We start from the raw sequence: 112,557 nt of genomic DNA, 5'->3' as shown, positions 1-112,557 counted from the left end.
GCCGCCCTGCGCGTCCAGATGCGTATTGAAATCTCCCGTCTGCACAAGCGTCTTGGCCGCACGATGATTTACGTCACCCACGATCAGGTGGAGGCGATGACCCTCGCCGACAAAATCGTGGTGCTGGATGCCGGCCGCGTGGCGCAGGTGGGTAAACCGCTGGAGCTGTATCACTATCCGGCAGACCGCTTTGTTGCGGGCTTTATTGGCTCGCCAAAGATGAACTTCCTGCCCGTCAAAGTGACCGCGACAGCCATTGAACAGGTACAGGTGGAGCTACCAAACCGCCAGCAGGTCTGGCTGCCGGTCGACAGCGCCAACGTACAGGTCGGGGCAAACATGTCCCTCGGTATTCGTCCTGAGCACCTGCTGCCGAGCCACATCGCTGATGTGACCCTGGAAGGTGACGTTCAGGTCGTCGAACAGCTTGGTCACGAAACACAGATTCATATCCAGATCCCCGCCATCCGTCAGAACCTGGTCTACCGCCAGAACGACGTGGTGTTGGTAGAAGAGGGTGCCACATTCGCTATCGGCTTGCCGCCAGAGCGTTGCCATCTGTTCCGTGAGGATGGCACTGCATGTCGTCGGTTGCACAAAGAGCCAGGCGTTTAAGCAATCCCAAAAGAAGACACGAAACCGACAGGTGAAGTGTTCAAAGAAAAGCAATGATCTCAGGAGATAGAATGATGATTACTCTGCGCAAACAAGTCCCTCTGGCAATCGCCGTTGCGGCAGGCATCCTGTCTGCCCAGGCAGGCGCCGTGGACTTTAAAGGTTATGCTCGTTCCGGCATTGGCTGGACCGGGAGTGGCGGTGAACAACAATGTTTCCAGACCACCGGTGCGGATTCTAAATATCGTCTTGGTAACGAATGTGAAACCTATGCGGAAGTTAAATTAGGCCAGGAAGTGTGGAAAGAAGCGGACAAGAGCTTCTATTTCGACTCCAACATCGCCTATAAAACTGCTCAGCTTAACGACTGGGAAGACAGTAACACGCCAGCAGTGCGTGAGTTTAACGTCGTAGGTAAAAACCTGATTGATTCTTTGCCAGGGGCAAATATTTGGGCAGGTAAGCGTTTCTATCAACGTCACGACGTTCACATGATCGACTTCTACTACTGGGATATTTCTGGTCCTGGTGCTGGTCTGGAAAACGTTGACGTCGGTATCGGTAAACTCTCTCTCGCAGCAACTCGTTCTTCTGAATCCGGTGGCTCCTCAGCTTTCGGCGATCGCGATCCGAATACCGGTCTGCGTACCTATAACAACAAAGTGCCAAACGACGTGTTTGATGCGCGTTTAGCCGGTATGGAAATTAACCCGGGCGGTACGCTGGAACTGGGTGTTGACTACGGTCATACCAACATTCCTGACGATTACTACCTGCAGCCTGGTGCATCGAAAGATGGCTGGATGTTCACTGCAGAACACACCCAGAGCATGATGAAAGGCTTCAACAAGTTTGTGGTGCAATACGCCACTGACTCCATGATTTCTCAGGGCAAAGGTCAGGCGCGTGGGGGTTCTGTTGATAATGACGGCAGCCTGATCCGTATCCTCGACCACGGTGCGATCACGCTGGCGGATAAATGGGACCTGATGTACGTCGGTATGTATCAGGATATCGATCGTGACAACAATCAAGGTACCACCTGGTACACCGTGGGCGTGCGTCCAATGTACAAATGGACGCCAATCATGAGCACCTTGCTGGAAGTGGGCTACGACAACGTCAAATCTCAGCAAACCGGCGATCGTAACGACCAGTATAAAATCACTCTGGCACAACAGTGGCAGGCGGGTGACAGCATCTGGTCCCGTCCGGCGATTCGCGTGTTCGCAACCTACGCCAAGTGGGATGAGAAATGGGGCTACGTGAAGACCGACTCTGAGGGTAACTTCTCTTCCACTGCTGCAAGCAACAGCACTGTAACCCCGTTCGGTACGACCAGCCGTGGTGACAGCGACGAGTGGACCTTCGGTGCTCAGATGGAAATCTGGTGGTAATTTTAGACGTTAATGTATTTAAAAGAGGGGCTTAGGCCCCTCTAACTCATAACGCATTTCTCGGAAAGTATGCGCTATTGCCTGGCTACCATGCTTTCGAATAATGAGGTCATAACGATGAAAAAAAGTCTCTTAGCACTCTGTCTGACGGCGGGCATGTTTGCTGCATTACCAGCAGTGAGCTTGGCTGATGTCAATATCGTTCCGCAGAACACGACTGCTGCGCCTGCGATTCCCTCGACCACACTGCAAAGTCTGAACTGGATCCCCGTGAATGTTGCACAAACCCAGACCATCGAGCTGGGGAATACAGGCCAGAGCCTGAATGTACCAGGAATTTCAGGACCGGTTGCTGCATGGAGTGTCCCTGCAAATGTGGGTGAATTAACGTTAACGCTGGTCAGTGAAGCCGACAAAACACCATCTGTATTTGCACCAAACGTGTTAGTACTTGATCAAAACATGTCGCCTTCAGCTTTTTTCCCAAGCAGTTATTTTACCTATCAGAAACCTGGCGTCATGTCGGCTGACCGCCTTGAGGGCGTCATGAAACTGACACCCGCTTTAGGCCAGCAAAAGATTTATATCCTCGCGTTTACTACACCCGAAGATCTGCAGCGCACCACCAAAATGATTGATCCGGCTAAATCCTATGCTCAGGGGGCGGGTAACGCTATTCCTGATATTCCTGATCCGGTCGCACGCCACGTGACGAACGGTACGCTGAAACTCAAAGTTCAAACAAACACCAGCTCAAGTATTCTGGTCGGTCCGTTATTCGGATCCTCTGGCCCTGCTGCTGTCACCGTTGGCAACACTGCGGCACCTGTACCTGCTAATGTGGCCCCGACAACGGCCGCTGCGGCTGTTGCAACTCCTGCCCCGGCGAAGAAAGCCGAGCCGGTACTGAACGACACCGAAGAGTACTTCAACAACGCCATTAAGCAGGCGGTGAAGCGCGGCGATGTCGATAAGGCGCTGAAACTGCTTGATGAAGCCGAACGTTTAGGTTCAACCACTGCCCGTTCCACCTTTATCAGCAGTGTAAAAGGCAAGGGGTAACCGTTTCCCCACAGTGCTGATTTGTTAGTAGTTTGGTGCGCCTGAGTGGGCGCACTTTTTTTCGTATCCGCCAGTCTGTTGCGCCCATGTTGCGATCGTGATCGTTAAATAACGTTTGGCCCCCCTCAATCCGTGTTTCTGCGATACAATGCCATTACGTTATGTATCGGAGAGTCTGGCATGTCACACCCTGCGCTAACGCAACTGCGTGCGCTGCGCTATTTCGACCAAATACCTGCGCTTGATCCACAGCAACTGGACTGGCTGTTGCTGGAAGATTCCATGACGAAACGTTTTGAGCAACAGGGTAAAACGGTCACGGTGACCCTGATTCAGGAAGGGTTTGTCTCTGGCGATGAGATCGCCAGCGAGCTGCCGCTGCTGCCGCAAGAGCCACGTTACTGGCTGCGCGAAATTTTACTCTGCGCTGATGGTGAGCCGTGGCTTGCCGGGCGGACGGTGGTGCCCGAGTCCACCCTTTCCGGGCCAGAGCTCGCGCTGCAACGTCTGGGGAAAACGCCTCTGGGGCGTTACCTTTTCACCTCGTCTGAGCTTACCCGGGATTTTATTGAGATTGGTCGTGATGCCGAACTCTGGGGGCGTCGTTCCCGCCTTCGCCTGAGCGGTAAACCGTTAATTCTGACGGAGCTTTTTTTACCGGCATCACCGTTGTACTAAGAGGAAGAAAAAATGGAGTGGAGCCTGACGCAGAATAAGCTGTTGGCGTATCACCGCTTAATGCGTACCGATAAACCCATTGGCGCGTTACTGCTGCTGTGGCCGACCCTGTGGGCGCTGTGGCTCGCCACGCCGGGCGTGCCGCCGCTGTGGATCCTGGCCGTGTTCGTTGCCGGCGTCTGGCTGATGCGCGCGGCGGGCTGCGTGGTGAATGACTATGCCGATCGTAAATTCGACGGTCATGTTAAGCGTACTGCCGGTCGTCCGTTACCCAGCGGGCAGGTCACCGGGAAAGAAGCCCGCGTGCTGTTCATTGTTCTGGTGCTGCTCTCTTTCATGCTGGTGTTAACCCTCAACACCATGACCATTCTGCTTTCCGTTGCGGCGCTGGCGTTGGCCTGGGTGTATCCGTTTATGAAGCGCTATACCCACCTGCCTCAGGTGGTGCTGGGCGCGGCGTTTGGCTGGTCGATTCCGATGGCGTTTGCGGCGGTTAGTGAGTCCTTACCGCTTAGCTGCTGGCTGATGTTCCTGGCGAACATTCTCTGGGCCGTGGCGTATGACACGCAATACGCGATGGTAGACCGCGACGATGACCTGAAGATTGGCATCAAATCCACCGCCATCCTCTTTGGTCGTCAGGACAAGCTGATTATCGGTATCCTGCAGGTTGCGGTACTGGCGCTGATGGTCGCGATCGGTCGCCTGAACGGGCTGAACTGGGAGTTTTACTGGTCCGTACTGGTGGCGGGACTGCTGTTTGCGTATCAGCAAAAGCTGATTGCGAAGCGTGAGCGTGACGCCTGTTTTAAAGCGTTTATGAACAACAACTACGTCGGTCTGGTGCTGTTTTTAGGCCTGGCGATGAGCTATTTCTTATAAAAAAGTCGGGTGGCGGCTTCGCCTTACCCGACCTACGAGTTAGCAGGACATGTAGGCCCGGTAAGCGTTAGCGCCGCCGGGCTTTTTTTACCGGCGACGCAGCAGCCGGAGCGCGTTCGCCGTCACCAGCACCGTTGCCCCGGTATCAGCCAGCACCGCCAGCCACAGTCCGGTCATGCCGAGCAGGGTCGTCACCAGGAAAATCCCCTTCAGACCGAGCGCAATGCCGATGTTCTGACGGATGTTGGCCCGCGTCGCGCGCGCCAGGGCGATCGTCTGCGCCAGCCCGGTCAGGCGGTTGTGCGTCAATGCCGCGTCGGCCGTTTCCAGCGCCACGTCGGTACCGCTGCCCATCGCTATACCGATGGTGGACGCTTTCATCGCCGGGGCATCGTTAATCCCGTCACCGACCATCGCCAGCGGCGCGCGAGCGTTCAGCTCCGTCACGGCGCTGACCTTATCCGCTGGCAACAGTCCGGCTTTAAACTCCAGACCCAGCTCACCGGCAATCGCTGCCGCCGCGCGAGGGTTATCACCGGTGAGAATAACGCCCTGCACGCCCAGCTTGTGCAGCGCCGCCACGGCTTCTTTTGCGTCATCGCGCAGGGTATCGCGCAGCGCCAGCATCCCTTTCGCGACGCCGTCCTGCAGGACGGTCACGACGGTTTGTCCGGTCTGCTCTAACGCCTCAACCTCTGGATTGGAAGAGTTGCCCGCCGCGACAATCAGCACCTTTTTACCGTCAACGGTGGCCTCAATCCCTGACCCGACCAGCGCCCGCTGGGCGGTTGCCGGAGGGATATTCAGCCCGCGCGACTGCGCTTCTCGCACAATCGCCTGCGCCAGCGGGTGAGTGGACCCCTGCTCAACGGCGGCGGCCAGCGTAAGCAGCTCATCTTCACTGGTTTCCTGCGGATATACGCCGGTCACCTGCGGCTTGCCGACGGTTAACGTACCGGTTTTATCGAAGGCGATATGCTGAACCTGGCTCAGCTGTTCCAGCGCCGCGCCGCCCTTAATCAGCGCGCCGCGACGTGCCGCTGCCGCCAGCCCGGAGGTAATCGCCGCCGGGGTGGAAATCACCAGCGCGCACGGGCAGCCAATCAGCAGCAGCGTCAGCCCTTTATAAATCCAGCCCTCCCACGGCGCGCCAAAGAACAGCGGCGGGACGACGGTGACCAGCAGGGCAACCAGCATGATGGCAGGGGTATAAATCCGGCTGAAGCGATCGATAAAGCGTTCGACCGGCGCGCGGCGCTCCTCTGCCTCTTCAATCAGCTTCAGGATACGGTCGATGGCGCTGTCGCCCGGCTCGGAAAGCACGGTGAGCTGCACCAGACGGTCGACGCTGGTGGCGCCAGCAGGCACTTTTTCACCCGCGGCGCGCTCTACCGGAATGGATTCCCCGGTCAGGGCGCTTTCATCAAAGCTCGCGGTGGCGGTAAGCAGCGCGCCGTCGGCGGGCAGACGCCCCCCTGCGGCCACCTCAATCACGTCGCCCGGGCGCAGCGTATTGATGGCGATCGTTTCACGCGTGCCGTTTATCACGCGAGTGGCGGTTTCCGGCTTCAGCGCCATCAGCGCGCTGACCCCTTTACGCGCGCGGCTCGCCGCCCAGCCCTCAAGGCGTTCGCCGATTAAGAACAGCAGCAGCACCATCGCCGCTTCTGCCGTCGCGCCAATGAACAGCGCGCCGATCGCCGCCACGCTCATCAGCGTTTCGATAGCAAACCAGCTGCCGCTTTTCATCAGGCGCAGCGCCTGACGGGCAATCGGGAACAGCCCGACCAGCGTGGTGGCGATAAACGCCAGATTGCCGAACGGATGGTTAATCTGCTCCAGACCCCAGCTCAGGGCCATCATGATGATGAGGGTAATGAGCGGCAGGTTTTCTTTCAGGGAGGAGGCTTTTTCAACGGGCGCCGTTTCGCTACGAAGGGTATAGCCCGCCTGGCTGACGGCGGCTTCGACCTGCTTGCTGACATCGCTATCGGCGCTAACCAGCAGCTTTTCGGTGGCGAACAGCACCTGAACGTGAATTACGCCCGGCACCTGCTTGACGGCGTTTTCCACCTTGCGGGCGCAGGCCGCGCAGTCCATGCCGTTGACGACCCAGCTGTAGCGGTTGCCGCTTTCAGGAAGGGGTTGAGTTGGCGTTTCGCACGCGCCTTCGCAGCAGCAGTCGTCTTTCGACGGAGCCGGGCTGAGCTTAAGTGCCGAGAATTGAGGAACTTTTTTAGGTATTTCTGGAGTCGACATGGCAGTCTCCGGCAATGATAATTTTCTCATTAACCGCAGCATACACTCTGGAGTCGACTCCAGAGTCAAGCGCTATTTAGATATACAGCGAACGCACAATCAGGAAATGCCCGGCAAAGTAACACGCGGCGGCAATCGCGTTATCCGCCCGGAAGCGGCGGCGATAGTGGCTGCCCAGCCACACGATATTCCCGATCAGCAGCAGCGCGGCGCCGAAGAACGCTGACATCGCCGGAGCGGTCGGACGGAAGAACCACAGCTCGCCCGCCAGCCACACCATCACCAGCGTCATTGCGATAAAGGTACAGACCGGCAAACGCATCTCTTCCAGACGTGACCAGATCACCGCAATCAGCAGCGCGCCAATCACCAGCAGCACCAGCGGCAGCGGCCAGAAGAAGGAGAGCGTCATCTGGCTGGCAAAGTAGATGGTATAGAGCAGATGAGACAGGAAGAACGCCCCAACGGCGTACAGCAGGCGCTGGCGCGGCAGCAGGGTTAAGGCATCGCCAATCAGGGATGCACACAGCCCGGCAAGCACCAGATAGCTGACGGCGTTAAACATCGGCGCTTGCCAGGCCAGCAGCAGCAGGAGCAACAGCGTGACCGGTTTAAATAACCAGCGCTGCCAGGTGGGACCGCGGTACGACGCATCGACATAAAGCCATGCGGAAAAACAGACAGCGATAAATGACCAAAGCATATTAACTCCCTGTATCTGTTAAGTCTGAATAATCAGTTTCTGATCCAGTGTAGTGACGCGGGCGGGCGTTTGGCAATGGCGGGGGAGGCAAGGTATCCTGAATTCCGCAAAATCTGATGGGATTGTCGAATGAGCAAGATGCCGCTTTTTTTCATTATCGTGGTGGCGATTATCGTCATTGCCGCCTCGTTCCGTTTCGTGCAGCAGCGCCGCGAGAAGGCGGATAACGATGCCGCGCCGCTGATGCAAAAGCGCGTGGAGGTGACCAACAAACGCGAGAAACCGCTCAACGACCGCCGCTCCCGCCAGCAGCAGGTGACGCCTGCGGGCACAGCAATGCGCTATGAAGCGAGCTTTAGGCCGGAAACGGGCGGCCTGGAGATAACCTTCCGCCTGGAGGCGCAGCAGTACCATCAGCTGACGGTGGGGGAGAAAGGGACGCTGAGCTACAAAGGGTCGCGGTTTGAAGGGTTTGAACCGGAGCGGTAATTTTCCCCTCACCCCGGCCCTCTCCCACAGGGATAGGGTGTAATCGTTCCCCTCTCCCTGTGGGAGAGGGTTAGGGCATCAGGCCGCGCCTTACTTCTTCACCTGCGCCTTAAACTTCTTCATCCACACCAGCAGTTCAAACACGCCGAAAATAAACACGCGCAGCTGCTGCCAGCCCGTCATCTGCGGGCCGTCTTTCGGCAGACCGTTTTTCAGCATCACCATCTGCAGGGCGTGCATGAAAGACGTGAAAATCAGCGCGACGTTAACGAAAATATTCATCGGGCGCGGGAACGGGTGCACCAGATTTAAAATCAAAAATGCCCAGACGCCCAGCATCAGCAAACGTCCAAGGTTAATCAGTACCGGCATCGGAGCCTCCTTGTGCCTGACGGTGATAAAGACGATAAGCGACCTGGCCGGCGACCTTTTCGCGGTGCAGATCCCAGTACGCGGGAACCGGCGGTAAACCGTTTTCCACTTCGCTTTCAACGTAAATTAGCGCGTCATCCGCCAGCCAGCCGTTTTGCTCAAGCAGGGATAACGTCTCTTCCAGCAGCCCCTTGCGGAACGGCGGATCGACAAACACCACGTTATGCGGCGTGCCTTTCTGCGCAAGAAAACTCAGCGTGTTGGTGTTCACGACTTTGGCGTTGCTCGCCTTCAGCGTCGCCAGATTTTGCTGCAGCGTCTGCGCCACGCCGCGCTCCATCTCCAGCAGCGTGGCGCTGGCGGCATAGCGCGACAGCGCTTCCAGGCCGAGCGCGCCGCTTCCGGCGAAGCAGTCCAGGCAGTGGGCGTCTACCATTGACGGGGCCAGCCAGTTAAACAGCGTCTCGCGCACGCGGTCGGTAGTAGGACGTAAACCGGGGCTGTCCGGCACCGGTAATTTCCGGCCTCGCCACTGACCGCCGATAATACGAATTTGACCGGCCGGGGCGCGGTTGGGTTTCTTCATCTCAGGAAAGCTCTGTTAACAATTGGCCTGCGATTGCGGGCGGTGATGTCAATTAAGTAAAGTGTTAGACTATTTCATCATTTTTTTAGCTTCCATGTATATAGCGCCGCGAGGAGTGTAGTCGCAGATGGCAAAACAAAAAAAAACGTGGCTTCTTTTCCTGGCTGGGCTTCGGTGAAAAAGAGCAAGAAACAGAACAGAAAACCGAAGAGCAACAAGCCGTTGAAGAGCAGTCGCAGCCTGAAACGCCTGTAGAAACCGCCGCGGTTGTCGAAGCGGAAGAAACGGCGCACAGCAAAGAAGAGATTGAATCCTTTGCTGAAGAAGTGGTTGAGGTTACGGAACAGGTTCAGGAGAGCGAGAAGCCAGAGCCGGTTGTCATTGAGGCCCTTGCCGAAGCGCCGCAGGCCGTTATCGAACACGAAGAGCTGCCGCTGCCGGAAGAGGTGAAAGCCGAAGAGGTGTCTGCCGAGGAGTGGCAGGCCGAAGCGGAAACCGTTGAAATCGTTGAGGCGGTGGAAGAAGAAGCGGCACTCGAGCCAGAGCTGACCGATGAAGAGCTGGAAGCCCAGGCGCTGGCGGCAGAAGCCGCGGAAGAAGCGGTCATCGTCGTGCCGGTAGAAGAGCAGGCCGAAGAAGAGAGCGTCCAGGAGCAGGAAAAACCGACCAAAGAAGGTTTCTTCGCGCGCCTGAAGCGCAGCCTGCTCAAAACCAAAGAAAACTTAGGTTCCGGATTTATCAGTCTGTTCCGCGGCAAGAAGATCGACGACGATCTCTTCGAAGAGCTGGAAGAACAGCTGCTGATTGCGGACGTCGGCGTGGAAACCACCCGTAAGATCATCGCCAATCTGACCGAAGGGGCGAGCCGCAAACAGCTGCGCGACGCCGAAGCGCTGTACGGCCTGCTGAAAGACGAGATGGGTGAAATTCTCGCAAAAGTTGACGAACCGCTTAATATTGAAGGCAAAACGCCATTTGTTATTCTGATGGTTGGCGTGAACGGCGTGGGTAAAACCACCACCATCGGCAAGCTGGCGCGTCAGTTCGAGCAGCAGGGCAAATCGGTGATGCTGGCGGCGGGCGATACCTTCCGCGCGGCTGCGGTTGAGCAGCTGCAGGTTTGGGGCCAGCGCAACAACATTCCGGTGATTGCCCAGCATACCGGCGCGGATTCTGCGTCCGTGATCTTCGATGCCATCCAGGCGGCGAAGGCGCGCAACGTGGACGTGCTGATTGCCGATACCGCAGGGCGTTTGCAGAACAAATCGCACCTGATGGAAGAGTTGAAGAAAATCGTTCGCGTCATGAAGAAGCTGGACGAAGACGCGCCGCATGAAATTATGCTGACCATTGATGCCAGCACCGGACAGAACGCCATCAGCCAGGCGAAGCTGTTCAATGAAGCGGTAGGACTGACGGGGATCGCGCTGACCAAGCTGGACGGCACCGCGAAAGGCGGGGTGATCTTCTCCGTGGCCGATCAGTTCGGCATCCCTATCCGCTACATCGGTGTGGGCGAGCGTATTGAGGATTTGCGTCCGTTTAAAGCGGACGACTTTATTGAGGCATTATTTGCCCGAGAGGACTAACAATGATTCGCTTTGAACACGTCAGCAAGGCCTATCTCGGTGGGAGACAAGCGCTGCAGGGGGTAACATTCCACCTGCAGCCGGGCGAGATGGCATTCCTGACCGGCCATTCCGGCGCGGGGAAAAGTACCCTGCTCAAGCTTATCTGTGGGATCGAGCGGCCAAGCGCCGGGAAAATCTTTTTCGGCGGCCATGAGATCAGCCGCCTGAAAAACCGCGAAGTGCCGTTCCTGCGTCGGCAGATCGGCATGATTTTCCAGGATCACCACCTGCTGATGGATCGCACCGTTTTCGATAACGTGGCCATTCCGCTGATTATTGCCGGCGCCAGCTATGACGATATCCGCCGCCGCGTTTCTGCGGCGCTGGATAAGGTCGGGCTGCTGGACAAAGCGAAGAACTTCCCGATCCAGCTCTCCGGCGGTGAGCAGCAGCGCGTGGGCATCGCCCGCGCGGTGGTGAACAAGCCTGCCGTACTGCTGGCGGATGAACCAACCGGTAACCTGGACGATGCCCTGTCAGAAGGGATTTTGCGTCTGTTTGAGGAATTCAACCGCGTAGGAGTCACCGTATTGATGGCCACGCACGACATCGGGCTCATTTCCCGTCGTTCGTACCGCATGCTGACCCTGAGCGACGGGCATTTGCACGGAGGCCACGGTGAATAAGCGTGATGCAATAAACCAGATTCGGCAGTTCGGAAACCGGTTTGACCGTTTCCGTAAGCCGCAGGGCGGTGGTGACGGCAATCGTAATGCGCCGAAGCGCCAGAAGGCCGCGCCAAAACCGGCCTCCCGTAAAACCAACGTGTTTAACGAGCAGGTGCGCTACGCCTTCCACGGCGCGCTGCAGGACCTGAAAAGCAAACCGCTGGCGACGTTCCTGACGGTGATGGTGATCGCCATCTCCCTGACGCTGCCAAGCGTCTGCTATATGGTCTATAAAAACGTCAACCAGGCGGCCTCACAGTATTATCCGTCTCCGCAGATCACGGTCTATATGGATAAAGCGCTCGACGATAACGCCGCGGCACAGGTGGTCGGGCAAATCCAGGCCGAGCAGGGCGTGGAGAAGGTCAACTATCTCTCCCGTGAAGACGCGCTGGGCGAGTTCCGTAACTGGTCTGGTTTTGGCGGCGCGCTGGATATGCTCGAAGAGAACCCGCTGCCCGCCGTGGCGGTGGTGATCCCGAAGCTGGATTTCCAGGGGACCGATTCGCTTAACACCCTGCGCGATCGCATCACGCGCATTAAGGGCATTGATGAAGTGCGCATGGACGACAGCTGGTTTGCGCGCCTTGCTGCCCTGACCGGGCTGGTAGGACGCGTCGCGGCGATGATTGGCGTGCTGATGGTGGCGGCGGTCTTCCTCGTCATCGGTAACAGCGTGCGCCTGAGCATCTTTGCCCGTCGCGATACCATTAACGTGCAGAAACTGATTGGTGCGACGGATGGGTTCATCCTCCGACCGTTCCTTTACGGTGGCGCATTGCTCGGTTTTTCCGGTGCATTTCTTTCACTGATATTGTCAGAAATTTTGGTGATGCGGCTCTCTTCTGCCGTGACTGAAGTGGCGCAGGTTTTCGGAACGAAGTTTGATATCAGTGGCTTAGGCTTCGATGAGTGCCTGTTGCTGCTGCTGGTTTGTTCGATGATTGGGTGGGTGGCAGCCTGGCTGGCAACCGTTCAACATTTACGTCACTTTACTCCCGACTAATAAAAGCGTGATATAATCTTTCCCTGCACCGAGATGCTCGCTCTGCAGGGAAAGCGTCCCTGTTGTCGCTTCCCCTGTTATCATCTTCATGTCACAATTTGTGCGTAATTTATTCACCGTTGCACCTGGAACTTGTGGATAAAATCACTGTCTGATAAAAGAGTGAATGCTAATCTCGTTGCTCAAACGCTTTGGCATGGTTGTTGCCTGACGGGGACGACCAGGACCAGAAGAAACATTGAGAGGAATGAATGACCAAAGAAATGCAAACTTTAGCTTTAGCCCCTGTTGGTAACCTGGAATCTTATATCCGGGCTGCGAACACCTGGCCGATGTTAACGGCCGAGGAAGAAAAGGAGCTTGCTGAAAAGCTGCATTACCAGGGCGATCTGGAAGCAGCGAAAAAGCTGATCCTGTCTCACCTGCGCTTTGTTGTTCACATTGCTCGTAACTATGCGGGCTATGGCCTGCCGCAGGCGGACTTGATTCAGGAAGGTAACATCGGCCTGATGAAGGCTGTGCGTCGCTTTAACCCGGAAGTGGGTGTGCGACTCGTCTCCTTCGCTGTACACTGGATCAAAGCAGAAATTCATGAATACGTGCTGCGCAACTGGCGTATCGTGAAAGTCGCCACGACAAAAGCGCAGCGCAAACTGTTCTTTAACCTGCGTAAAACCAAGCAGCGTCTGGGCTGGTTCAACCAGGATGAAGTGGAAATGGTGGCGCGCGAGCTGGGCGTAACCAGCAAAGACGTGCGTGAGATGGAATCCCGTATGGCCGCGCAGGACATGACTTTTGATATGTCCTCCGACGACGACGCATCTGACAGCCAGCCGATGGCACCGGTTCTGTATCTGCAGGATAAAACCTCTAACTTTGCTGACGGCATCGAAGAGGATAACTGGGAAGATCAGGCCGCGAACAAGCTGACCCATGCGATGGAAGGCCTCGACGAACGTAGCCAGGATATTATTCGCGCCCGCTGGCTGGACGAAGACAACAAGTCCACGCTGCAGGAGCTGGCCGACCGCTACGGCGTTTCTGCGGAACGTGTCCGCCAGCTTGAAAAGAACGCCATGAAAAAACTTCGCGCCGCTATCGAAGCGTAATTTCCGCGAAGTACACCGAGAACCCTCGAATGCAAATTCGGGGGTTTTGTTTTTTTAGCGCCCGCTCTGGCGAATTCCCTCCCCCTGGCAAACACTTACTGATGCGCTAAGCAGGCGACTTTCTCAGGGGGACAGGGTGAAAAATAACGAACTGAACGACCGGCGTTTACAGGCCACGCCGCGCGGCATCGGCGTGATGTGTAACTTCTATGCCGAAAAAGCTGAAAACGCCACGGTGTGGGACGTGGAAGGCAACGAGTACATCGACTTCGCCGCCGGGATCGCGGTGCTGAATACCGGCCATCGCCATCCAAAAGTCATTTCCGCTATTGAAAAACAGCTCCACGCGTTTACCCATACGGCGTACCAGATTGTGCCGTACGAAGGCTATGTGGCGCTTGCCGAGCGCATCAACCAGCGCGTGCCCGTTGACGGTCCGGCCAAAACCGCGTTCTTCTCCACGGGGGCAGAGGCGGTCGAAAACGCGGTCAAAATTGCCCGGGCGTACACTAAACGTCCCGGCCTAATCACCTTCGGCGGCGCGTTCCACGGCCGCACCTTTATGACCATGGCGCTGACCGGCAAAGTTGCGCCGTACAAGCTCGGCTTTGGCCCGTTCCCCGGTTCGGTGTATCACGCGCAGTATCCGAATGAACTGCACGGCGTCAGCACGGCGGAAGCGTTGAAAAGCCTGGAACGCATCTTTAAAGCGGATATCGCACCCGACCAGGTCGCGGCCATTATTCTCGAACCGGTTCAGGGAGAGGGCGGTTTCAACATTGCGCCAGCTGATTTTATGCAGGCGCTGCGCGCCCTGTGCGACACCCACGGTATTTTGCTGATTGCCGACGAGGTGCAAAGCGGCTTCGCCCGTACCGGCAAGCTGTTCTCGATGGAACACCACTGCGTGAAGCCCGATCTGATCACCATGGCGAAAAGCCTGGCGGGCGGGATGCCGCTTTCGGCGGTTTCTGGCCGTGCGGAGGTGATGGACGCCCCTGCACCGGGCGGGCTGGGCGGTACCTACGCCGGAAACCCGCTGGCGATTGCGGCGGCCCATGCCGTGCTCGACGTGATTGATGAAGAGGATCTCTGCACGCGCTCGGCGCATCTTGGCCATCACCTGGTGGAAGTGCTGAACAAGGCGAAAGAACACTGCCCGTATATCGCTGACATTCGCGCGCAGGGATCGATGGTGGCGGTGGAGTTTAACGACCCGCAAACGGGTCAGCCTTCGCCGGAATTTACCCGCCAGGTGCAGGATCGCGCGTTGCAGGAAGGGCTGCTGCTGCTGAGCTGCGGCGTCTACGGCAACGTCATTCGTTTCCTGTATCCGCTGACTATTCCTGAAGCGCAATTCCGTAAAGCGCTGGACATTATCTCCGCGTCGCTGACACGTTAAAGCCATATGCCCGGCGAAAATCCCTGCCGGGCTTATCATATATTCATTTCAAATTAGCTATTCCAAAATCATAAAAATCGGGTATGTTTTAGCAGAGTATGCTGAAAAAGCGCGGACAGCACACCTATAACTGACATAAAGCGCTGCACAACAACATCACAACAATCGTAATAACCATAATAATGGGGAATCTCAGGATGAACATGAAGGGTAAAGCGTTACTGGCAGGATGTATCGCGTTGGCATTCAGCACCATGGCACAGGCAGACATCAAGGTGGCTGTGGTTGGCGCAATGTCCGGTCCGGTAGCACAGTACGGCGACCAGGAATTTACCGGCGCTGAGCAGGCGGTTGCAGACATTAATGCTAAGGGCGGTATCAAAGGCGAAAAACTGCAGATCGTAAAATATGATGATGCCTGTGACCCGAAACAAGCGGTCGCGGTCGCGAACAAAGTGGTGAACGACGGGATCAAATACGTTATCGGTCACCTGTGCTCTTCCTCTACTCAGCCAGCGTCTGACATCTACGAAGACGAAGGTATTCTGATGATCACCCCGGCAGCGACCGCACCGGAGCTCACCGCGCGCGGCTACAAGCTGACCCTGCGCACTACCGGCCTGGACTCTGACCAGGGCCCAACCGCGGCGAAATACATCGTTGAAAAAGTGAAGCCGAAGCGCATTGCCATCGTTCATGACAAGCAGCAGTACGGTGAAGGTCTGGCACGTTCAGTGCAGGATAACCTCAAGAAAGCGAATGCCGACGTGGTGTTCTTCGACGGGATCACCGCCGGTGAGAAAGACTTCTCCACCCTGGTGGCGCGTCTGAAGAAAGAGAATATTGATTTCGTTTACTACGGTGGCTACCACCCGGAAATGGGCCAGATCCTGCGCCAGGCGCGCGCTGCGGGCCTGAAAACCCAGTTTATGGGGCCGGAAGGCGTAGCGAACGTGTCCCTGTCTAACATTGCGGGTGAATCAGCCGAAGGCCTGCTGGTAACTAAACCGAAGAACTACGACCAGGTCCCTGCGAACAAACCTATCGTAGATGCCATCAAGGCGAAGAAACAGGATCCAAGCGGCGCGTTCGTCTGGACCACCTATGCGGCGCTGCAGTCCCTGCAGGCGGGCCTGAACCAGTCAGCCGATCCGGCTGAGATTGCCACCTGGCTGAAAGCGAACACGGTCCAGACCGTCATGGGGCCACTCTCCTGGGACGCGAAGGGCGACCTGAAGGGCTTTGAGTTCGGCGTGTTTGACTGGCATGCTAACGGCACGGCGACAGACGCCAAATAAGACTGGTGCGGGTTGATGCCCTCACCCTAACCCTCTCCCACAGGGAGAGGGGACCGCTCGGTGTTCTCCCTCTCCCCGTGGGAGAGGGCCGGGGTGAGGGCATCAGGCCGCACAGATCAGGCCGCACAAATCAACTCTGGCGCTTCTCCCACCCGCTCTCCTGCGCCGTAAACCCTAACGCCTGCATAAACGCCGCCATCACGCCGCGGTCTTCCACGCCCACGTCAGCCATCCACCATGAGGTCACGCTCGGGTTTTCGCGGATCACTTCTTCAATTAAATACTGTCCCACACCGCGACGACGGGTGACGTCACGCACGCGCAGCGAGTCCAGCGCCCCTTCCGTACCGCTCAGGGTTACGCGAACCGCAGCCAGCAGACGTTCGTTAAAACGCGCGGCATAAATGCGGTGGGTCTCATCAACGCGCAGCGACGAAGGGGAATATTCCGGCCAGATCTTGCCCAGGTCGATATGATCCTGGTCGCTAAAGGTCACCAGACGCACGATAGTCAGTTTCATTAGCCACTTGTCCAAATCAGATTGAGTAGGGGCAGTGTACTCAATTTATTCACTCAGCGGCTTCCTCTTTTTATTCTCATTAACCAGGTGATTAGTTTTTTGGCAACGCGTTGGGCAGTTTGAAAACACATGGATCGAAAAATAAGCAGAATTTTAACCTGAACGGTAGTGATTTATTCGGCGCTTTGTACCGTTATTTTATGCTGCAAACTGCACTTTTATTTGTTTATCTCTGCCTGATTTCAGAATATTATCTTTGCTTAATAGCCTGAAAAATAGAGATTTTAGTCTGGTTTTTGACAAAAAACTGCGCTAAACCATTAAAGGCACTGGTAAAAATAGCGTTGTTCATTAAAAGTACAGAATGCTTTTTAACCATAATAAAACAAAATATAAACACGACATCACGAATGGGGATTCAGAGATGAAAAGGAACGCGAAGACGTTAATCGCGGGGATGGTCGCACTGTCGATCTCGCATACCGCTATGGCGGACGACATTAAGGTTGCGGTCGTGGGCGCGATGTCCGGCCCTGTTGCCCAGTGGGGTGACATGGAGTTCAACGGCGCGCGCCAGGCCATTAAAGACATCAACGCCAAGGGCGGCATCAAGGGCGATAAGCTGGTGGGCGTGGAATATGACGATGCCTGCGATCCGAAACAGGCCGTCGCGGTCGCCAACAAAATCGTCAACGACGGTATCCAGTATGTGATCGGCCACCTGTGTTCATCCTCCACCCAGCCTGCGTCTGATATCTACGAAGACGAAGGCATTCTGATGATCACCCCAGGCGCAACGAATCCGGAACTGACCCAGCGCGGCTATCAGCACATCATGCGTACCGCCGGTCTGGACTCCTCGCAGGGCCCCACCGCCGCCAAATACATCCTCGAGACCGTTAAGCCACAGCGCATTGCCATTATTCATGACAAACAGCAGTACGGCGAAGGCCTGGCGCGCTCCGTGCAGGACGGCCTGAAAAAAGGCGGCGCGAGCATCGTCTTCTTCGACGGCATTACCGCAGGCGAGAAAGATTTCTCCGCGCTGATCGCCCGTCTGCAAAAAGAGAACATCGACTTCGTTTACTACGGCGGCTACTACCCGGAGATGGGCCAGATGCTGCGTCAGGCGCGCGCCACCGGTCTGAAAACCCAGTTTATGGGGCCAGAGGGCGTGGGCAACGCCTCCCTGTCGAACATCGCGGGGGATTCTGCTGAAGGCATGCTGGTCACGATGCCAAAACGCTATGACCAGGATCCGGCCAACAAGGCTATCGTGGATGCGCTCAAGGCGCAGAAGAAAGATCCGAGTGGTCCGTACGTCTGGATCACCTATGCAGCCGTACAGTCTCTGGCCACCGCGCTGGATCGCTCCGGCAGCAAAGAGCCGCTGGATCTGGTGAAAGATTTAAAAGCACACGGGGCGAACACCGTGATTGGGCCGCTGAACTGGGATGAGAAAGGCGATCTGAAGGGATTTGAGTTTGGTGTCTTTAAGTGGCACGCCGACGGTTCGTCCTCGGCCGCCAAATAATTATCCCACCGCCCGGCATGACGGGCGGGTATAAAAAGGTTTGCATATGTCCGAGCAGTTTCTCTATTTCCTGCAGCAGATGTTTAACGGCGTTACGCTGGGAAGCACCTACGCGCTGATCGCCATCGGCTATACGATGGTTTACGGCATTATCGGCATGATCAACTTCGCCCACGGCGAGGTGTACATGATCGGTAGCTACGTCTCCTTTATGATCATTGCCGCCCTGATGATGATGGGCATAGACAGCAGCTGGCTGCTGGTCGCCGCCGGGTTTGTCGGCGCGATTGTGATAGCCAGCGCCTACGGCTGGAGCATTGAGCGCGTGGCCTACCGGCCGGTGCGCAGCTCCAAGCGCCTGATTGCGCTGATCTCCGCGATCGGTATGTCCATCTTCCTGCAAAACTACGTCAGCCTGACCGAAGGCTCGCGCGACGTGGCGCTGCCAAGCCTGTTTAACGGCCAGTGGATTGTGGGGGCCAGCGAAAACTTCGCGGCCTCTATCACCACCATGCAGCTGGTTATCTGGGTCGTGACCTTTATTGCGATGCTCGCCCTGACGCTGTTCATCCGCTACTCGCGTATGGGACGCGCCTGCCGCGCCTGCGCGGAAGACCTGAAGATGGCGAGCCTGCTCGGCATCAACACCGACCGCGTGATTGCCCTGACCTTCGTGATTGGCGCCGCGATGGCGGCGGTGGCGGGTGTCCTGCTCGGCCAGTTCTACGGCGTGATCAACCCGTACATCGGCTTCATGGCCGGGATGAAAGCCTTCACCGCGGCGGTTCTGGGCGGTATCGGCAGTATTCCGGGCGCGATGATCGGTGGCCTGATCCTGGGCGTGGCGGAAGCGCTCTCCTCGGCGTACCTGAGCACGGAGTATAAAGACGTGGTGTCGTTTGCCCTGCTGATTCTGGTTCTGCTGGTGATGCCTACCGGTATTCTGGGCCGTCCGGAGGTAGAGAAAGTATGAAACCGATGCATTTTGCAATGGCGCTGCTCTCTGCCGCCATGTTCTTCGTGCTGGCGGGCGTCTTTATGGGCGTCCAGTTAGGTCTTGACGGCACGAAGCTGGTGGTGGATACCGCCCCCGACATCCGCTGGCAGTGGGTGTTTATCGGCACCGCCGTGGTGTTCCTGTTCCAGCTGCTGCGTCCGCTGTTCCAGAAGACGCTGAAAAACGTCTCCGGGCCGAAATTCGTCCTGCCGGCAATCGACGGTTCTACCGTTAAGCAGAAGCTGTTCCTCGTGGCGCTGCTGGTGGCCGCCGTGGCGTGGCCGTTTGTGGTGTCTCGCGGCACCGTGGATATCGCCACCCTGACTATGATCTACGTGATTCTCGGCCTCGGTCTGAACGTGGTTGTGGGGCTCTCGGGCCTGCTGGTGCTGGGTTACGGCGGCTTCTACGCCATCGGCGCCTATACCTTCGCGCTGCTGAACCACTATTACGGTCTCGGCTTCTGGACCTGCCTGCCGCTGGCGGGGCTGGTCTCTGCCGCGGCGGGCTTCCTGCTTGGCTTCCCGGTGCTGCGCCTGCGCGGTGACTACCTGGCGATTGTGACCTTAGGCTTCGGCGAAATCGTCCGTATCCTGCTGCTTAACAACACCGAAGTGACCGGCGGCCCGAACGGCATCAGCCAGATCCCGAAACCGACCTTCTTCGGCCTGGAGTTCAGCCGTACCGCCCGCGAAGGCGGCTGGGATACCTTCAGTAACTTCTTTGGCATCAAGTACGACCCATCCGACCGCGTGATCTGGCTCTATCTGGTGGCCCTGCTGCTGGTGGTGATTACCCTGTTCGTGATCAACCGTCTGCTGCGCATGCCGTTGGGCCGCGCGTGGGAAGCGCTGCGTGAAGATGAGATCGCCTGCCGCTCCCTGGGCCTGAACCCGACCCGCATCAAGCTGACCGCGTTCACCATCAGCGCCGCGTTTGCCGGTTTCGCCGGAACGCTGTTTGCCGCGCGTCAGGGCTTCGTCAGCCCGGAATCGTTCACCTTTGCCGAATCCGCCTTTGTGCTGGCAATTGTGGTGCTCGGCGGGATGGGCTCGCAGTTTGCCGTTATCCTCGCGGCCATCCTGCTGGTGGTCTCGCGCGAGCTGATGCGCGACTTTAACGAATACAGCATGCTGATGCTGGGTGGTTTGATGGTGCTGATGATGATCTGGCGTCCGCAGGGTCTGCTGCCGATGACCCGTCCACAGCTGAAGCTGAAGAACGGGCAAGCGAAAGGAGAGCAGGCATGAGTCAGCCATTATTATCCGTTAACGGCCTGATGATGCGTTTTGGCGGCCTGCTGGCGGTCAACAACGTGAATCTGGATCTGCACAAGAAAGAGATTGTCTCGCTGATTGGTCCGAACGGCGCGGGGAAAACCACGGTCTTTAACTGCCTGACCGGCTTCTACAAGCCAACGGGCGGCACCATCATGCTGCGCGATCAGCACCTGGAAGGGCTACCGGGCCAGCAGATTGCCCGCATGGGCGTGGTGCGTACCTTCCAGCACGTGCGTCTGTTCCGCGAGATGACGGTGATTGAGAACCTGCTGGTGGCACAGCATCAGCAGCTAAAAACCGGGCTGTTCTCCGGCCTGCTGAAAACCCCGGCCTTCCGCCGCGCGCAGGATGAAGCGCTTGATCGCGCCGCCACCTGGCTCGACCGAATTGGCCTGCTGCAGCACGCCAACCGTCAGGCGAGCAACCTGGCCTACGGTGACCAGCGTCGCCTGGAAATCGTGCGCTGCATGGTGACGCAGCCGGAAATCCTGATGCTCGACGAACCGGCGGCAGGGCTCAACCCGAAAGAGACCAAAGAGCTGGACGAGCTGATTGCCGAGCTGCGCGACAGTCACGACACCACCATCCTGCTGATTGAGCACGACATGAAGCTGGTGATGGGCATTTCGGACCGTATCTACGTGGTAAACCAGGGCACGCCGCTGGCAAACGGCACGCCGGAAGAGATCCGCAACAACCCGGATGTGATCCGCGCATACCTTGGTGAGGCATAAGATGGAAAAAGCGATGTTAACGTTCGACAAGGTCAACGCGCACTACGGCAAGATCCAGGCGCTGCACGACGTCAGCCTGCATATCAATCAGGGGGAAATCGTGACCCTGATTGGCGCCAACGGCGCGGGCAAAACCACGCTGCTCGGCACCCTGTGCGGCGACCCGCGCGCCACCAGCGGGCGGATTGTGTTCGATGGTAAAGACATTACCGACTGGCAGACCGCCAGAATCATGCGCGAGGCGGTGGCGATTGTTCCGGAAGGGCGCCGCGTCTTCTCCCGCATGACGGTGGAAGAGAACCTGGCGATGGGCGGGTTCTTCGCTCACCGCGATGAATACCAGACCCGCATCAAGTGGGTGTACGAACTCTTCCCGCGCCTGTGGGAGCGCCGCATCCAGCGTGCGGGCACCATGTCCGGCGGTGAGCAGCAGATGCTGGCGATTGGCCGCGCGCTGATGAGCCAGCCGCGCCTGCTGCTGCTGGACGAACCGTCGCTCGGCCTTGCGCCGATCATCATTCAGCAGATTTTCGACACCATTGAGCAGCTGCGTAAAGAGGGGATGACCATCTTCCTCGTCGAGCAGAACGCCAACCAGGCGCTGAAGCTGGCCGACCGTGGCTACGTGCTGGAGAACGGCCGCGTGGTGCTGGAGGATACCGGCGACGCGCTGCTGGCGAACGAGGCGGTGCGGAGCGCTTACCTGGGCGGATAGGTAAAAGCAAAAAGGCAACGCAAGTTGCCTTTTTTAATGTTTTCTTCCTGTCCCCGTGGGAGAGGGCACCAGACCGCACCCAAACCACACCCCCAACCCCTTTCACACAACCATCATCCCCCTGACGCCTGGCTGTCACTTATCTGTAAACAAACAGTTATTTTTCTGTAATTCGAGCATGTCATGTTACCTCGCGAGCATAAAACGCGTGATATCGCGCATCCGGCACAATAAGAGAGATGACAATGACATCGTTACGACACACAGCTTTGGGTCTGGCACTGGGTCTGGCTTTTGCGACGAACGCAATGGCTGTCACCACCATTCCGTTCTGGCATTCCATGGAAGGGGAGTTGGGTAAAGAAGTTGACTCCCTGGCGCAGCGTTTCAACGACACCCACCCGGATTACAAAATTGTGCCGGTGTACAAAGGTAACTACGAGCAGAGCCTGAGCGCGGGCATCGCCGCCTTCCGTACCGGTAACGCACCTGCGCTGTTGCAGGTTTATGAAGTGGGTACCGCCACCATGATGGCCTCCAAAGCCATCAAACCGGTGTATGAAGTGTTCAAAGAAGCTGGCATCAACTTCGATGAGTCGCAGTTCGTGCCGACCGTAGCGGGTTACTACACCGATTCCAAAACCGGCCACCTGCTGTCTCAGCCGTTTAACAGCTCCACGCCGGTGCTGTACTACAACAAAGACGCTTTCAAAAAAGCCGGTTTAGACCCGGAGCAGCCGCCAAAAACCTGGCAGGACCTGGCGGAGTACACCGCGAAGCTAAAAGCTGCGGGGATGAAGTGCGGCTACGCCAGCGGCTGGCAGGGCTGGATCCAGATTGAAAACTTCAGCGCCTGGCACGGCCTGCCGGTGGCGACCAAAAACAACGGCTTCGACGGCACCGACGCGGTACTGGAGTTCAACAAGCCGGAGCAGGTGAAGCATATCGCGCTGCTTGCCGATCTGAACAAGAAGGGCGACTTCAGCTACTTCGGACGTAAAGACGAATCCACCGAGAAGTTCTACAACGGCGACTGCGCCATTACCACCGCCTCTTCCGGCTCGCTGGCGGATATCCGTCACTACGCCAAATTCAACTACGGCGTGGGCATGATGCCGTACGACGCTGACGTGAAGGGCGCGCCGCAGAACGCCATCATCGGCGGGGCGAGCCTGTGGGTGATGCAGGGTAAAGACAAGGGCACCTACAAAGGCGTAGCCGAATTCCTCGACTTCCTGGCGAAGCCTGAAAACGCCGCCGAATGGCATCAGAAGACCGGCTACCTGCCGATCACCAAAGCCGCGTACGACCTGACCCGCGAGCAGGGCTTCTACAGCAAGAACCCGGGCGCGGACATTGCGACGCGTCAGATGCTGAACAAGCCGCCGTTGCCGTTCACCAAAGGCCTGCGTCTGGGCAACATGCCGCAGATCCGCACCATCGTGGATGAAGAGCTGGAAAGCGTGTGGACCGGGAAGAAAACGCCACAGCAGGCGCTGGACTCTGCGGTAGAGCGCGGGAATCAGCTGCTGCGCCGCTTTGAGCAGTCGACCAAATCGTAAAAAAATGCCCGGTGACGCGCAGCGTTCCGGGCTTACGGATTAATGCGGCCTGATGCCCTCACCCCAACCCTCTCCCACAGGGAGAGGGAGAAAACCGAAATCGCCAGGAACCAAATCTCAATGTCATCATCCCGTCCGGTGTTCCGTTCCCGCTGGCTGCCTTATCTTCTGGTCGCGCCGCAGCTGGTCATCACCGTTATCTTCTTTATCTGGCCTGCGGGCGAAGCGCTGTGGTACTCGGTACAAAGCGTCGATCCGTTCGGGCTTTCCAGCCAGTTTGTTGGCCTGGACAACTTCACCGCGCTGTTCCATGACGGCTACTATCTGGACTCCTTCTGGACGACGATCAAGTTCAGCGCGCTGGTCACCGTGAGCGGCCTTATTGCCTCGCTGTTCTTCGCCGCGCTGGTGGATTACGTGGTACGCGGCAGCCGCCTGTATCAAACGCTGATGCTGCTGCCTTACGCCGTGGCTCCCGCCGTCGCCGCCGTACTGTGGATCTTCCTGTTTAACCCGGGGCGCGGGTTGATTACCCATTTCCTGGCCGAACTGGGCTACGACTGGAACCATGCCCAGAACAGCGGTCAGGCGATGTTCCTGGTGGTGTTCGCCTCGGTGTGGAAGCAGATCAGCTACAACTTCCTGTTCTTCTTTGCCGCGCTGCAGTCCATTCCGCGCTCGCTGGTGGAAGCCGCGGCAATTGACGGCGCAGGGCCCATTCGTCGCTTCTTCAGGCTGTCGCTGCCGCTGATCGCCCCGGTGAGTTTCTTCCTGCTGGTGGTTAACCTCGTGTACGCCTTCTTCGACACCTTCCCGGTGATCGACGCGGCGACCGCAGGCGGCCCGGTGCAGGCGACCACGACGCTTATCTATAAGATCTATCGCGAAGGTTTCGCCGGTCTGGATCTCTCCGCCTCCGCCGCGCAGTCGGTCGTACTGATGTTCCTCGTCATCATCCTCACGGTGGTGCAGTTCCGCTATGTCGAAAGTAAGGTGCGCTACCAATGATTGAGAACCGTCGCGGGCTGACGATTTTCAGCCATACCATGCTGATTTTAGGGATTATCGTCATCCTCTTCCCGCTGTACGTGGCGTTTGTCGCCGCCACGCTGGACACCAAAGCGGTGTTCGACACGCCGATGACGCTGATCCCCGGCGGGCATCTGTTCGAGAACATGAAGACCATCTGGACCCAGGGCGTGGGCGCCAACAGCGCGCCGTTCTGGCTGATGATGCTCAACAGCTTCATCATGGCGTTTGGCATTACGGTCGGCAAAATTACGGTGTCGATGCTTTCGGCCTTCGCCATCGTCTGGTTCCGCTTTCCGCTGCGTAACCTCTTCTTCTGGATGATTTTTATCACCCTGATGCTGCCGGTGGAGGTGCGTATCTTCCCGACGGTAGAAGTGATCGCCAACCTGAAGATGCTCGACAGCTACGCGGGCTTAACCCTGCCGCTGATGGCCTCGGCGACCGCCACCTTCCTGTTCCGCCAGTTCTTTATGACCCTGCCGGACGAGCTGATTGAAGCGGCGCGCATCGACGGCGCGTCGCCGATGCGCTTCTTCCGCGACATCGTGCTGCCGCTGTCGAAAACCAACCTTGCGGCGCTGTTTGTGATCACTTTTATCTACGGCTGGAACCAGTACCTGTGGCCGCTGCTGATTATTCAGGACGTCAACCTCGGCACCGCCGTGGCGGGCATCAAAGGCATGATCGCCACTGGCGAAGGCACCACCCTCTGGAACCAGGTGATGGCGGCGATGCTGCTCACCCTTATCCCACCCGTAGTCATTGTTTTAGCCATGCAGCGCGCGTTTGTCCGCGGCCTGGTCGATAGCGAGAAATAAGATGGCAGGTTTAAAACTTCAGGCAGTAACCAAAAGCTGGGATGGCAAAACCCAGGTGATTCAGCCGCTGACGCTCGACGTGGCGGACGGAGAATTCATCGTGATGGTCGGCCCGTCCGGCTGCGGCAAATCCACCCTGCTGCGCATGGTGGCGGGGCTGGAGCGCGTGACTTCCGGGGATATCTGGATTGACCGCCAGCGCGTCACCGAGATGGAGCCTAAAGACAGAGGCATTGCGATGGTGTTCCAGAACTACGCACTCTATCCGCACATGAGCGTGGAAGAGAACATGGCCTGGGGGCTGAAAATCCGCGGCATGGGCAAAGGCCATATCGACGAGCGGGTGAAAGAGGCGGCGCGAATTCTCGAGCTGGACGGCCTGCTGAAGCGCCGCCCGCGCGAGCTCTCCGGCGGCCAGCGCCAGCGCGTGGCGATGGGGCGCGCCATCGTACGCGATCCGGCGGTATTCCTGTTCGACGAGCCGCTCTCTAACCTCGACGCCAAGCTGCGCGTGCAGATGCGTCTTGAGCTGCAGCAGCTGCACCGTCGGCTGAAAACCACCTCCCTGTACGTGACCCACGATCAGGTCGAAGCCATGACCCTCGCCCAGCGCGTGATGGTGATGAACAAAGGCATCGCCGAGCAGATTGGCACTCCGGTGGAAGTGTACGAGAAACCGGCCACCCGCTTTGTGGCGAGCTTTATCGGCAGCCCGGCAATGAACCTGCTGGAAGGGCGTATCAGCAGCGCGGGCACGCATTTTGAGCTGGAAAGCGGGATGGCGTTGCCGATCAACTGGTACTATCGTGGCTACGCCGGGCGTAAGATGACGCTCGGTATCCGCCCCGAGCATATCGGTTTAACCTCTCAGGCGGACGGCGGCGTGCCGCTGGTGATGGACACGCTGGAGATGTTGGGTGCAGATAACCTGGCGCACGGGCGCTGGGGCGAACAAAAAATGGTGGTGCGCCTGGCACATCAGGAGCGCCCGAAAGCAGGCAGCACGCTGTGGCTGCACCTGCCGGAAAACCATCTGCACCTGTTTGACGGTGAAACAGGACAACGAGTATGAGCAACTGGCCTTATCCCCACGTCGTCGCCCACCGGGGCGGCGGTAAGCTGGCGCCGGAGAACACCCTGGCGGCGATTGACGTTGGCGCGCGCTACGGTCACACGATGATCGAGTTCGACGCCAAGCTGTCGAAAGACGGCGAAATTTTCCTGCTGCATGACGATAACCTCGAACGCACCAGCAATGGCTGGGGCGTGGCGGGCGAGCTGCCGTGGCGCGATCTGCTGAAGGTGGACGCCGGAAGCTGGTACAGCGGCGAATTCAAAGGCGAACCGCTGCCGCTGCTGGCGGAAGTGGCCGATCGCTGTCGCCAGCACGGCATGATGGCCAATATCGAAATCAAACCGACCACCGGCACCGGGCCGCTGACGGGCAAAGTCATTGCCCTTGCCGCGCGCGAACTGTGGGAAGGGATGACCGCGCCGCTGCTGTCATCATTTGAAATCGATGCGCTGGAGGCCGCACAGGCGGCCGTACCGGAGCTGCCGCGCGGGCTGCTGCTTGACGAGTGGCGCGAGGACTGGCGCGAGCTGACGGCACGCTTAGCGTGCGTTTCTATCCATCTCAACCACAGGCTGCTGGATGAGGCGCGGGTGAAGATGCTGAAGGACGCAGGCCTGCATATTCTGGTCTACACGGTTAACAAACCCCAGCGCGCAGCCGAACTGCTGCGCTGGGGCGTGGACAGCATCTGTACCGATGCAATCGACCTGATCGGCCCGGACTTTAGTTCTGCGGATTAAGCATACTGCCATTCGACTGCGGCGGCAGCATGTGCTGCTGTCCGCTGCCTGACGACGTCATTCCCCCTAACATCCCGCCGTTTTTATTCGGCAGCGGCTGCTCGCGCATCTGCCCCTGCTGCACGCGCTGGGTGTTGGCGTTCATCTGATTTTGCAGGCTTTGCTGCTGCATCTGGGTCTGCGTTTTAAGCTGCTGATTAAGCATCCCTTTCTGCTGCTGTTGCTGGCTCATCATCTCCGTCTGCATACGCTGCTGGCTCGGGATAACGTAACCCTGCTGGTTCGGGTTGTTCAGGGTGTTGAGTGGCTGTGCGAGCGCGGCAAACGGGATCAGCGCCGTAAGAATCAATAAGCGTTTCATTGTCATTTCCTCCTTTTGAGGTCTCTCTTAAGTTTACCCCGATTTCACCATGACGATGATTTTTTAGGAGTTGTGAACCAGGCTTAAGCGGGGAATATGGATCCCTTCACCTGGAGAACAATAATGATGAAACCAACGTTTTTGCGCTGGGTCGCCATCGCCGCGCTGATGGCAGGCGGTACATTTAGCGTGGCGGCCAACCCGCCAGCGGCGCCTCCGGTCTCTTACGGCGTGGAGGAAGATGTTTTTCATCCCGTGCGGGCAACCCATGGCATGGTGGCGTCAGTGGATGCGCTGGCAACAAAAGTGGGCGTCGATATTCTCAGGCAGGGCGGTAACGCGGTGGATGCAGCGGTCGCCGTCGGCTATGCGCTGGCGGTGACGCATCCGCAGGCGGGAAACCTGGGCGGCGGCGGCTTTATGATGCTGCGCACCAAAGACGGCAAAACCACCGCCATCGATTTTCGCGAAATGGCGCCTTCTCAGGCGTCACGCGATATGTTCCTCGACGATCAGGGTAACCCTGACAGCAAAAAATCCCTGACCTCGCATCTCGCCACCGGCACGCCGGGCACCGTTGCGGGCTTCTCGCTGGCGCTGGAAAAATACGGCACGATGCCGCTGAACAAGGTGGTGCAGCCTGCCATCAAGCTGGCGCGCGACGGCTTTGTGGTAAACGATGCGCTGGCGGACGACCTCAAGACCTACGGCAGCGAAGTGATTCCGAATCACGAAAACAGCAAGGCCATCTTCTGGAAAGGCGGCGAGCCGCTGAAGAAGGGCGACAGGCTGGTGCAGAAGAACCTCGCCAAAAGCCTGGAGCTGATTGCGGAGCACGGTCCGGACGCCTTCTACAAAGGGGCGATTGCCGACCAGATTGCCGAAGAGATGCAGAAGAACGGCGGGCTCATCACCAAAGCGGATCTGGCGGAATACAAGGCGGTGGAGCGCGAGCCAATTAGCGGCACCTATCGCGGCTACGAGGTCTTCTCCATGCCGCCGCCGTCCTCCGGCGGGATCCACATCGTGCAGATCCTCAATATTCTCGAAAACTTCGATATGCACAAGTTCGGCTTCGGCAGCGCGGACGCCATGCAGGTGATGGCGGAAGCGGAAAAACGCGCCTACGCCGACCGGTCTGAATATCTCGGCGATCCGGACTTCGTGAAGGTGCCGTGGCAGGCGCTGACCAACAAGGCGTATGCCAAATCCATTGCCGATCAGATTGACATCAACAAGGCCAAACCGTCGAGCGAGATCCGCCCCGGCAAGCTGGCGCCGTATGAAAGCAACCAGACCACCCACTTCTCGGTGGTGGATAAAGACGGTAACGCGGTGGCGGTGACGTACACGCTCAACACCACCTTCGGCACCGGGATTGTGGCGGGCAACAGCGGCATTCTGCTGAACAACGAGATGGATGACTTCTCTGCCAAACCGGGCGTGCCGAACGTCTACGGGCTGGTGGGCGGCGATGCGAATGCGGTAGGGCCGAAGAAGCGTCCGCTGTCGTCCATGTCGCCCACCATTGTCGTGAAAGACGGGAAAACCTGGCTGGTAACCGGCAGCCCTGGCGGGAGCCGTATTATCACCACCGTGCTGCAGATGGTGGTGAACAGCATCGACTTTGGGATGAACGTCGCCGAAGCGACCAATGCCCCGCGTTTCCACCACCAGTGGCTGCCGGACGAGCTGCGCGTCGAGAAGGGCTTTAGCCCGGACACCATCAAGCTGCTGGAGCAGCGCGGACAGAAGGTGGCGGTGAAAGAGGCGATGGGCAGCACCCAGAGTATTATGGTCGGGCCGGATGGGGCGCTGTTTGGCGCGTCGGATCCGCGTTCGGTAGATGATTTGTCGGCGGGGTATTGATGGTTTGCCGGGTGGCGGATTCGCCTTACCCGGCCTACGTTTTTCATGCCCTCTCCCTGTGGGAGAGGGTTAGGGTGAGGGCAACAAACTACTTCATTCGCGCCATATAATACGCGTCCACATACTCGCCGTTGCGCAGGGCATAGCGTTTGCCGGTGCCTTCAATTTCGAACCCGTGTTTTTTGTACACCGCAATCGCCGGTTCGTTATCGACAAATACCGTCAGCTCAATGCGGTCAACGCGCAGCCAGTTATCGCACATATCAATCATGGTGCGCATCAGAGCGCTGGCAACGCCCCGGTTTTGCCATTGCGCGCCGACACAAATCCCAAAATCAGCCACATGGCTGCGGCGCGGGCGTTGCGCGACGACGATGCACAGATGGCCAGCTACATGACCGTCTATGCAGGCGACGAGCTGCTTGATTCCGGGCTGGTCGGATAGCCGTTCTTGCCACATTTGCTCAGAGGGATGAGGAACCTGTAGCGTGTTGTGGTACACCTCCGGCTGGGCGTGGATCTGACGAATGGCGTCATAATCTTTCGGTTCCGCATGGCGTATCACTATCTCACTCATTCCTTATTCCTCAGTCAGTTAAACGTCCCTTCCAACATCAATGACTTTAAAATTTGAGTCAACCGCTATTTTTTGCAAAAAGTATTGGACAAGTGCGAATGAGAATGATTATTATTGCCCTGCATTCAGGAAGACCGCTACGGGAACCTGAAAGCACGACATTGCTCACATTGCTTCCAGTATTACTTTAGCCAGCTTTTAGCTGGCTTTTTTTTTGTTATGGTTAGACTCAGTAACCTTCCAAAAGGACTGAGCCATGACACTACATTGCGCATTTATTGGATTTGGTAAAAGTACGACCCGCTACCACCTGCCGTATGTTCTCAACCGTAAAGACAGCTGGCACGTCGCGCACGTCTTCCGCCGCCGCGCGAAGCCGGAAGAGCAATCCCCGCAGTATTCTCATATCCATTTCACCAGCGATCTTGATGAAGTTCTTAACGACCCGCAGGTCAAACTGGTTGTCGTCTGCACGCACGCCGACAGCCACTTCGACTATGCGAAACGCGCGCTGGAAGCGGGCAAAAACGTGCTGGTGGAAAAACCGTTCACTCCGACCATCGCCGAAGCAAAAGAGCTGTTCGCGCTGGCGAAAAGTAAAGGCCTGACCGTTACGCCGTATCAGAACCGTCGCTTTGACAGCTGCTTCCTGACGGCGAAAAAGGCGATTGAAAGCGGCAAGCTGGGCGACATTGTGGAAATCGAAAGCCACTTCGATTACTACCGTCCGGTAGCGGAAACCCAACCCGGCCTGCCGCAGGACGGCTCGTTCTATGGTCTGGGCGTGCATACCATGGACCAGATCATCTCCCTGTTTGGCCGACCGGATCATGTCGCATACGACATCCGCAGCCTCCGTAATAAAGCCAACCCGGACGACACCTTTGAAGCACAGCTGTTTTACGGCGACCTGAAGGCCATCGTCAAAACCAGCCATCTGGTGAAAATCGACTATCCGAAATTTATCGTTCACGGAACCCGAGGCTCGTTCATCAAGTACGGCATCGACCAGCAGGAGACCAGCCTGAAGGCCAACATCATGCCGGGTGAGCCGGGCTTTGCGGCGGATGATTCCGTGGGCATTCTGGAGTACGTGAACGATGAGGGCGTGACGGTCAGGGAAGAGATGAAACCGGAAATTGGCGACTATGGCCGCGTCTACGATGCGCTGTATGAAACTCTCACAACCGGCGCGCCGAATTACGTCAAGGAATCTGACGTTCTGACCAACCTGGAAATCCTCGAGCGGGCCTTCGAGCAGGCTTCTCCTGCCACGGTAACCCTCGCGAAATAAGCAAAAACGGCTCCTCTGCGCTTGTTCATAATTTTTGAACAGAGGAGTCAATTTTCACCCTCTATGATCCCAGGCGGTTTGCGTCCACACTTACTCCATCGAAACGAACTGAGGGTGAAAACAATGATCTACTTACGCAAAGCAAACGAACGTGGTCACGCGAATCATGGCTGGCTGGACTCATGGCATTCATTCTCGTTTGCCGACTACTACGACCCGAACTTCATGGGCTTCTCCGCACTGCGCGTGATTAACGACGACGTGATTGATGCAGGCCAGGGCTTCGGTACCCACCCGCACAAAGACATGGAAATCCTGACCTATGTGCTGGAAGGGGCGGTTGAGCACCAGGACAGCATGGGTAACAAAGAGCAGGTTCCGGCGGGCGAGTTCCAGATTATGAGCGCGGGTACCGGGGTGCGTCACTCCGAGTACAACCCGAGCAAAACGGAAAAACTGCACCTGTATCAAATCTGGATCATTCCAGAAGAGACCGGCATCACGCCGCGCTACGAGCAGCGCCGCTTCGACGCGAAACAGGGCAAACAGCTGGTGCTGTCCCCGGATGCGCGTGAAGGTTCTCTGAAGGTTCATCAGGATATGGAGCTGTACCGCTGGGCGCTGGCGAAAGACGAACAGTCTGTGCACCAGATTGCCGCCAACCGCCGCGTCTGGATCCAGGTGGTGAAAGGTGAAGTGTCCATCAACGGCACCAAAGCGACAACCGCCGATGGCCTGGCCGTCTGGGATGAGCAGGCGCTCTCCGTGCATGCCGACAGCGAAAGTGAAATTCTGCTGTTTGACCTGCCGCCGGTGTAATAAATCATAAATAAATGCCCATCCTTCCCTTTGACAGGGGAAGGATGGGCTTTGTCCGTGATAAACTGAGCAAATCTCTCACTTCAAGATTTCTCAGGACGATGAAAAAGAAACGCCCCGTACTTCAGGATGTCGCCGATCGCGTCGGTGTGACCAAAATGACGGTCAGCCGTTTTTTACGTAACCCGGAACAGGTTTCCGTGGCGTTACGTGGCAAGATTGCCGCTGCCCTTGATGAACTGGGTTATATCCCCAACCGCGCGCCCGATATTCTTTCCAATGCGACAAGCCGTGCGGTGGGCGTCCTGCTTCCTTCCCTGACCAACCAGGTTTTCGCCGAAGTTTTGCGCGGTATTGAAAGCGTCACCGATGCTTTTGGCTATCAGACCATGCTCGCCCACTACGGGTACAAGCCGGAGCTGGAAGAGGAACGTCTTGAATCGATGCTTTCCTGGAACATCGACGGCCTGATTTTAACGGAACGTACCCACACTGCCCGCACGCTTAAAATGATCGAAGTGGCCGGTATCCCGGTGGTGGAGCTGATGGACAGCCAGTCGCCGTGCCTCGACATCGCCGTGGGGTTCGATAACTTCGAAGCGGCGCGCCAGATGACGGCGGCCATCATCGCCCGTGGGCATCGTCATATCGCCTATCTGGGTGCGCGTCTTGATGAACGTACTATCATCAAACAGAAGGGATACGAGCAGGCGATGCTCGACGCGAACTTAATCCCCTACAGCGTGATGGTGGAGCAGTCCTCTTCCTATACGTCGGGTATTGAGCTGATGCGTCAGGCACGACGCGAGTATCCGCAACTGGACGGTATTTTCTGCACCAACGATGACCTTGCGGTCGGCGCGGCGTTTGAGTGTCAGCGTCTGGGGCTCAAGATCCCTGATGATATGGCAATTGCCGGTTTCCATGGCCACGACATTGGCCAGGTGATGGAGCCGCGGCTGGCGAGCGTCCTGACCCCGCGTGAACGTATGGGCCGCATTGGCGCAGAACGCCTGCTGGCGCGCATTCGTGGCGAGACGGTTACCCCAAAAATGTTAGATTTAGGTTTCACCTTGTCACCGGGTGGATCTATTTGAACTGACAAATTTGAAGTAGCTCACACTTATTCACTTCGCGCACGTTTGGATATTGCTTCTCTTTTGCCCCGGCAGGACAATGTTACCGATAACTGTTACCCGTAACAATTGACTGAGGGACACCCTTTGAGCACGACTAATCACGATCACCACGTCTACGTCCTGATGGGCGTTTCCGGTAGCGGGAAATCAGCCGTAGCCAGCGAAGTGGCGCATCAACTCCAGGCTGCGTTCCTTGATGGCGACTTCCTCCATCCGCGCAGCAACATCATGAAAATGGCCTCAGGCGAGCCGCTGAACGACGACGACCGCAAACCGTGGTTGCAGGCGCTGAATGACGCCGCGTTCGCCATGCAGCGCACCAACAAAGTCTCCCTGATCGTCTGCTCTGCACTGAAAAAAACTTACCGCGACCTGCTACGCGACGGCAACCCGAACCTCTCTTTCATCTACCTGAAAGGGGATTTCGAGGTGATTGAAAGCCGCCTGAAGGCGCGTAAAGGTCACTTCTTCAAAACCCAGATGCTGGTGACGCAGTTCGAAGCGCTGCAGGAGCCGGGCGAAGATGAGAAAGACGTCTTAGTGGTTGATATCGATCAGTCACTGGAAGGTGTTGTTGCCAGCACCATCGAGGTCATTAATAAAAGGCAGTAAGTTTTGAGTACATTAACGCTAGTTTTGACAGCAGTGGGTTCCGTGTTGCTGCTGCTGTTTTTAGTGATGAAGGCGCGTATGCACGCTTTTGTCGCTTTGATGGTGGTTTCTATAGGTGCAGGTCTCTTTTCCGGTATGCCGCTCGACAAGATCGCCGCGACGATGGAAAAAGGGATGGGAGGCACGCTGGGCTTCCTGGCGATTGTGGTCGCCCTTGGCGCGATGTTTGGCAAGATTTTGCACGAGACGGGCGCGGTCGACCAGATTGCCGTCAAAATGCTGAAATCCTTCGGCCACAGCCGCGCGCACTACGCGATTGGTCTGGCTGGCCTGATTTGCGCGCTGCCGCTGTTCTTCGAAGTGGCCGTAGTGCTGCTGATAAGCGTCGCGTTCTCCATGGCGCGCCATACCGGCACTAACCTCGTGAAGCTAGTTATTCCGCTGTTTGCGGGCGTGGCGGCGGCCGCAGCGTTTCTGCTGCCTGGGCCTGCGCCGATGCTGCTGGCGTCCCAGATGCACGCTGACTTTGGCTGGATGATCCTTATTGGCCTGTGCGCGGCAATCCCGGGGATGATTATTGCCGGTCCGCTGTGGGGCAACTTCATCAGCCGTTACGTTGAGCTACACATTCCGGACGACATCACCGAGCCGCACCTGGGCGAGGGCAAAATGCCGTCCTTCGGCTTCAGCCTGTCGCTGATCCTGCTCCCTCTGGTTCTCGTGGGTCTGAAAACCATCGCCGCGCGCTTTGTGCCGGTGGGTTCCAGCGCCTACGAATGGTTCGAGTTCATCGGTCACCCGTTCACGGCGATCCTGGTGGCCTGTCTGGTGGCGATTTACGGCCTGGCGATGCGCCAGGGGATGCCAAAAGACCGGGTGATGGAGATCTGCGGTGCCGCGCTGCAGCCTGCGGGTATTATCCTGCTGGTGATCGGTGCCGGCGGCGTGTTCAAGCAGGTGCTGGTGGATTCCGGCGTGGGTCCGGCCCTGGGCGAAGCGCTGACCGGGATGGGCCTGCCGATTGCGGTAACCTGCTTCGTACTGGCCGCGGCGGTGCGTATCATCCAGGGTTCCGCAACCGTGGCGTGTTTAACCGCCGTGGGTCTGGTGATGCCGGTGATTGAACAGCTGAACTACTCCGGTGCGCAGATGGCCGCGCTGTCTATCTGTATCGCGGGCGGTTCGATTGTGGTCTCTCACGTTAACGACGCAGGCTTCTGGCTGTTCGGTAAATTTACCGGTGCCACCGAAGCGCAAACCCTGAAAACCTGGACGCTGATGGAAACCATCCTCGGTACGACGGGTGCGATTGTCGGGATGATAGCCTTTACGCTGCTGAGCTGAGGGCGGTGATTTAACAAGGCTCAAAAATAAGGCCCGGTAGCGTTAACGCTTACCGGGCCTTTCTATTATGCAGAACGCCAGGCCGGGTCAGGTGAAGCCACCACCCGGCTTTTTCACATCACTCGCCCTGCGTCGCGCTCTCAATCGTTAAACGCACGTCCGAGGTGATCAGCTCTGCCAGCATCTGGTACACCTTCAGCGTCTCTTCCGGCTCGGCATCGCCCGTATCGCTGATAAAGCCTTCGTCACGCAGCGTCAGCACCAGAGAGCTGAAGACCGCCTTGTCGAAGAATTCAGGGGCGTTAATGCCGTGCAGAACCGACAGGCGCTGTGCCAGCGTCCGGCTCTCTTTCTCCAGCGTACCGCGGTTGATAGACGGGTTCGCACTCAGCAGCCAGAACGTAATGGCGTAGCGCTGCAGCGTTTCGCGCGCACCGGCCGCAAGCAGTTGCAGGGTTCGGGAACGCGACGGATTGATGTGCAGCTCGTCATTTGAGACGGTGATCAGCCCCTGACGACGCAGCTCTTCCGTCAGTTTGTCCAGTTCGCCCGCCAGCTCGTCCTTGCTCCAGCGCAGGAACAGCTCCGCTTTCAGCATCGGATAGAGCGTCTCAACGTGACGCAATAGCTCCTGACGCGAAATACGGCGATGCTGGGTGATGATAGCCGCCATAAGCGACGGCAGCATCAGCATATGGGTGATGTTGTTGCGGTAGTAGGTCATCAGCACTGCCTGCTCGCGCGGCAGAATGATGATGTCGCCGATCGTGTCCTTTTCGACTTCAAACTTGTTCATCTGCAGCGCGTGATCGATAAGCTCACTGGCGGTAGCAGAAGGCACGGTTGAATCAACGGAATACGGCACGTTGCGCATCATGTCCAGATAGCAATCCAGCTGCTCCGTGAGCTGTTCGCGGGTCAGCGAGCGCTGACGCGAAGCCAGAAGCGCCGTACAGCACAGGTTCATGGCGTTAGCCGCACCGGCGTTGTTAATACGCACCATCAGCTCGGACGCGATGCCGTTGACCGTTGGCGTCAGCCAGGCCGGACGAATCGCTTCGATAGGATCGATGGACTCGCGCCACTCGGGAACGTGATGGTTCAGATACGTCATTAGCGGCATCGGTTCGCCGAAGTTCACGTAGCCCTGACCGAGATTGCGTAGCTTGCTCAAACCGCGCAGCATCTGCGGCAGGCTCTCTTTCTCTTTGGTCGCACCGCGCAGCTCTTTGGCGTACGTGCCCACTTCCATCACGTGCTCATAGCCAATGTAGATTGGCACCAGCGTGATTGGACGGGTTCCTCCGCGCAGCATCGCCTGAATGGTCATCGACAGCGTGCCGGTCTTCGGATCGAGCAGACGTCCGGTACGGGAACGACCGCCCTCCACGAAGTATTCAACGGAATAGCCGCGGCTGAACAGCTCGCCCAGATATTCGCGGAACACGGTGGAGTAGAGCTTATTGCCCTTGAAAGTACGACGGATAAAGAACGCGCCCAGGCGGCGGAAAATCGGACCTGCTGGCCAGAAATTCAGGTTGATACCGGCAGCAATGTGCGGCGGTACCAGACCCTGGTGATAGAGCACGTAGGAAAGAAGCAGGTAGTCCATGTGGCTGCGGTGGCAGGGAACATAGACAATCTCATGGCCATCATGCGCCAGCTGACGCACACGTTCGGCATTATGAACGTTGATGCCCTGATACAGGCGGTTCCAGGTAAAGCCGAGAATACGATCGGACAGGCGAATCATCTCGTAAGAGAAGTTCGCTGCAATCTCTTCCATCAGCGCAATGGCGTTCTGCTGGGCTTTCTCATGCGAGATTTTCTTGCTGCGCGCTTCGTCTTCAACGGCGCGGGCAATCGCTTTGGAGGCCAACAGCTTGTTGAACAGATCCTGACGCGCCGGGAGACGCGGCCCTACGGCAGCCAGGCGCTGGCGGGCGAAGTGCATACGCGCCACGCGCGCCAGTTTTTGCGCGATGATCTTGTCGGTGCCGTGCTCGTCCGCCATTCGACGCAGCGAAACGGAAGGGGAGAAACGCACAAAGCTGTCGCGTCCCAGCCAGGAGACCGCGAAGAACTTCTGGATGCCGTTAAGCATGCGCAGCGGCGGGTTCTCTTCACCTTTTTCACGGCCCGGACGACGACCAAACATCACCGATACCGGCACCATCTGCACATCCAGATCGGGGTTGCTGCGGTGCAGGTCGAGATAGTCGTGGAACAGCTTGATGGACTCTTCTTTTGGCGTGTAGTAGGTAAACACGCGCGGTCCACCGTGAATGAACACGTAGCGCGGCAGCAGCGTACCGTCAACTTCAAGCGGTTCAAGCGGGTCCGGTAAGTCATGCGCCAGACACTGGGCGCGAAGCGTCAGTAAGTCTGCCTTCGAGTTATAAGGCAAAACGTACATAATAGGACGCGACGTATCGAGCCCTAATTCCAGCGCGGGTTCTGCTGGGATAGACTTGCTTTTTACCAGGATGCTTAATGGTAAATTAAGTAATTTGTAGTAAATTCGTGGCCAGCCGGACATAAACGATGTAAAGCCTCTGGTTAATAATGCAATTGCGGCGCAAGGATAACAGAAAGCGCGCAAAATTTCTGTTGTTACCCGTCATACTTCAGGCTGTAGCGAAACGCGCTACAGTTCCTGTTACTGACGCTTTTTTTCATAAAAGGTTCTTTTAATGGCCAATAATACCACTGGGTTAACGCGTATCATCAAAGCCGCCGGCTATTCATGGAAAGGTTTCCGTGCCGCGTGGATCAACGAAGCCGCCTTTCGCCAGGAGGGCGTCGCCGCTATCATCGCGGTGATCATCGCCTGTTTCCTTGATGTTGATGCTATTACCCGCGTACTTCTTATCGGTTCCGTGCTTCTGGTGATGATAGTGGAAATTCTTAATAGCGCTATTGAGGCCGTTGTTGATCGCATTGGTTCAGATTTCCACGAGCTTTCTGGCCGCGCAAAAGACATGGGCTCTGCTGCCGTGTTGCTGGCGATTATCACTGCTGTTATCACCTGGGTCACCCTGCTTTGGTCACATTTCCGATGAGCCTCGAGGAATAATTAAGTCCCTGGTTTTTTGTGCAGTTTTTGGTTCCAAAATCGCCTTTGACTGTATATACTCACAGCATAACTGTATATACACCCAGGGGGCGGAATGAAAGCGTTAACGACCAGGCAGCAAGAGGTGTTTGATCTCATCCGGGATCATATCGGCCAGACGGGTATGCCACCCACGCGTGCGGAAATCGCGCAGCGTCTGGGCTTCCGTTCTCCGAATGCTGCCGAAGAACACCTGAAAGCGCTGGCGCGTAAAGGCGTGATTGAGATTGTTTCAGGCGCGTCACGCGGTATCCGCCTGTTGGTGGAAGAAGAGACGGGCATTCCGCTGATAGGCCGTGTTGCTGCCGGTGAGCCTTTACTGGCACAGCAGCATATTGAAGGCCATTACCAGGTCGATCCTGGCATGTTCAAACCGAGTGCTGATTTCCTGCTGCGCGTTAGTGGTATGTCGATGAAAGACATCGGTATTCTTGATGGCGATCTACTTGCGGTGCACAAAACGCAGGATGTGCGTAACGGCCAGGTAGTTGTCGCGCGCATTGATGATGAAGTTACCGTCAAGCGTCTGAAAAAACAGGGTAACACCGTTCAGCTGCTGCCTGAAAACAACGAGTTCTCTCCGATTGTGGTCGATCTCCGCGAACACAACTTCTCTATCGAAGGACTGGCGGTTGGGGTCATTCGCAACGGTGAATGGCTGTAATCTCTTGCTGACAGGCTATGGCGCCGCTGTAGCCTGCTTCATTCTCGACTCCCGGTATTTTTCATGTCACTGCTGACGGCATCCGATAAGGCATTGTGGCGTCTTGCTCTGCCGATGATTTTCTCCAATATCACCGTTCCCTTGCTGGGTCTGGTCGATACTGCCGTTATTGGTCACCTTGATTCACCTGTTTATCTTGGCGGCGTGGCGATTGGCGCGACGGCAACCAGCTTCCTGTTTATGCTGCTGCTCTTTTTGCGCATGAGCACCACCGGGCTCACGGCACAGGCTTATGGTGCTAAAGATCCGCGGCGTCTGGCGCGCGCGCTGGTCCAGCCGCTGATCCTTGCGCTTGGCGCGGGGGCGTTAATCGTTTTATTACGTGCGCCTCTTATCGACCTTGCGCTCCACGTTGTCGGTGGCAGCGAGGCGGTACTGGCGCAGGCGCGACGTTTCCTTGAAATTCGCTGGCTCAGCGCACCCGCCTCGCTGGCAAATCTGGTTCTGCTGGGGTGGCTACTGGGCGTTCAGTACGCCCGCGCGCCCGTGATTTTGCTGGTGGTGGGTAATCTGCTCAACATTGTTCTGGACGTCTGGCTGGTCATGGGTCTGCATATGAACGTGCAGGGCGCGGCGCTGGCGACGGCGATTGCCGAATACGGGACCTTTATCATTGGCTTGTGGATGGTCCGGCGTGTGCTGGCCATGCGCGGGATCTCCCTGGCGCTGCTCAAAACCGCATGGCGCGGCAATATCCGTAAGCTGCTGGCGCTCAACCGTGACATCATGCTGCGCTCGCTTCTTCTTCAGCTCTGCTTCGGCGCGCTGACGGTTTTCGGGGCTCGACTGGGGCCGGAAATCGTTGCGGTGAATGCGGTATTGATGACGCTTCTGACCTTTACCGCCTATGCGCTGGACGGATTTGCCTACGCGGTTGAAGCGCATTCCGGGCAGGCGTACGGCGCGCGCGAAAGCGGGCAGCTTCGGGAGGTGTGGCGGGCTGCCTGCCGTCAGTCGGGGCTGGTGGCGCTGGCCTTTGGTCTGGTTTACGCCTGCTTCGGTGAGCAAATCGTTGCATTGCTTACCTCTCTCCCTGCGCTGCGCGAGCTGGCGAGTCACTATCTCATCTGGCAAGTCATCTTACCGGTGGTCGGCGTCTGGTGTTATCTGCTGGACGGCATGTTCATTGGTGCGACGCGCGGAGCGGAAATGCGTAACAGCATGGCGGTCGCTGCGGCCGGATTTGGCCTGACGCTCCTGACGCTTCCCTGGCTGGGTAATCACGGTTTGTGGCTGGCCCTGGCCGTTTTCCTCTCGCTGAGAGGGATATCCCTGGCTTTTATCTGGCACCGTCACTGGCAAAACGATACCTGGTTCCCTTCACGTCACGATATATCGTGACGGTTAAAGATTCCGAATATGAAATCAACTGCCGAATCCTTAACTACAATAATTATCACGTCCAGCAGAAAAGAACGTAACGGACGTTACGACCCGACGCTTAACTAAGAGGACACGATGATGAATAAAGACGAAATCGGCGGCAACTGGAAGCAGTTCAAAGGTAAAGCGAAAGAACAGTGGGGTAAGCTGACCGATGACGATATGACCGTCATTGAAGGTAAACGCGATCAGCTTGTCGGTAAAATTCAGGAGCGTTACGGCTACGCGAAAGACCAGGCGGAAAAAGAAGTGGGCGACTGGGAAAAACGCAACGACTACCGCTGGTAACCGGGCTATACCCGCAAGTACAAGGAAGTACACCCTGAGGGCGGCCATGAGCCGCCTTTTCTTTTGCCGCTAACGCGGCTTTTTCTTCACCAGGATAGAGTGGTCGTGCTGACATGCGTCCTGATGACGGCAGGCTTCCACCTCCACGCACGCGGAACAGAGCCCGTGCGCTTCAATCACGTTATGACGCAGGGCAAAGCCCATTTTCGCTGCCAGCGTATGCATAATATCTTCCACGCCTTCCGCAGCCTCTTCTTTCACCACGCCGCAGCGGTCACAGATAAACATCGCCGATGTGTGGGTGGGCTGATCGAACAGATGGCATAGCACATAGCTGTTTGTGGACTCAACTTTATGCACGAATCCTTGTTCCAGCAGGAAATCCAGGGCGCGATACACGGTCGGTGGTTTCGCCTGCGGCTCGCTTTCGCGGAGCAGGTCGAGCAGATCGTAAGCGCTGATGGCACCCTGCTGCAGGCTCATCAGACGTAATACTTCAAGGCGCTGCGGAGTCAGGCGCACATTGCGTTGCGCGCACAGCTTTTCGGCCTGCGCTAACAGCTCTTTTGTGGACTTATCCATTTAGCACCCCGGATGTTATAGGACGGAAACCCCCACTTTATCATGTTCTGGTAAAAACGCCGAGATCCGCCAGTCTGTGCTATACCTGACCCATTGCAAAACGGGAAATAAACAATGAAAAAACCTGACTGTATTCGGCACTGGCGCGACGTTGAAGGCGCGGATGATTCGACCTATCCAGATAGCGATGAGCGTTTTTCTATCGGCGCCCCGTTGGCTCGCAAGCTTGGGCTCGGGCGCATTGGTATCCATCACGAGCGTTTACCGCCCGGGCGCAGGACGTCCTATCCGCATGCGGAAAGCGATGAAGAAGAGTTCGTTTATGTGCTCGAAGGTCATCCAGAAGCGTGGATTAATGGCTATTTATGGAAACTTGAACCGGGCGACAGCGTGGGGTTTCCTGCCGGAACCGGTATTTGCCACACCTTTATCAACAACACGGATGAAGAGGTGCGGTTACTGGTCGTTGGCGAGGCCAACAAGAAGCACAACCGCATCTACTATCCGCTCAACCCCGTGTATGCCGCTACCCGTGAGGATCGCTGGGTAGACCACCCGCCCCAGTTTTTTGGACCGCATGATGGAAAACCTGGGAAAAAATAATTTCCTCTTCTATAAATATTGAGGGCCGTCACAAAATATAACAGGCCGTAAGGGAGTTTTACTTAGGGATAGAAATAGCGGGTCTTTTACTACTTATTCACAGCAATAGTTCGTTCCTGTTTGGGTGATAACAGACAGGGGTTATTTCATAACAGACTATAACGGGCATACTGTGAAAAAAAATTTTAAATTTTCGGTGGTTAGTATCGCTGTTTCCTTGTTTATGGCAAATCAGGCGGGAGCAGCCAATACCTGGACAGAATCACGTAGCGACGCAATGGGTGGCACTGGCGCTGCCTCCGGGAGCTATGGTAGCGGGGCGTTAATCAACCCCGCGTTGCTGGCAAAGGCAAAACCGGACGATGATGTGACGGTCATTTTGCCGTCCGTTGGCGTACAGGTGACGGATGAGGACAATCTGCAGGACGAGATTGATACCATCAACGACAAAATCAATCACTATAAGGATGTGGTTGATGACCTCACGCCAAGGGAGATCATCACCAATCCGTTAGGTTCCATTAATCAATTCCAGGGCGCGGCCAAAGATCTGGCCGATGAGCTGGACTACCTCAAGGGCAAAACCGCACGCGCGACGGCAGGTGCAGGGCTTGCCGTGAGTATCCCTAACGATGTGCTTTCCGTGGCCTTTATGGCGAAAGGCTATGCACATGGCCGGGTGAACTCGTCTATCGATCAGCAAGATATTGATTATCTGCGCGGTATTCAACAAAGCAAAGTGGTGGCTGCCGGTGTTGCTCTGGACGCTGCGCTGAACGGCACGGATCAGATTACTAAAAACCTCAACTCAACGGCGTCTGGCCGGGCAGCGATTGTGTCCGACTATGGTGTTGCCGTTGCCCGTCAGTTTGACCTCGGCGGCGTCCCGGTTTCCGTAGGCGTGACGCCAAAGCTGCAAAAAACCTGGGTCTATAACTACACCACGTCAATCTACGATTACGACAGTAATAAGTGGAACGACAGCCGCTACCGCACGGACGACACGGGCTTTAACGTCGATGCCGGTATTGCGGCTGATTTCGGCGAACACTGGACGGTTGGCGTGAGCGGGCAAAACCTGATGTCGCGCGATATCGACACCAAAGATATCCGTATCCGCAACGGCCGGACGGGAGAAGTGGTGAGCTACAAAGACACCTACCAGATCCGTCCGCTGGTGACCGCCGGCGCCGCCTGGCATAACGACCTGGTGACGCTGACCGCCGATGGCGATCTGACGGAAACCAAAGGCTTCAAGAGCGAAGATACGTCGCAGTACGTGGGGGTCGGTGCTGAGGTTACGCCGCTCAGCTGGCTGGCGGTGCGTGCGGGTTATCGCGCGGACGTGAAGGGTAACGACAGCAATGTCTTTACCGGCGGTGTCGGCTTCGCGCCGTTCAGTACCGTTCATGTTGACCTGATGGGCCTGTACGGCGAGGATGAAACCTGGGGCGCCGGGGCTCAGCTGAGCATGACGTTCTAAAGTCCACCGGAGGCGCTGCGCCTCCGGCTTTTCTTTGTGCTATAGTAGCGCCCCTTTTCCACCAGATGCTTAAAACTTCGCCATGTCGTCAGAATTACAGACCGCTTTCCCTGCACACCGTTTCTCCATTGCGCCGATGCTCGACTGGACGGACAGACACTGCCGCTACTTCCTGCGCCAGCTCTCCCGCCATACGCTGCTGTACACCGAAATGGTGACCACGGGCGCAATCATTCACGGGAAGGGCGACTATCTGGCCTTTAGCGAAGAAGAGCATCCGGTTGCCCTGCAGCTGGGCGGCAGCGATCCGGCCGCGCTGGCGCAGTGCGCGAAGCTGGCAGAAGAACGCGGCTACGACGAGATCAATCTGAACGTTGGCTGCCCGTCCGACCGCGTGCAAAACGGCATGTTTGGCGCCTGTCTGATGGGGAATGCACAGCTGGTAGCTGACTGTATCAAGGCGATGCGCGATGCGGTCTCCATTCCGGTCACGGTCAAAACCCGTATCGGCATTGACGACCAGGACAGCTACGAATTCCTGTGCGACTTCATCAACACGGTATCCGGGAAAGGCGAGTGCGAGATGTTCATCATCCACGCGCGAAAAGCCTGGCTCTCCGGCCTCAGCCCGAAAGAGAACCGTGAGATCCCGCCGCTGGACTATCCGCGCGTGTATCAACTGAAGCGTGACTTCCCGCACCTGACGATGTCCATCAACGGCGGCATCAAGTCGCTGGAAGAGGCCAAAGCGCATCTGGCGCATATGGATGGCGTGATGGTCGGCCGCGAGGCGTATCAGAATCCGGGCATTCTGGCGACGGTCGATCGCGAAATCTTTGGTATCGAAGGCGCGGACACCGATCCGGTTGCCGTCGTGCGTGCCATGTACCCCTACATTGAGCGTGAGTTGAGCAATGGCACTTATCTTGGCCATATCACTCGCCATATGCTTGGCCTGTTCCAGGGTATTCCGGGCGCGCGCCAGTGGCGCCGCTACCTGAGCGAGAATGCGCATAAAGCCGGTGCCGATATTGAGGTGCTGGAACATGCGCTGCGACTGGTGGCAGACAAGCGATAACTTTCGCTAAAAGTTCGTCAAATTCACCACGCCCTGCGAACGTTCGCGGGGCGTTTTTCTTTAATAACAACAGCTTAATACTGGCATGATTCTTGTAATGCTGACTGCATTACTCGGGAACTCGTGGGAGAGCACCATGCTGGAACTACTTTTTGTGATTGGCTTTTTTGTCATGCTGTTAGCGACAGGCGTTTCGCTGCTCGGCATTCTGGCGGCTATCGTGGTGGCGACGGTGGTCATGTTTATTGGCGGACTGTTTGCGCTGACGATCAAACTGTTGCCGTGGCTACTGCTGGCCATTGCGGTCGTGTGGGTGATTCGGGCGATTAAAGCGCCAAAAGTGCCCAGTTATCAGCGCAATAACCGCTTCCGTTACTAAGGTATTGAGGGGTTCGTCACATACTTGTAACTTTTCCGGCGGCATGGCTTAGAACAGAATAGGATTTAGTTATCGAATCTGTCACTATGACTGCCGTTAAAGAATTCATCGAGCTGTACCCTACATACAGCCGAACTAAAAAAAGAAAGGGCTTCCCACGGGAAGCCCAATTTCTTTTTGGGTCTCAGGGAATCAACAAGCTCGATCCCTGCGTCGCCCGGCTCTCCAGCACCTCATGCGCGCGCTGCGCATCGGTTAGCGCGTATTTCTGCGCATCTGCCACATCCACTTTGATGACGCCGCTGGCGATCAGCGAGAACAGCTCGTTGCTGGCTTCCTCAAGTTCTTCCCGGTTGGTGATGTATCCTTGCAGGGAAGGGCGAGTCACATACAGCGAACCTTTCTGGTTCAGTATGCCGAGGTTAACGCCGGTTACTGCGCCTGACGCATTGCCGAAGCTGACCATCAGACCACGGCGCTGCAGACAGTCCAGCGACGCTTCCCACGTGTCTTTCCCCACAGAGTCATACACCACGCGCACTTTTTTGCCGCTGGTGATCTCCTTCAGCCGCTCAACAATGCTCTCTTCACGGTAGTTAATCACCTGCCAGGCGCCTGCCTGCAGCGCGCGCTGCGCTTTTTGTGCATTTCCGACCGTGCCGATCAGCTTCGCGCCCAGTGCTTTTGCCCACTGACAGGCGATGAGCCCGACGCCACCCGCTGCGGCATGGAACAGGAACTGCTCGTCGGGCTTAATTTCATAGGTTTTGCGCAGCAGGTAGTAAACCGTCAGGCCTTTCAGGAATGACGCCGCTGCCTGCTCAAAGGAGATGGCGTTAGGCAGCAGGGCGGCTTTATCCGCCGGAACGTTGTGGACGGAGCTGTAAGCGCCCAGCGCAGACTGCGCGTATACCACGCGGTCGCCCTCTTTAATATGCTTAACCGCGCTGCCCACTTTGACGACGACCCCGGCCGCCTCGGTGCCCAGGCCGCTCGGCATTGACGGCGGCGGGTAGAGACCGCCGCGAATATAGGTGTCGATGTAGTTAATGCCGATGGCTTTGTTTTCAACCTGCACTTCGTTTTCGCCAGGCGCGGCAGGTGTGAACTCCACCGCTTTCAGTACGTCTGGCCCACCGTGTTTCTGGAATTCAATGCGCGTTGCCATGCTCCCTCCGTAAGAAAAATATGGTAATCTTTCGACCCACTCTTTATCTCGGTAACTCCATTCACTATGGCAGGAAACAAACCCTTCAACAAACAGACTGAACCTCGCGAGCGTGATTTCCAGGTCGCAGGGTTAAAGGTCCCGCCGCACTCGATTGAAGCGGAACAGTCGGTGTTGGGCGGTTTAATGCTGGATAACGAGCGCTGGGACGACGTCGCCGAGCGCGTCGTGGCGGAAGATTTCTACACCCGCCCGCACCGCCACATCTTTACTGAAATGGCGCGTCTGCAGGAATCGGGCAGCCCGATCGACCTGATCACGCTCGCGGAATCGCTGGAGCGTCTTGGTCAGCTCGACAGCTGCGGCGGGTTTGCCTATCTGGCGGAACTGTCAAAAAACACGCCTAGTGCAGCGAACATCAGCGCTTATGCCGATATCGTGCGCGAACGAGCCGTCGTCCGCGAGATGATCTCGGTGGCGAATGAGATCGCCGAGGCCGGTTTTGATCCGCAGGGGCGCACCAGCGAAGACCTGCTCGACCTGGCTGAATCCCGCGTCTTTAAAATCGCCGAAAGCCGCGCCAATAAAGACGAAGGCCCAAAAAACATCGCCGATGTCCTCGACGCCACCGTTGCCCGTATCGAACAGCTGTTCCAGCAGCCGCACGACGGTGTGACCGGGGTAAACACCGGCTATGACGATTTGAACAAGAAAACCGCCGGCCTGCAGCCGTCGGATTTGATTATCGTCGCCGCGCGTCCGTCGATGGGTAAAACTACCTTTGCGATGAACCTCGTCGAAAACGCGGCGATGTTGCAGGATAAGCCGGTGCTGATCTTCAGCCTTGAGATGCCCTCCGAGCAGATTATGATGCGTTCTCTGGCGTCGCTGTCGCGCGTAGATCAGACCCGCATTCGTACCGGCCAGCTCGATGATGAAGACTGGGCGCGCATCTCCGGCACCATGGGCATTCTGCTGGAAAAACGTAACATCTATATCGATGACTCCTCCGGCCTGACGCCGACGGAAGTGCGCTCCCGCGCGCGCCGTATCGCCCGTGAACACGGCGGCATCGGCCTCATCATGATCGACTACCTTCAGCTGATGCGCGTCCCGTCGCTTTCCGACAACCGTACGCTTGAAATTGCGGAGATTTCCCGCTCGCTCAAGGCGTTAGCCAAAGAGTTGCACGTGCCGGTAGTGGCGCTGTCGCAGCTGAACCGCTCCCTGGAACAACGTGCCGACAAGCGCCCGGTCAACTCCGACCTGCGTGAGTCCGGCTCCATCGAGCAGGATGCCGACTTAATCATGTTTATCTACCGTGATGAGGTTTATCACGAGAACAGCGACCTGAAGGGGATCGCCGAAATTATCATTGGTAAGCAACGTAACGGCCCGATCGGGACGGTGCGTCTGACCTTTAACGGACAGTGGTCGCGTTTCGACAACTATGCCGGTCCTCAATATGATGATGAGTAATTTCTAAGGAATTCAAATGCAAGCGGCAACTGTTGTGATTAACCGCCGCGCTCTGCGACACAACCTGCAACGTCTGCGTGAACTGGCGCCCGCCAGCAGGCTCGTTGCAGTCGTGAAAGCGAACGCTTACGGACACGGTCTTCTTGAGACCGCGCGAACGCTCCCCGATGCCGACGCCTTTGGCGTCGCCCGTCTCGAAGAAGCCCTCCGCCTGCGCGCGGGCGGCATTACCCAACCCATTCTGCTCCTCGAAGGCTTTTTCGAAGCCAGCGATCTGCCGACCATTGCTGACCAGCATCTGCATACCGCGGTACATAACGAAGAACAGCTCGCCGCACTCGAAACCGCCAAGCTGAGCGAGCCGGTGACCGTCTGGATGAAGCTCGACACGGGCATGCATCGTCTGGGCGTGCGTCCGGAAAGCGCGGAAGCGTTTTATCAGCGTTTATGCCGGTGCAAAAACGTGCGTCAGCCGGTGAATATTGTCAGCCACTTCGCCCGCGCCGATGAGCCCGAGTGCGGTGCGACCGAGCGCCAGCTGGATATCTTTAACACCTTCTGCGAAGGCAAGCCGGGGATGCGCTCGATTGCGGCATCCGGCGGTATTCTGCTGTGGCCGCAGTCGCATTTCGACTGGGCGCGACCGGGCATCATTCTCTACGGCGTGTCGCCGCTGGAGAATAAACCCTGGGGGCCGGACTTTGGCTTCCAGCCGGTCATGTCGCTGGTCTCTAACCTGATTGCCGTGCGTGACCATAAAGCGGGCGAGCCGGTGGGCTACGGCGGTACCTGGACCAGCGAGCGTGATACCCGTCTCGGTGTGGTGGCGATGGGCTATGGTGACGGTTATCCGCGCGCCGCGCCGTCGGGCACGCCGGTTCTGGTCAACGGTCGCGAGGTGAAGATCGTCGGCCGCGTGGCGATGGACATGATTTGTGTCGATCTGGGGCCTGAAGCCCAGGATAAGCCCGGTGACGACGTCGTGATGTGGGGCGAAGGTTTGCCCGTCGAACGCATTGCTGAAATTACGAAAGTGAGTGCTTACGAACTTATCACGCGCCTGACGTCAAGGGTGGCGATGAAGTACATCGACTGAGACTTGCAGATAGTCGTCCAACGGCATTAGCTGCCGTTGGACGCGTAACGCTTATTTCAACACGTTATAGATCGCCTGATTAGTCAAATAATCCGACGCGAGCCCTGACTCCGGGCTGAGGCGCGAACCCTGGATGGACGAGAACCGTTTTCCGGTGCTGCCCAGCGAGACATAGCGCTCCCCCCCATCGTTTTCCGAAATGGTGTACACCGTTTTCTGCATCTCGGCGAATAGCGGAGCGTTGCGCTGAATGGCCTGATGCAGTTCCAGCAGCTGCACCCCATCCAGATTGAGCTTTTTATCCAGCGTGACGCCCCATCTTTGCAGGCAAACTTCGGCGAAATGACGCACGATCGTGCCGGGCTCATGGACCACTTTTTCCCCGCTATTCCCATTGGCCGAAGCATTCCCCACCAGCGTAGCGTGGCGGCCGGACATGGGATAAACATGTACTTTTGTCGCGCTATCGGTCTGTGGAATGACGCACGAGAAACCTTTTGACCGCTCATGTCTGGCATAGAAAGCCACATACTCCTTAACGTTGCTGCCCAGAGTGACTTTGTCCGCCTGGAAATTGCCCATGCCCGGAACCGGATCGACCGCAAAAATATTCACCGGAATCGTTGTTAAAAGGGGATCGGCCAGCATTGCATTGGCAAGCATATGGCAGCTAATTCCGCCCCGGCTCCACCCAACAAGGTTCACCTGAGTGGGCAGGATCTGCCCCTGACGGAAGGTTTTGATGATTTGCTGCTGCAGCGCCTGCTGGGTCACTTTACGATCGCCATAGTCATATTTGCGCCACCAAAATGAGCCGGTAACCTCAACGTCCTGAATCGGTACGCCCGCCTTTTTAAGCTGCTCATAGTTTTCTTTTGTGAGCTTTTCACGCTGCCAGTCAACGTGTCCTTTGATAATATTGATCGCATGCTGAACATTCTCATTCCAGCCGCTGCCCAGAAGCTGGGCGCGAAGCTGAGAATATTCTCCGCTTTTGACCCAAAGCTCATCGCTTTGTAGATTGCCGCTCCCCGGACCATCAAGAATGACCCATTCGGCGAACTCTTTACCCTTGTTATTGGCTGCCAGAGAAGAGATGAACTCGCCGTTCCAGTAATTAGCATGAGACTCATCAAATTTATTAGATCCAGTACCACAGAAATACACTGTTAGTATTGTCATAAATGACCTCATTGAAATATTAATATGTAGGTAGATGGCACGCGTGCAGTTAAATAATACGTGTCAGCAATTTTTCGGGGAATATGCTATTAAGCCCAGGCTGTTTTTGATAATGATAAGATCGCTTTTAATTAAATATGGCTATGTCTAATGTGTAGTACTGCTTAACTTTTTGCTTTGGGTATATGACGTTTGCCTTATGCCGAATGCTGTTTTTACAGTTTTGTAATAGCACGCATACTTAATTTCGGAATAAGTTGGTTGAATAACCTAAGAAAATAGATTTCACACGGGGTTATGCTACGATGAATATATTAATGATCGATGAATTACCGATCTTCATTCACGGTATGAAAACAGAGCTGGAACGCGTAATGCCGGAATGCACTGTTTTTGCAGCGAACAATTTTGAAGATGCACACGCAATTTTAACCTCTATGCCGGTCAGCATTATTTTGCTGGATGGTGAAATGAAGTGCCGTGATTTTATCACTAATTTGATGACAAACTGGCCTGAGCTACCGATCGTGGTGATGTTACGAAAAACGACGGATAAGATATTCAACTTCTATATCCGGCAAAGCATTAAGGGTATTTTTACCAAGGATCTCCCCGCCGAGAAAATCAGCCAGATACTTTGCATGGTCTCCTCGGGGGTGGTCTGTTTTCCGGAGCAAGCCGTGGTCCAGCGAGAACAACCCACTGGCGGTTTGCCAATCTATTCCCTGAGTCGTCGGCAGAAGGAAGTTCTTAAGCTGCTGGCGAATGGGGGAACAAATAAGCAGATCAGCCGGCAATTGAATATCAGCGCAGGTACGGTCAAAGTGCATCTGGAATCCATCTTTCACCGACTACAGGTCAACAATCGGACACAGGCCGCAATGCTCTATTTTAAATATATGTCTAATTAGCCGATTTTCAGCAAATCGAAAGGCTGCAGTCAAAATGCGTTAAAAGAAAAGCGCAACAGACAGACCTCTGTTGCGCTTTGTTTTTTAACGGTACTGAGATTTGAAATAATATATCACCACCACCAGCGTTCCGAAGTCCTGCAATAGCCAGAATGGAAAGCTGTCACTCAGTATATCAGCACCGGTAAGAATAAATTTCATGTTTAAGCTGCTTTCACCAAAAAAACCAAAGGCGAGGGCGGCTAAGCCAATTTTACACATTACCGGCAGGGCATGGACTCTTCGACTATAGGCGGCAAACAAAATCAGCAGCGATGTTATCAGGTCGACGAAGATAATAAAGGGAAGCACCCAGCCATTCATTATGTTAAGCATTTATTCTCCATCGGGTTTGTTGTGGGTTAAATCAGGCGGAGAAAGTGATTCATGTCTGACTTTACTTTTGATGACGCTTGCAACATCAAAAATATCGCGTTGTTCATGCCGGCGAAAAAAGTTTGCCAGCCAGACGATCAGTCCATTACTCATTGCCCCGAGGATATACCCTAAACCAAGCGTGATATCGGCCTGATTAAGGTCTATCTTTAACCAGCGGGCTGCTAATCCACCTAATGCGACGGCCGCGCCCATGCTGATTCCACCAAAAATAATGCCTGCCATAAATCGGCTGTGCTGGTGCAATCGCTGCGGTTGCCAGAAAAACGAGATACTGACGCCGCCAAATAAACCTGAAAAAGCCAGCAAGGCTTCACTGATGAGGGTCGGGAGATAGATGTCAGACATACGTTCATCCTCTGCAAGGATAAATCCCCTCGGAAAAGGGGATTTATTATCGTAACGGGCGCTTATTATTGGCAGGGATCCAGCTCAACAATATGCTGATACTTATCGGTCGTAATAAAGCGCTGTTGCCCTGACAGGCTGTAAATCAAACGCTTGGGAGAGCGATACCCCTTCACGACATCGACATCCGCGCTAAGCCAGGGCTGACTGGAAGGAAGAGCGCGATGGCTGTATTTATCGCCACCGATCCATTTTTGATTGGTGGGTTTAAGACCCCAAAGCGATTCGCTTTCACTTCCCGACCAGCCGAGGCGTTTGGCCTCATCCGAGGTAATATAGCGGTCGGGCAGGCGCCCAAAATTTTTTATATGACGAAGCGTTGTCGCCAGATCGGTCACGTTATTGACGGGCACCATACCCTGAGAAGATAAAAAGGCGTTGGCTTCCTTTATTTCCTCTTCGCAGGTTGGCATGGCGGCGGTTGCCTGTAACACGTTGAATAACGAAACAGACAGTACGGCCATTTTCACTATGTATAGTGGTTTCATTGTAATTTTCCTGTTGAATTAACTAAGAAATAGCTTCATTTCCGCTTCGCGGCGTCGGGTAAGCCCGGACAAAACCTTACCACCTGCCTTATTCCAGCTTTTGAACTGCAGTGCGGCGCCCTGGATATCGCCTGCGTTGAATTTTTTGAGTAGCGTGGATTTCTTTAAATTGCCCACGCCAAGGTTGAAGGCGAACGAAACCAGCGCGTCGAATTGGTTCTGTGTCGAAGCGCTGTTCAGCAGTTTTTTCACGCCGTCCTCGGTGCGTTTCAGATCTTTGCGCAGCAGATCTTTGGCTTCACCGGTGGTAATTTTGGTGAGCTTTTCCATCTCCTCTTTGAGGATCAAATGGCCGTAGCCGATGGTCCATAAACCTACGGCATCGCGATAACGCTCCAGCCTCAGCCCTTCAAACTGGCAAATAAGCTGAATGCCCTTGTCACCTGTACGTTCTGGTTGTTTTTGCATTACGGAGTCTCCTCTGCTTTCGGGCGGGGAATCACCTTGTTGGTGTATTCGTCAATCAAACGCATGACGCTTTCCGGTGGCTCAAGTGCGGTAAATTGCATTTCCACATCCACGTGGCGGCTGTCACGCCCGCCTTTGTTATCGCTGGAAGGCGAAAGGCTGACGTGAAAGCGGCCAAATTCGTTTTCACCGGACTGGCGGGAAGGCGCCTGCATGCCTTCCGTACGGATCGTCAGGTTGACCTTCATCTTTTCCAGCATCAGCCCGCGCGGTGTCGAAAGCGCGACTAAGGGCAGGTCAAAATAGTGCTTTTCATCCAGCGCCAGCTGTACCGTGCGTGGAATTAACGAACCGTCTTCTGCGGGTTCGAAAAAGGGATCCAGCGCCTTCATATACTGCTGAGCAATCAGTTCGTTGGCCGCAGTGGCCGCGTACTGCATCCCACGCGTGATATCTTCAAGCGAGATCGGCACGCCGGGAATGTCGGCTGGAGGCGATGGAGGCGTGTTGTCCTGTACCGGCGGCGTGCCTTGATCCTCTTTGCCCGCCCTGTTTTCCGGCTCCTCATCCTTGCCGCCGCGCAGCCATTTTTTAAAAGACATATTTCGCTCCTGGAAAAAGGGCTACCCGGGTAGCCCCTGCGTTACGGAATCGCACGTATGTCGCGGCGTGGAAGATTATTGCGCAGCGACAGGCTTGGTTTTGGCGTTGGTCAGGTAATCAATCACGCGCTGCAGAGCTTCAGGTGGCTCCTGGCGTTTAATCTGGGTATGAATGGAATATTTCGCGCGTGTATCGGTCGAACGGGTCTGCTCCGATTTATGGGAGACCTTGCCGGTCATTTTCGCTTTGAAAACGCCCCAGCCGACGGACGCTTCCACGGATGCCTCCGCTTCGGTGCTGCTGGAACTGGCTTCGCTCTGGCTCACTTCCAGCTCAAAGTCGATGGTGCCGTCCTCGATACAGATGATGGGGTGGGTGACCGCCGCCAGGAGCGGAATGCTCATCTTGCGGGTCACGCTGCCTTTATTGACCCCCTGTTCGTCTACCACGGTTTCGTCGTAATCGAACTCGATCGCGACAGCTTTGCCGTCTTTAATACAGACGGAGAGCAGGAAGTCGGTATAGGCCTTGCTCGCCTGGACCTGTGCTTTGATCATCGCCTGCAGCGGACCGCCGATCATATGTTCCAGCGGCAGGGCGTTAATAACTGAACCAATAAATTGTGAATCCATGATGTGAACTCCTTGAATCAGTGAATGCGCGGTTGCGCAGGAGCCACATTACGGAAAGCGAGAAGGAGAAAATATTGGGTAAATGTCATGGCGAGAGGACGCAAAAAACCTATGCCGATCGCAGGATAATCTTAAGGGGTGGTGTTGAGTGATATTCCGGTTTATTGTTGAAATCCCTGCCTCATCGAATTCCGGAGAACCATCGCGTGTTTCAGAAAGTTGACGCCTATGCTGGCGACCCTATCCTCTCCTTAATGGAGCGTTTCAAAGAAGATCCTCGCAGCGACAAAGTGAACCTCAGCATCGGTCTGTATTACAACGAGGATGGCATTATTCCTCAATTAAAAGCCGTTGCCGAAGCCGAAGCGCGTCTGAACGCTGTTCCACACGGTGCTTCTCTTTATCTGCCGATGGAAGGGTTAAACGCCTACCGCAACACCATCGCTCCGCTGTTATTCGGTGCCGATCACGCGGTGCTCGCGCAAAAACGCGTGGCGACCATCCAGACGCTGGGCGGCTCGGGTGCGCTGAAAGTGGGTGCAGACTTCCTGAAAAAATACTTCCCGGATTCAGGCGTGTGGGTCAGTGACGACGTGGGAAAACCACGTTGCGATCTTCGAGGGCGCAGGTTTCAACGTGGCGACCTATCCGTGGTTCGACGGCGAAACGAACGGCGTGCGCGTCGAAGCGCTGCTAGAAAAACTGAACACCCTGCCGGCGCGCAGCATTGTGCTGCTGCACCCATGCTGCCATAACCCGACCGGGGCGGATCTCACCAACGCCCAGTGGGATGCGGTGATTGAGGTACTGAAGGCCCGCGACCTGATTCCGTTCCTCGACATCGCCTACCAGGGCTTTGGCGCGGGCATGGAAGAAGATGCTTACGCCATCCGCGCCGTGGCCAGCGCCGGGCTGCCAGCGCTGGTCAGCAACTCCTTCTCTAAAATCTTCTCCCTGTACGGTGAACGCGTTGGCGGTCTGTCCGTGGTCTGTGAAGACGCCGAAGCGGCGGGTCGCGTGCTCGGCCAGCTGAAGGCGACGGTTCGCCGCATTTACTCCAGCCCGCCAAACTTTGGTGCGCAGGTGGTGGCGACGGTTCTCGGTGACGAACAGCTGAAAGCATCCTGGCTTGCCGAAGTGGAAGCGATGCGTAAGCGCATCCTGTCCATGCGTCAGGAGCTGGTTAACGTGCTGAAAGAGGCCGTGCCGGGACATAACTTCGACTATCTGCTCAAGCAGCGCGGGATGTTCAGCTATACCGGTCTGAGCGCGGCGCAGGTCGATCGCCTGCGGGAAGAGTTCGGCGTCTACCTGATCGCCAGCGGCCGTATGTGCGTGGCGGGCCTGAATGCCAGCAACGTTCATCGCGTGGCGCAGGCGTTTGCTGCTGTAATGTAAGCGCTTACCAACCCTCCCTCTCCCTATGGGAGAGGGCTGGGGTGGGGGCATCAGGCCGCACAAATACGTTGCCCGGTATTCTGTGATCGTCTTCTTTTTATTCCGCTTCATAAGCAAAAACTCCTTCCCTTCACCTCCCGCTGGGGTTATGGTCGGATAGTTTTTTGACCATCCGCTCAAATTAAAACGATAACAAACTGAATATTCAGGGGAAAATATGCGCAAGATCACACTGGCGCTCAGCGCCGCCTGCTTATTGTTCTCGCTTAACAGCGCTGTTGTGGCGCGAGCTTCTGCACCGACGCCGCTCTACACCGGCACCACCGCCGCCATGCTGGCCGAACAGGCCCCCATTCACTGGGTTTCAGTGGCCCAAATCGAAAACAGCCTGATCGGCCGCGCGCCAATGGCCGTGGGTTTTGACATTGACGATACCGTGCTGTTCTCAAGCCCCGGCTTCTGGCGCGGGAAGAAAACGTATTCACCCGACAGCGAAGCGTATCTGAAGAACCCGGAATTCTGGGAAAAAATGAATAACGGCTGGGACGAATTCAGCATCCCGAAAGAGGTTGCCCGTGCGCTTATTGCTATGCACGTGAAGCGCGGTGACAGCATCTACTTTGTTACCGGCCGCAGTCAGACCAAAACGGAAACCGTCTCTAAAACGCTGCAGGATGATTTCCAGATCCCGGCGACCAGCATGAACCCGGTCATTTTTGCCGGTGACAAAGAGGGGCAAAACACCAAAACCCAGTGGCTGGAAAAGAAAAATATCAAAGTATTCTACGGCGATTCGGATAACGACATCACCGCCGCACATGACGTGGGGGCCAGAGGGATCAGGGTATTGCGCGCCTCTAACTCGACCTATCGACCGCTGCCGATGGCCGGAAAGTTTGGCGAAGAGGTGATCGTCAACTCGGAGTATTAAGTATCCGGCAGCGGGTTTGACTCTTTTTTAATCAAATCTCGCTGCTGCGGGTTTTACCTTTCGTCTTCTTGCTGCACACTTAGAAAGATTCATCTTTCATCACGGAGCAGCACATGTGGTACCAACAGACCCTGACCTTAAGCGCTAAACCACGCGGATTTCACCTGGTGACGGATGAAGTCATCGGGCAGCTCCGCGATCTGTCGCGGGTGAAAACGGGTTTACTGCATCTGCTGCTTCAGCACACGTCCGCCTCTCTCACGCTTAATGAAAATTGCGATCCCACCGTCCGGTCCGACATGGAGCACCATTTTCTGAAGAGTGTCCCGGACAACGCGCCTTACGAGCATGACTATGAGGGGGCGGACGATATGCCTTCGCATATTAAATCCTCCCTGCTGGGCGTATCGTTGATGCTGCCGGTTCACAACGGGCGGCTGCTGTTGGGAACGTGGCAGGGGATCTGGCTGGGAGAGCATCGCATTCACGGTGGTTCGCGTAAAATTATCGCCACGCTACAAGGGGAATAAAGATGACAATTTCGGAGATACTTCAGTACTGCATGAGCAAGCCCGGCGCGGAGCAGAGCGTTCATAGCGACTGGAAAGCCACGCAGATAAAAGTGGGAGATGTCCTGTTTGCGATGGTGAAAGAGGTGGAAGGCCGTCCGGCGGCGTCACTGAAAACCAGCCCTGAACTGGCGGATTTGCTACGCCAACAGCATGATGACGTGAGGCCGAGCAAGCACCTCAATAAGGCGCACTGGAGCACCGTCTATCTGGATGGATCGATTCCTGGCTCGCAGATTTACTACCTGGTGGACGCGTCCTATCAGCAGGCGGTTGAGCTGCTGCCGGAAACCACCCGACAGCAACTCTCCGTGTGACAATTACAGCAACGGTTTAAGGAAGCGCGCGGTGTGCGAGGCTTCGCACTCTGCAACGGTCTCTGGCGTACCGGAGACGAGAATTTCACCGCCGCCGCTGCCGCCTTCCGGGCCGAGATCGACAATCCAGTCCGCGGTTTTAATCACGTCCAGGTTATGTTCGATGACCACGATAGTGTTGCCCTGATCGCGCAGCTGATGCAGCACGTCGAGCAGCTGCTGAATATCGGCAAAGTGCAGGCCGGTGGTCGGCTCATCCAGAATGTAGAGCGTCTGACCGGTGCCGCGTTTTGACAGCTCACGCGCCAGCTTCACGCGCTGCGCTTCACCGCCGGACAGCGTGGTTGCCGACTGTCCCAGACGAATGTAGGTCAGGCCCACGTCCATCAGCGTCTGCAGCTTACGCGCCAGCGCAGGGACGGCGTCAAAGAATTCGCGCGCCTCTTCGATGGTCATGTCCAGCACTTCGTGGATGGTCTTGCCTTTGTACTTAATTTCCAGCGTTTCGCGGTTATAGCGTTTGCCTTTGCACTGGTCGCACGGCACGTAGATATCCGGCAGGAAGTGCATCTCAACCTTGATCACGCCGTCGCCCTGGCACGCTTCGCAGCGGCCACCGCGAACGTTAAAGCTGAAACGTCCTGGCGTATAGCCGCGTGAACGCGCTTCCGGCACTCCGGCAAACAGTTCACGTACGGGCGTGAAGACGCCGGTATAGGTTGCCGGGTTAGAGCGCGGGGTACGGCCAATCGGGCTCTGGTCAATGTCGATAACTTTATCGAAATGCTCCAGCCCCTGGATGTCGCGGTACGGTGCAGGCTCGGCCAGCGTCGCGCCGTTTAGCGCCGTCTGCGCAATCGGGAACAGCGTATCGTTGATCAGCGTCGATTTACCGGAACCGGACACGCCGGTGATGCAGGTAAACAGGCCAACCGGCAGCGTCAGGGTGACGTCTTTCAGGTTGTTGCCGCGCGCGCCGGTCAGCTTCAGCACTTTTTCCGGATCTGCCGCTACGCGCTGTTTTGGCACCTCAATCTTACGCTTGCCGCTCATGTACTGGCCGGTCAGCGATTCGGGCACCGCCATGATGTCCTTCAGCGTCCCTTCCGCGACAACCTGGCCGCCGTGTACGCCAGCGCCAGGGCCAATGTCGATGACGTGGTCAGCCGCGCGGATCGCATCTTCATCGTGCTCGACCACAATTACCGTGTTGCCGAGGTTGCGCAGGTGAACCAGCGTGCCGAGCAGACGCTCGTTGTCGCGCTGGTGCAGGCCGATGGACGGCTCATCCAGCACGTACATCACGCCTACCAGACCTGCACCAATCTGGCTCGCCAGACGGATACGCTGGGCTTCACCGCCGGAGAGCGTTTCTGCCGAGCGGGAAAGCGTCAGGTAGTTCAGGCCAACGTTCACCAGGAACTTCAGGCGATCGCCGATCTCTTTCAGCACTTTTTCGGCAATTTTCGCGCGCTGGCCGGAGAGCTTCAGGTTGTTGAAGAAGTCCATCGCGTGGCCGATGCTCATGTCTGAGATGGTCGGCAGTGCCGTGTTTTCCACAAACACGTGGCGCGCTTCGCGACGCAGACGCGTACCCTCACAGGTGGCGCAGGAGCGGTTGCTGATGAACTTCGCCAGCTCCTCGCGCACCGCGCTGGATTCGGTCTCTTTGTATCGGCGCTCCATGTTGTGCAGCACCCCTTCGAACGGGTGGCGACGCACTGAGGTATCGCCGCGATCGTTCATATACTTGAACTCGATGTTCTCTTTGCCGGAACCGAACAGGATCACTTTGTGTACGTTCGGGCTCAGGCTCGCCCACGGCGCTTCGACGTCGAACTTGTAGTGCTCCGCCAGCGATTTCAGCATCTGGAAGTAGTAGAAGTTACGCTTGTCCCAGCCGCGAATGGCACCGCCCGCCAGCGACAGCTCCGGGTTCTGGATCACGCGGTCCGGGTCGAAATACTGCTGCACGCCCAGGCCGTCACACGTCGGGCACGCGCCCGCCGGGTTGTTGAATGAGAACAGGCGCGGCTCAAGCTCGCGCATGCTGTAGCCGCAAATCGGGCAGGCGAAGTTGGCGGAGAAGAGCAGCTCTTCCGCTTTTGGGTCGTCCATATCGGACACCACGGCCGTGCCGCCAGAGAGTTCCAGCGCCGTTTCAAAGGATTCCGCCAGGCGCGTGGCGAGATCGTCGCGCACCTTAAAGCGGTCAATCACCACCTCGATGGTGTGCTTCTTCTGCAACTCCAGCTTTGGCGGATCGGACAGGTCACACACCTCGCCGTCGATGCGGGCGCGGATATAGCCCTGGCTTGCCAGGTTTTCCAGCGTTTTGGTGTGTTCGCCTTTTCGCTCTTTGATGATCGGCGCCAGCAGCATCAGGCGTTTGCCTTCCGGCTGCGACAGCACGTTATCCACCATCTGGCTTACGGTCTGGGCCGCCAGCGGGACGTCGTGGTCCGGGCAGCGCGGCTCACCCACGCGGGCATACAGCAGACGCAGGTAGTCATGAATTTCGGTAATGGTACCGACCGTTGAACGCGGGTTATGCGAGGTGGACTTCTGCTCAATAGAGATAGCAGGGGACAACCCTTCAATGTGGTCGACATCCGGTTTTTCCATCAGCGACAGGAACTGACGCGCGTACGCAGAGAGCGATTCAACGTAACGACGCTGTCCTTCGGCATACAAAGTGTCGAAAGCCAGTGAGGATTTGCCAGACCCCGAAAGCCCGGTCACGACAATGAGTTTGTCGCGAGGGATTATGAGGTTGATATTCTTGAGATTGTGGGTGCGGGCGCCCCGAACTTCGATCTTATCCATTCACCTTTCCCGGTTGGAACACGGATTGCCTGATTTGTTTGAAGGACAAACGGCTGTCAGAAACGGCTAATTATGACACAATTTGACCTGTTTGAATATACAGTATTGGAATGCATTTTCTGATTGGCTGTGTAACAATGTCGAGTCCGCGAGAGATTTCTGAACCGACTACGCAACTATGCAAATTGCCGCGTGGAAATGGTACACTCGCGCGTTTACACTATTAAGAAACGTATTCAGGAGACACGAACATGGCCAGCAGAGGCGTAAACAAGGTGATTCTCGTCGGTAATCTGGGCCAGGACCCGGAAGTACGCTACATGCCGAGTGGTGGCGCAGTTGCCAACATTACGCTGGCTACTTCCGAATCCTGGCGTGATAAAGCGACCGGTGAGATGAAAGAGCAGACCGAATGGCACCGCGTAGTGCTGTTTGGCAAACTGGCAGAAGTGGCCGGCGAGTATCTGCGTAAAGGTTCTCAGGTCTATATCGAAGGCCAGCTGCGTACCCGCAAATGGACCGATCAGGCCGGCGCTGAGAAGTACACCACAGAAGTCGTGGTCAACGTGGGCGGCACCATGCAGATGCTGGGTGGCCGTCAGGGCGGTGGCGCACCGGCAGGTGGCGGTCAGAGCCAGCAGCAGGGCGGTTGGGGTCAGCCTCAGCAGCCGCAGGGCGGCAACCAGTTCAGCGGCGGCGCACAGTCTCGTCCGCAGCAGCAGTCTGCTCCGGCGCCGTCTAACGAACCGCCAATGGATTTCGACGACGACATTCCGTTCTGATTTCCGCGTGCTGAAAACAAAAAACCCAGACTATCGTCTGGGTTTTTTTATTCCGTCAGGGATCAGGTAATCACCATCGGCCAGTCTGGCGGCGTATGGCTCATCGCCTCAACCATCACCACTTTAATATTTTCCCAGACGGCGGCGATATCCAGCAGGGTAATGCCAAGCAGGCCCGTTGCAAACCAGCAGGCCGCACCCAGCCCCAGCAGGGTGCTGATAACAGCAAGACCCGCATAGTCAGATTTACGAAACTGAATGTTCAGCGTGCTGGCTAGAAACATCAGTACCGCACTCAACAAAGGCCAGCGCAGGAGAACCATGCTGGTAGTAATGGTTGCCATAAAACCCATCCTCTATAAAACAGACGAACTGAATGAAACGGTGTTTCTCGTTACAAAATATGTGTGAACTATATCACATTTGTTGATTTATTCGCCAGTATCTGTGCGATCAAAAAAGAGGATTTTATTCCTCAGAAAAGGCGATTGTGCGAGCTGGTTCTGCCTTCGGCGCACGAGAAGGCGGACCCACAGCGTGCCGGAAACGCCCATCGGGCAGGTGGGGATGCCGCAAATTCGGTTTTTATATGAGGGGAGTTATTCTCCGCCAATACTCAAAATATTGTGGTGTAGGCTGACTATTTATAAATCAACGGACACAATGCCTCAGAGCAAATAGCATAAAACGTCCTGATGAAATTGTACTTTTTTCATGCTGTCAGACGTTTGGCTTAATCAACGATTGTCTGTTGTGTTATCTTCCAGTCTGCCTGACGGGCTGGATAATTATTTTCCTTAATTGAAACGGAACGAATACTTACAGTTTAACTTACGGGAAAATATTATCGGCATAACGAAATTTAAGATTTTTAATACTAAAAGTCAGTTGCTAACTTCGCATGATTCATGCAACGTAATCACCTGTTTAACAAAGCATCCGGCCTTCATTACTACAGGCGTACAACATGCAGGGATATAGGGCGGGAAATGAATCGTAGCGCGCGGCGCAAAATGCTCAGGGTGGTAGGGATCATCATGGTAGTTATGCTGCCGGTGATGCTTGCGCTATGGTTTGCCCAACTGCGTGCCGTGTCTGAAACAAGCGCCCAGCTACGCACATTTGCTGAACTGGCTTTAGACAAAACAGAGCTGGTTATTCAACAGGTTGAGCTGGCCCGGGACGAGGCGGTAAAATATCAGGGCGAGCTTTGCACGCCGGGACACCGTCAATATATGCTGAACGTTGTTCGTGGCCGCCTGTTTGTCGCCGATTTAATTTACGCTGAAGGTCAGAATTTTCTTTGTTCGACCGTTTTTACACCGGATCACCCCTACGCCATTCCTGTCGCTAATTACACGCGCAAACCTGACGTCGCTATCTATTATTATCGCGATACCCCATTTTATAGTGGCTATAAAATGACATATATGCAGCGCGGAAATTATGTGGTTGTCGTTAACCCGCTTTCATACAGCGAAGTCATGTCCGCGGATCATTCTCTCTCGTGGGGTGTGTACGACACGGTAACCAATGCTTTCTTTTCCGTCAGTCAGAAAGCCAATGTTTCTTTATTAAATTCGATGATTCGGGATAAGGAATCGGTATTTCAAAAAGATAACCGCTTTTATACGATCGTAACATCTCCCAAAAGACCGATTGCGGCCATTGTCTCGACATCAAATAAACGCTTTTATGAAACGCTTTATCACCAGGCGACGTTGACGCTGCCGCTGGGCATGATCTGCAGCATTATTATTTTGCTGGTATGGTCCCGTACCCATCGTGAGCTTAATTCGCCGGGGCGCTTACTGCACCGCGCGCTGAACAAACGACAGCTTTGCGTCCACTATCAGCCGATTATTGATATTAAGAATAATCAGTGTGTGGGCGCGGAGGCGCTGTTGCGCTGGCCTGGCTTTAACGGGCAGGTGATGAGCCCGGCTGAGTTTATCCCGCTGGCGGAAAATGAGGGAATGAGCGAGCGGATTACGGACTATGTCGTTGAGGAGGTGTTCAACGATCTGGGCCATTTCCTGGCCGAGCATCCGCATCTCTATATTTCGATTAACCTGTCGGCCACGGATTTCCACTCCTCGCGGCTGATCGCCATGATTTCCGACAAGGCCCGCCACTACGCCGTCCGTGCGCAGCAAATCAAAATAGAAGTGACGGAACGCGGTTTTATCGATGTGCCAAAAACCACGCCGGTGATTCAGGCTTTCCGTCAGGCGGGTTATGAAGTCGCGATCGATGATTTCGGTACCGGCTACTCGAACCTGCACAACCTCTACTCGCTGAACGTGGATATTCTGAAAATCGATAAATCGTTTATCGATACCTTAACGACCAACAGTACCAGCCACCTGATCGCCGAGCATATTATCGAGATGGCGCAAAGCCTGCGGCTGAAAACCATTGCGGAAGGGGTAGAGACGGCAGAGCAGGTGAGCTGGCTGTTGAAGCGTGGCGTCCAGTTTTGTCAGGGATGGCACTTCGCGAAAGCGATGCCGCCCCAGGAATTTATGACCTGGCAGCAGCAGCCTTTGCACTGAGGGTGATTAATTTAACTGGTGGCGATAGTCGCTTGGCGTGCGGTCAAACTCGCGGCGAAACACGCGGGAAAAGGTTTGTTGCGACACATAGCCCAGATCCATCGCGATATCAAAAATGGGCCGCTGCGTTGAGCGTAGCGCCTGCGCCGCCAGCAGCAGTCTGCGCTGGCGAATGTACTCGCCCAGCGTTTGATGCATGACCGTGCGGAACATTCTCTGTAAATACCATTTCGAATAGCCCGACTTTTTAGCGACCACATCAATGTTCAACGGTTGGTCGATATGTTCATCAATCCATTCAATAAGCGTCTGAATAATCTGCTGATGCGACATAAGGTTGCCCCTCTGTAGATACAACTATCTCGGTTAATTCGTCGTTTTCTCTGCGGGCGAGTATAATTCCTCAAGTTAACTTGAGGTAAAGAGGTTTTATGGAAAAGAGATTGCCGCGCATTAAAGCGCTGTTAACCCCCGGTGAAGTGGCGCAGCGAAGTGGCGTTGCGGTATCGGCGCTCCACTTCTATGAAAGCAAAGGGTTAATTAAAAGCATCCGCAACGGCGGCAATCAGCGCCGCTATACCCGAGACGTGCTCCGCTACGTGGCGATTATCAAAATTGCGCAACGAATCGGAATTCCCCTGGCCACGATCGGCGAGGCGTTTGGCGTGCTGCCGGAAGGGCATACGCTGAGCCCGAAAGAGTGGAAAGAGCTGTCGTCCCAGTGGCGTGAAGAGCTGGACCGGCGTATTCATACGCTGGTCGCGCTGCGTGACGAGCTGGATGGCTGCATCGGCTGCGGCTGCCTGTCGCGTAGCGATTGTCCGTTGCGTAACCCCGGCGACAGGCTGGGCGAGCAGGGGACGGGGGCGCGGTTGCTGGAGGAGGATTGAGATTGTGCGGCCGGCAAAAGCATTATAAAGAACTAAAGCGCCACATAAGGGCGCTTTAGTTTTTCCCGGTCTTTGTCTTTCACTCTATCCCGCTGGTTCACGGGAGGGTTTCCCCCGACATCAGCACCCCTCAGTGTCGAGCTGGTTGGGGAGGTTCCGGATTGTGCTGACACTTTAATTCTATGCAAGACCCGTTTTTTCGCCAGCCTCACCGACCGATTTTTAGACGAATTTTTTTCGCGGTGTTGTTCAATTTTCTATAGTTAAAAAGTATGAATAACAGGAGAAAGCCATGCTCACGGTACACCACCTTAACCAGTCGCGCTCGCACCGCGCGATCTGGGCGCTGGAAGAACTCGGCCTGCCTTATGAGATCGTCCACTACCAGCGCGAAAAGAACATGCTGGCGCCGGAGGCTCTCAAAAAGGTGCATCCGTTGGGCAAATCGCCGGTTATCGAAGATAACGGACTGATCCTTGCAGAGTCGGGCGCCATCCTGGAGTACCTGCAGGAAACGTACGATCCCGAGTCACGCCTTAAGCCTTTAGATCCGGCACATAAGGTGCAATACCGCTTCTGGCTGCATTACGCCGAAGGATCGCTGATGCCGCTGCTGTTAATGAAGCTGGTCTTCAACAGCCTCGGCAAGCCGCCGGTGCCGTTTGGTATCAGAACCCTGGGCAAAGCGCTGGGGCAGGGGGTGCAGAAAGCGTATCTCAATCGTCAGCTGGAGACCCATGCGCGCTTTATTGAGTCACATCTTGCCGAAAACAGCTGGTTTGCCGGGGATTCGCTCAGCATGGCCGATATCCAGATGAGCTTCCCGATCTTTGCGCTGCTGGCGCGCGGCGGTATCGCTAATCTGCCGCATATTCAGGCATGGAAGTCAAAAGTTGAGAACAGCCCTGGCTGGCAAAGAACCCTGGAACAAGGGGGACCGTTATCTATTCCCGGTGAGGACTGAAATGTAAACAAATTGCGCATAGACGATAACGTTTGCGCATCCTCTGTTTATTTCTTCAGCGTCATAAGTGAATTTTAGCGAAAAACGAGAAAGTTCAGTTGAAAAGGGCGGGGATTACGCTAGATAATCGTTTGCCTTAATTTGACCACCCGTTTGTAAGCGCGGAGCTAAACGTTTGCTTTTTTTGTGACGCCCTTTCGTCGCAAACGCAACACAAGGATTTGACGTTTAGCTGGCAGTGGCGTCTCCACCTCGCTTACGGACTTCCTAAAAAACTCTCAGGGGATGTTTTCTATGTCTACGCCATCTGCGCGTACTGGCGGTTCACTTGACGCCATGTTTAAAATTTCGGCCCGCGGCAGCACCGTGCGCCAGGAAATTGTTGCCGGTTTGACAACGTTTCTGGCGATGGTTTATTCCGTCATCGTTGTGCCGGGCATGCTGGGAAAAGCAGGCTTCCCGCCAGCGGCTGTCTTTGTGGCGACCTGCCTTGTAGCCGGCGTGGGCTCCATCGTGATGGGTCTGTGGGCGAACCTGCCGCTGGCGATTGGTTGCGCCATTTCTTTGACCGCGTTTACCGCGTTCAGTCTGGTGCTGGGTCAGCACATCAGCGTACCGGTTGCGCTGGGGGCCGTGTTCCTGATGGGTGTGCTGTTTACCGTGATTTCAGCGACCGGCATCCGTAGCTGGATTTTGCGCAACCTGCCGCAGGGCGTGGCGCACGGTACCGGCATCGGTATCGGCCTGTTCCTGTTGCTGATCGCCGCCAACGGCGTTGGTCTGGTCATCAAGAACCCGCTGGACGGTCTGCCGGTAGCGCTGGGCCACTTCGCCAGCTTCCCGGTGATTATGTCGCTGATCGGTCTGGCGGTGATTATCGGTCTGGAAAAACTGAAAGTCCCGGGCGGCATTCTGCTGACCATTATCGGTGTTTCTATTGTCGGCCTGATTTTCGATCCGACCGTACACTTCTCCGGTATCTTCGCCATGCCGTCTCTGAGCGATGACAAAGGCAACTCCCTGATTGGCAGCCTGGATATCGTTGGCGCGCTGAACCCGGTGATCCTGCCAAGCGTGCTGGCGCTGGTCATGACCGCCGTGTTTGACGCGACCGGTACCATTCGTGCGGTGGCCGGTCAGGCGAACCTGCTGGATAAAGACGGTCAGATTATTGACGGCGGCAAAGCGCTGACTACCGACTCCCTGAGCAGCGTCTTCTCTGGTCTGGTAGGTGCGGCGCCTGCGGCGGTGTACATCGAGTCCGCAGCGGGTACGGCGGCAGGTGGTAAAACCGGCCTGACGGCGATCACCGTCGGCGTGCTGTTCATGCTGATCCTGTTCCTCTCTCCGCTCTCCTATCTGGTTCCGGCGTATGCGACCGCGCCAGCGCTGATGTACGTTGGCCTGCTGATGCTGAGCAACGTGGCGAAAATCGATTTTGCGGATTTCGTGGACGCGATGTCTGGCCTGATTACCGCGGTCTTCATCGTCCTGACCTGTAACATCGTGACCGGTATTATGATCGGCTTCGCGTCGCTGGTGATTGGTCGTCTGGTCTCCGGTGAATGGCGCAAGCTGAACGTCGGCACCGTGATTATCGCCGTTGCGCTGGTAGCCTTCTACGCGGGCGGCTGGGCAATCTAAGTTGTCCATTGATGCGAAAACGGGTGGCTCAGGCCGCCCGTTTTTATTTTCAGGACTCATCCTGTTGCCTTTTGCGTTACTCTGGAGAAGATAGAATAAAAGGCACGACGCCTTCCGGAGTACATAAGCAACACAGCAAACAGGGAACGCATGGAAATCTTCTTCACAATACTCATCATGACCCTTGTGGTCTCGCTATCCGGGGTGGTTACACGCGTACTGCCCTTTCAGGTCCCCCTGCCATTAATGCAAATTGCCATCGGCGCGCTGCTGGCGTGGCCGACGTTTGGCCTGCACGTGGAATTTGACCCCGAACTGTTCCTCGTGCTGTTTATTCCGCCGCTGCTGTTTGCCGATGGCTGGAAAACGCCCACCCGCGAATTCCTTGAGCATGGGCGCGAGATCTTCGGCCTGGCGCTGGCGCTGGTGGTGGTCACCGTCGTCGGGATTGGTTTTCTGATCTACTGGGCGGTACCGGGTATTCCATTAATACCGGCTTTTGCGCTGGCCGCCGTGCTGTCGCCAACCGATGCCGTGGCGCTGTCCGGCATTGTGGGTGAAGGCCGTATTCCGAAGAAAATCATGGGGATTTTACAGGGTGAGGCGCTGATGAACGACGCCTCCGGCCTGGTCGCCCTGAAGTTTGCCGTGGCCGTTGCGATGGGCACGATGGTCTTTACCGTCGGCGGCGCGACGCTGGAATTCTTCAAGGTAGCGATTGGCGGTATTCTCGCAGGCTTCGTGGTGAGCTGGCTGTACGGCCGCTCATTGCGCTTCCTCAGCCGCTGGGGCGGCGATGAGCCCGCAACGCAGATCGTACTGCTGTTCCTGCTGCCGTTTGCCTCTTATCTGATTGCCGAACATATCGGCGTGTCGGGCATTCTGGCTGCGGTTGCGGCGGGGATGACCATCACCCGTTCCGGCGTAATGCGCCGCGCGCCGCTGGCCATGCGTCTGCGTGCCAACAGCACCTGGGCCATGCTGGAATTTGTCTTTAACGGCATGGTGTTCCTGCTGTTGGGCCTGCAGCTGCCGGGCATTATGGAATCCTCGCTGGTGGCGGCGGAAGCCGATCCGAACGTTGAGGTCTGGATGCTGTTTACCGACATCGTGCTGATCTACATGGCGCTGATGCTGGTGCGTTTCGGCTGGCTGTGGACGATGAAAAACTTCAGCGTGCGTTTCCTGAAGAAAAAGCCGATGGAGTTCGGCTCGTGGACAACGCGTGAGCTGCTGATCGCCTCTTTTGCGGGCGTACGCGGGGCGATCACCCTTGCCGGTGTGCTCTCCATTCCGCTGCTGCTGCCCACGGGCGACGTCTTCCCGGCGCGCTACGAGCTGGTCTTCCTGGCGGCGGGCGTGATTCTGTTCTCCCTGTTTGTCGGCGTAATTATGCTGCCGATTTTACTCCAGCATATTGATGCCGGGGATTCGACCCAGCAGCATAAAGAGGAGCGTATTGCCCGGGCAGCTACCGCCGAAGTGGCAATTGTCGCGATTCAGAAAATGGAAGAGCGTCTGGCCGCGGATGCGGAAGAGAACATCGATAATCAGCTGCTGACGGAGGTGAGTTCCCGCGTGATTGGTAACCTGCGCCGCCGCGCGGACGGGCGTAACGACGTGGAAAGCTCGCTGCAGGAGGAGAACCTGGAGCGCCGGTTCCGCCTGGCGGCGCTGCGCTCAGAGCGCGCCGAGCTGTACCATCTGCGCGCCACGCGGCAGATCAGCAACGAAACGCTGCAAAAGCTGCTGCACGATCTGGACCTGCTGGAAGCGCTGTTGATAGAGAATCAGTAGCGCTGTCTTTGCCCGGTGGCGCTGCGCTTACCGGGCCTGCGTGCTCGATCGGTTCCCTCTCCCTGTGGGAGAGGGTTAGGGTGAGGGCACCCAAAACCCCTCACAACATTGCAGCCATGCCTGCGCGCTCTGCGATAAATACACCCCTTCGCGCCAGATCATCCCCAGCTGCCAGTGCAGGTCGCTCTCCAGCGGGATCCAGCGCAGCGTGTTTTTATCCAGACGTTCGCAAATCGGCCGCGGCAGAATGGCAATCCCCACGCCGGCCTGTACCATCGCCGCCAGGAAATCCCACTGTCCGCTGCGCACCGCTATGCGCGGCTTGACGTTATGCTGGTTAAACAGCGTCATTAGCTGGCGGCTGAGGGCGAAGTCTTCGTTGTAGATCAGCAGAGGGTGCTCGCCGAGCAGTTCAGGTCTCACCGAGTCTAACTTCAGCCAGTCGCCGGAGCGGGGAACCAGCACGCATAGCGGGTGGCTAAAGAGCGGAAGCGTCGCCAGACCGCTCTCTTCCTCAACGGGAAGGGCGGTCATTGCCACGTCGAGCTCGCCGTTGGTGACGGCCTGCTGGACGGTTAACCCACCAAACTCCGAAATCTTCAGCTCAACGCCGGGATAACGCTGGCGAAACAGGCCGATCGGCCCGGCCATCATCATCCCCACCATGGGCGGAATGCCGAGGCGAAGCACCCCTTTCTTCAGATGATTGATATCACCCAGCTCTGCTTCCAGCTGGCGAAACTCCGCCAGAATCGCCAGCCCGCGTTCGAACACCACGCGTCCGGTATCGGTCAGCAGTAGCTTGCGCCCATCGCGGATCAGCAGGGTACAGTTCAGCTCATCTTCGAGGTTTTTCAGCATCTTGCTGATGGTGGGCTGGGTAACAAATAACTTCTCCGCTGCGCGGGTAAAACTTTGCTGACGAACCACTTCGACAAAATAGCGCAGCGTTCTTATGTCCATGATTATTCCTCGAAACTATACCTGTGATGATTTTAATTCATTTCAGTCCATACCGTGCGCTCTCTATACTGGCGCCTCGTCTCATTTTTGAGGAAAACCCCCATGGCCGTGGCGTTAAGCCGTGTTACGCCTGCCGTTGTGCAACGACTCCAGGTACCGGTTCAGGTACTGCTCTACGCGGGACTGTTTGTTTTCGCGGAATATCTTGTCGGCTGGCTGCATCTGCCGCTGCCCGCCAATCTTGTCGGGATGCTGCTGATGCTGACGCTTATTCTGTGCCGCGTGATCCCCCTTAACTGGGTGCGCGCCGGGGCGCGCTGGCTGCTGGCGGAGATGCTGCTGTTCTTTGTTCCGGCGGTGGTGGCGGTGGTGAACTATGCGCAGCTGCTGATGGTGGACGGCTGGCGAATCTTTGCGGTGATCGCGCTGAGTACGCTGATGGTGCTGGGGGCGACCGCCTGGGTGGTGGATAAAGTGTATCGCTTTGAAATCAGCAGGCACAAACATGACTAATTTTCAGATCAGCGTCTTGTGCCTGATTGCGACGCTGGCGATCTACTTTGCCAACAAGCGGCTGTATCGCCGCTTTCATGCCCTGCCGCTGATGCCGCTGGTCTTCACGCCGATCCTGCTGGTGCTGATGCTGGTCTTCGGCCACATCTCCTGGCAGAACTACATTGGCGAATCCCACTGGCTGCTGTGGCTGCTCGGCCCGGCGACCATCGCTTTTGCCGTCCCCGTTTACGACAACCTGGCGATTATCAAACGCCACTGGATGTCGCTCAGCGCGGGCGTCATCACCGCCACGGTGGTCGCGGTGTGCAGCTCCGTCTGGCTGGCGCGGCTGTTTACGCTGCCCGATGAAATTCAGCGCAGCCTGGCGGTGCGTTCGGTGACCACGCCGTTTGCGCTGGCGGCCGCTAAACCGCTCGGCGGGCAGCCGGATCTGGTGGCGCTGTTTGTTGTCGTGACGGGTGTGTTCGGTATGGCGGTCGGCGATATGTTGTTCCTGCGCTTGTCGATCCGGGAAGGGATGGCGAAAGGCGCGGGGTTTGGCGCGGCGTCGCACGGGGCGGGCACGGCACGCTCGTATGAGCTGGGGCAGCAGGAGGGCGTTGTCGCGAGCCTGGTGATGATGCTCTCAGGCGTAGTGATGGTGCTGATTGCGCCGCTGGTGGCGTGGGTGATGTTTTAAGCTCCCCGGCCAGAATGACCGGGGAGAAAGGCTTAGTGCGCGCGGCCCTGCTCAACGCCCAGGCCGGTTTGAGAACGGATGAACTGGGCGCGGAATTTCTCACGCTCCAGGTTACCTTCCGGCGAATTGTCGGTGGCCGAGAAGAACCAGATGCCGATAAACGCCACGGCAATCGAGAACAGCGCCGGGTATTCATACGGGAAGATAGCGCTTGCGTGACCGAGGATCTGCACCCAGATGGTCGGGCCCAGAATCATCAGGATCACCGCCGTCAGCAGCCCCAGCCAGCCGCCAATCATCGCGCCGCGCGTGGTCAGCTTCGACCAGTACATGGAGAGCAGGATGATCGGGAAGTTACAGCTTGCCGCAATCGAGAAGGCCAGCCCCACCATAAAGGCGATGTTCTGCTTCTCGAACAGAATGCCTAACAGAATCGCCACGACGCCCAGCACCAGCACGGTGATTTTCGAGACCTTCAGCTCGTCGCGCTCGCTCGCGCCTTTGCGGAAGACGTTGGCGTAGAGGTCATGCGATACCGCAGACGCGCCTGCCAGCGTCAGCCCTGCAACCACCGCAAGAATGGTGGCGAAGGCCACGGCGGAGATAAAGCCGAGGAACAGGTTACCGCCCACCGCGTCGGCCAGGTGCACCGCTGCCATGTTGTTACCGCCAATCAGCGCGCCCGCCGCGTCTTTAAACGCCGGGTTCGCCCCCACCAGCATGATCGCGCCAAAGCCGATGATAAAGGTGAGGATATAGAAGTAACCCATGAAACCGGTGGCGTAAAAGACGCTCTTGCGCGCTTCACGCGCGTCGCTCACGGTGAAGAAACGCATCAGGATATGCGGCAGGCCCGCGGTACCGAACATCAGGCCGAGACCGAGCGAGAGCGCGGATATCGGGTCTTTCACCAGCCCGCCCGGGCTCATGATCGCGTCCCCTTTCGGGTGGACTGCCATCGCTTCGGTGAACAGGTTATTGAAGCTGAACCCGACGTGCTTCATCACCATAAAGGCCATAAAGCTGGCGCCGAACAGCAGCAGGACGGCTTTGATGATCTGCACCCAGGTGGTTGCCAGCATGCCGCCGAACAGCACGTACATCACCATCAGCACGCCAACCAGCACCACCGCGACGTGGTAGTTCAGGCCGAACAGCAGTTCGATCAATTTACCCGCGCCGACCATCTGCGCAATCAGGTACAGCGCCACCACCACCAGCGAACCGCAGGCGGAGAGGGTGCGAATCGGCCCCTGCTTCAGGCGATAGGAGGCCACGTCAGCGAAGGTATAGCGGCCCAGGTTACGCAGGCGTTCGGCAATCAGGAACAGGATGATCGGCCAGCCGACGAGGAAGCCGAGGGAATAAATCAGGCCGTCATAGCCGGAGGTATACACCAGCGCGGAGATCCCGAGGAACGAGGCGGCGGACATAAAGTCACCCGCAATCGCCAGCCCGTTCTGGAAGCCGGTAATGTTGCCGCCAGCGGTGTAGTAATCGTTACGGGAGCGCACGCGTTTCGACGCCCAGTAGGTGATGTACAGCGTCAGCAGGACGAAAATCAGGAACATCACAATGGCCTGCCAGTTGGTTGGCTGGCGCTGGACCTCGCCGGTAATGGCATCCGCCGCGTGGGCGGCAAAGGGAAGCGTGGCGGCGAGCGCCGTCAGAACTCTCTTCATGATGCTTTTACCTCTTGCAGTACCGCTTTATTAAGTCGATCGAATTCACCGTTCGCGCGCCAGACGTAGACGCCGGTCAGCAAGAATGAAATCACAATCACGCCAATGCCAATCGGAATACCGCGCGTCACGCTGGTCCCCTCGTGCAGCGGGGTGCCCAGCCAGTGCGGGGCAAAGGCGATCAGCAGAATAAAGCCGACGTAGATAACCAGCATGATGATGGAAAGGATGAAGGCAAACCGTTGCCGCTTATCGACGAGCTCCCTGTAGTGCGCACTATTCTCTATCTGCTGACAAATATCGTTATTCATCACAGAGTCTCCAGAAGTATTTGTAGGGGAGGTTTTATTGTTCCCTCTCCCTTGAGGGAGAGGGTTAGGGTGAGGGGGTTACGATGGCATCGCAATGGCCTGCTTCTCTTCGAGCAGTTTTTCCACCACGCCAGGATCCGCGAGCGTTGAGGTATCACCGAGGTTGCTGGTGTCTCCAGCCGCGATTTTGCGCAAGATACGACGCATAATTTTGCCGGAACGGGTTTTCGGCAGCGAGTCTGTCCAGTGCAGCACGTCCGGCGTCGCCAGCGGGCCAATCTCTTTGCGCACCCAGTTGCGCACCTCAGCGTAGAGCTCAGGCGACGGTTCTTCACCGTGGTTCAGGGTGACATAGGCGTAAATCGCCTGGCCTTTGATGTTGTGCGGAATGCCCACAACCGCCGCTTCGGCAATCTTCGGATGCGACACCAGCGCCGATTCAATCTCAGCGGTGCCCAGACGGTGGCCGGAGACGTTCAGCACGTCGTCCACGCGCCCGGTTATCCAGTAATAGCCGTCTTCGTCACGACGCGCGCCGTCGCCGCTGAAGTACATGTTTTTAAAGGTCGAGAAGTAGGTCTGCTCGAAGCGATCGTGATCGCCGAACAGGGTACGCGCCTGACCAGGCCAGGAGTCTGTGATCACCAGGTTGCCTTCGGTGGCGCCTTCCAGCGGGTTGCCTTCGTTATCCACCAGCGCAGGCTGCACGCCGAAGAACGGACGGGTTGCTGAACCGGCCTTCAGCTGCGTGGCGCCCGGCATCGGAGTGATCATGAAGCCGCCGGTTTCGGTCTGCCACCAGGTGTCCATCACCGGGCATTTCTCGTTGCCGATTTTCTTCCAGTACCACTCCCAGGCTTCCGGGTTGATTGGCTCACCCACCGAACCGAGGATGCGCAATGAAGAGCGGTCAGTGCCTTCGATGGCTTTATCGCCTTCCGCCATCAGTGCGCGGATCGCCGTTGGCGCGGTGTAGAGAATGTTGACCTGGTGTTTGTCGACCACCTGACACATACGCGCCGGGGTCGGCCAGTTTGGTACGCCCTCAAACATCAGCGTTGTTGCGCCACAGGCCAGCGGGCCGTACAGCAGATAGCTGTGTCCGGTAACCCAGCCCACGTCGGCGGTACACCAGTAGATGTCGCCCGGATGGTAGTCGAAGACGTATTTGAAGGTGGTGGCCGCATAGACCAGATAGCCACCGGTGGTGTGCAGGACGCCTTTCGGCTTACCGGTGGAGCCGGAGGTGTAAAGAATGAACAGCGGATCTTCGGCGTTCATCTCTTCCGGTTGATGCTGATCGCTCGCGTTCTCAATCAGGTCGCTCCACCACAGGTCGCGCCCCTCGTTCCAGTCGATTTTGCCGCCGGTACGCTTAAGGACGATAACGTTACTGACCGTTTTGACGTTCGGGTTTTTCAGCGCTTCGTCGACGTTTTTCTTCAGTGGGATTCCGCGCCCGGCGCGCACGCCTTCATCGGCGGTGATCACCAGTTTTGAACTGGAATCGACAATACGGCCCGCAACCGCCTCTGGCGAGAACCCGCCAAAAATCACCGAGTGAATTGCGCCGATACGCGCGCAGGCCAGCATGGCCACCGCCGCTTCAGGCACCATCGGCATATAGATAGCAACCACATCGCCTTTTTTAATGCCCTTTTCCAGCAGGACGTTGGCGAAACGGCACACGTCGCGGTGCAGCTCTTGGTACGTAATATGTTTGCTTTGCGAAGCGTCATCGCCTTCCCAGATGATGGCCGTCTCATTCCCGCGCTCGGCGAGGTGACGATCGAGGCAGTTCGCCGCCAGGTTCAGGGTGCCATCTTCATACCATTTAATGGAGACATTGCCGGGCGCAAAGGAGGTGTTCTTCACCTTCTGATAAGGTTTGATCCAGTCAAGGATATGGCCCTGCTCACCCCAGAAGGTGTCCGGGGCGGTGATAGATTGCTGATATTTCTCGTGGTACTGCTCCGGGGTGATCAGGCAACGGTCCGCAATATTTGCGGGAATGTCGTGTTTATGTATTTGGCTCATGGCTTTTTTTCTCCTTGTAAGATGTTAATAATATGTCGCAAAAACGTTAATTGTAGGGGCTTTACAAGCTTTGTTTATTATTTGGGCTACAGATCACGCATTGTTTGAAGAGTATGAAAATTGAGCGAATGAAACTTTGAAGGAAAATAATTGATGCTGACGATTATTCACATTTATGTTTAAAAAAGCGTTTTTATAACAAAAGGTTATTTATCAGAATTAGAACAAACTCCCGTCATCGTCGCTTTTGTGAGTGAAACGCGTCGTTCTTTAAGGCTTGCGCAACAGGTCGCGCAAATGATACTCATACGCCGCGTTAAAAAATCCCATAAACCAACGCAACACAATTCATACCCTTTCAGTATGTCTCCCTGTTCATGCAGTTTGAGTGAATAAGGCGCTTCATTGAGGAAGTCAGTTTCTATGAAAAACGTTAAAGTCAGCCTTGCCTGGCAGATCTTAATCGCCCTTGTGCTGGGCATCTTGCTGGGCAGTTACCTCCACTATCACAGCGACAGCCGCGAATGGCTGATTGCGAACCTGCTTTCACCGGCAGGGGATATCTTTATTCATCTGATCAAGATGATTGTGGTGCCGATTGTGATCTCGACTCTGGTGGTCGGTATTGCGGGCGTCGGCGATGCGAAGCAGTTAGGCCGTATTGGTGCGAAAACCATTATCTATTTCGAAGTGATCACTACGGTTGCGATTATCCTCGGTATCACGCTAGCGAACGTGTTCCAGCCGGGTTCCGGGATCGATATGTCGCAGCTGGCAACGGTGGATATTTCGAAATACCAAAGTACGACCGCTGACGTGCAGAGTCATGCGCATGGCCTGATGGGCACTATCCTGTCGCTGGTGCCGACCAACATCGTGGCGTCGATGGCGAAGGGCGAGATGCTGCCTATCATCTTCTTCTCGGTGCTGTTTGGTCTGGGGCTCTCTTCCCTGCCGGCGACGCACCGTGAGCCGCTGGTGACCGTGTTCCGCTCTATCTCCGAAACCATGTTCAAAGTGACCCACATGGTGATGCGTTACGCGCCGGTAGGGGTGTTTGCGCTTATCGCGGTGACCGTGGCGAACTTCGGTTTTGCCTCCCTGTGGCCGTTGGCGAAGCTGGTGCTCCTGGTGCACTTCGCCATTCTGTTCTTCGCGCTGGTGGTGCTGGGGATCGTGGCGCGCCTGTGCGGGCTGAGCATCTGGATCCTGATTCGCATCCTGAAAGATGAGTTGATTCTGGCGTACTCCACGGCAAGTTCTGAGAGCGTGCTGCCGCGCATCATTGAGAAGATGGAAGCCTACGGCGCGCCTGCCTCTATTACCAGCTTCGTGGTACCGACCGGCTACTCCTTTAACCTGGACGGTTCGACGCTGTACCAGAGCATCGCCGCTATCTTTATTGCGCAGCTGTACGGCATTGACCTGTCGCTGTGGCAGGAGATCGTGCTGGTGCTGACGCTGATGGTGACGTCAAAAGGTATTGCAGGCGTTCCGGGCGTCTCCTTCGTGGTGCTGCTGGCAACGCTTGGAAGCGTCGGTATTCCGCTGGAAGGTCTGGCGTTTATCGCCGGCGTCGACCGTATCCTCGACATGGCGCGTACGGCGCTGAACGTGGTGGGGAATGCCCTGGCGGTGCTGGTTATCGCCAAGTGGGAACACAAATTCGATCGTAAAAAAGCGCTGGCGTATGAACGCGAGGTGCTGGGTCGTTTTGATAAGACGGCCGACCAGTAACATCCTAAGCCGGGTGGCGCTGCGCTTACCGGGCCTACGGGTTTTGTAGGCCGGGTAAGGCGAAGCCGCCACCCGGCACTTTACTCTCCGCTCAGCGCATCAAACTCTTCGCATCCCGTATCAAACCCTTCAGTGCAGCTCAGGTTCAACCAGTACAGCGCTTTCTGTTTATTGGGCGTGATAAAGCCTTTCTCACCCTGCCTGAACAACATCCCTGCCCAGTACTCGGAGTAGCCCGTGCGTGAAAGTGCCGAGCTCCGCTTGAACCACGAGGCGGCCTGCACGTCGTCCTGGGCCACTTCAACGCCGTTGGCATAAATCAGCCCCAGCAGCATTTGCGCATCTACCGCAGAGTCGTTGTCGATATCTTCGGCCGCCGTTTGCAGCAGTTTGATGGCCTGGGGATAGTCGGTTGTACCAGCCTGAGTGTTGACCAGCACGCGCGCCAGCATGATCGCGCCGCGTTTGCTGCCCGCGATGGTTGCCTGCTGCGCCAGTGCCTTAGCTTGCGCATAATTTCCCTGGGTAAAGAGGATTTGAGAGAGCAGCCCCATGGCGTCGACATCGCCACCTTTAGCGGCTTTCTCGGCCCACAGCGCGGCCTGCTTGCTGTCACCGGAGCTAAAGTATGTATCGGCCAAATAATACTGGGCACGGGCATCGCCCGCTTCAGCCTGTTCTTTGTATTGGCTGCCAATCTCGTCGGCACGGACAAGCGATGTAAAAAGTAACAACAACAGAAAAATATGTTTCATGGGGTCTTATCATCGGGGTACACGCCGCGCAGTATAATCGCGGCGACAGAAGAAAAAAATGGGTGCATTAAGACCTCAGCATCCTGCAAGCCGGGCGGAACCAAGGTTCCGCCCGTAGAGGTTAGCCTGCGTTACAGGCTAATTTTGCCGCCACCTCCTGATGTTCACCCTTTATTGAAAACTCGCATAACTTACCTCGAGTAATAAAGGTAAAGATCACTATCGTCAGGCAAATAATAAAGACAATGCCTAACGCAGTTTTTAATGGCGTCATGCCTTTTACTCCTTGTCAAAAAAAGAATAAGAGGCTACTCTCAACTTGTCGGAGTTGAGGGAGAGTAGCCTCGGGTAAATGAAAATTTCCCGGGGCTTTCTACTTTCTGTCCCTCAACAATGCTCAAGACAGAAAGTCTTAAGCACCCGCCGCACATCTTATCCCTCTGAATTAAAATGCAAAGATGTAATTCTTTTTCGCGAGAATTACATTATTTCTGCGAGCCGCTTTCCAGAATAATAATTGATATATTTGATGAGTTAATCGGAAATAAAAAGGGAGTGAATATCTCACTCCCTTTATTCACTGATGAATTAACGGCTTCAGCCCATTGCGCTTTCGCGCAGTCGGGCTTTCAGCTTGTTATATTCGTCGATGACATACTGTTCTGCAGCGTGCTGATCCGCAATCGGCTCCACGCGTACGGCGCAGTATTTATACTCCGGCGTTTTGGTTATCGGGCTTAAGTTCTCCGTCACCAGCTCGTTACAGGCGCCAATCCACCACTGGTAGGTCATATAGACCGCCCCTTTGTTCGGACGATCGCTGACCTGCGCACGGGTAATGATCCGGCCTTTGCGCGAATTCACCCACACCAGCGCTTCATCCTCAATGCCGAGGCGCTCAGCGTCGGCGGTGTTGATTTGCGCGTAGCCCGGTTCGTCCGCCAGCGCCGCCAGCGCGGCGCAGTTACCCGTCATCGAACGGCAGGAGTAGTGGCCCACTTCACGCACGGTGGAGAGCACCATCGGATACTCGTCGGTGAGTTTATCGATCGGCGCGACCCAGTCGCAGGTGAAGAACTGCGCCAGCCCGTTCGGGGTGTCGAACTTCTCTTTAAAGAGGTATGACGTCCCCTGGTCGGCTTCGGACTCATCCCGACACGGCCACTGGATGTATCCCAGCTCACCCATTTTTTCATAGGTTGCCCCATAAAAGTCCGGACACAGACTGCGCAGCTCGTCCCAGATCTCCTGAGTGTTGTTGTAGTGCATCGGGTAGCCCATGCGGGTGGCGATTTCGCTGATGATCTGCCAGTCGGTTTTCAGATCCCACTTCGGCTCGACCGCCTTAAAGAAGCGCTGGAAGCCGCGGTCCGCCGCCGTGTAGACGCCTTCATGCTCGCCCCAGGAGGTCGACGGTAAAATCACATCCGCCGCCGCCGCGGTTTTGGTCATGAAGATATCCTGGACAATCACCAGCTCCAGATCCTCAAACCCTTTGCGCACCGCAGACAGCTCGGCGTCGGTCTGGAGCGGATCTTCACCCATGATGTAGGCCGCACGCACTTCGCCGTGCGCCGCGCGGTGCGGCAGCTCGCTGATGCGATACCCGGTGTGTTCCGGCAGGCTTTCCACGCCCCAGGCCTTCGCGAATTTCTCGCGGTTTTCCGGGAACTTCACGTACTGGTAGCCCGGGTAGGTGTCCGGCAGCGCGCCCATATCGCAGGCGCCCTGAACGTTATTCTGCCCACGTACCGGGTTGACGCCGACGTGCGCTTTACCCAGATTGCCGGTCAGCATTGCGAGGCTTGTCAGAGAACGCACGGTTTCCACGCCCTGATAGAACTGGGTCACGCCCATTCCCCACAGGATGGCGGCGGTTTTCGCCCCGGCATACATCCGTGCCGCCTGGCGGATCTCCTGCGCGCTGACGCCGGTGATTGTTTCCACCGACTCTGGCGTATAGCCTTCGACAATTTTCCGATACTCTTCAAAACCTTCCGTACGGGTCGCGACAAACGCCTGGTCGTACAGGTTCTCCTCAATAATGACGTGCCCCATTGCGTTCAACAGCGCGATGTTCGAGCCGTTTTTCAACGCGATGTGCATATCCGCAATGCGCGCGGTTTCAATTTTGCGCGGATCGCAGACGATGATTTTCGCCCCGTTCTGCTTAGCGCGAATAACGTGGTTCGCGACGATAGGGTGAGAATCCGCCGGGTTATAACCAAAGATGAAGACGAGATCGGTGTTATCTATCTCGTTGATGGCATTACTCATTGCGCCGTTACCGACCGACTGGTGCAGACCTGCAACCGATGGGCCGTGTCAAACGCGAGCGCAGCAGTCGACGTTATTGGTTCCAATAACGGCGCGCGCGAATTTTTGCATCACATAGTTGGTTTCATTCCCCGTCCCGCGTGAAGAGCCGGTGGTCTGAATTGCATCCGGGCCATACTTGGCCTTGATGGCGCTCAGACGCGTGGCGACGTAATCCAGCGCCTCGCTCCAGGAGACGGCTTCCAGCTTGCCGCCGCGCTCGCGGCGGATCATAGGGGTTTTCAGGCGCGGGGTGAGGATTTGGGTATCGTTAATAAAATCCCAGCCGTAGTAACCTTTCAGGCATAGCGTGCCCTGGTTGGTTTTCCCCTGTGCGGCCTCCGCCCGGACGATTTTGCCGTTATCGACCACCAGGTGGATCTTGCAACCTGAGGCACAATAAGGGCAAACCGTGACGACTTTTTTCATCAGTCTGCTCCAGTTAATCGAATCATTCGCACCCACTATGCAGCTTCTGTGCCATGTTTTTTGTATGGGTATACCCTGACTTTACGGTCCCTTCGCGGTGAAAACCCTGACAAAAAGCAGCCAATCGTCAAAATTGACGTGTCGACAGGGCAGCGGATGTGACATGGGTTGAATTTCCGTCACTGAAAAAACCATTTGACTGGAGCCGACGGCAGAATGGTTCAGACTTAACATAATCCCCTGACGGAAGCATACGATGAAACCGGCGATCCTGGTGGTTGATGACGATACGGCAGTCTGCGAACTGCTTCAGGACGTGCTGAGCGAGCACGTCTTTAGCGTGCTTGTCTGCCATAACGGCCAGGATGCACTGCGGCAGGTACAGCAGGAGCCGAATATCGCGCTGGTGCTGCTGGATATGATGCTGCCGGATATCAATGGCTTACAGGTTTTGCTGCAGCTGCAAAAGCAGCGCCCGGCGCTACCGGTGATCATGTTAACCGGGCTGGGTAGTGAGTCAGACGTGGTGGTGGGGCTGGAGATGGGGGCCGACGATTACATTGGCAAACCGTTCAACCCGCGCGTGGTGGTCGCCCGCGTTAAAGCGGTATTGCGCCGTACCGGCGTGCTGGCTGCGGAAGTCCCCGCAGCGCCCGTAGCGGGGATTGCTTTTAATGGATGGACGCTCGATACCACCCGCTGTGAGCTGAGCGATCCGCAGCGTAACCCTGTCCCCTTAACCCAGGGCGAGTACGGCCTGCTGCTGGCGCTTACGCAAAATGCCCGTCGGGTGCTGAGTCGTGACCAGCTGCTTGAGCTGACCCACAGCGAAAGCGCGGACGTGTTCGACCGCACGATTGACGTGTTGATCATGCGCCTGCGCCGGAAGATCGAGGCGAATCCGCATCAGCCTGCGCTCATTAAAACCATCCGTGGGCTGGGTTACGTGTTTGCCACCGACGTTTCCCATAGCGAGAAAGCAGCGTAATACTAAGGTTTTATCAGTCCCTCCGTTTTCAATGCGTAACCTTTCCACTCTGATTTTAGACGCCACAATGGCATCGATTTTCGTCCTGTTTCCGGGTCGAGAATTTCTGCAGTGTCATTATGAATGGCGGTGATCACCACAAAATGCGAATACTTTTCCCCTTCCAGAGGGATGATCATGGGTTGGTCAATCGTCAGTGGTTCATTAACGTCATATCGGAGGCCTTTTGCCTGAAAACCCATACGCTGAGCCGCATTTTTCAGATCGAGAAGGGAAAAACCTGTTTGCAGTTTCTCCGCTTCTGTCCCAGGCTCAGCGCGATAGATAATATCTGAGATGATATCGATCTCTCTGATCTCCAGTGAAAAGCGGGTATTTAGCAGGAGCGACAGCGCTGCTGGCCCGCATGAAAAATCGGTCGTCTGGCGAACAATCCCGTCTGTACGCAAGCGCATCCAGCCTTTCATGGTTGCGTTATAGGCCTGCGCATGGCAGGCCAGTAACAATAAACATGCCGCTGACCATTTCATCAGAAGTTCCTTGTCATGCTGACGCCGAACGTTGAACCCGTTGTCTCCAGTGGGAAGGAGACTTCAGGCGTAATACTGAAACGCGGTGATAGCAGATAAGAGAAATAAAATGCAAGCGATTCAGACTCCTGGCTGGTGCCTTTCATGGTACGCCCTTCGTATTTCATATTATCTGACCAGCTATAGGTAAATCTGCTGCCCAACGAACTGACATTATTGAGAGCGAAACCGGTGCCCAGGAATGCCGATGCGGTATCGCCTGCTTTAATTCGCTCCCCACCTTTACTGGTCTCAAACGTTTTTTCGTATGAGATACCGCCAAAAAAGGTTACGGGATCCGCAATCCGCACAAACGTCAGGGATGGCGTCAGGCTCCAGTATCCTTCGCTGTTATTCAGCGGCTGCTTCCAGGCGTCCAGGTCGGAGACGTATTTTTTGCGCCCGGTCGGCGTATTAACGGCAAGTGAGCCCGTCACGGATGGATGATCATTATTCTCTTTCAGTAGCAGATACTGGATACCGGCCGATATGTCGCCGATATGGCCCTGAGAGGTATCCCGGGTCCAGGCATTACTCGAAACATCTTCGATTTTTGTGTAGGTCCAGGGTACGTTCAACCAGACGCTAAGCCTGTCGGTAATACCGAATTTTGGCGAAACATAAAAATAAAGTTTTTTAATCGAATAACTGGAAACTTGATAAGGCCCCTGCTGCGGCAATGAGGACGTGGATTTCCATGTGCGGTATTTGAAACCAAAATCAACGTCAGTTTCCCCGTGATTAAGCAGAACCGTATAGTCGGAAAGATAACTAATGGGCGCGCTATACTCCTCCTGCTTTTTCTCTATATTAGCAATTCGACTATTATCTTTTCTGACGACGTCGAAATGGGTCACATCCGGGAAGGAAATGGGATAAACGTTATCCTTTCGCACAATGGATGCTGAATGATTGCTATCTGATTTAAGGAACCCCGTGATTCTGTCACCATTTTTAAACGTCACTGCATACTGCTTATCGGTGTCTATCGTTTTTATTTGATCAGCGCTGATCCGCAGACTTGAACCATAGGGTGTGCTAAAAACACACACACCATCTTTAAAGGAGACAATATCTCCAGTGATATTGTCTCCGTTGTTCAGTCTGAGAATGTCAGCATGCGCAATCGTAACAAATATAAATGGCGCAACGACGCCAGCCACTCTCGACATCATTTAAATCACCACTTTGTCATATTGATGTCGCGGTTCCATTTTGTCCAGCGCAGTGCCTGGTTCGATAAGGTCCCATCGGTGTTCACGACACGATAATACTCTTCAACAACCGATGATTTCGCTGCTTCGAAACGGCCTTCAGTACTGCGCGCGTAGCGCCACACATCACCAACGACCGAATATTTTTTACCATCGCCGGTATCGGTAATCGTTGTCGGGCCGTTGACGAAGTCCTGGCTGTGCAATACGTAATTTCGACTATCTTCATCCACGCCGAAGTTATGAATCATATTCATATAGTGCATGCCAACAAAATTTGTTCCGGTGATGGTATCAAACCCTTCAAGAGGTTTTTTTATGCTGCCGGAGTCGGTCAACGTCAGACTGGAGTATTTCGGAAACTTTATCCCAGCCCAAGGGTTGGTTGGGGTTGTTGGTTTAGGTATTGGGAACACTGGGTTGGTAACAAGGCCGTTTCCTTTACCATTAATTTGCGATAGTTGCGTGTCACTTAATTCAGTTACTGCGGCATGTGTTATGCCGGAGAATAACAATGCCGTTAGCAGCATAATTCTATGCTTCATAGTTTTTCCTTATGGTAAATTAATGTTGTTATCCTGATGTGTATTCATCTTAAGGGTAAGTGAACATGACCGATGGATAACGCAAGGAAAAACGGCAGATGCGGCGTAAACTTTAAATATGATTAATATGAATGCTTGATAATTGATCAGCTTAAATTTTACGCATATATATTGCAGCAGAGATATAGCGCCGCTTGCAGGGTGATTTACGATAAAGTTATATTCCCCTTTACCCTTAATTCAGGTAGGGGCTGAATTATCCTCAAGATACGTTTTCAGCTCTTCCAGCGTTTTCGCGCCATCAATGGCATTTGCGCAAAGTAAGCTTGCTCGTGCACAGGCATGCGCCAGGGAAACGCTGCGCTTAAGGGGCCAACGTTCATGACAACCGAAAAGGAACCCGGCACAAAAGGCATCACCTGCCCCCACACTGCCAACAATTTCTTCCTGCCGCAGCGACTGGGATGGGATCCAGCGGCCTTCTTCGCCGCGTGCTTCACCCCATGCGCCTTCCGGACAATGGATCACCACCCGCTGACGCACGCCGGCCGCCAGCAGCTGCGCCGCGGCATCGGCGATATGGGCAACGTGCGGGGCGTCGTTTACATCACGCATTGTCAGGCCGCTAAACTCCCCAGCTTCCAGCTCGTTAATCACCAGATAATCAAGGTGGCGCAGGGCTGGGAGCACCAGCGGCTGATAGCGCGGGTCGCCCTTGCGGGAAACCAGATCGAGCGACGTTTCATACCCCTGGTCGCGCATCTGCGCCAGCAGGCGCGCGCTGCGGGTGCCAAACTCGTCATCGGGCATATCCAGGCTGTCGAGCAGCAGCAGGTAGCCGAGATGGAAGATCTTCATCGATCCGTCTAAGCGATCGAAGGCGGGAAGATCCAGCAGGCGGTTGGCGCCCGGCGAGTGGAAGAAGGTGCGCTGTCCGCTGGGATCGGTCATCACCTGCGACATGGAGGTCGGTGCAAAGGTGGTGCGCTGGACGCGCTGACGGTTGACGTGGTACTGGTCGAGCATCGCCAGAATGTAGTCCCCGTCGGCATCTTCACCAATCAGCCCCACCGCCTGCAGCGGCAGGCCAACGTGCATTTTTGCCAGCGTCAGCAGCACGTTGAGCGGCGCGCCGCCGGTTGAGCGTTCGCTGTGGGTGATTTCCGCCAGCCAGCCGCGCTCCGGCCACTGCACGATCTGGTGGACGTGATCCACCAGCATGTTGCCTGCGGCGATGATGCCTTTGCGTTCCATTATGCCTGCCCCGCGCTGCCGAAGATGCGCATCTGTTCGGCGACCGTATCGGTAATCGCCTCTTCTATCCCCAGCAGCAGCTCGGCAAATTCATCGTACAGCGGCTGGCGGTTCGCCATGCGCTGCTCCACGGCAGCGAGTGCAGCCTGCGACATGCCGGTGTAGAAGTTGATTTTATGAATGCCGAGCTCGATGGCGCGGCGGAAGTCGGCATCGCTAATCCCGGAGCCGCCGTGTAAAACCAGCGGCAGCCCCGTCTGCTGGCGAATGGCGTCCAGGCGTGGGAAATCGAGTTTCGGCTCGCCCTTGTATTTGCCGTGCGCGTTGCCGATGGCAACCGCCAGCGCGTCGATGCCGGTTGAATCGACAAACTCGCGCGCCAGCTGCGGGTCGGTAAAGAACGCTTCATCCGCATGACCGTACAGCGCGCCGCCTTCATCGCCACCGACCGCGCCCAGCTCCGCCTCCACCGACACGCCGACCGCGTGGCACATCTTCACCACCTCCCGCGTCTGGCGAATGTTCTCCTCATAGCTCAGCGTAGAGCCATCGAACATCACCGAGCTGAACCCTAAGCGCAGGGCGCGCACCACCGCCTCGAAATGCAGGCCGTGGTCGAGGTTGAGCACTACGGGAATATCGTGACGGGCGGCTTCGAACTTAACCGCTTCGACAAGCGAATCCAGGGAGACGTACTTAAAATGCACTTCGGCGATGTTGATGATAAACGGCGAGCGTTCCTGCTGCGCGGCGGCGAACAGCGCGCGCAGGAAGTGGGAGTCGAGCACGTTAAACGCGCCCAGCGCGTAGCGATGCGCCCTGGCGTGCTCCAGACCGTCGGCAAGAGAGATCAATGGCATCATTTACTCCTTATATCCGGAACAGGTTGTACTCGTTGCACAGCACCAGCAGCGCCGGTTCGTCTTCTTCGATGTTGTTATAGCGGGCAATGGGCTGCAAAAAGTGGTTGTCGTGCTCGTCGTCGTTTACCGATGACACTTCCCCAACCAGCACGTCGCCGAAGCCGCGTTCGCCCCAGAAGCTGTGGTACAGAGTGGGTGTCAGGCAGATGCTTTCCCCTGGTGTGAGGCGCAGCTGGCTGCCGGGCGCGTGGGTCTGACGGCAGCCGTCGACGGTGACCGTCACGTCGGTGTTTTCCGTCTCTTCATGCGCCCCTGCATTCCATAACTCAATAATCAGATTCCCGCCGCCCCGGTTGATGATGTCTTCCCGCTTGCGCCAGTGAAAATGCATCGGCGTCACCTGGCCGTCGCGCACGTGCATAATTTTTTCGGCATAGCACTTTTCATAAGGCACGCCGTTGGGCGAGCCGTTGCGCAGGGTAAACAGCGTCAGGCCCTCAGCGGCAAAGCTGTTGCCGCCGAACGCCGTCACGTCCCAGCCGAGCTTGAGGTCGAACACCTCCTGCCATGCGGCTTGGTCAAGCTGCTGCCATTTTGTGGGCGGGAAGCTGGCAAACGGCGGGAGGTGCACGTCGTGCATGGAAAAAAACTGTCGCGTGTGGCCGAGAATTTCATTGATGTCGGAGCGTTTCATGGGGACTCCTTGAAAACAGTTCCCTCTCCCTGCGGGAGAGGGAAAAGGATCATTTAACCGTCCAGCCCTTATACGTGCCGACGTTCTTTTTATCGATCATCGTCACCGGGATCAGCACCGGCGCTTTCGGCGCAGGTTTGCCCTGTAGAATGTCATAGCCGATCTCCACCGCTTTTGCCGCCATTACCTGCGGATCCTGCGCCGGGGTTGCGACAAACAGGGAGTTTTCGCGCTTCAGCGCTTCCTCACCGTCCGGAGAACCATCCACGCCGACGATAAAGAACTCGTTGCGCTGAGCCTGCTTCGCGGCCAGATCGGCACCGATCGCCGTCGGATCGTTAATCGCAAACACGCCGTCGATCTTCGGATTGGCCGCCAGCAGGGAGGTCATGACTTCCAGACCGCCTTCACGACTGCCCTTGGCGTTTTGGTTATCCGAGAGCACCTTGATATCCGGATGTTTTTTGAATTCCGTCTGGCAGCCTTCCACGCGGTTTTGCACCGCAGAGACCGGCGGTCCGTTGATGATCACCACGTTGCCTTTGCCTTTCAGGCGGTCGGTAATGTACTTACAGGCCATTTCGCCCGCCTGGGTGTTATCGGAGGTGATGGTCGCATCCGCCCCTTCCGCCGCCACGTCAACCGCAACGACCACGATCCCGGCGTCCTTCGCGCGCTTCACCGCCGGGCCGATCCCTTTGGAATCTGCGGCGTTGAGGATGATCATGTCCACCTTCGCGGCGATGAAGTTATCGATCTGCGCCACCTGCTGGCCCAGATCGTACCCGCTGGAGACCAGCGTCACCTTGACGTTATCGCCAGCCAGCTTGCGCGCTTCCAGCTCGGCACCTTTGGTGATCTGCACGAAGAACGGGTTAGCCAGGTCGCCCACCGTCACGCCGATGGACTTCAGATCTTTTGCCTGCGCAAACGGCGTTGCGGCAAGCAGCGCGCCAGCACAGAGCGCGGTCACTAACGGTTTCAAACGCATGTTGTTTTCCTCGAAGCTGTAGGGTTTTGTTGTTATGCACTTTGATGGTGTCGGGTACGGTATTTGTCGATCAGCACCGCTATGATGATCACCGCCCCTTTGATCACCAGCTGCCAGAAGTAGGAGACGCCCATCAGCGTCATGCCGTTATTGAGGGTGGCGATGATCAGCGCGCCTACCAGCGTGCCGGTGATCGTGCCGATCCCGCCGACGAAGCTGGTGCCGCCGAGGATCACCGCCGCAATCGCATCCAGCTCGTAGCCCGTGCCGAGGTTGCCGTTGGCGCTGTAGAGGCGCGAGGCGCTCATCACGCCGCCAAGCCCGGAGAGCAGGCCGCTCATGCCGTAGACAAACAGCAGAACCAGCCAGACCTTAATGCCCGTTAAGCGCGCCGCCTGCATGTTGCCGCCCACCGCGTAGATGTGAACGCCGAGCGTGGTGCGGCGCAGGATGAACCAGCACACCGCAATCACCGCAAGGGCAATGACAACCAGCCACGGAATCGGGCCGAGGTAGTTATTGCCGATCCACTCGAAGCTGATGCTGGAGTTAATGACCGTCGTGCCGTCCGCCAGCAGATACGCCGCGCCGCGCAGCGCCGTATAGGTGCCGAGCGTCACGATGAAGGGCGGCAGCCCTGCAAAGGCCACCAGCGCGCCGTTGAACAGGCCCAGCACCATGCCGAGCATCAGCGCGGCCGGAATGGAGAGCATCGCAAATTCAGGGATAAGCGAGACCACCATCGCCGCTACCGCCGTGGTGCCCAGAATCGAGCCCACGGAGAGGTCAATCCCGCCGGTTAAAATGATGAAGGTCATTCCCGCCGCCAGCACGATGTTGATCGACGCCTGACGGGTAATGTTGAGCAGATTGCTCTCGGTGAAGAAGTTCGGGGCGATAAAGCCAAATACCGCCACAATCAGGATAAGAATCGGCAGGATGCCGACCGTTTGCATCAGATCGCTCATCAGCATTTTTTTGGCGGAGGCGGATTTCGCCACCTGCTGCGGATGGGTAGGAGTTGTCATAATTACACCGCCTGATGATGTGTGTCGTTCACGCCGGTTGCCAGCGTCATGATGTTTTCCTGAGAGATATCGTGCCCGTGAAGCTCACCCGCGATGCTGCCTTCCCGCATCACGTACACCCGGTCGCTCATCCCCACCACTTCCGGCAGCTCGCTGGAGATCATCAGAATCGCCACCCCCTTGCGCGCCATCTGGTTCATGATGCGGTAGATCTCGCTTTTTGCGCCGACGTCCACGCCGCGCGTGGGTTCGTCCAGAATCAGAATGCGCGGGCCAATCGCTACCCAGCGGGAGATCAGCAGCTTTTGCTGATTGCCGCCGGACAGTCCGCCCGCGCGCACCTGCGAATGCGGTACGCGGATGTTGAGCAATGCAATGGCGTCATCGGAAATCGATTGGGCTTTTTTGCGGTTTAACATACCGAAGGTCGCGTCGCGCTCCAGCGTCGCCATGGTGATGTTCTCCTGCGCCGCCAGCTCCAGAAACAGCCCCTGCTCCTTGCGGTTTTCGGTGAGAAAACCGATGCCGTTCTCGATGGCCGCGCGCGGGGAGTGGATCACCACCGGCTCGCCGTCCACCTCAATCATCCCGCCCGTGGCTTTACGCACGCCGAAAACCAGCTGCGCCAGCTCGGAGCGTCCGGCCCCCACCAGTCCCGCCAGCCCGACGATTTCGCCGGAACGTACCTGCAGGCTGCACGGCTGTACTTTTTTACCGTCGGTGAGGTGGTGGACGTTGAGGCGCGGGCTGCCGAGGGGAATATCACGCTCTTTGTTGAACAGGTCGCTTAACGGGCGGCCCACCATCATGCGCACCAGCTCGGAGGCGTTCAGCTTGTCGCGCGTCAGGCTGCCGACGTACTGCCCGTCGCGCAGAACGCTGACGCGGTCAGAAAGTTCATACACTTCCGCCATGCGGTGGCTGATATAGATGATCGCCATCCCTTCATCGCGCAGGCGCAAAATAAGTTCAAACAGGCGGTGCGTTTCCCGCGAGGAGAGGGCGGCGGTGGGTTCATCCATCACCAGAATGCGGCTGTTGCGGTGCAGCGCGCGGGCTATTTCCACCTGCTGCTGCTCGGCGATGGTCAGCTTCATCACCAGGTCGGTGGCATTGAACTGCGCGCCGAGGCGCTCAATCACCGCCTGCGCCTGGGCGGCCATCTCTTTGCGCTGAACCATCCCACCGCGCGACAGCTCGCTGCCGAGAAAGATATTTTCGGCAACGGTCAGATTGGGCGCGAGCTGCATCTCCTGATATATCAGGGTAATGCCTGCGGCCAGCGCATCTTTCGGCCCTTTAATGTGAAACGGCTGACCGTCGATCAGGATCTCACCGCTGGTGGCGGTATAGGCTCCCGCGAGGATTTTCATCAGCGTGCTTTTTCCCGCGCCGTTTTCGCCCATCAGCGCGTGGATCTCTCCGGGAAAGACCGTCAAATCCACACCCTTGAGCGCGTGGAAACTGCCAAACGTTTTGGCAATGCTGCGCATCTCTAATACCGGGGTTCTGCTCATGGCGGATCTCCTGCGAATGCCGATATCTGCACTTCATCACAGGTGCGTAAATGCAAAATGTCAGAAGCTGTTCATATTTGTCATAGTTATGAATAGCTAATCGCCGTCACATTTCTCTTTTCCCTCTCCCCGTGGGAGAGGGCCAGGGTGAGGGCACCAAACCGCAGAGGAGCCTAAATCCATGCCATCACGCCGCCCGCCCTTTTTCGCCAGCGCCCGAGGCCGCCTGCTGATTTTTAATCTGCTGGTGGTCGCCGTGACGCTAATGGTGAGCGGCGTGGCGGTGCTCGGCTTTCGTCACGCCAGTCAAATCCAGGAGCAGGTTCAGCAGCAAACGCTGGATGACATGACCGGCAGCATGAACCTGGCCCGCGATACCGCCAACGTGGCGACGGCGGCGGTGCGGCTTTCGCAGGTCGTCGGGGCGCTGGAGTACAAAGGCGAAGCCGAGCGCCTGAAGCAGACGCAAATGGCGCTGCGCCGCTCGCTGGAACAGCTTGCGGAAGCGCCGCTGGCGCAGCAGGAGCCGGCGCTGGTGGCGCGTATTATTCAACGAAGCAATGAGCTACAGCAGAGCGTGACGGAGATGCTTGAGCGCGGCCAGCGGCGCCATCTGGAGCGTAACGCGCTGCTGAGCTCGCTGTATCAAAGCCAGAGCTACCTGCGTCATCTGCAGGACATCAACCGCCGTTACGACAGCAACGTGCCGGATGCGCAGCAGCTGATGGAGATGGACCGGCTGATCGCCGCCGCCATCGACACCCCTTCGCCGCGCGCGACCGTTCAGCAGCTGGACGCCGTGGCCGCTGCGCTGCCCCGGAGTGCCGTACAGCCGGTCGTGAAGGGGGTTCTGCCTGATTTTAATGCCGAGTTAGGCAAGCTCGCCCCGCTGTCGAAGCAGCTGGAAGAGAGCGACCTGGCGATAAGCTGGTATATGTTCCACATCAAGGCGCTGGTGGCGATCCTCAACAGCGACATTAATCAGTACGTCGGGCAGGTGGCGCAGGCCTCCCGGCTTCGCACGGCCCAGAGCCATCACGAGCTGCAGTCCATCAGCGTGTTTATCAGCATCTTCGCCGTGCTGGCGCTGATCATTACCGGGTGCGCCTGCTGGTATATCTACCGCAATCTGGCCTCTAACCTGACGGCGATTTCCCGGGCGATGTCGCGCCTTGCTCACGGCGAACAGGATGTCTCCGTTCCCGCCCTCCAGCGGCGCGATGAGCTGGGCGAGCTGGCGCGCGCGTTTAACGTGTTTGCCCGCAATACCGCCTCGCTTGAGCACACCACGCGCCTGCTGAAAGAGAAAACCACGCAGATGGAGATCGACCGCGTTGAGCGTCAGGGGCTGGAAGAGGCGCTGCTGCACAGCCAGAAGATGAAGGCGGTCGGACAGCTGACCGGCGGGCTGGCGCATGATTTTAACAACCTGCTGGCGGTGATCATCGGCAGCCTTGAGCTCACCGACCCCGAATCGAAAGACGCGCCGCGCATTACCCGGGCGCTGAAGGCGGCCGAGCGTGGTGCCTTACTGACGCAGCGCCTGCTGGCATTTTCCCGCAAGCAGTCCCTGATGCCGCATGCGGTAGAGATGCTGCCGCTGCTGGAGAACCTCCGGGAACTGATGCGCCACTCCCTGCCTGCCACCCTGGCTCTGGAGATTGAAGCGCAAACCCCGGCGTGGCCCGCGTGGATTGACGTTAGCCAGCTGGAAAACGCCATCATCAACCTGGTGATGAACGCGCGCGATGCGATGGAAGGGCAAAGCGGGGTGATTAAAATCCGGACCTGGAATCAGCGCGTCACCCGCAGCGACGGGCGCAGGCAGGATATGGTGGCGCTGGAGGTGATTGACCGCGGCAGCGGCATGTCGCAGGAGGTGAAATCCCGGGTCTTTGAGCCGTTCTTCACCACCAAGCAGACCGGAAGCGGGAGCGGATTAGGCCTGTCGATGGTCTACGGCTTTGTGCGTCAGTCCGGCGGCCGCGTGGAAATTGAAAGCGCGCCGGGGCAGGGAACGACCGTTCGGCTTCACCTCCCGCGCTCGGTGCTGCCTGCCGCGGCGGACGATGAAGCGCTGTCAGCCACCGCCTCCGTCGATAGCGAGCGGCTGGTCCTGGTGCTGGAAGATGAAGCCGATGTTCGGCAAACCCTGTGCGAGCAGCTGCATCAGCTCGGCTATCTGACGCTGGAAGCGGGCAACGGCGAGCAGGCGCTGAATATGCTGGAGGCTTCACCGGATATAGGCATGTTTATCAGCGACCTGATGCTGCCCGGCAGCCTCAGCGGCGCCGAGGTGATTAACCATGTGCGTAATCATTATCCGCAGCTTCCGGTGCTGCTGATCAGCGGCCAGGATCTACGGCCCGCGCATAACCCTCAGCTGCCGGACGTCCAGCTACTGCGTAAGCCGTTTACGCGGGTGCAGCTGGCGCAGGCGCTGCGCAAGGTCATGGTAATTTGAGATTCCTCCGCTACCCCGGCTTCCCGCCGTTCATTATCGTAAGGCCAGTTCACCTGCGAGTCTGGCCTTATGAAACGTTACTCAACTGCTCTGTTATTCGGTCTGCTGTCACTCACCAGCCAACTGGCTCATGCCGATATTGTTGATGATGCTATTGGCAACATTCAGCAGGCGATCAACGATGCCTATAACCCCGGCAGCAGCCGCAGCAATGACGACGACGATCGTTATGACCGCAGTCGCCAAATCGACAGTCGACAATACGACGATCGTCGTCGGCAGCTTGAAGACAGACGCCGTCGTTTAGATGAACGTCAGCGTCAGCTGGATGACGATCGCCGTCGGTTAGAAGAGGATGAGCGCAGGTTAGAAGACGATTACGATCGAGGCTAAGTGCGGCCTGTTGCCCTCTCCCACGGGAGAGGGAGAAAACCTAATCCAGCACCAGCACCATCCCGTCATAGCCCGCTTCTATGCCCTGCGGCAGTGGGTTATCCATCATCCACACGTCAAACTGATGGTTGACGTGCGTCAGGATCACCTGCGGGCAGCCAATCTCCTCGTTTAACGCAATCACGGTATTTAAGTCGCAATGGTTTCGCGGCGTTTCCTCGCGCGGTTCATGGCTGCAGTCGATAATTATTGCCTGCGGCTGGCTGTTGAGCAGGAACTTCACCGTTTTTTCCGGCAATCCGGCGGTGTCGGAAAGCCAGGCCACGCGGCTGTGGGCCGATTCCAGCAAATACCCGAAGGTCAGTTTTGAATGGTTGAGCGGCAGCGGCGTGACCCGCATTCCCTGAAGCTCAAACATCACAAACGGTTCGACCGTGTGGCTGAAATCCAGAATGCCGGGGTGTTTAAACAGGTCGTCGCATCCCGCTTCGTCCGGCGGACCGTACACCGGGATCGTCGCCCCCACGCCCCAGCGCAGGGGGAAAAGCCCCTGAACGTGATCCATATGGTAATGGGTGAGCAAAAACTGCTGGAAGCTGCCCGCCGGCCAGTCGTCCATCAGGTGCGGAATACCGGCATCCAGCAGGGTGACGGCATCGTTGAATTTCACCACTGCGCTGCACGGGCGACGGCGATAGTTGTCCTGCAGGCGCGCCCGGCGGCATGCCGCGCAGTCGCAGCCAAAGACCGGCACCAGCTGGGCGCCACCCGTTCCCGTCAACGTGATGGTCAGACTCATAGCGCACCTCTACAGCGGTTTGGTGAATCGGAAATGGCTCTGCGTGTATCCTTCACGAACGTAAAAACGGTGCGCGTCGGTGCGCTTCACGCTGGTGGAAAGTTCGGTCAGCTCCGCGCCGGCCTGTCGCGCCACCTCTTCCGCCCAGGCCAGCAGCTGACTTCCGACCTTTAACCCGCGCGCCTGCGGCATCACCACCAGCTCCTGGATCTCGCCGATCCAGCGCGCGTGATGGAGGTGAAACTGCATATGCAGACCGATCATGCCGATGACCTGTCCCTCTCTCTCCGCAAGCTGGTAGCGCATGTTGCGATCCTGCAGATTGGCAAGAAACCCGGCGTGGAACGCCTGATGATCGAACTCTGCCTGCTTCAGTTCGCAGATCAGGGCATAGACAATCTGCGCATCGTCGGCGGTGGCGGGGCGAAGCTGGCAGTCAGGCATGCTGTTTCTCCTTCTGACGGATAAGCGATAAAAAGGTATCGACTGACTGTAGCAAACTTCCGTCGTTATTGAGGATGTGGCAGTCCGACGGGGCATAGCGGGCCGCGCGCTCAAGCCGCAGATCGATCTCACGGGCTGATTCACGCCCACGACTCTGCAACCGGCTACGCAGAACGTCCGGCGAAACCTGCAGGCAGACCGGCAGCAGAGCCCCCTCATAGCGGGCGCGCGCTTGCGGCAGATGGGCACGCGAGCCGTTAACCAGCACGTCGAAGCCCGCATGCAGCCACAGATCGGTCTCGATGCCGATCCCATAGTAATAACCGTTGGCATGCCAGCTCAGCGCCAGCAGGTTTTGCCCGGCGCGGATAAAAAACTCCTGCTCGCTCAGGGCGATATGATTTTCGCTCCCGGCATTGGCCGCGCGGGTAATATAGCGGTGCGCGACCAGCAGTTGCGGATGTTCCCGCTGCCGTAAGGCGGACAGCAGGCTGTCCTTACCGGAACCCGAGGGCCCCATTAACCAGATGAGCCTTCCCATCAGAACACCCTTTTTCCCTGACGCCAGACGTGGTCGATATGAACGTGCTCGCCCTTGCGGTGGGCCAACACCAGATCCGCGCGTTTACCCTCGGCGATTTCCCCGCGATCCTGAAGATTAAGCGCCGAGGCCGGGTTTTTCGTCACCAGGCGAATCGCCTGCGGCAGCGTGAAGCTGTTGCTCTCGTCGTCGGCCACCCGGAACGCCGCATCCAGCAGGCTGGCGGGGTAGTAGTCGGATGAGAGGATATCCAGCAGACCAAGGGAGGCGAGCTTGCTTGCCGCGACGTTGCCGGAGTGCGATCCGCCGCGCACGATGTTTGGTGCGCCCATCAGCACGTTCATGCCGTGCCTGCGGGAGGCTTCAGCCGCTTCAAACGTGGTGGGAAATTCGGCGATCACGCTGCCAAGCTGGTGGGATTCGCGCACGTGGTCGTGCGTGGCGTCGTCATGGCTGGCCAGCGCGATATTGCGGTCACGACACATCGCGGCAATCCTGAGACGGTTTGGCTGCGACCACTGTGCCGCAAGCGCCAGCTGCTCTTCCTCGTAGCGGGCCATCTCCGCATCGCTGAGAGAATATTTGCCCTGATAGTATTCGCGATACTTTTCAATGTTGGCGAACTGGCGCTGCCCCGGCGAGTGGTCCATCAGGGAGACCAGCGAAACCGGCTCGCGCCCGACCAGCTTTTCAAACAGCGGCAGGGTGGTGTGGTGCGGCAGCTCGCAGCGCAGGTGCAGGCGGTGCTCGGCGCGGTTGAGGCCGCGCTTTTGCGTCTCCTCCACGGCGTTGATCATTTTCTCGAGATTCTCCAGGCGATCGCCGCCGTCGCGCACGTCGCCAATCGCCACCGCGTCCAGCACGGTGGTAATGCCGCTGGCGACCATCAGCGCGTCGTGGCTGCTCATCGCCGAATGGGCGGGCCAGTCCACCTTCGGGCGCGGGGTGAAGAATTTGTCCAGATTATCGGTATGCAGCTCAATCAGCCCCGGCAGCAGCCAGCCGCCTTCGCCGTCCATCGCTTCAGGGGCACGGCTCTGGGTTTCGGCAAAGGCGCGAATAACGCCTTCATGGACTTCAACCGAGCCATCAACGACTTCATTTTCCAGCACCAGCCTGACGTTATTGATAATCATGCGTTTGTCCCCATCGGGTGCAGTCTGTCCGCCACGCGGCTGCGTACGGTTTCGTCGTGGAAGATCCCGACGATCGCTGCCCCGCGCGCTTTGGCCTGTTCGATCAGCTCCACCACGGCGGCGCTGTTTTTATCGTCGAGCGAGGCGGTAGGTTCATCCAGCAGCAGAATCGGGTAGTCGACAATAAAACCGCGGGCGATATTCACGCGCTGCTGCTCGCCGCCGGAAAAAGTCGACGGAGCGAGGTGCCACAGGCGCTCCGGCACGTTGAGGCGCGTCAGCAGGCTGGCGGCTTTGGCGGCGCAGGCTTCGCGCGGTACGCCGAGATCCAGCAGGGGCTGCATCACCACATCCAGGGCGGAGATCCGCGGGATCACCCGCAGGAACTGGCTCACCCAGCCGATCGTCGTGCGGCGCACTTCCAGCACTTTACGCGCGGGGGCCTGCACCAGATCGACCCACTCATCGTTGTGGCGAATGCGGATATGGCCTTCGTCCGGGAGGTAGTTGGCGTACAGGGAGCGCAGCAGGGTGGATTTTCCGCTGCCGGAGTGGCCGTGCAGCACCACGCATTCGCCGCTGTTGACTTCTAACGAGGCGTTTTGCAGCACCGGCAGGCGCACGCCGTTTTGCTGGTGGAGCACAAAGGTCTTACTTACGTTTTCTACGCGGATCATGTTGGCCTCTTAATTCTGCAATACGGACGACACCAGCAGCTGGGTGTACGGATGGTGCGGATCGTCGAGCACCCGGTCGGTGAGCCCACTTTCCACCACCTGGCCCTGCTTCATCACCAGCAGACGGTCCGCCAGCAGGCGCGCAACGCCCAGATCGTGGGTGACAATCACCACCGCAAGGTTCAGCTCCACCACCAGGCCGCGCAGCAGGTCGAGCAGGCGCGCCTGCACGGAGACGTCCAGCCCGCCGGTGGGTTCATCCATAAACACCAGCTTCGGATGGGTGACCAGGTTGCGCGCAATCTGCAGGCGCTGCTGCATCCCGCCGGAGAAGGTTGTCGGCAGGTCGTCGATGCGCGAGGCGGGGATTTCCACATCGATCAGCCAGTGCTGGGCGGTGGCGCGGATGTTGCCGTAGTGGCGCGCGCCGGTGGCCATCAGGCGTTCACCGATGTTGCCCCCGGCGGAGACCTGACGGCGCAGGCCGTCCATCGGGTGCTGATGCACCACGCCCCACTCGGTGCGCAGCAGGCGGCGGCGCTCGGCCTCGCTCATGCCGTACAGCGAAGCGCCCTCATACAAAATGTCGCCTTTCTGCGGCGTCAGGCGCGCGGAGATGGACTTCAGCAGGGTGGTTTTGCCGGAGCCGGACTCGCCGACGATCCCCAGCACTTCGCCCGGCCACAGCTCGAACGACACGTCGCTAAAGCCTTTGCCCGGCGCATACAGGTGAGTCAGGTTATTAACCGAAAGCAGCGGTTTCATTGGCCGTTCGCCTCGCTCTGTTGGCGGCAGTAATCGGTGTCGGAGCAGACAAACATCCGTTTGCCCGTATCGTCCAGCACCACTTCGTCCAGATAGCTGTGTTTGGATCCGCAGATGGCGCACGGCTCGTCCCACTCCTGCACCGTAAACGGGTGATCGTCGAAATCGAGACTCTCCACCCGGGTGTAAGGCGGGACGGCGTAGATGCGTTTTTCGCGCCCGGCGCCGAACAGCTGCAGGGCGGGCATCATGTCCATCTTCGGGTTATCGAATTTCGGGATTGGCGACGGGTCCATCACGTAGCGCCCGTTCACCTTCACCGGGTAGGCGTAGGTGGTGGCGATATGGCCGAAGCGGGCGATGTCTTCATAGAGTTTGACCTGCATGACGCCGTACTCTTCCAGCGCGTGCATGGTGCGGGTTTCCGTTTCGCGCGGCTCGATAAAGCGCAGCGGCTCCGGGATCGGCACCTGGAAAATTAAAATCTGATCTTCAGTGAGCGGGGTTTCGGGGATGCGGTGACGGGTCTGGATCAGCGTCGCGTCTTCGGTTTTTTCGGTCGTCGTGACGCCGGTGACGCGCTGGAAGAAGCTGCGGATCGACACGGCGTTGGTGGTGTCGTCGGCGCCCTGGTCGATGACCTTCAGCACGTCCGACTCGCCGATCACGCTGGCGGTGATCTGAATACCGCCCGTGCCCCAGCCGTAGGGCATCGGCATTTCGCGGCCGCCGAACGGCACCTGATAGCCCGGTATGGCCACCGCTTTGAGGATGGCGCGGCGGATCATGCGTTTGGTTTGCTCATCCAGATAGGCAAAGTTGTAGCCGCTTAAGTTAGCCATTATTTCGCTCCCGTTGCAGGCGTTTCAGCAGTTCCAGTTCGGCCTGGAAATCGACGTAGTGCGGCAGCTTGAGGTGCGAGACGAAGCCAGCGGCCTCAACGTTATCCGCGTGGGCCAGCACAAACTCTTCGTCCTGCGCCGGGCCTGCAACGTGCTCGCCGTGGTCCGGTGCCTGCAGGGCGCGGTCGACCAGCGCCATTGCCATGGCCTTGCGCTCGCCGAGGCCGAATACCAGCCCGTAGCCGCGGGTAAAGTGCGGGTCTTCGTCTTTCGGGGCGACGAAACCGTTCACCATTTCACACTCGGTCATTAACAGTTCGCCGACGTTCACCGCAAAACCCAACTCTTCCGGTACGATTTCAATGTCGATATAGCCGCTGCGAATTTCGGCCGCAAACGGGTGGTTGCGCCCGTAGCCGCGCTGGGTGGAGTAGGCCAGCGCCAGCAGATAGCCTTCATCGCCGCGCATCAGCTGCTGCAGGCGGGACGAGCGCGAGCACGGGTAAACCGGCGGCGTGCGGGTGATGTCATCCGGCTGCGCGCCTGAATCTTCTTCCGTCTTCGCCAGGCCCTGTCTCGCCAGCAGGCTGAAGACGTGCGGAGACGGTTCCTGTTCGGCGTCGGAGGTGCTCAGCTGCGGCGATTCGCCGTTCGCCAGCAGGGTGAAATCCAGCAGGCGGTGGGTGTAGTCGTAGGTGGGGCCAAGCAGCTGGCCGCCGGGAACGTCTTTATAAACGGCAGAAATGCGGCGTTCCAGGCGCATCTCCGCCGTATTCACCGGCTCGCTGACCGCCAGTCTGGCAAGCGTGGTGCGGTAGGCGCGCAGCAGGAAGATGGCTTCCACGTTGTCGCCGCTGGCCTGCTTCAGGGCCAGCGCCGCCAGCTCGCGGTCGGCGATGCCGCCCTCGGTCATCACGCGGTCGACGGCGAGGTTTAACTGCTGTTCAATCTGGGCGACGCTCAGCTCGGGAAGCCGTTCATCGCCCCGTCGTCTGTGCGCCTGTAGCGCATGGGCGGCGGCGATGGCCTTCTCGCCCCCTTTGACGGCAACGTACATCAGCACACCTCCACGTGGGTGGTCCGCGGGATTGCCAGCAGGCGCTCGCCGCAGGTCAGGATCAGGTCAATGCCCAGCGGGAACGGGTGCGGGCGCTCGGTCAGCTCGTGAATGATGCACTCCGGCAGCTGCGGCGCGACCATGCGCTCGTCGGCGATGCCTGCTCCCGTCAGGCGCAGCATGCGGCCGCCGCTCAGGCTGGTGACCTGCAAAATCAGCGTGGCGCTGGTTTCCGGGGCGACGGCGCTGCCTTCGCTCAGGGCGTTCAATTGCTCATGGCTGATTTGCTCATCGGCCACGGCAAAAACCGCCTGCTGGGGCTGATCGACCAGCGGAGCGCTGGTGTGAAAACGCAGGTTCTGGCTGGCGATATCGTTCGACAGCGCGCCCGAGAGCCACACCGGGGTGTCGTTGTCGGCCAGCGTCAGCAGCACGCTGGTGGTCGCCAGGTTCAGCGGCAGCCAGCCCTGAGAGAGCTGGTGCAGCGAGACGATCACGCCCGGCTCGCTCATCGCTTTCAGCAGGCGACGAAAACTGTGTTGGGCATCCTGGACGGCCAGGGTAAAAGCAGGTTGAAGCGTCATGCGTTGTCTCCGCGAACGAGCGTAAAGAAGTCGACCCGGCTGGTGTTCACTTCGGCCTGACGTGCGGCAATGCGCGCGGCGCGGTCGGCTTCCAGCGGGGCAATAAGGGTTTCCATTAACGTCTGGAAATAGGGTTGTTCCTGTAAAAGCGCGTCGATCACCGCGCAGCGCTCGGCGTGCGCTTTGTCGCGCCCCAGCACGTAGCTGTAGCCCAGCGTGCCGCTGTTCAGGCGGATCGCCGCGCGGGTGAGGGTGGCGTCTCCGGCGAAAAAGCGTTCTCCGGTGCCGCCCATGCGCGCCTGGATCTGAACGAGGCCGATCTCCGGGGCGCGAAGGGTGTCGTAGTCTGGCGTCAGGCTGAGCGCGTTCATGCGGGCAGCCAGCGCAGCAGGCTGGCTGTGGGCCAGCACGCGCATCCAGCGCTGTCGGGTGGCGGTATCGAAGTGCATTCAGTGCTCCATGGTGAATTCGATCATGTCGGCGCGGGTCAGGCTGACGGAGTATTCCGTTGCGTTGATCTCGCCGTCACGGTGGTTGAGGGTGCGCACGCAGAGCAGCGGGGCCATATTGGGGATTTCGAGCACCTTGCTCTCTTTCGCCTGCGCGCGACGGGCGCTTATGCGCGTCTGGGTGCGCTTGAGGGCGATGCCCGTGGCATCCTGAAGAAAGTCGTGCAGGGAACCGCTGGTAAAGTTTTGCAGTACGGGCCAGAGGGCCAGGTCCGCGAAGTAGTGGTCAATCTGGCACACCGCCACGCCGTTGACCCGGCGCAGCGTGCGCAGGTGAATGACGTCGTCGCCCTCCTGAATGCCCAGCGCGTCCGCCACGTGGCTGGAGGCCGGACGCAGCACCGAGAGCAGCTTTTCGCTGGTCGGGTGGCTGCCCTGATCCAGCAGGTTCTGGCTAAAGCGCGCCTGGGCGTTAAGCGGGTAGTCGAACGGGCGCATCAGCACCAGCACGCCCACGCCCTGACGGCGCTGGACCCAGCCGCGCTCGACCAGCTGGTCAATGGCGCGACGCAGGGTGTGGCGGTTCACCTCATAGCGGTCGGCAAGCTGCTGCTCGGCGGGCAGGTAGTCCCCGCAGCGGTAGTGCGTACGCAGCTCCACTTCGAGCTTTGCCGCAATCTCTTGCCAGCGGGTGGGATAACTGGTCGGATGTCTGGATAAGTGCATAGAAAACAAAGCCTCGCTTCTCAGATGAAGTGCTTACGCAAACGTTGAGAGAGGAAATCCAGCAGGCTGACGGTGACGATGATGAGCACCATCAGGGCGCAGGTTTGCTGGAACTGGAAACCGCGAATCGCTTCCCACAGGGTGACGCCAATCCCGCCTGCGCCCACCATGCCGACCACGGTGGCGGAGCGGACGTTGGACTCAAAGCGGTACAGGGAGTAGGAGATCAGGAGCGGCATAACCTGCGGCAGGACGCCGTACAGGATCTCTTCGATTTTGTTGGCGCCCGTTGCGCGGATGCCTTCCACCGGGCCGGGCTCGATGGCTTCGACCGCTTCGGAGAGCAGCTTGGAGAGCACGCCGGTGGTGTGGATGAACAGCGCCATCACGCCGGCGAACGGACCCAGGCCAACGGCGACCACGAACAGCATCGCAAAGACCATTTCATTGATGGCGCGACAGGCGTCCATCAGGCGACGCATCGGCTGGTATACCCACCACGGCACGATGTTTTCGGCGCTCATCAGGCCAAACGGAATGGAGAGAACGACGGCAAGGGCGGTGCCCCAGACGGCGATTTGCAGGGTGACCGCCATTTCGCTGAGGTAATCCTGCCACTGGCTGAAGTCCGGCGGGAAGAAGTCGGCGGCGAAAGTCGCCATGTTGCCCGCGTCTTTGAAGAGCAGCAGCGGATCCATCTCCGCGCCCTTCCAGGATATAACCAGCACCGCCAGCAGGATGGCCCAGCTTATGAGCGAGAACCAGCTGCGCTTCGGCGGTGGGAGGGTGATGGTTTGCATGTTGGCTCCTTTGGGTTTAGTCCCCTCTCCCTTGAGGGAGAGTGTAGGGTGAGGGGGAAATGTGCGCGCTGATGCCCTCACCCCGGCCCTCTCCCACGGGGAGAGGGATAAAGGCACTACTGCACCGCTTTATTCACGCTCGTCATCGCACCGAGCGCGGCGGTCAGGCGGTCGAGATCTTCCAGCTGGGCCTCAATTGCGGCCACTTTGCTGGTCTTCTCCTCGTCCTTCAGCCCTTTGTTGTCCTTCACGCCCTGCATCTCTTTAAACAGCGCCAGCTGGCGAATCGGGACCAGCTGCAGGTCGCTTGACGGGCGGAACGGTGCCCAGCCCAGGCGCGTCAGGACCGCTTTCTCTTCCGGCGTTTTGCCATAGGTCATGAAGAAGTCGTACACCTTGTCCTTGGTGCTCTCGGAGAGGTTTTTACGCCAGACGATCGGGTCGCCGGGGATCAGCGGCGATTTCCAGATGACCTTGATCTCTTTCAGCTTGTCCGGCGCGGAAGTTTTCAGCTTGTCGAGGTTCTCGGTGTTGTTGGTAGCAACGTCCACCTGCTTGTTGGCCACGGCCAGGGCGTTGGTTTCGTGGCTGGCGTTCACCGTGCGTTTGAAGTCGCTGGCGGAGGCGTTGTTTTTGGCGAAGACGTAGTAGCCAGGGACAAGGTAGCCGGAGGTCGAGTTCGGGTCGCCGTTGCCGAAGGTCAGCTCTTTGCGTTTGGCGAGCATGTCGTTGAGGTTGTTGATCGGGCTGTCTTTATTCACGATCAGCACGCTCCAGTAGCCCGGGGAGCCATCTGCCGCGACGGTCTGGGCAAAGACCTGGCCGTTCGCGCGGTCCACCGCTTCCATGGCGGAGAGGTTGCCGTACCAGGCGATGTCCACTTTATTAAAGCGCATCCCCTGGATGATGCCCGCGTAGTCCGGGGCGAAGAAGGCATTCACTTTGATCCCCAGCTTAGTTTCCATATCTTTCAGGAACGGTTCCCACTGAGGCTTCAGGTTCTGCTGTGATTCCGTCGAAATAATGCCGAAGTTCAGCGCTTTTTCCTGCTCTTGTGCATACGCCGGGCTTAACAGGGTGCTGAGGCTGAACATGCTGGTAAAGGCCAGCGCGGCAACGGCTTTGTAGCTCATGTACTTTCCTCGGATCGGGTTTAATTAAGCAGCCTGCGCGTTCTCTTCGACGCGGTTAATGCTGCGGTAGAGATGGTCAAAACGTTCGTTATCAAACTGATGGCTCGCGCCATCAAAGAACACATGTCCCTGACGCAGGGCGACAATGCGTTCGCAGTAGCGCAGGGCGTAATCCACCTGATGCAGCGTGACCACCACGGTGATGCCGTCGTTCTGGTTAATGTCGCGCAGGGTTTCCATCACGATGCGGGCGGACTCCGGGTCCAGCGAGGCAATGGGTTCGTCAGCGAGAATGATTTGCGCTTTCTGCATCAGCGCGCGCGCAATCGCCACGCGCTGCTGTTGTCCACCGGACAGGGTGGAGACGCGCTGGTGGGCAAAATGCGCCATGCCGACGCGGGTCAGGGCCTGCAAGGCTTCCTGCTTCTGCGAAGGAGAGAACCAGCGCAGACAGGTGCGCCAGAACGGGGTGCTGCCGAGCGCGCCAATCAGCACGTTTTCAAGCACCGTCAGGCGGTTCACCAGGTTGAACTGCTGGAAGATGTAGCCCGTCTGGGCGCGGCTCTTGCGGATATCGCTGGCGAGACGCCCCGCTCGCTGCACGGTATTGCCCAGCAGCTCGACGTGGCTTTCCGGCGTTTTATCGCAGGTGATAAGGCCGCTTAAATGACGCAGAAGGGTGGATTTACCGGAACCGGATGGCCCCAGCAGCGCCACCATTTCGCCCTGCTGGACGGTCAGATCAACGGCATGCAGAGCCTTATTGTGATGGAAGGTCTTGCTCAGTTTCTCGACGCGGATGACGGTTTGCATGTGCTGGGCCTCACGATAAATGTGGCCTCATGCTGGCGCATCAATGTGACATTTGGGTTAAGTCTGGGTTGCGGGAGTTTGAAGAGTTGAAGTGAAAGCGATGACAGTCACCGTAGGCCCGGTCAGCGCAGCGCCACCGGGCGCTGTTGCCGGCTGCGCTGCGCTTATCCGGCCTAAGACGTTTGCTGCTGCTTAACGACGTTAATCATCCACGGCACGCCGTATTTATCGGTGACTTTACCGAAACCGTGTGCCCAGAAGGTTTCCTGCCAGGCCATATCGATATTCCCGCCCGCGGCGAGGTTGTCGAACCAGCGTTTGCCTTCATTAACGTCCTGGGTGTCGAGAACCAGCGTGAAGCCCGCGTACTGCGCGTTGCTGCCCGGAGGCATCCCGTCGCTCATCATGATATCGCTGCCCGCAATGCGGACGTTGGAGTGAGCGATAGCCGAATCCGGAAATTGCATACCGGACGGACAGCCTTCTTCGCTGTTATCGCTTTTTGGCATTTCGCCGAAGGTGATTTTATAGAGAAGCTCTGCGCCGATGGCTTGCTGGTAGAAGGAAGTGGCTTCTGCACAGTTGCCGGCAAAAGAGATGTAGGGACTTAACGGCATAATCTTTACCTCACGTAAGAAAAGCCCGTTAAGTGTAGTTCCCGAAAACCCGGTAAGCGAAGCGCCACCGGGCGGGTAAATCAGTTCTTTTTCACGAACTCTGATTTCAGCTTCATCGGACCGAAGCCGTCAATTTTGCAGTCGATATTATGATCGCCTTCAACCAGACGGATATTCTTCACTTTGGTGCCGATCTTCAGCATGGAAGAACTGCCTTTCACTTTCAGATCTTTAATCACGGTTACGCTGTCGCCGTCCGCCAGCAAATTGCCGTTCGCATCTTTTACGACAAGTGCATCAGCATCATGTGATGGTTCGGCATCGTTCCATTCGTGAGCGCATTCCGGGCAGATGAACATGCCATTATCTTCATAGGTGTATTCAGAATTGCATTTTGGGCAGTGTGGGAGTGACATATCGGTATCCTCAAAAAGTGTAAACGCGCTGGAAAGTGCCAGCTAAATGACGGCAGCGTGCCGAAAAAGGCGGCAAGTATAGCGCAAATCCACACGTTTGTCGGTGACATTGTGAATTAAAAAAATGCAAAAAGCGTATCGGGAGTGACACTTCCTGTCAGTCAGTTAAGCGATGCTTACCTCATTAACACGTTGGGAAGAAATGACGCTAAATATATCGAATATTTTATTGCAGCAAATTGCTACGCTCCTTCATTTCGGATAAGGTGAAGCGACACATTGTTATTTATCTCCTGACTTCGCTGCCATCCATATCTTTTGGCAGGGGCGTATTACCTCTCTTTTTAGGTGGGTAAATAATGATGATATATCCTGAAGTTTCTTAAAATTGGGCTACGCTTTTTTCCTTTGGCCGTCAGGCCAGGAGGGGAGCTATACACGCCATGCAAGGATAGCGAATTATTTCTGATTATCATCAATCAGTTATATTTCGGCGGACATGTTTTCCACACGTGATCATATAAGCCTGAACAACATAATTAATACCAGTGGCTTAATAAAAGTAATAAATTTGCGTTAAGGAAAGGCTTTTATCATGCACACACAGACCATTTTTGAATTAAGCCAGGAAGCTGAGCGTTTGTTACAGCTCGCCCGGCAAAACCTTGATACGTTGAAATCAATGCCGACTGCGATGCTGGAGAGCACCGCGGCTGCTATTACGGGTGAAAAGAACAACGTTTTACCTTTGCATTTTAGTGCGCGCGGTGTCGAAGCGCAGCAGGCGATGCTGAATAATGAATTACGAAAAATAACCCGGCTGGAAATGGTCCTGGCTATTGTGGGCACAATGAAAGCGGGGAAATCGACCACCATTAATGCGATTGTGGGGACCGAAGTGTTGCCGAACCGCAATCGTCCGATGACGGCGCTTCCTACTCTGATTCGCCACACGCCGGGTCAGAAGGAGCCGGTGCTGCATTTCTCACATGCCTCGCCCATTGATGAATTGATCCAACTGCTCCAGAAAAAGCTATGCGATTACGATCGAGGAAAGCTCGCTCAGCATCTGGAAATTGATAAAGACATGAATACGCTGCTGGAGCGCATTGAAAAAGGAGAGGCTTTTGAGAAGCATCACCTGGGCGCGCAGCCGATATTTCATTGTCTGAAAAGCCTCAACGACCTGGTAAGACTTTCCCAGGCGTTAGGGGTGGATTTTCCGTTCTCTGAGTATGCGGCTATCGAACATATTCCGGTGATTGAAGTGGAGTTCGTGCATCTTGCGGGTCTGGATGCTCACCTCGGACAGCTGACGCTGCTCGATACGCCCGGGCCGAATGAGGCCGGACAGCCGCATCTGCAAAAAATGCTCAGCGAGCAGTTGTCCCGCGCGTCGGCGGTGCTGGCCGTGATGGATTATACCCAGCTTAAATCCATCTCTGATGAAGAAGTCCGCCAGGCCATTTCCGCGGCGGGAAAATCCGTGCCGCTGTATGCGCTGGTCAATAAATTCGATCAGAAAGATCGCAATAGCGACGATGAAGAGCAGATCCGGGCGATGATCTCCGGCACCTTAATGAAAGGCAATATTTCGCCAGGCCAGATCTACCCCGTTTCGTCTATGTGGGCCTATCTGGCTAACCGCGCTCGCTACGAGATGAGTACCCACGGACAACTGCCGGATCATCAGGAGCAACCCTGGGTGCAGGATTTTGCCGAAGCGGCGCTTGGACGTCGCTGGCGCACGGCGGACCTGGACGATATCGACCATATTCGTCATGCTGCCGATTTACTCTGGGAAGATTCGCTTTTCGAACAACCGATACGCAAACTGATTTACGCCGCCTACGCCAATGCCTCGCTTTACGCGCTGCGTTCGGCCTCGCATAAGCTGCTTAACTACGCACAAAATGCCCGGGAGTACCTCGACTTCCGCTATCAGGGACTGACGGTTGCCTTTGAGGCGCTGGAACTGAATATCGCACGTCTGGAAGAGGACATGGCGCTTCTCCAGACGCGTCAGAGCGTGGTGAGCGATGAGGTGAAACATGAAGTTGAGGAGGCGCTGAACGCTACAGCGGACTTTATGGGAGCGCAAAAAACCGCGCTTACCCAGGCGATTGGCGAGGTGTTCAGCGCTCAGCATATTCTTGATTTGGCAGGCATCGATCGGCAGAACCCTCACGGTGACGAGCTGAAGCAGCTGGTTCTGGACGATGAAGGGCAGGCGCAGATCGCGCTGAGTAAAATCCGCTCCTCCTGCGAATTGGTGATGCTGGATGCACAGACGAAAATCTGCCGGGAGCTGGCGTTACGCTTCGACCAGCTTGAATCTACGCTGGCGCGTTCCCTGAACGAAGCCATGCGCCCCATCGAAACGCGTATTAAAGAGCATCTGAGCCATGCAGGTTTCCAGGCGCGCATCAGTTTCCCGGCGTTTCAGGCTCACCAGCTCAACTTCAATACGCGGGCGCTGTTTAATGATGCGATAGCGCAGGATGACAGCCAGGCTGGCCCGTCATCAGGCGGGAGCAGCATGCGAGAAACTGTCTCTCGCTGGCTCAATAATCCGGGCTGGGGCTGGGATGAGTATGTGGAAACGCGCACGCGCTATGTTATCGATATTGCGCAGCTACATGACAAATTTAAGCAACATATTGAGCTGTTTTGTGAACAAATACGTAAAGCTTTGTCCGCTCAGGTCGATGTCTCTGTTACGGCAGGAATGGCGACGTTCTTTGCAGAATTCTCGCTGTGCCTGACCGGGTTACAGGAAAGCTTGCGTGATAGCCTCGCAGTGCGTCAACAGAATGAGCATTCAACCCGAGCGCTCTGCCAGCTGTTGAAGCAAAGCATTACGACTGCGACGTGGATACAGGAAGATACCCGACTGTTACGCGATGATATTCAAACTCTATTCGCGGCAGAGCAACCATGACAACACCACTACTGGACGGCCCCGGGCGAACGCTGGAGTGTATTAATCCAAAATTTATGGTCGATCTGGTTCAGGGAGTGGACGCGGCGCGTCATCCTCACCTGGGACCACAACAGCTTCAGTTTCGTGAGCGTTTGACTCAGGAAATCATGACGCATACCCGGCTGCGCCCCTGGGCGATGGCGGGTATGCTCAATGAAAATGCAGCGCTGCGCCTGGGGCTGGCGGAAAAACTGGCCGGCATGCTTGACCCGGGTCATCTCGCGCTGACTCTGATGGCAGAGAAACTGATTGCTTTGCGCCAGCAGACGCACACGCGCGCCCAGCAGTCTCCCGGTCTGATGCAGCAGTACGCTGAACTCGCTTCTCATTTTACCCAACGCGCCGCCTGGAAAGAGAAGGCGCTAACCCAGCGCGGGCTCACGGTGCAGGCGGGCGAGCACAGCGAGCAGATTTTTACCCGCTGGCGGGCCGGGCATTATGATGGCTGGTCGATGGCAGGGCGCTGTTTTATCGTCCTGGAAGAGCTGCGCTGGGGGGCATTTGGTGACGCATGCCGCCTCGCGAATGAAGATGTGGCGGCAATGCTTAAGGATAACCTGCGCAGCATGGCGGCTAACTATCTGGCGCAGGGCATCAATGCGTCCCCCACGACCCGCCATTTCTATCACCAGTGGCTGACAACGCCGGCCTCTCCGGGTTTAATTGATCATAAAGACATGCTGGGCTGGCTGGGGGACTGGTGTCAGGCGGATCAACATCCGGTGAGCTGGTCAGTGACGCAAAACTGGCAGACCGTCGCGCTGGGCATGCCGAGACTCTGTTCGGCAAAACGGCTGGTGGACGGGATGGTAGAAGAGATTTTTGGGTAAATCTCTCCCCCTCTCCCCGTTGGGAGAGGGAACGGCGCGGTGTGTTAATGATTCATTTCTATCGGCTTCGGTTCAGGCAGGGTCTCTTGCATATTCCCGTAGCGTTTCGCATACAGCGCCGTGATGATGGGGACCAGAATCGCGGTGACGATCACACTCGCGGCAACCAGCGCCGTCGCTGAAGCGGCGACCGGTTCGAAGGCCGGGTTAATTTGGGCGATAATCACCGGGTTTGCAACAGCAGCCCCCGCGGCTGAAGAGGCGGCGACGCCGGCCGTGCCGTTTCCTCCTCCGATGACGCGGTCGGCAATAATCAGCGGAATACCGGTGATGACGATCACGGCGACACCCAGCACAATGCCCAGCAGGCCGGTATCGAGAATGACCTTCAGGTTGATGGTGTTCCCCAGTGCGAAACCGAAGAACGGGATCAGCACCGGCGTGGCTTTGCTGAAAAAATCACGCAGATCGCGGTCGAGATTGCCAAGGGCGAAACCGACCAGGAAGGGCAGGATCGCGCCGACAAAGTGGTGGGGTTCAAACGAGGCCAGGCCAGCAGACCCCAGAATCAGCATCGTCATCAATGGGCCGGACTCCAGAGACATCAACACAAATGCGCCGGACTCTTCTTTCGTTCCGTACTGGTTCATCAGGCTGGCGTACAATCCGCCGTTGGTCATATCCATCGCCGAGACAATCGCCAGGACCGATAAACCCGCGAAGAACCCAGTCTGAATTCCATTCTCCGGAATGAACATCGCGCATATCATTGCCACCGCCCAGGCTACCGCTATTTTGGTGATCACCAGCGTTCCGGATTTCCGTAATACTGTCCCCGTTGCCCGTAAATTAATGGATGCGCCGATACAAAAAAACCAGACGGCAAGAATGGGAACCGTGCCTGTTATCATGCCTTTTGTGAAACCGCCAAAATAAGCTCCGGTATTGGGAGCAAGGGTATTCAGGATCGCGCCCAGTACCAGCGGAACCAGCATCATGCCGCCGGGTATACGTTCTATCGTGGCTTTAATCTTCATAGACAAACCTCACATCGGATCCCGCAGTACGGGGGATAAGTGTTATAAATTAGTCAATAAATTCAATTGATTGCTCGTATTGCTTGCGGTGTTTTTTCGAAAGCCCTGCAACAAAATTAAATGCGTGCTCTCAATTAACCTTTTCCTGAAACACGTAAAACGCTGAATTCGGATTTATGATGCGATCATTGGAATATTGATTCAATGAAAATAAAACATCGTTTTAGTTATCTTTATCACATATTGAATGTAAAACCTGAAGCCGGTTCCTGTTGATGAAAATTTATGTAAACCTGATGTGAATTAACGTGGTTTGTTTTTCTGTTACGAAAGAAATAATGACGTGCGGGAGGATGTTCTTCAGGTGGGGTAAGGAAGTACTTATTGGCACTCCTTGACAAAAATTTGCCTGAGTTGACCAGACACGAAAATATGTGTGAAGTTGATCACAAATATAAACGCTGGTAGGGTAAAAAGGTCATTAACTGCCCAGGCAGGCGTCAACAGGTTCGGTTGTATCGACGTAAACCGTCAATGTAAGTAAACCTGCTACGCTTGAATAAGGCGATTCGCATGGAGCGGATCCCATGGTTCACAGAACGCTAACTGAACTGTGAAACAGACAGGGCCGAGTCAACGAGGATAGCTATGCTAAGAAGGAAAAAGATTAAACCCATCACACTTCGCGACGTCACCATCATTGATGACGCAAAGCTGCGTAAAGCCATTACCGCAGCCTCGCTCGGTAATGCGATGGAATGGTTCGATTTTGGTGTCTACGGCTTTGTGGCCTATGCGTTAGGTAAAGTGTTTTTCCCCGGGGCCGATCCCAGCCTGCAGATGATTGCCGCACTGGGTACGTTCTCCGTTCCCTTCCTGATTCGCCCGCTGGGCGGTCTGTTCTTCGGTATGCTCGGCGATAAATATGGTCGTCAGAAGATCCTGGCCATCACCATCGTCATTATGTCGATCAGCACATTCTGTATCGGCCTTATACCGTCTTACGCCACCATCGGCATTTGGGCACCCATTCTCCTGCTGATTTGTAAGATGGCCCAAGGCTTCTCCGTAGGCGGTGAATATACCGGTGCCTCGATCTTCGTCGCCGAGTATTCCCCGGACCGTAAGCGCGGATTTATGGGGAGCTGGCTGGACTTCGGCTCGATTGCCGGGTTTGTCATGGGCGCAGGCGTCGTGGTGTTGATTTCAACCGTGGTGGGTGAAGATAACTTCCTCGACTGGGGCTGGCGTATCCCGTTCTTCCTGGCATTGCCGCTGGGGATAATTGGTCTCTACCTGCGTCATGCGCTGGAAGAGACGCCTGCCTTCCAGCAGCACGTCGATAAACTTGAGCAGGGTGACCGCGAAGGGCTGCAGGATGGTCCGAAGGTGTCGTTTAAAGAGATTGCCACTAAGCACTGGCGCAGCCTGCTGACCTGTATTGGTCTGGTGATTTCGACCAACGTGACCTACTACATGCTCTTGACCTACATGCCGAGCTACCTGTCGCATAACCTGCACTACTCGGAAGATCACGGTGTGCTGATTATTATCGCCATCATGGTGGGTATGCTGTTTGTGCAGCCGATTATGGGCCTGTTGAGCGACCGTTTTGGTCGTCGACCGTTCATTATCCTGGGAAGCGTTGCGCTGTTTGCTCTGGCAATTCCGGCATTCATTCTGATTAACAGTGATGTGCTGGGGCTGATTTTTGCCGGTCTGCTGATGCTGGCGGTGATCCTTAACTGCTTTATCGGGGTGATGGCCTCAACGTTGCCCGCGATGTTCCCGACGCACATTCGCTACAGCGCGCTGGCCGCGGCCTTTAACATCTCGGTGCTGATTGCCGGTCTGACCCCGACGCTTGCCGCCTCGCTGGTCGAGAGCACGCAGAACCTGATGATGCCGGCTTATTACCTGATGGTGATTGCGGTGATTGGTTTGATTACCGGTCTTACCATGAAGGAGACGGCGAATCGTCCTCTGAAAGGCGCAACGCCTGCGGCGTCTGACATCCAGGAAGCGAAAGAGATCCTGCGCGAGCACTATGATAACGTAGAGCAGAAGATTGAGGATATTGACGCAGAGATTGAAGAGCTGCAGAAAAAACGCTCCCGACTGGTGGACCAGCATCCACGCATCAACGAGTAATAAAGAAACCCGCCAACGGCGGGTTTTCTTTTATTAGCATCCGGCAGCGATGTAGTCGCCATTGGCGCTGACGGGGATCACCGTCAGGAACAGCACCGTCGCAAACAGGATCAGGACTATCCCTCCGGCTATTTTGACTGCCGGTACCAGCCATCTCAATGAGGCGCTTTCTCCGAACCAGGTCACCGTGCGCTCGCGGGCGTAACGTACAGCCAGGGAAAGCCCCACAATAGAAAGTGCGGTGCCCAAAGACATGGTCATGACCGCGGCCACCCCCCAGGTGACAATGCCCAGCGCGTTCGAAAACATCAGAATCATGATCGCCCCGCTGCACGGACGTGCGCCAATCGCCAGAATGACGCCCAGGCGCGTTTTCCAGTCGCCCTGCGTCAGATCTGCCCCCACGCCGTGGTGGCCGCAGCCACAGTGTTCATCATGCTGATGAAGCGGCTTGATGGCGGAGATAGTCATCCTGCGCGGGCGCAGGCTCTTCAGCGCCTGATAAATGACAAAAGCACCGAATGCGCCAATAAGCACAGCGCTTATCTTCTCCACGTACCAGCGGCTGGTACTGATATCCCCGGAGGCGAGGTTAAACCCCACCGCCAGAATAAAGACAAACAGAATGGCGCTGACGCCCTGCATCAGGCTACCCAGGAAGGGGACGACCCGGGCGGCCAGCTCGCTTTCCTTATTGGTGGTCAGATAGGTCGTCACGATGAATTTTCCGTGTCCGGGTCCGATGGCGTGAAGGACACCATAAAGGAAAGCCCCCGTTAACAGCCATAATCCGCCGCTGTACTGGTGGTTATTAAGCTGCAGCAGATACATCACCAGATAGCGGTGCAGCGTAATTTGCGTGGCTAGACACCACTGGATAAAGGCGTTCCAGTGCGCATGCAGGGTAAAACCCGCAAAGAGGATTGCCAGCAGCATCAAACCTGCGGTAGGGAGACGCCAGTCGCGGGCGAGGCGTTGTGTGGTCATGAGGGGGGCCTGCACAGAGGAAATTATTTGCCGCTAGTATAGTTGATCTTCCCGCTCAATTCGTAGGATCGCATCGCGATCCACTCATGATTGTGGATAACTTTGTGCATAAAATGGTATAAGGCGGGGTTTTGCTGTGGAATGCAGCAGTCAGTTATTTTTCTGACATTTAGCGGTTGCGGCCTGCTGAGAACTCCCTATAATGCGCCTCCATCGACACGGCGGATGTGAATCACTTCACAAACAACGCGGTCGGTTGAAGAGAAAAAATCCTGAAATAACGGGTTGACTCTGAAAGAGGAAAGCGTAATATACGCCACCTCGCAACGGTGAGCGAAAGCCGCGTTGCACTGCTCTTTAACAATTTATCAGACAATCTGTGTGGGCACTCAAAGTGACATGGATTCTTAATGTCTTCGGACAATAAATGAATACCAAGTCTCTGAGTGAACATACGTAATTCATTAC

Annotated in this window: 111 protein-coding genes and 1 pseudogene (1 of these 112 only partly in view); 58 read left to right on the top strand and 54 right to left on the bottom strand. The window is 56.7% G+C overall.

Features of this window, described 5'->3' with window-relative positions; genetic code table 11:
• The 5 genes from malK to ubiA all read left to right on the top strand — a co-directional run.
• A protein-coding gene (gene malK, locus ACZ6J2_RS19620) for a maltose/maltodextrin ABC transporter ATP-binding protein MalK (protein WP_023310005.1) crosses the window boundary here: on the top strand, positions 1–615 show its 3' portion. It extends 495 nt beyond the left edge of the window; the window shows 615 of its 1,110 coding nt (coding positions 496–1,110); the start codon falls outside the window, past its left edge; it ends in the stop codon at positions 613–615.
• A gap of 71 nt (positions 616–686) precedes the next feature.
• Complete coding sequence (locus ACZ6J2_RS19615; protein ID WP_069303516.1) at positions 687–2,012, top strand: maltoporin; 1,326 nt, start codon at positions 687–689, stop codon at positions 2,010–2,012.
• Between the two features lie 111 nt (positions 2,013–2,123).
• On the top strand, positions 2,124–3,074 hold the full coding sequence (gene malM, locus ACZ6J2_RS19610) for a maltose operon protein MalM (protein ID WP_471726493.1): 951 nt from the start codon (positions 2,124–2,126) through the stop codon (positions 3,072–3,074).
• A 180-nt stretch (positions 3,075–3,254) separates the two neighbouring features.
• A complete protein-coding gene (gene ubiC / locus ACZ6J2_RS19605) occupies positions 3,255–3,752 on the top strand; it encodes a chorismate lyase (RefSeq protein ID WP_023334136.1) in 498 nt (165 codons plus the stop codon).
• 12 nt (positions 3,753–3,764) lie between these two features.
• Positions 3,765–4,634 carry a 4-hydroxybenzoate octaprenyltransferase gene (ubiA, locus tag ACZ6J2_RS19600; RefSeq protein ID WP_029741974.1) on the top strand — a complete coding sequence of 290 codons (870 nt, stop codon included), beginning with the start codon at positions 3,765–3,767 and terminating at the stop codon, positions 4,632–4,634.
• An 87-nt stretch (positions 4,635–4,721) separates the two neighbouring features.
• On the opposite strand, the gene zntA is transcribed toward ubiA, so the two are convergent.
• Both zntA and ACZ6J2_RS19590 read right to left on the bottom strand, forming a co-directional pair.
• A complete protein-coding gene (gene zntA, locus ACZ6J2_RS19595; RefSeq protein ID WP_471726474.1) occupies positions 4,722–6,893 on the bottom strand; it encodes a Zn(II)/Cd(II)/Pb(II) translocating P-type ATPase ZntA in 2,172 nt (723 codons plus the stop codon).
• Positions 6,894–6,969: 76 nt separating this feature from the next.
• A complete protein-coding gene (locus ACZ6J2_RS19590; RefSeq protein WP_045909154.1) occupies positions 6,970–7,596 on the bottom strand; it encodes a lysoplasmalogenase in 627 nt (208 codons plus the stop codon).
• Between the two features lie 129 nt (positions 7,597–7,725).
• Between ACZ6J2_RS19590 and ACZ6J2_RS19585 the strand changes: the two genes are divergently transcribed.
• Positions 7,726–8,085 (top strand): DUF2500 domain-containing protein, encoded by a 360-nt coding sequence (locus tag ACZ6J2_RS19585; RefSeq protein ID WP_196351297.1) that lies wholly within the window; start codon positions 7,726–7,728, stop codon positions 8,083–8,085.
• A 90-nt stretch (positions 8,086–8,175) separates the two neighbouring features.
• Here the strand turns inward: ACZ6J2_RS19585 and ACZ6J2_RS19580 are convergent, their stop codons facing one another.
• Together ACZ6J2_RS19580 and rsmD are read right to left on the bottom strand one after the other, a co-directional pair.
• Positions 8,176–8,457 (bottom strand): DUF1145 family protein, encoded by a 282-nt coding sequence (locus ACZ6J2_RS19580; protein ID WP_010436509.1) that lies wholly within the window; start codon positions 8,455–8,457, stop codon positions 8,176–8,178.
• Positions 8,441–9,043, bottom strand: a complete 603-nt coding sequence (rsmD, locus tag ACZ6J2_RS19575) for a 16S rRNA (guanine(966)-N(2))-methyltransferase (RefSeq protein ID WP_196355176.1) — start codon at positions 9,041–9,043, stop codon at positions 8,441–8,443. Before rsmD ends, ACZ6J2_RS19580 begins: the two co-directional genes overlap by 17 nt.
• Positions 9,044–9,207: 164 nt before the next feature.
• Here rsmD and ftsY point away from each other — a divergent pair, with 164 nt between their 5' ends.
• The 6 genes from ftsY to livJ all read left to right on the top strand — a co-directional run bounded on the left by ftsY (position 9,208) and on the right by livJ (position 16,157).
• Positions 9,208–10,632 (top strand): signal recognition particle-docking protein FtsY, encoded by a 1,425-nt coding sequence (gene ftsY / locus ACZ6J2_RS19570; RefSeq protein WP_471726492.1) that lies wholly within the window; start codon positions 9,208–9,210, stop codon positions 10,630–10,632.
• A gap of 2 nt (positions 10,633–10,634) precedes the next feature.
• Positions 10,635–11,300, top strand: a complete 666-nt coding sequence (ftsE, locus tag ACZ6J2_RS19565) for a cell division ATP-binding protein FtsE (RefSeq protein ID WP_025758973.1) — start codon at positions 10,635–10,637, stop codon at positions 11,298–11,300.
• Positions 11,293–12,348, top strand: coding sequence for a permease-like cell division protein FtsX (gene ftsX, locus ACZ6J2_RS19560; protein ID WP_032662628.1), 1,056 nt, complete (start codon positions 11,293–11,295; stop codon positions 12,346–12,348). Before ftsE ends, ftsX begins: the two co-directional genes overlap by 8 nt.
• Positions 12,349–12,599: 251 nt before the next feature.
• Complete coding sequence (rpoH, locus tag ACZ6J2_RS19555; protein ID WP_115876938.1) at positions 12,600–13,457, top strand: RNA polymerase sigma factor RpoH; 858 nt, start codon at positions 12,600–12,602, stop codon at positions 13,455–13,457.
• 136 nt (positions 13,458–13,593) lie between these two features.
• On the top strand, positions 13,594–14,859 hold the full coding sequence (locus ACZ6J2_RS19550) for a 4-aminobutyrate--2-oxoglutarate transaminase (protein WP_471726473.1): 1,266 nt from the start codon (positions 13,594–13,596) through the stop codon (positions 14,857–14,859).
• A gap of 197 nt (positions 14,860–15,056) precedes the next feature.
• On the top strand, positions 15,057–16,157 hold the full coding sequence (livJ, locus tag ACZ6J2_RS19545; RefSeq protein WP_074147346.1) for a branched chain amino acid ABC transporter substrate-binding protein LivJ: 1,101 nt from the start codon (positions 15,057–15,059) through the stop codon (positions 16,155–16,157).
• A 130-nt stretch (positions 16,158–16,287) separates the two neighbouring features.
• On the opposite strand, the gene panM is transcribed toward livJ, so the two are convergent.
• Positions 16,288–16,677 (bottom strand): aspartate 1-decarboxylase autocleavage activator PanM, encoded by a 390-nt coding sequence (gene panM, locus ACZ6J2_RS19540; RefSeq protein ID WP_047345615.1) that lies wholly within the window; start codon positions 16,675–16,677, stop codon positions 16,288–16,290.
• 424 nt (positions 16,678–17,101) lie between these two features.
• On the opposite strand from panM, the gene livK reads away from it, so the two are divergent.
• From livK to ugpQ, 10 genes are all read left to right on the top strand, one after another.
• The gene (livK, locus tag ACZ6J2_RS19535) at positions 17,102–18,211 is read left to right on the top strand and encodes a high-affinity branched-chain amino acid ABC transporter substrate-binding protein LivK (protein WP_471726472.1); all 1,110 of its coding nucleotides are present in this window, start codon (positions 17,102–17,104) and stop codon (positions 18,209–18,211) included.
• 46 nt (positions 18,212–18,257) lie between these two features.
• Positions 18,258–19,184: a high-affinity branched-chain amino acid ABC transporter permease LivH gene (gene livH / locus ACZ6J2_RS19530; protein WP_008500099.1), complete on the top strand. Its 927-nt coding sequence runs from the start codon at positions 18,258–18,260 to the stop codon at positions 19,182–19,184.
• Positions 19,181–20,458, top strand: coding sequence for a branched chain amino acid ABC transporter permease LivM (gene livM, locus ACZ6J2_RS19525; protein ID WP_063145307.1), 1,278 nt, complete (start codon positions 19,181–19,183; stop codon positions 20,456–20,458). The genes livH and livM overlap by 4 nt, the downstream gene beginning before the upstream one ends.
• Entirely contained in the window at positions 20,455–21,222 is a 768-nt protein-coding gene (livG, locus tag ACZ6J2_RS19520; protein ID WP_023310024.1) for a high-affinity branched-chain amino acid ABC transporter ATP-binding protein LivG, read from the top strand. The genes livM and livG overlap by 4 nt, the downstream gene beginning before the upstream one ends.
• Before the next feature lies 1 nt (position 21,223).
• Positions 21,224–21,937 (top strand): high-affinity branched-chain amino acid ABC transporter ATP-binding protein LivF, encoded by a 714-nt coding sequence (gene livF / locus ACZ6J2_RS19515; protein ID WP_008500102.1) that lies wholly within the window; start codon positions 21,224–21,226, stop codon positions 21,935–21,937.
• 245 nt (positions 21,938–22,182) lie between these two features.
• Complete coding sequence (gene ugpB, locus ACZ6J2_RS19510; protein WP_023310025.1) at positions 22,183–23,499, top strand: sn-glycerol-3-phosphate ABC transporter substrate-binding protein UgpB; 1,317 nt, start codon at positions 22,183–22,185, stop codon at positions 23,497–23,499.
• A gap of 120 nt (positions 23,500–23,619) precedes the next feature.
• Entirely contained in the window at positions 23,620–24,507 is an 888-nt protein-coding gene (ugpA, locus tag ACZ6J2_RS19505) for a sn-glycerol-3-phosphate ABC transporter permease UgpA (protein ID WP_238458432.1), read from the top strand.
• Entirely contained in the window at positions 24,504–25,349 is an 846-nt protein-coding gene (ugpE, locus tag ACZ6J2_RS19500) for a sn-glycerol-3-phosphate ABC transporter permease UgpE (RefSeq protein WP_028015153.1), read from the top strand. Before ugpA ends, ugpE begins: the two co-directional genes overlap by 4 nt.
• 1 nt (position 25,350) lies before the next feature.
• Positions 25,351–26,421: a sn-glycerol-3-phosphate import ATP-binding protein UgpC gene (locus ACZ6J2_RS19495; RefSeq protein ID WP_080329950.1), complete on the top strand. Its 1,071-nt coding sequence runs from the start codon at positions 25,351–25,353 to the stop codon at positions 26,419–26,421.
• The gene (gene ugpQ / locus ACZ6J2_RS19490; RefSeq protein WP_029742186.1) at positions 26,418–27,164 is read left to right on the top strand and encodes a glycerophosphodiester phosphodiesterase; all 747 of its coding nucleotides are present in this window, start codon (positions 26,418–26,420) and stop codon (positions 27,162–27,164) included. Before ACZ6J2_RS19495 ends, ugpQ begins: the two co-directional genes overlap by 4 nt.
• Here the strand turns inward: ugpQ and ACZ6J2_RS19485 are convergent.
• A complete protein-coding gene (locus tag ACZ6J2_RS19485; RefSeq protein ID WP_471726471.1) occupies positions 27,148–27,525 on the bottom strand; it encodes a DUF2756 family protein in 378 nt (125 codons plus the stop codon). The two genes, ugpQ and ACZ6J2_RS19485, sit on opposite strands and share 17 nt — an antisense overlap.
• Positions 27,526–27,648: 123 nt before the next feature.
• On the opposite strand from ACZ6J2_RS19485, the gene ggt reads away from it, so the two are divergent.
• Positions 27,649–29,394 carry a gamma-glutamyltransferase gene (ggt, locus tag ACZ6J2_RS19480; protein WP_072210884.1) on the top strand — a complete coding sequence of 582 codons (1,746 nt, stop codon included), beginning with the start codon at positions 27,649–27,651 and terminating at the stop codon, positions 29,392–29,394.
• A gap of 88 nt (positions 29,395–29,482) precedes the next feature.
• Here ggt and yhhY read toward each other — a convergent pair whose 3' ends face one another.
• On the bottom strand, positions 29,483–29,971 hold the full coding sequence (gene yhhY / locus ACZ6J2_RS19475) for an N-acetyltransferase (protein WP_045143059.1): 489 nt from the start codon (positions 29,969–29,971) through the stop codon (positions 29,483–29,485).
• A 256-nt stretch (positions 29,972–30,227) separates the two neighbouring features.
• Here yhhY and ACZ6J2_RS19470 point away from each other — a divergent pair, with 256 nt between their 5' ends.
• The 5 genes from ACZ6J2_RS19470 to gntU all read left to right on the top strand — a co-directional run bounded on the left by ACZ6J2_RS19470 (position 30,228) and on the right by gntU (position 35,179).
• Positions 30,228–31,265, top strand: a complete 1,038-nt coding sequence (locus ACZ6J2_RS19470) for an oxidoreductase (RefSeq protein WP_325760879.1) — start codon at positions 30,228–30,230, stop codon at positions 31,263–31,265.
• 123 nt (positions 31,266–31,388) lie between these two features.
• A complete protein-coding gene (locus ACZ6J2_RS19465; protein ID WP_003861565.1) occupies positions 31,389–32,084 on the top strand; it encodes a pirin family protein in 696 nt (231 codons plus the stop codon).
• Positions 32,085–32,185: 101 nt separating this feature from the next.
• Positions 32,186–33,181, top strand: coding sequence for a gluconate operon transcriptional repressor GntR (gntR, locus tag ACZ6J2_RS19460; RefSeq protein ID WP_213751942.1), 996 nt, complete (start codon positions 32,186–32,188; stop codon positions 33,179–33,181).
• A 126-nt stretch (positions 33,182–33,307) separates the two neighbouring features.
• Complete coding sequence (gene gntK, locus ACZ6J2_RS19455) at positions 33,308–33,835, top strand: gluconokinase (protein ID WP_008503362.1); 528 nt, start codon at positions 33,308–33,310, stop codon at positions 33,833–33,835.
• Positions 33,836–33,838: 3 nt separating this feature from the next.
• Complete coding sequence (gene gntU, locus ACZ6J2_RS19450; RefSeq protein WP_010436459.1) at positions 33,839–35,179, top strand: gluconate transporter; 1,341 nt, start codon at positions 33,839–33,841, stop codon at positions 35,177–35,179.
• Positions 35,180–35,297: 118 nt separating this feature from the next.
• Here gntU and plsB read toward each other — a convergent pair whose 3' ends face one another.
• The gene (gene plsB / locus ACZ6J2_RS19445) at positions 35,298–37,718 is read right to left on the bottom strand and encodes a glycerol-3-phosphate 1-O-acyltransferase PlsB (protein ID WP_023334157.1); all 2,421 of its coding nucleotides are present in this window, start codon (positions 37,716–37,718) and stop codon (positions 35,298–35,300) included.
• Between the two features lie 154 nt (positions 37,719–37,872).
• Here plsB and ACZ6J2_RS19440 point away from each other — a divergent pair, with 154 nt between their 5' ends.
• The 4 genes from ACZ6J2_RS19440 to ACZ6J2_RS19425 all read left to right on the top strand — a co-directional run bounded on the left by ACZ6J2_RS19440 (position 37,873) and on the right by ACZ6J2_RS19425 (position 40,689).
• Positions 37,873–38,241, top strand: a complete 369-nt coding sequence (locus ACZ6J2_RS19440) for a diacylglycerol kinase (RefSeq protein ID WP_023334158.1) — start codon at positions 37,873–37,875, stop codon at positions 38,239–38,241.
• Positions 38,242–38,349: 108 nt separating this feature from the next.
• A complete protein-coding gene (lexA, locus tag ACZ6J2_RS19435; RefSeq protein ID WP_023310039.1) occupies positions 38,350–38,958 on the top strand; it encodes a transcriptional repressor LexA in 609 nt (202 codons plus the stop codon).
• A gap of 63 nt (positions 38,959–39,021) precedes the next feature.
• Positions 39,022–40,359: an MATE family efflux transporter DinF gene (dinF, locus tag ACZ6J2_RS19430; RefSeq protein WP_471726470.1), complete on the top strand. Its 1,338-nt coding sequence runs from the start codon at positions 39,022–39,024 to the stop codon at positions 40,357–40,359.
• A 120-nt stretch (positions 40,360–40,479) separates the two neighbouring features.
• A complete protein-coding gene (locus tag ACZ6J2_RS19425; protein ID WP_014830284.1) occupies positions 40,480–40,689 on the top strand; it encodes a CsbD family protein in 210 nt (69 codons plus the stop codon).
• A gap of 69 nt (positions 40,690–40,758) precedes the next feature.
• Here ACZ6J2_RS19425 and zur read toward each other — a convergent pair whose 3' ends face one another.
• Positions 40,759–41,271, bottom strand: a complete 513-nt coding sequence (zur, locus tag ACZ6J2_RS19420; RefSeq protein ID WP_008503369.1) for a zinc uptake transcriptional repressor Zur — start codon at positions 41,269–41,271, stop codon at positions 40,759–40,761.
• Between the two features lie 114 nt (positions 41,272–41,385).
• Here zur and ACZ6J2_RS19415 point away from each other — a divergent pair, with 114 nt between their 5' ends.
• The 4 genes from ACZ6J2_RS19415 (at position 41,386) to pspG (ending at position 44,814) form a co-directional block, all read left to right on the top strand.
• A complete protein-coding gene (locus tag ACZ6J2_RS19415; RefSeq protein WP_023310041.1) occupies positions 41,386–41,874 on the top strand; it encodes a cupin domain-containing protein in 489 nt (162 codons plus the stop codon).
• Positions 41,875–42,046: 172 nt separating this feature from the next.
• Positions 42,047–43,357, top strand: a complete 1,311-nt coding sequence (locus tag ACZ6J2_RS19410; protein ID WP_471726469.1) for a conjugal transfer protein TraF — start codon at positions 42,047–42,049, stop codon at positions 43,355–43,357.
• An 82-nt stretch (positions 43,358–43,439) separates the two neighbouring features.
• Positions 43,440–44,435 carry a tRNA dihydrouridine(20/20a) synthase DusA gene (dusA, locus tag ACZ6J2_RS19405; protein WP_471726468.1) on the top strand — a complete coding sequence of 332 codons (996 nt, stop codon included), beginning with the start codon at positions 43,440–43,442 and terminating at the stop codon, positions 44,433–44,435.
• 136 nt (positions 44,436–44,571) lie between these two features.
• The gene (gene pspG / locus ACZ6J2_RS19400; protein ID WP_023310044.1) at positions 44,572–44,814 is read left to right on the top strand and encodes an envelope stress response protein PspG; all 243 of its coding nucleotides are present in this window, start codon (positions 44,572–44,574) and stop codon (positions 44,812–44,814) included.
• Between the two features lie 184 nt (positions 44,815–44,998).
• Here the strand turns inward: pspG and ACZ6J2_RS19395 are convergent, their stop codons facing one another.
• Entirely contained in the window at positions 44,999–45,982 is a 984-nt protein-coding gene (locus ACZ6J2_RS19395) for an NADPH:quinone reductase (protein WP_471726467.1), read from the bottom strand.
• 66 nt (positions 45,983–46,048) lie between these two features.
• Here ACZ6J2_RS19395 and dnaB point away from each other — a divergent pair, with 66 nt between their 5' ends.
• Positions 46,049–47,461 (top strand): replicative DNA helicase, encoded by a 1,413-nt coding sequence (gene dnaB / locus ACZ6J2_RS19390; protein ID WP_023310046.1) that lies wholly within the window; start codon positions 46,049–46,051, stop codon positions 47,459–47,461.
• 16 nt (positions 47,462–47,477) lie between these two features.
• A complete protein-coding gene (gene alr / locus ACZ6J2_RS19385; RefSeq protein ID WP_045888345.1) occupies positions 47,478–48,557 on the top strand; it encodes an alanine racemase in 1,080 nt (359 codons plus the stop codon).
• A gap of 51 nt (positions 48,558–48,608) precedes the next feature.
• On the opposite strand, the gene ACZ6J2_RS19380 is transcribed toward alr, so the two are convergent.
• Entirely contained in the window at positions 48,609–49,739 is a 1,131-nt protein-coding gene (locus ACZ6J2_RS19380) for an ENY2 family protein (protein ID WP_471726466.1), read from the bottom strand.
• A 317-nt stretch (positions 49,740–50,056) separates the two neighbouring features.
• On the opposite strand from ACZ6J2_RS19380, the gene ACZ6J2_RS19375 reads away from it, so the two are divergent.
• On the top strand, positions 50,057–50,650 hold the full coding sequence (locus ACZ6J2_RS19375) for a response regulator transcription factor (RefSeq protein ID WP_223862650.1): 594 nt from the start codon (positions 50,057–50,059) through the stop codon (positions 50,648–50,650).
• A gap of 84 nt (positions 50,651–50,734) precedes the next feature.
• Here the strand turns inward: ACZ6J2_RS19375 and ACZ6J2_RS19370 are convergent, their stop codons facing one another.
• The 6 genes from ACZ6J2_RS19370 to ACZ6J2_RS19345 all read right to left on the bottom strand — a co-directional run bounded on the left by ACZ6J2_RS19370 (position 50,735) and on the right by ACZ6J2_RS19345 (position 53,684).
• Complete coding sequence (locus ACZ6J2_RS19370) at positions 50,735–51,025, bottom strand: hypothetical protein (RefSeq protein WP_032662594.1); 291 nt, start codon at positions 51,023–51,025, stop codon at positions 50,735–50,737.
• The gene (locus tag ACZ6J2_RS19365; protein WP_033144411.1) at positions 51,026–51,433 is read right to left on the bottom strand and encodes a hypothetical protein; all 408 of its coding nucleotides are present in this window, start codon (positions 51,431–51,433) and stop codon (positions 51,026–51,028) included.
• Between the two features lie 65 nt (positions 51,434–51,498).
• Positions 51,499–51,981 (bottom strand): ribonuclease, encoded by a 483-nt coding sequence (locus tag ACZ6J2_RS19360; RefSeq protein WP_471726465.1) that lies wholly within the window; start codon positions 51,979–51,981, stop codon positions 51,499–51,501.
• 18 nt (positions 51,982–51,999) lie between these two features.
• On the bottom strand, positions 52,000–52,449 hold the full coding sequence (locus tag ACZ6J2_RS19355) for a lysozyme (protein WP_471726464.1): 450 nt from the start codon (positions 52,447–52,449) through the stop codon (positions 52,000–52,002).
• Complete coding sequence (locus ACZ6J2_RS19350; RefSeq protein ID WP_471726463.1) at positions 52,449–53,051, bottom strand: DUF2589 domain-containing protein; 603 nt, start codon at positions 53,049–53,051, stop codon at positions 52,449–52,451. The genes ACZ6J2_RS19355 and ACZ6J2_RS19350 overlap by 1 nt, the downstream gene beginning before the upstream one ends.
• A gap of 75 nt (positions 53,052–53,126) precedes the next feature.
• Positions 53,127–53,684 carry a DUF2589 domain-containing protein gene (locus ACZ6J2_RS19345; RefSeq protein WP_023334176.1) on the bottom strand — a complete coding sequence of 186 codons (558 nt, stop codon included), beginning with the start codon at positions 53,682–53,684 and terminating at the stop codon, positions 53,127–53,129.
• Between the two features lie 206 nt (positions 53,685–53,890).
• On the opposite strand from ACZ6J2_RS19345, the pseudogene tyrB reads away from it, so the two are divergent.
• The 4 genes and pseudogenes from tyrB to ACZ6J2_RS19325 all read left to right on the top strand — a co-directional run bounded on the left by tyrB (position 53,891) and on the right by ACZ6J2_RS19325 (position 56,899).
• Positions 53,891–55,082, top strand: a pseudogene (gene tyrB / locus ACZ6J2_RS19340) (aromatic amino acid transaminase).
• 217 nt (positions 55,083–55,299) lie between these two features.
• Positions 55,300–56,013, top strand: a complete 714-nt coding sequence (gene aphA, locus ACZ6J2_RS19335; RefSeq protein ID WP_471726462.1) for an acid phosphatase AphA — start codon at positions 55,300–55,302, stop codon at positions 56,011–56,013.
• 113 nt (positions 56,014–56,126) lie between these two features.
• Positions 56,127–56,543 (top strand): secondary thiamine-phosphate synthase enzyme YjbQ, encoded by a 417-nt coding sequence (locus tag ACZ6J2_RS19330; protein ID WP_023310052.1) that lies wholly within the window; start codon positions 56,127–56,129, stop codon positions 56,541–56,543.
• Between the two features lie 2 nt (positions 56,544–56,545).
• Positions 56,546–56,899, top strand: coding sequence for an MmcQ/YjbR family DNA-binding protein (locus ACZ6J2_RS19325; protein ID WP_023310053.1), 354 nt, complete (start codon positions 56,546–56,548; stop codon positions 56,897–56,899).
• 3 nt (positions 56,900–56,902) lie between these two features.
• Here the strand turns inward: ACZ6J2_RS19325 and uvrA are convergent, their stop codons facing one another.
• On the bottom strand, positions 56,903–59,725 hold the full coding sequence (gene uvrA / locus ACZ6J2_RS19320) for an excinuclease ABC subunit UvrA (RefSeq protein WP_045328845.1): 2,823 nt from the start codon (positions 59,723–59,725) through the stop codon (positions 56,903–56,905).
• 251 nt (positions 59,726–59,976) lie between these two features.
• Between uvrA and ssb1 the strand changes: the two genes are divergently transcribed.
• Entirely contained in the window at positions 59,977–60,507 is a 531-nt protein-coding gene (ssb1, locus tag ACZ6J2_RS19315) for a single-stranded DNA-binding protein SSB1 (protein ID WP_029740211.1), read from the top strand.
• 62 nt (positions 60,508–60,569) lie between these two features.
• Here the strand turns inward: ssb1 and ACZ6J2_RS19310 are convergent, their stop codons facing one another.
• Positions 60,570–60,851 (bottom strand): YjcB family protein, encoded by a 282-nt coding sequence (locus ACZ6J2_RS19310; protein WP_008503385.1) that lies wholly within the window; start codon positions 60,849–60,851, stop codon positions 60,570–60,572.
• Positions 60,852–61,496: 645 nt separating this feature from the next.
• Between ACZ6J2_RS19310 and ACZ6J2_RS19305 the strand changes: the two genes are divergently transcribed.
• Positions 61,497–63,062, top strand: coding sequence for an EAL domain-containing protein (locus ACZ6J2_RS19305; protein ID WP_471726461.1), 1,566 nt, complete (start codon positions 61,497–61,499; stop codon positions 63,060–63,062).
• 6 nt (positions 63,063–63,068) lie between these two features.
• Here ACZ6J2_RS19305 and soxS read toward each other — a convergent pair whose 3' ends face one another.
• Positions 63,069–63,395, bottom strand: coding sequence for a superoxide response transcriptional regulator SoxS (gene soxS, locus ACZ6J2_RS19300; protein ID WP_013095071.1), 327 nt, complete (start codon positions 63,393–63,395; stop codon positions 63,069–63,071).
• Positions 63,396–63,493: 98 nt separating this feature from the next.
• Between soxS and soxR the strand changes: the two genes are divergently transcribed.
• The 4 genes from soxR (at position 63,494) to ACZ6J2_RS19280 (ending at position 68,357) form a co-directional block, all read left to right on the top strand.
• A complete protein-coding gene (gene soxR, locus ACZ6J2_RS19295; protein WP_471726460.1) occupies positions 63,494–63,952 on the top strand; it encodes a redox-sensitive transcriptional activator SoxR in 459 nt (152 codons plus the stop codon).
• Positions 63,953–64,244: 292 nt separating this feature from the next.
• Positions 64,245–64,916 carry a glutathione S-transferase family protein gene (locus tag ACZ6J2_RS19290; protein WP_471726459.1) on the top strand — a complete coding sequence of 224 codons (672 nt, stop codon included), beginning with the start codon at positions 64,245–64,247 and terminating at the stop codon, positions 64,914–64,916.
• A 294-nt stretch (positions 64,917–65,210) separates the two neighbouring features.
• A complete protein-coding gene (gene ghxP / locus ACZ6J2_RS19285) occupies positions 65,211–66,560 on the top strand; it encodes a guanine/hypoxanthine transporter GhxP (RefSeq protein WP_023310059.1) in 1,350 nt (449 codons plus the stop codon).
• A gap of 150 nt (positions 66,561–66,710) precedes the next feature.
• Entirely contained in the window at positions 66,711–68,357 is a 1,647-nt protein-coding gene (locus tag ACZ6J2_RS19280) for a Na+/H+ antiporter (protein ID WP_023310060.1), read from the top strand.
• Positions 68,358–68,432: 75 nt separating this feature from the next.
• On the opposite strand, the gene ACZ6J2_RS19275 is transcribed toward ACZ6J2_RS19280, so the two are convergent.
• Positions 68,433–69,320: a LysR family transcriptional regulator gene (locus ACZ6J2_RS19275; RefSeq protein ID WP_471726458.1), complete on the bottom strand. Its 888-nt coding sequence runs from the start codon at positions 69,318–69,320 to the stop codon at positions 68,433–68,435.
• A 102-nt stretch (positions 69,321–69,422) separates the two neighbouring features.
• Here ACZ6J2_RS19275 and ACZ6J2_RS19270 point away from each other — a divergent pair, with 102 nt between their 5' ends.
• Together ACZ6J2_RS19270 and ACZ6J2_RS19265 are read left to right on the top strand one after the other, a co-directional pair.
• Positions 69,423–69,833, top strand: coding sequence for a CidA/LrgA family protein (locus tag ACZ6J2_RS19270; protein ID WP_021242769.1), 411 nt, complete (start codon positions 69,423–69,425; stop codon positions 69,831–69,833).
• Positions 69,826–70,515 carry an LrgB family protein gene (locus ACZ6J2_RS19265; protein WP_023310063.1) on the top strand — a complete coding sequence of 230 codons (690 nt, stop codon included), beginning with the start codon at positions 69,826–69,828 and terminating at the stop codon, positions 70,513–70,515. The genes ACZ6J2_RS19270 and ACZ6J2_RS19265 overlap by 8 nt, the downstream gene beginning before the upstream one ends.
• 32 nt (positions 70,516–70,547) lie before the next feature.
• Here the strand turns inward: ACZ6J2_RS19265 and actP are convergent, their stop codons facing one another.
• The 3 genes from actP to acs form a co-directional block, all read right to left on the bottom strand.
• Positions 70,548–72,197: a cation/acetate symporter ActP gene (gene actP, locus ACZ6J2_RS19260; RefSeq protein WP_471726457.1), complete on the bottom strand. Its 1,650-nt coding sequence runs from the start codon at positions 72,195–72,197 to the stop codon at positions 70,548–70,550.
• The gene (locus ACZ6J2_RS19255; protein WP_023310065.1) at positions 72,194–72,508 is read right to left on the bottom strand and encodes a DUF485 domain-containing protein; all 315 of its coding nucleotides are present in this window, start codon (positions 72,506–72,508) and stop codon (positions 72,194–72,196) included. The genes actP and ACZ6J2_RS19255 overlap by 4 nt, the downstream gene beginning before the upstream one ends.
• 78 nt (positions 72,509–72,586) lie before the next feature.
• A complete protein-coding gene (acs, locus tag ACZ6J2_RS19250; RefSeq protein WP_471726456.1) occupies positions 72,587–74,545 on the bottom strand; it encodes an acetate--CoA ligase in 1,959 nt (652 codons plus the stop codon).
• Positions 74,546–74,968: 423 nt separating this feature from the next.
• On the opposite strand from acs, the gene gltP reads away from it, so the two are divergent.
• Positions 74,969–76,282: a glutamate/aspartate:proton symporter GltP gene (gltP, locus tag ACZ6J2_RS19245; RefSeq protein ID WP_023310067.1), complete on the top strand. Its 1,314-nt coding sequence runs from the start codon at positions 74,969–74,971 to the stop codon at positions 76,280–76,282.
• Between the two features lie 80 nt (positions 76,283–76,362).
• Here gltP and ACZ6J2_RS19240 read toward each other — a convergent pair whose 3' ends face one another.
• From ACZ6J2_RS19240 to fdhF, 3 genes are all read right to left on the bottom strand, one after another.
• Positions 76,363–77,037 carry a tetratricopeptide repeat protein gene (locus ACZ6J2_RS19240; protein WP_471726455.1) on the bottom strand — a complete coding sequence of 225 codons (675 nt, stop codon included), beginning with the start codon at positions 77,035–77,037 and terminating at the stop codon, positions 76,363–76,365.
• A gap of 121 nt (positions 77,038–77,158) precedes the next feature.
• Complete coding sequence (locus tag ACZ6J2_RS19235; protein ID WP_032644722.1) at positions 77,159–77,311, bottom strand: Hok/Gef family protein; 153 nt, start codon at positions 77,309–77,311, stop codon at positions 77,159–77,161.
• Positions 77,312–77,634: 323 nt separating this feature from the next.
• Positions 77,635–79,782 carry a formate dehydrogenase subunit alpha gene (gene fdhF, locus ACZ6J2_RS19230; protein WP_126331190.1) on the bottom strand — a complete coding sequence of 716 codons (2,148 nt, stop codon included), beginning with the start codon at positions 79,780–79,782 and terminating at the stop codon, positions 77,635–77,637.
• 256 nt (positions 79,783–80,038) lie between these two features.
• On the opposite strand from fdhF, the gene ACZ6J2_RS19225 reads away from it, so the two are divergent.
• The gene (locus ACZ6J2_RS19225) at positions 80,039–80,770 is read left to right on the top strand and encodes a response regulator (protein WP_047646875.1); all 732 of its coding nucleotides are present in this window, start codon (positions 80,039–80,041) and stop codon (positions 80,768–80,770) included.
• A gap of 2 nt (positions 80,771–80,772) precedes the next feature.
• Here ACZ6J2_RS19225 and ACZ6J2_RS19220 read toward each other — a convergent pair whose 3' ends face one another.
• The 9 genes from ACZ6J2_RS19220 to ACZ6J2_RS19180 form a co-directional block, all read right to left on the bottom strand.
• Complete coding sequence (locus ACZ6J2_RS19220; RefSeq protein WP_471726454.1) at positions 80,773–81,300, bottom strand: C39 family peptidase; 528 nt, start codon at positions 81,298–81,300, stop codon at positions 80,773–80,775.
• Positions 81,300–82,502 (bottom strand): transporter, encoded by a 1,203-nt coding sequence (locus ACZ6J2_RS19215; RefSeq protein ID WP_471726453.1) that lies wholly within the window; start codon positions 82,500–82,502, stop codon positions 81,300–81,302. The genes ACZ6J2_RS19220 and ACZ6J2_RS19215 overlap by 1 nt, the downstream gene beginning before the upstream one ends.
• A 17-nt stretch (positions 82,503–82,519) precedes the next feature.
• A complete protein-coding gene (locus tag ACZ6J2_RS19210; RefSeq protein WP_155279730.1) occupies positions 82,520–83,098 on the bottom strand; it encodes a hypothetical protein in 579 nt (192 codons plus the stop codon).
• Between the two features lie 240 nt (positions 83,099–83,338).
• Positions 83,339–84,355, bottom strand: a complete 1,017-nt coding sequence (locus tag ACZ6J2_RS19205; RefSeq protein ID WP_471726491.1) for a carbohydrate kinase family protein — start codon at positions 84,353–84,355, stop codon at positions 83,339–83,341.
• Positions 84,352–85,212: a ketose 1,6-bisphosphate aldolase gene (locus tag ACZ6J2_RS19200; RefSeq protein ID WP_471726490.1), complete on the bottom strand. Its 861-nt coding sequence runs from the start codon at positions 85,210–85,212 to the stop codon at positions 84,352–84,354. Before ACZ6J2_RS19200 ends, ACZ6J2_RS19205 begins: the two co-directional genes overlap by 4 nt.
• A gap of 10 nt (positions 85,213–85,222) precedes the next feature.
• Entirely contained in the window at positions 85,223–85,909 is a 687-nt protein-coding gene (locus ACZ6J2_RS19195) for a D-lyxose/D-mannose isomerase (protein WP_032662557.1), read from the bottom strand.
• A gap of 49 nt (positions 85,910–85,958) precedes the next feature.
• Positions 85,959–86,900 (bottom strand): ABC transporter substrate-binding protein, encoded by a 942-nt coding sequence (locus tag ACZ6J2_RS19190; protein ID WP_021242935.1) that lies wholly within the window; start codon positions 86,898–86,900, stop codon positions 85,959–85,961.
• 32 nt (positions 86,901–86,932) lie between these two features.
• Positions 86,933–87,928, bottom strand: a complete 996-nt coding sequence (locus ACZ6J2_RS19185; RefSeq protein ID WP_348559357.1) for an ABC transporter permease subunit — start codon at positions 87,926–87,928, stop codon at positions 86,933–86,935.
• Between the two features lie 2 nt (positions 87,929–87,930).
• Entirely contained in the window at positions 87,931–89,445 is a 1,515-nt protein-coding gene (locus tag ACZ6J2_RS19180) for a sugar ABC transporter ATP-binding protein (protein ID WP_471726452.1), read from the bottom strand.
• 181 nt (positions 89,446–89,626) lie between these two features.
• Here ACZ6J2_RS19180 and ACZ6J2_RS19175 point away from each other — a divergent pair, with 181 nt between their 5' ends.
• Positions 89,627–91,909, top strand: coding sequence for an ATP-binding protein (locus ACZ6J2_RS19175; RefSeq protein WP_471726451.1), 2,283 nt, complete (start codon positions 89,627–89,629; stop codon positions 91,907–91,909).
• Positions 91,910–91,978: 69 nt separating this feature from the next.
• Complete coding sequence (yjdP, locus tag ACZ6J2_RS19170) at positions 91,979–92,302, top strand: DDRRRQL repeat protein YjdP (protein ID WP_039262386.1); 324 nt, start codon at positions 91,979–91,981, stop codon at positions 92,300–92,302.
• 40 nt (positions 92,303–92,342) lie between these two features.
• Here yjdP and phnP read toward each other — a convergent pair whose 3' ends face one another.
• The 16 genes from phnP to ACZ6J2_RS19090 form a co-directional block, all read right to left on the bottom strand.
• A complete protein-coding gene (gene phnP / locus ACZ6J2_RS19165; protein WP_471726450.1) occupies positions 92,343–93,101 on the bottom strand; it encodes a phosphonate metabolism protein PhnP in 759 nt (252 codons plus the stop codon).
• Positions 93,102–93,110: 9 nt separating this feature from the next.
• Complete coding sequence (gene phnO, locus ACZ6J2_RS19160; RefSeq protein ID WP_023310082.1) at positions 93,111–93,545, bottom strand: aminoalkylphosphonate N-acetyltransferase; 435 nt, start codon at positions 93,543–93,545, stop codon at positions 93,111–93,113.
• A complete protein-coding gene (gene phnN / locus ACZ6J2_RS19155) occupies positions 93,538–94,089 on the bottom strand; it encodes a ribose 1,5-bisphosphokinase (protein WP_471726489.1) in 552 nt (183 codons plus the stop codon). Before phnN ends, phnO begins: the two co-directional genes overlap by 8 nt.
• Positions 94,086–95,222: an alpha-D-ribose 1-methylphosphonate 5-triphosphate diphosphatase gene (gene phnM, locus ACZ6J2_RS19150; RefSeq protein ID WP_181594226.1), complete on the bottom strand. Its 1,137-nt coding sequence runs from the start codon at positions 95,220–95,222 to the stop codon at positions 94,086–94,088. Before phnM ends, phnN begins: the two co-directional genes overlap by 4 nt.
• Positions 95,219–95,899 (bottom strand): phosphonate C-P lyase system protein PhnL, encoded by a 681-nt coding sequence (gene phnL, locus ACZ6J2_RS19145; protein ID WP_471726449.1) that lies wholly within the window; start codon positions 95,897–95,899, stop codon positions 95,219–95,221. Before phnL ends, phnM begins: the two co-directional genes overlap by 4 nt.
• A 9-nt stretch (positions 95,900–95,908) precedes the next feature.
• Positions 95,909–96,664 (bottom strand): phosphonate C-P lyase system protein PhnK, encoded by a 756-nt coding sequence (phnK, locus tag ACZ6J2_RS19140; RefSeq protein ID WP_223535213.1) that lies wholly within the window; start codon positions 96,662–96,664, stop codon positions 95,909–95,911.
• Positions 96,661–97,506: an alpha-D-ribose 1-methylphosphonate 5-phosphate C-P-lyase PhnJ gene (gene phnJ, locus ACZ6J2_RS19135; protein WP_471726448.1), complete on the bottom strand. Its 846-nt coding sequence runs from the start codon at positions 97,504–97,506 to the stop codon at positions 96,661–96,663. Before phnJ ends, phnK begins: the two co-directional genes overlap by 4 nt.
• The gene (locus ACZ6J2_RS19130; protein ID WP_471726447.1) at positions 97,499–98,563 is read right to left on the bottom strand and encodes a carbon-phosphorus lyase complex subunit; all 1,065 of its coding nucleotides are present in this window, start codon (positions 98,561–98,563) and stop codon (positions 97,499–97,501) included. Before ACZ6J2_RS19130 ends, phnJ begins: the two co-directional genes overlap by 8 nt.
• On the bottom strand, positions 98,563–99,147 hold the full coding sequence (gene phnH / locus ACZ6J2_RS19125; protein WP_471726446.1) for a phosphonate C-P lyase system protein PhnH: 585 nt from the start codon (positions 99,145–99,147) through the stop codon (positions 98,563–98,565). Before phnH ends, ACZ6J2_RS19130 begins: the two co-directional genes overlap by 1 nt.
• Positions 99,144–99,596, bottom strand: coding sequence for a phosphonate C-P lyase system protein PhnG (gene phnG / locus ACZ6J2_RS19120; RefSeq protein ID WP_033144437.1), 453 nt, complete (start codon positions 99,594–99,596; stop codon positions 99,144–99,146). Before phnG ends, phnH begins: the two co-directional genes overlap by 4 nt.
• Positions 99,597–100,322: a phosphonate metabolism transcriptional regulator PhnF gene (gene phnF / locus ACZ6J2_RS19115; protein WP_471726445.1), complete on the bottom strand. Its 726-nt coding sequence runs from the start codon at positions 100,320–100,322 to the stop codon at positions 99,597–99,599.
• Positions 100,323–100,342: 20 nt separating this feature from the next.
• The gene (phnE, locus tag ACZ6J2_RS19110; RefSeq protein ID WP_023334213.1) at positions 100,343–101,122 is read right to left on the bottom strand and encodes a phosphonate ABC transporter, permease protein PhnE; all 780 of its coding nucleotides are present in this window, start codon (positions 101,120–101,122) and stop codon (positions 100,343–100,345) included.
• A 116-nt stretch (positions 101,123–101,238) separates the two neighbouring features.
• Complete coding sequence (phnD, locus tag ACZ6J2_RS19105; RefSeq protein WP_471726444.1) at positions 101,239–102,255, bottom strand: phosphonate ABC transporter substrate-binding protein; 1,017 nt, start codon at positions 102,253–102,255, stop codon at positions 101,239–101,241.
• A gap of 24 nt (positions 102,256–102,279) precedes the next feature.
• On the bottom strand, positions 102,280–103,068 hold the full coding sequence (phnC, locus tag ACZ6J2_RS19100; protein WP_033144439.1) for a phosphonate ABC transporter ATP-binding protein: 789 nt from the start codon (positions 103,066–103,068) through the stop codon (positions 102,280–102,282).
• A 173-nt stretch (positions 103,069–103,241) separates the two neighbouring features.
• Positions 103,242–103,685 (bottom strand): VOC family metalloprotein YjdN, encoded by a 444-nt coding sequence (yjdN, locus tag ACZ6J2_RS19095; RefSeq protein ID WP_471726443.1) that lies wholly within the window; start codon positions 103,683–103,685, stop codon positions 103,242–103,244.
• A gap of 80 nt (positions 103,686–103,765) precedes the next feature.
• Complete coding sequence (locus ACZ6J2_RS19090) at positions 103,766–104,101, bottom strand: zinc ribbon domain-containing protein YjdM (protein ID WP_023310096.1); 336 nt, start codon at positions 104,099–104,101, stop codon at positions 103,766–103,768.
• A gap of 595 nt (positions 104,102–104,696) precedes the next feature.
• On the opposite strand from ACZ6J2_RS19090, the gene crfC reads away from it, so the two are divergent.
• Positions 104,697–107,042 carry a clamp-binding protein CrfC gene (crfC, locus tag ACZ6J2_RS19085; protein WP_471726442.1) on the top strand — a complete coding sequence of 782 codons (2,346 nt, stop codon included), beginning with the start codon at positions 104,697–104,699 and terminating at the stop codon, positions 107,040–107,042.
• Complete coding sequence (locus ACZ6J2_RS19080; protein WP_471726441.1) at positions 107,039–107,914, top strand: diguanylate cyclase regulator RdcB family protein; 876 nt, start codon at positions 107,039–107,041, stop codon at positions 107,912–107,914. The genes crfC and ACZ6J2_RS19080 overlap by 4 nt, the downstream gene beginning before the upstream one ends.
• Before the next feature lie 44 nt (positions 107,915–107,958).
• On the opposite strand, the gene kdgT is transcribed toward ACZ6J2_RS19080, so the two are convergent.
• Positions 107,959–108,951: a 2-keto-3-deoxygluconate transporter gene (kdgT, locus tag ACZ6J2_RS19075; RefSeq protein ID WP_033144443.1), complete on the bottom strand. Its 993-nt coding sequence runs from the start codon at positions 108,949–108,951 to the stop codon at positions 107,959–107,961.
• A 648-nt stretch (positions 108,952–109,599) separates the two neighbouring features.
• Here kdgT and proP point away from each other — a divergent pair.
• Positions 109,600–111,102, top strand: coding sequence for a glycine betaine/L-proline transporter ProP (gene proP, locus ACZ6J2_RS19070; RefSeq protein WP_047653062.1), 1,503 nt, complete (start codon positions 109,600–109,602; stop codon positions 111,100–111,102).
• A gap of 33 nt (positions 111,103–111,135) precedes the next feature.
• Here proP and ACZ6J2_RS19065 read toward each other — a convergent pair whose 3' ends face one another.
• On the bottom strand, positions 111,136–112,089 hold the full coding sequence (locus tag ACZ6J2_RS19065; RefSeq protein WP_211438767.1) for a nickel/cobalt transporter: 954 nt from the start codon (positions 112,087–112,089) through the stop codon (positions 111,136–111,138).
• Positions 112,090–112,557: the final 468 nt, after the last annotated feature.

It is taken from the genome of Enterobacter sp. E14S, assembly GCF_055666685.1.
This window is presented reverse-complemented; position numbering and strand designations above follow the sequence as displayed.

What these genes read in the sequence shown, in the direction of transcription:
- ACZ6J2_RS19175 (WP_471726451.1), top strand. Translation starts at nt 89,627, where the DNA reads ATGCCATCACGCCGCCCGCCCTTTTTCGCCAGCGCCCGAGGCCGCCTG.
- ACZ6J2_RS19225 (WP_047646875.1), top strand. Translation starts at nt 80,039, where the DNA reads ATGAAACCGGCGATCCTGGTGGTTGATGACGATACGGCAGTCTGCGAA.
- ACZ6J2_RS19080 (WP_471726441.1), top strand. Translation starts at nt 107,039, where the DNA reads ATGACAACACCACTACTGGACGGCCCCGGGCGAACGCTGGAGTGTATT.
- livM (WP_063145307.1), top strand. Translation starts at nt 19,181, where the DNA reads ATGAAACCGATGCATTTTGCAATGGCGCTGCTCTCTGCCGCCATGTTC.
- ugpQ (WP_029742186.1), top strand. Translation starts at nt 26,418, where the DNA reads ATGAGCAACTGGCCTTATCCCCACGTCGTCGCCCACCGGGGCGGCGGT.
- phnO (WP_023310082.1), bottom strand. Translation starts at nt 93,545, where the DNA reads ATGCCTGACTGCCAGCTTCGCCCCGCCACCGCCGACGATGCGCAGATT.
- ACZ6J2_RS19345 (WP_023334176.1), bottom strand. Translation starts at nt 53,684, where the DNA reads ATGGATTCACAATTTATTGGTTCAGTTATTAACGCCCTGCCGCTGGAA.
- ACZ6J2_RS19370 (WP_032662594.1), bottom strand. Translation starts at nt 51,025, where the DNA reads ATGCTTAACATAATGAATGGCTGGGTGCTTCCCTTTATTATCTTCGTC.
- yjdP (WP_039262386.1), top strand. Translation starts at nt 91,979, where the DNA reads ATGAAACGTTACTCAACTGCTCTGTTATTCGGTCTGCTGTCACTCACC.
- ACZ6J2_RS19360 (WP_471726465.1), bottom strand. Translation starts at nt 51,981, where the DNA reads ATGAAACCACTATACATAGTGAAAATGGCCGTACTGTCTGTTTCGTTA.
- ugpA (WP_238458432.1), top strand. Translation starts at nt 23,620, where the DNA reads ATGTCATCATCCCGTCCGGTGTTCCGTTCCCGCTGGCTGCCTTATCTT.
- rpoH (WP_115876938.1), top strand. Translation starts at nt 12,600, where the DNA reads ATGACCAAAGAAATGCAAACTTTAGCTTTAGCCCCTGTTGGTAACCTG.
- ACZ6J2_RS19255 (WP_023310065.1), bottom strand. Translation starts at nt 72,508, where the DNA reads ATGAATAACGATATTTGTCAGCAGATAGAGAATAGTGCGCACTACAGG.
- ACZ6J2_RS19395 (WP_471726467.1), bottom strand. Translation starts at nt 45,982, where the DNA reads ATGGCAACGCGCATTGAATTCCAGAAACACGGTGGGCCAGACGTACTG.
- zntA (WP_471726474.1), bottom strand. Translation starts at nt 6,893, where the DNA reads ATGTCGACTCCAGAAATACCTAAAAAAGTTCCTCAATTCTCGGCACTT.
- ACZ6J2_RS19615 (WP_069303516.1), top strand. Translation starts at nt 687, where the DNA reads ATGATGATTACTCTGCGCAAACAAGTCCCTCTGGCAATCGCCGTTGCG.
- ACZ6J2_RS19495 (WP_080329950.1), top strand. Translation starts at nt 25,351, where the DNA reads ATGGCAGGTTTAAAACTTCAGGCAGTAACCAAAAGCTGGGATGGCAAA.
- ACZ6J2_RS19290 (WP_471726459.1), top strand. Translation starts at nt 64,245, where the DNA reads ATGCTCACGGTACACCACCTTAACCAGTCGCGCTCGCACCGCGCGATC.
- zur (WP_008503369.1), bottom strand. Translation starts at nt 41,271, where the DNA reads ATGGATAAGTCCACAAAAGAGCTGTTAGCGCAGGCCGAAAAGCTGTGC.
- phnD (WP_471726444.1), bottom strand. Translation starts at nt 102,255, where the DNA reads ATGAGCTACAAAGCCGTTGCCGCGCTGGCCTTTACCAGCATGTTCAGC.
- ACZ6J2_RS19130 (WP_471726447.1), bottom strand. Translation starts at nt 98,563, where the DNA reads ATGTACGTTGCCGTCAAAGGGGGCGAGAAGGCCATCGCCGCCGCCCAT.
- proP (WP_047653062.1), top strand. Translation starts at nt 109,600, where the DNA reads ATGCTAAGAAGGAAAAAGATTAAACCCATCACACTTCGCGACGTCACC.
- phnE (WP_023334213.1), bottom strand. Translation starts at nt 101,122, where the DNA reads ATGCAAACCATCACCCTCCCACCGCCGAAGCGCAGCTGGTTCTCGCTC.
- ssb1 (WP_029740211.1), top strand. Translation starts at nt 59,977, where the DNA reads ATGGCCAGCAGAGGCGTAAACAAGGTGATTCTCGTCGGTAATCTGGGC.
- ACZ6J2_RS19365 (WP_033144411.1), bottom strand. Translation starts at nt 51,433, where the DNA reads ATGTCTGACATCTATCTCCCGACCCTCATCAGTGAAGCCTTGCTGGCT.
- panM (WP_047345615.1), bottom strand. Translation starts at nt 16,677, where the DNA reads ATGAAACTGACTATCGTGCGTCTGGTGACCTTTAGCGACCAGGATCAT.
- gltP (WP_023310067.1), top strand. Translation starts at nt 74,969, where the DNA reads ATGAAAAACGTTAAAGTCAGCCTTGCCTGGCAGATCTTAATCGCCCTT.
- livJ (WP_074147346.1), top strand. Translation starts at nt 15,057, where the DNA reads ATGAACATGAAGGGTAAAGCGTTACTGGCAGGATGTATCGCGTTGGCA.
- rsmD (WP_196355176.1), bottom strand. Translation starts at nt 9,043, where the DNA reads ATGAAGAAACCCAACCGCGCCCCGGCCGGTCAAATTCGTATTATCGGC.
- ACZ6J2_RS19235 (WP_032644722.1), bottom strand. Translation starts at nt 77,311, where the DNA reads ATGACGCCATTAAAAACTGCGTTAGGCATTGTCTTTATTATTTGCCTG.
- phnJ (WP_471726448.1), bottom strand. Translation starts at nt 97,506, where the DNA reads ATGGCTAACTTAAGCGGCTACAACTTTGCCTATCTGGATGAGCAAACC.
- ACZ6J2_RS19350 (WP_471726463.1), bottom strand. Translation starts at nt 53,051, where the DNA reads ATGTCTTTTAAAAAATGGCTGCGCGGCGGCAAGGATGAGGAGCCGGAA.
- uvrA (WP_045328845.1), bottom strand. Translation starts at nt 59,725, where the DNA reads ATGGATAAGATCGAAGTTCGGGGCGCCCGCACCCACAATCTCAAGAAT.
- phnF (WP_471726445.1), bottom strand. Translation starts at nt 100,322, where the DNA reads ATGCACTTATCCAGACATCCGACCAGTTATCCCACCCGCTGGCAAGAG.
- ACZ6J2_RS19580 (WP_010436509.1), bottom strand. Translation starts at nt 8,457, where the DNA reads ATGCCGGTACTGATTAACCTTGGACGTTTGCTGATGCTGGGCGTCTGG.
- ACZ6J2_RS19425 (WP_014830284.1), top strand. Translation starts at nt 40,480, where the DNA reads ATGAATAAAGACGAAATCGGCGGCAACTGGAAGCAGTTCAAAGGTAAA.
- yhhY (WP_045143059.1), bottom strand. Translation starts at nt 29,971, where the DNA reads ATGAGTGAGATAGTGATACGCCATGCGGAACCGAAAGATTATGACGCC.
- ACZ6J2_RS19355 (WP_471726464.1), bottom strand. Translation starts at nt 52,449, where the DNA reads ATGCAAAAACAACCAGAACGTACAGGTGACAAGGGCATTCAGCTTATT.
- dusA (WP_471726468.1), top strand. Translation starts at nt 43,440, where the DNA reads ATGTCGTCAGAATTACAGACCGCTTTCCCTGCACACCGTTTCTCCATT.
- ACZ6J2_RS19465 (WP_003861565.1), top strand. Translation starts at nt 31,389, where the DNA reads ATGATCTACTTACGCAAAGCAAACGAACGTGGTCACGCGAATCATGGC.
- livG (WP_023310024.1), top strand. Translation starts at nt 20,455, where the DNA reads ATGAGTCAGCCATTATTATCCGTTAACGGCCTGATGATGCGTTTTGGC.
- ACZ6J2_RS19375 (WP_223862650.1), top strand. Translation starts at nt 50,057, where the DNA reads ATGATCGATGAATTACCGATCTTCATTCACGGTATGAAAACAGAGCTG.
- ACZ6J2_RS19305 (WP_471726461.1), top strand. Translation starts at nt 61,497, where the DNA reads ATGAATCGTAGCGCGCGGCGCAAAATGCTCAGGGTGGTAGGGATCATC.
- ACZ6J2_RS19210 (WP_155279730.1), bottom strand. Translation starts at nt 83,098, where the DNA reads ATGAAGCATAGAATTATGCTGCTAACGGCATTGTTATTCTCCGGCATA.
- phnK (WP_223535213.1), bottom strand. Translation starts at nt 96,664, where the DNA reads ATGAAACCGCTGCTTTCGGTTAATAACCTGACTCACCTGTATGCGCCG.
- yjdN (WP_471726443.1), bottom strand. Translation starts at nt 103,685, where the DNA reads ATGCCGTTAAGTCCCTACATCTCTTTTGCCGGCAACTGTGCAGAAGCC.
- ACZ6J2_RS19415 (WP_023310041.1), top strand. Translation starts at nt 41,386, where the DNA reads ATGAAAAAACCTGACTGTATTCGGCACTGGCGCGACGTTGAAGGCGCG.
- ACZ6J2_RS19240 (WP_471726455.1), bottom strand. Translation starts at nt 77,037, where the DNA reads ATGAAACATATTTTTCTGTTGTTGTTACTTTTTACATCGCTTGTCCGT.
- alr (WP_045888345.1), top strand. Translation starts at nt 47,478, where the DNA reads ATGCAAGCGGCAACTGTTGTGATTAACCGCCGCGCTCTGCGACACAAC.
- ACZ6J2_RS19440 (WP_023334158.1), top strand. Translation starts at nt 37,873, where the DNA reads ATGGCCAATAATACCACTGGGTTAACGCGTATCATCAAAGCCGCCGGC.
- ACZ6J2_RS19220 (WP_471726454.1), bottom strand. Translation starts at nt 81,300, where the DNA reads ATGAAATGGTCAGCGGCATGTTTATTGTTACTGGCCTGCCATGCGCAG.
- ghxP (WP_023310059.1), top strand. Translation starts at nt 65,211, where the DNA reads ATGTCTACGCCATCTGCGCGTACTGGCGGTTCACTTGACGCCATGTTT.
- ubiA (WP_029741974.1), top strand. Translation starts at nt 3,765, where the DNA reads ATGGAGTGGAGCCTGACGCAGAATAAGCTGTTGGCGTATCACCGCTTA.
- phnH (WP_471726446.1), bottom strand. Translation starts at nt 99,147, where the DNA reads ATGACGCTTCAACCTGCTTTTACCCTGGCCGTCCAGGATGCCCAACAC.
- livH (WP_008500099.1), top strand. Translation starts at nt 18,258, where the DNA reads ATGTCCGAGCAGTTTCTCTATTTCCTGCAGCAGATGTTTAACGGCGTT.
- livK (WP_471726472.1), top strand. Translation starts at nt 17,102, where the DNA reads ATGAAAAGGAACGCGAAGACGTTAATCGCGGGGATGGTCGCACTGTCG.
- phnL (WP_471726449.1), bottom strand. Translation starts at nt 95,899, where the DNA reads ATGATCCGCGTAGAAAACGTAAGTAAGACCTTTGTGCTCCACCAGCAA.
- pspG (WP_023310044.1), top strand. Translation starts at nt 44,572, where the DNA reads ATGCTGGAACTACTTTTTGTGATTGGCTTTTTTGTCATGCTGTTAGCG.
- ubiC (WP_023334136.1), top strand. Translation starts at nt 3,255, where the DNA reads ATGTCACACCCTGCGCTAACGCAACTGCGTGCGCTGCGCTATTTCGAC.
- ACZ6J2_RS19585 (WP_196351297.1), top strand. Translation starts at nt 7,726, where the DNA reads ATGAGCAAGATGCCGCTTTTTTTCATTATCGTGGTGGCGATTATCGTC.
- livF (WP_008500102.1), top strand. Translation starts at nt 21,224, where the DNA reads ATGGAAAAAGCGATGTTAACGTTCGACAAGGTCAACGCGCACTACGGC.
- ACZ6J2_RS19195 (WP_032662557.1), bottom strand. Translation starts at nt 85,909, where the DNA reads ATGAAACGCTCCGACATCAATGAAATTCTCGGCCACACGCGACAGTTT.
- ugpB (WP_023310025.1), top strand. Translation starts at nt 22,183, where the DNA reads ATGACATCGTTACGACACACAGCTTTGGGTCTGGCACTGGGTCTGGCT.
- ACZ6J2_RS19265 (WP_023310063.1), top strand. Translation starts at nt 69,826, where the DNA reads ATGACTAATTTTCAGATCAGCGTCTTGTGCCTGATTGCGACGCTGGCG.
- soxR (WP_471726460.1), top strand. Translation starts at nt 63,494, where the DNA reads ATGGAAAAGAGATTGCCGCGCATTAAAGCGCTGTTAACCCCCGGTGAA.
- gntR (WP_213751942.1), top strand. Translation starts at nt 32,186, where the DNA reads ATGAAAAAGAAACGCCCCGTACTTCAGGATGTCGCCGATCGCGTCGGT.
- soxS (WP_013095071.1), bottom strand. Translation starts at nt 63,395, where the DNA reads ATGTCGCATCAGCAGATTATTCAGACGCTTATTGAATGGATTGATGAA.
- ACZ6J2_RS19090 (WP_023310096.1), bottom strand. Translation starts at nt 104,101, where the DNA reads ATGTCACTCCCACACTGCCCAAAATGCAATTCTGAATACACCTATGAA.
- kdgT (WP_033144443.1), bottom strand. Translation starts at nt 108,951, where the DNA reads ATGAAGATTAAAGCCACGATAGAACGTATACCCGGCGGCATGATGCTG.
- ftsE (WP_025758973.1), top strand. Translation starts at nt 10,635, where the DNA reads ATGATTCGCTTTGAACACGTCAGCAAGGCCTATCTCGGTGGGAGACAA.
- ACZ6J2_RS19200 (WP_471726490.1), bottom strand. Translation starts at nt 85,212, where the DNA reads ATGCCATTGATCTCTCTTGCCGACGGTCTGGAGCACGCCAGGGCGCAT.
- ACZ6J2_RS19380 (WP_471726466.1), bottom strand. Translation starts at nt 49,739, where the DNA reads ATGACAATACTAACAGTGTATTTCTGTGGTACTGGATCTAATAAATTT.
- ACZ6J2_RS19280 (WP_023310060.1), top strand. Translation starts at nt 66,711, where the DNA reads ATGGAAATCTTCTTCACAATACTCATCATGACCCTTGTGGTCTCGCTA.
- lexA (WP_023310039.1), top strand. Translation starts at nt 38,350, where the DNA reads ATGAAAGCGTTAACGACCAGGCAGCAAGAGGTGTTTGATCTCATCCGG.
- phnG (WP_033144437.1), bottom strand. Translation starts at nt 99,596, where the DNA reads ATGCACTTCGATACCGCCACCCGACAGCGCTGGATGCGCGTGCTGGCC.
- ACZ6J2_RS19180 (WP_471726452.1), bottom strand. Translation starts at nt 89,445, where the DNA reads ATGAGCAGAACCCCGGTATTAGAGATGCGCAGCATTGCCAAAACGTTT.
- actP (WP_471726457.1), bottom strand. Translation starts at nt 72,197, where the DNA reads ATGAAGAGAGTTCTGACGGCGCTCGCCGCCACGCTTCCCTTTGCCGCC.
- ACZ6J2_RS19270 (WP_021242769.1), top strand. Translation starts at nt 69,423, where the DNA reads ATGGCCGTGGCGTTAAGCCGTGTTACGCCTGCCGTTGTGCAACGACTC.
- dinF (WP_471726470.1), top strand. Translation starts at nt 39,022, where the DNA reads ATGTCACTGCTGACGGCATCCGATAAGGCATTGTGGCGTCTTGCTCTG.
- ACZ6J2_RS19470 (WP_325760879.1), top strand. Translation starts at nt 30,228, where the DNA reads ATGACACTACATTGCGCATTTATTGGATTTGGTAAAAGTACGACCCGC.
- aphA (WP_471726462.1), top strand. Translation starts at nt 55,300, where the DNA reads ATGCGCAAGATCACACTGGCGCTCAGCGCCGCCTGCTTATTGTTCTCG.
- ugpE (WP_028015153.1), top strand. Translation starts at nt 24,504, where the DNA reads ATGATTGAGAACCGTCGCGGGCTGACGATTTTCAGCCATACCATGCTG.
- crfC (WP_471726442.1), top strand. Translation starts at nt 104,697, where the DNA reads ATGCACACACAGACCATTTTTGAATTAAGCCAGGAAGCTGAGCGTTTG.
- ACZ6J2_RS19590 (WP_045909154.1), bottom strand. Translation starts at nt 7,596, where the DNA reads ATGCTTTGGTCATTTATCGCTGTCTGTTTTTCCGCATGGCTTTATGTC.
- phnM (WP_181594226.1), bottom strand. Translation starts at nt 95,222, where the DNA reads ATGATTATCAATAACGTCAGGCTGGTGCTGGAAAATGAAGTCGTTGAT.
- ACZ6J2_RS19275 (WP_471726458.1), bottom strand. Translation starts at nt 69,320, where the DNA reads ATGGACATAAGAACGCTGCGCTATTTTGTCGAAGTGGTTCGTCAGCAA.
- phnC (WP_033144439.1), bottom strand. Translation starts at nt 103,068, where the DNA reads ATGCAAACCGTCATCCGCGTCGAGAAACTGAGCAAGACCTTCCATCAC.
- ACZ6J2_RS19190 (WP_021242935.1), bottom strand. Translation starts at nt 86,900, where the DNA reads ATGCGTTTGAAACCGTTAGTGACCGCGCTCTGTGCTGGCGCGCTGCTT.
- ACZ6J2_RS19330 (WP_023310052.1), top strand. Translation starts at nt 56,127, where the DNA reads ATGTGGTACCAACAGACCCTGACCTTAAGCGCTAAACCACGCGGATTT.
- acs (WP_471726456.1), bottom strand. Translation starts at nt 74,545, where the DNA reads ATGAGCCAAATACATAAACACGACATTCCCGCAAATATTGCGGACCGT.
- ACZ6J2_RS19065 (WP_211438767.1), bottom strand. Translation starts at nt 112,089, where the DNA reads ATGACCACACAACGCCTCGCCCGCGACTGGCGTCTCCCTACCGCAGGT.
- dnaB (WP_023310046.1), top strand. Translation starts at nt 46,049, where the DNA reads ATGGCAGGAAACAAACCCTTCAACAAACAGACTGAACCTCGCGAGCGT.
- phnP (WP_471726450.1), bottom strand. Translation starts at nt 93,101, where the DNA reads ATGAGTCTGACCATCACGTTGACGGGAACGGGTGGCGCCCAGCTGGTG.
- ACZ6J2_RS19325 (WP_023310053.1), top strand. Translation starts at nt 56,546, where the DNA reads ATGACAATTTCGGAGATACTTCAGTACTGCATGAGCAAGCCCGGCGCG.
- plsB (WP_023334157.1), bottom strand. Translation starts at nt 37,718, where the DNA reads ATGTCCGGCTGGCCACGAATTTACTACAAATTACTTAATTTACCATTA.
- ACZ6J2_RS19185 (WP_348559357.1), bottom strand. Translation starts at nt 87,928, where the DNA reads ATGACAACTCCTACCCATCCGCAGCAGGTGGCGAAATCCGCCTCCGCC.
- ACZ6J2_RS19310 (WP_008503385.1), bottom strand. Translation starts at nt 60,851, where the DNA reads ATGGCAACCATTACTACCAGCATGGTTCTCCTGCGCTGGCCTTTGTTG.
- ggt (WP_072210884.1), top strand. Translation starts at nt 27,649, where the DNA reads ATGATGAAACCAACGTTTTTGCGCTGGGTCGCCATCGCCGCGCTGATG.
- ACZ6J2_RS19485 (WP_471726471.1), bottom strand. Translation starts at nt 27,525, where the DNA reads ATGAAACGCTTATTGATTCTTACGGCGCTGATCCCGTTTGCCGCGCTC.